Here is a 115,343-nt window from a genome sequence, read left to right as displayed (position 1 = left end):
TGCGCTGGCTATTGCCTGTGGTACATCACACGGTGCCTATAAATTTACGCGTCCACCAACCGACGACATTTTAGCAATTGATCGTATTAAAGAAATTCATGCGCGTATACCAAACACACATTTAGTAATGCATGGTTCGTCTTCAGTACCACAAGAGTGGTTAGAGGTGATCAACCAATACGGTGGTGAGATCCCAGAAACTTACGGCGTGCCAGTTGAGCAAATTGTTGAAGGTATTAAATACGGTGTGCGTAAGGTAAACATTGATACTGACTTACGTTTAGCTTCTACCGGTGCGATTCGTCGTCATTTAGCAATGAACCCGTCTAACTTTGACCCACGTAAGTTCTTAGCCGCTGCAACGCAAGCAATGACTGACATTTGTATCGCCCGTTACGAAGCGTTTGGTACTGCAGGTCAAGCAAGTAAAATTAAGCCAATTTCATTGGATGAAATGCACCTTAAATACTTAAGCGGTGAGTTAAACCCAAAAATAAAATAATGAGCCAATAACGGCGATACTCTCGCACTCATTATAAAAAGCCAGTTGCTTACGCACTGGCTTTTTTGATCTGTAAGAGATCAGTATTTTACTTACCGATAAATCTGGGATCACTCGATTACTAACTAACCTTATCTGGGATCATTACTTTACTAAGTGAAGGGCTTAAAGTGACACATTTTGTATTTTTAAGTGTCGAACATCATAATTGATGGATAAAAATCACACAGTAAATCATTGGCTTAGCTTTGTTAGTGGGTAAAATAGTGATCCGAAAAGGGATCTGCTTGATAAAACTCTGATCCTTGTAATTAAGATCATAATAAACCTGATCTAAATAGGTGCCGACTTTTATTATTAAGCCTAAAAATAGCTGCTAGTTAGTAATTTAATGATCCCAAGTTAATATCATAAATAATGCCTTTAATAACGACTCACTTAACTGCAAACCGCTTTTTTATTTACTGCTCAAGATGATAAAAATATGACATATTCAATTCTTTGTTACTATTTTGTGTTTTTTTTAGTCTCATTTTAATTTAGACGTTACACTTTAATAAAAATGTCATACTTAGTCATAATAATGAAACCTACTCAATAGCCTAAGAGATAAATTGGAATGTCACGTAAAGTATTAGTCGTTGATGACGAAGCACCTATCAGGGAAATGTTGGTTTTTGTTTTAGAACAAAATGGCTTTCAAGCCATTGAGGCAGAAGATTATGATTCTGCAATAGCCGCAATGGTTGAACCTTATCCAGATATGGTGTTACTCGATTGGATGCTACCTGGTGGTAGTGGAATTCAAATTGCTAAAAAATTCAAACAAAATGAACACACACGCCAAATCCCTATCATTATGCTGACTGCTCGCGGCGAAGAAGAAGACAAAATACGCGGTTTAGAAGTGGGCGCTGATGATTACGTTACTAAGCCGTTTTCACCTAAAGAGTTAATGGCGCGTATTAAAGCGGTTATTCGCCGAGTAGCACCTACCTCTTTAGAAGAAGCAATTGAAGTGCATGGCCTGCGCTTGGACCCTATTTCGCATCGTGTTACCTCAGGGGGCAGTGAGCTTGATATGGGGCCAACCGAATTTAGACTGTTACACTTTTTTATGACCCATCCAGAGCGTGTTTACAGCCGAGAGCAACTGCTTGATCATGTATGGGGCACGAATGTGTATGTTGAAGACAGAACCGTAGATGTTCATATTCGTCGCTTGCGTAAAGCGATTGCTACGCTTGGACATGACCGCTTAGTACAAACGGTACGCGGAGCTGGTTATCGCTTTTCGAGTAAACTATAGTGTGCTTAAAATTAAGCTTACTTAGTTAAGTAGCAATCTATTAACCTAGCTCAGTCAACTTGTCTGCTAGCGTTTATAAGGTAAAGAGCGTGTATGTATCGAGTTATTAACAAGCAGGCGCTAACAAAGCGGCTGTTTGTCTATTTTATACCTTTACTTTTAATTGGGGTGCTTATTGGTGCCCCATTTTTGATGTTGTTTTTGGGCGCTTTTTCGCTACTTATGTGGCATTACCATCAACTTTATCGGTTAAGTGATTGGCTGCATAACCAGCGCAGTTTTAACCCACCAGAAGGGGAAGGGTCGTGGGAGCAAGTATTTGAAGGTATTTACCAGCTGCAACATCGTAATCGTAAAAAGCGTAACGAACTGGCAGAGCTGATACGCCGTTTTCGTGACGGTGCTGAGGCGGTGCCTGATGCTGTTGTTGTATTGCAAAACGATTTATCAATTGTGTGGTGTAATCAACTTGCACTCAAAGTGTTAGGGTTACAATGGCCGGTTGATCATGGTCAGCGTTTAGATAACCTCATTCGCGATCCTAAATTTGCTAAATATATGCGCCGTAAAGAGTTTAGTGATGCACTGGAGCTTGAAAGTGGCCACAGTGTTGAGCAAGTTCTTGAATTTAGGGTTATGCCCTATGCCAATACACAGTTGTTGGTGGTAGTACGCGATGTTACTCGCTTAAAGCAACTTGAGCAGATGCGTAAAGACTTTGTTGCTAATGTGTCTCATGAGCTCAGAACCCCTTTAACGGTTGTTACCGGCTACCTTGAAATGCTCGATAGTGATTCACTTCCCCCGCCTGCAATGTGGAATAAAGCACAAACTACCATGCTAGAGCAATGTAAACGCATGGATAGTTTAGTGAATCAGTTACTTTCTTTATCACGTATTGAAGGCGCAAAACGCCACAGTAATGATAAGGCAGTAAAGGTACCGCAATTGCTAAAACTGATTGAAACTGAGGCACAGTCTATAAATCAAGATAAAGGCCATCAACTTATTTTTAATATTGATGCGTCACTTGATATTACCGGTGCTGAGGATGAGCTCAGAAGTGCGTTTTCAAACTTAGTATTTAATGCCATTCATTATACTAAGCCAGGTGGTAAAATTGAGGTGTGCTGGCAGCGCAACAATGAACAGGCATGTTTTAGTGTTACCGATAATGGTGATGGTATTGCACCAGAGCATATAAATCGCTTAACTGAGCGTTTTTACCGGGTCGATAAAGCCAGAAGCCGCACCACAGGTGGCTCAGGATTAGGCTTAGCAATTACTAAACATGTACTTACTCGCCATGGTAGCCAATTAAAAATTAACAGTGAACTGGGTAAAGGCTCCTGTTTTTCTTTTGCGTTTTCAAGCGATAGGCTGATCTCTATTCCGCCATTAGTGACGAGTAATACTGCTAGTCATAAAAGTGTCATTTAAGAGTCACACCATTGTCATGTACTCACTTTAGAGTGAACCGCAGTTAGGAAATGGGACGAACAAACTGGAGAACCCCAAAATGAAATTTAAAAACTTAGTTGCCGCAATGGGTGTGGCTGTTACAACATTTGTATCTGCGCAAGCAGTAGCATTAGAAGACGGTATGCCTGAGTATCAAAAAATTAGCGGTGTATCAGGTAACTTTTCATCGGTAGGGTCTGATACGTTAGCCAACATGATGACCTTTTGGGCTGAAGAATATAAGCGTATTTACCCAAATGTAAATATTCAAATTCAAGCGGCAGGTTCGTCTACTGCGCCACCAGCATTAACAGAAGGAACGGCAAATTTAGGTCCAATGAGCCGTGCTATGAAGTCGAAAGAAATTGAAGCATTTGAAAAGCGCTATGGCTATAAGCCAACACAAGTACGTGTAGCAATTGATGCATTGGCGGTATTTGTTCATAAAGATAACCCAATTGAAGGGCTGCGTATTGACCAAATCGATGCTATTTTCTCATCAACACGTAAATGTGGCGCACCAGAGCAAGTAAACCGCTGGAGTGATGTTGGTCTAGAAGGTGATTGGGCTGCAAAAGACGTGCAATTATATGGACGTAACTCAGTATCAGGGACTTACGGTTACTTTAAAAAGAAAGCCTTATGTAAAGGCGATTTTCGTAATAACGTGAACGAGCAACCGGGTTCAGCTTCTGTTGTACAGTCAATTTCAGCATCACTAAATGCCATTGGTTATTCTGGCATTGGTTATAAAACATCGGGTGTGCGTACTGTTCCTTTATCTAAAAAAGGTACTAACTTTGTTGATGCCACGCTTGAAAACGTAGCTCAAGGTAAATACCCACTATCACGTTTCTTATATGTTTATGTAAATAAACACCCAAATAAGCCACTTGGCCCAGTTGAAGCTGAGTTTTTAAAGATGGTACTTTCGCAAGAAGGTCAAAAAATTGTAGAAAAAGATGGTTATGTGCCACTTTCTGCAAAGCTAGTTGAAGTTGAGTTGAAAAAGTTAGGCTTAAAATAAACCGCTAATAATTAAAAAACCGCTCAAATGAGCGGTTTTTTTTGGTTTACAATTTATGCCGATTGATATTAGTCAGCTTTACTTAAGTTTTCAGCTTGTACTTTACATTGATTATACGCTTCGATGCATTTAGATGAGCAAACCTGTGACTTAAGGCTGTCGGTGGTTGTTTGTTGTTCACAGCTGGTTTCGCATTGATAACTTTGCTGAGCGCATTGGTTAAGTGCTGGATTACCTGCTTGGCTTTGGCACCCTGCCAATGCTGCAAAAGAAAAAGCCACTAGAGTGGTTTTAATAACAGTTTTCATACTTATCCTTAAAGTGAGGCTACACCAGTATTAAACTTCAACCTGTATATTGTCGATTAATCTAACACTTCCTAAAAAGGCGGCAGCTAAAATAACAAATCGTGTATCTTCGAGTGTAGCAGCTTTTAATGTATCTCGTTGAGCTATCGAAAAATAATCTGGTTTTAGCCCTGCGCTTTCTAAAGTCGCTTTAGCATCAGCTTCAAGAGTAGCAAACGCTTTATTTCCGCTTTTTAGTTGCTGCGCACAGTGATTTAAAGTGTTGAATAAAATCGTAGCGGTTTGCTTTTCATCACTTGATAAATACCCATTGCGTGAGCTCATGGCAAGGCCGCTAACTTCACGCATCGTTGGCACACCAATAATTTCTACTGGTATCGACAAATCACGGGCCATTGTTTTAACAACTTGCAGCTGCTGAAAGTCTTTTTCACCAAAGCAGGCGTAATCAGGTTGGACTAAGTTAAATAGTTTAGTGACAACTGTTGCTACACCTTTAAAATGACCAGGACGTGAGCCGCCGCAATAGCCCATCGAAATACCTGGTACATCAACAAAACTTTGCACCCCTAAGCCATTTGGGTAAATAGCCTCTACACTGGGGATAAACAAAATATCCGTTTCAAGATCGGCTAAACCTTGTTTATCGGCATCTAAGGTACGCGGATAATTGTCTAGATCTTCGTTAGCACCAAATTGCATCGGGTTAACAAAAATACTAACAACGACTTTGTCGGCCAGTGTTTTTGCTTTTTCTACCAACGAAAAGTGACCGCGGTGCAGGTTACCCATAGTAGGTACTAGTGCAACACTTAAACCCGCTTGGCGCCAAGCTCTTATTTGACTGCGTAATGATTTAATTTCAGTGATTGACTGCATTATTTAAACTCGTGTTCAGCGCTTGGAAAAACGCCGCTTTTAACATCGTTACAATACTTTTTAACAGCGGCAGGCATGTTGCCTGTTTCGAGTAAAAAGTTTTTTGAAAATTTAGGAATGTAGCCTGCAGAAATACCGACTAAATCGTGCATAACCAAAATTTGGCCATCGGTTACATTGCCCGCACCAATCCCTATAGTCGGAATGCTTAATGAGTCAGTAATACGTTTTGCTAAGGCACTTGGAATACACTCAAGCACGAGTAGTTGAGCACCCGCTGCCTCTAATGCTTTTGCATCGGCAATAATTTTTTGTGCTTGTGCTTCTTCACGGCCTTGAATTTTAAAACCACCAAATACGTGCACAGATTGCGGCGTAAGCCCTAAATGCCCACACACCGGAATACCTTGCTGAGTAAGTGATTTAATGCTGTCATGCAGCCATTCACCACCTTCAAGCTTGATCATATTAGCACCTGCGCGCATCAACTCTGCGGCATTTTTACAAGCATCATTTGGATTTGCATAGGTCATAAATGGTAGGTCGGCAATAACAAATAGGTCACGGCTTCCAGCGCGAACACAGCGAGTATGGTACGCAATTTCTTGGTTTGTCACAGCGAGTGTGTCATCGCCACCTTGTAATACCATTCCCAAAGAATCACCGACTAAAACAACTTCAACGCCATTCTCATGAAATAGCTTAGCAAAACTGGCATCATAAGCTGTTAACGCAGTGATTTTATTACTTTCAGCCTTCATTTTATTCAAAGTTGAAACGGTTATTTTAGACATAATATTCTCGCAGACATAAGCCTTAGTTAATTACAGCGGTAATTGTTGTAAGTCGTTAAGCGGTAGGTTATTTGCTATCTGTTTGATAGATGCGCCGCTTGGTAAAATAAGTTCGGGTGCAATTTCTTGCAGCGGGTAAACAACAAACTCTCTCTCGTTTAATCCGTAATGAGGCACCGTTAAACGTTTAGTATTTATAACCTGCTCACCAAATAATAAAATATCAATATCCAGTGTGCGTGCGCCCCAACGCTCAGCCTTTCTGACTCGACCATGCTCCAGCTCTATGGCTTGCGTTAAATCAAGTAACTGCTCTGGCTGTAGCGAGGTATTGATACAGGCAACCGCGTTCACATAATCGGGTTGATCTTGTGGCCCCATAGGCTTGCTCGCATAATAATGTGAGCAAGCGATAAACTCGCTGTTAGGCAAGTTTTTAAGTGCAACAACAGCATCATCAAGTTGTTTTTTAGGTGTATTAAGGTTGGCACCTAAGCCTAAATAGACACGTTGCATTATTTACTCAGCTGGTTTTTTAGTGGTGCGCCGACGAGGACGCTTACGTGGTTTTGGTCCACCTTGATGACCTAGCTCTCGCACCATTTCTTTTTGGCCATTAATATCTTGACTCAAGTACTGTGTCCACCACTGTGCAAGCTCTGTATGCTCAGTTTCACCGGCATCAACACGCAGTAGTAAAAAGTCATAAGCGGCTTTAAAACGAGGCTGCTGTGTTAAGCGATAGGCACGTTGGCCTGCACGTTTGTCTAAACGTTGTTGAATATGCCAAATATCACGGGCGCCTAACGTAAAGCGTTTTGGCACTGCAATATGCTGAGCGTTCTCACTAAGTACTTTATTAATTGCTTGGGCAAAGGCATCGTATTCAGAGAGTTGTTCTTGACGTCGAATTTTTTCAGTACGTTCAACCAATGGAAACCACAGTAACGCTGCAAATACAAACGCAGGGGTGACTTTTTTCTCTGCATTAATGCGGATGTCAGTGTTTGCAAACATTTGCTTGATGAAGGTTTCTTCAAGCCCGCCTGGGTTTTTATCCAAAATGCGGTCAAGCTCTGGGAATAACGATTTAAATAACCCGTATTTGCGCAGCATTAAAAAGTTTTGTTGTGCTTTGCCGTTTAAAAACAGCTTGAGTATTTCTTCAAACAAACGTGCCGGTGGAATGTTATCAAGCAAGCTAGCTAGAGCGGTTATTGGCTTTTCGCTTGCAGGTGCTATTTGCATATCGAGTTTAGTAGCAAAGCGCACTGCACGAAGCATACGCACGGGGTCTTCACGATAGCGTGTTTCAGGGTCGCCAATTAACTCAATTTGTTTTGCCTTTATGGCCGCTAAACCATTGGCGTAATCATAAATACAAAAATCATTGATTGAGTAATATAAGGCATTGATTGAAAAATCACGACGCTCGGCATCTTCTTCAATGCTGCCAAATACGTTGTCGCGAAGTAGTTGCCCATGTTCGCTTGATTGGCTAATTTGATTTTTGTCTTCTTGTGCTTCGTGATGGCCGCGCATGGTGGCCACTTCAATAATCTCACGACCAAAAACAATGTGCGCTAAACGAAAGCGGCGGCCAATTAAACGGCAGTTACGAAACAGTTTTTTAACTTGCTCAGGGGTTGCATTGGTTACAACATCAAAATCTTTGGGTTGTTGACCTAACAATACATCGCGAATGCAACCACCAACTAAGTAGGCATCATAGCCACCATCTTTTAGGCGATAGAGTACTTTGATTGCATTTGGGCTAAATTGTTTGCGAGAAATACCATGCTCACCTCGAGGGATCACCAACGGTTCACTGCTGATTGCGACATCTTCGGCACTGGCATTCGGGCCGATAATTTGTCGACAAAATTGAAAAAGCTTGGAAATAATAGTCTGTCTCCTAGAGAAGCGGTTGATTGACTCGCCATTGCAATCAAAATGACAACAAGTACCTTCTCATAGAGCTGTACTTACTGTTTTATGTAATTAGCATATATTTAGGCGGCTATCATATACCAGCAAGGTGGAAAAATTAAGTTGCAGTGCTGAAATTAAGCCATTTTTAACGATTTTATTTGAATTTGTTATACCCAATCCGCGAAAGAGCGTTAAATCTGTATTTCACGCGTAGTGGGAACGCGGCTTAAGTTAAAATGTGCCACGCCCCAAGCAAGTAATTGCTCTGTGGTTAAATCCATAAGTTGGTCGTGGGTTGGCAAACCTAAAAAGTTAAATACCGCTATCAAAGTCGGTTTGGGATTTTGTTTGCAAATAGCGGGGGCGTAATTTTGTTTAGAGAGTTTAAATCCAGGTTTTGCTACCGCTAAAGGTAAATGAGCAAATTCTGGAATAGGGTTATTAAGTTGCTTAAACAGACTTATTTGACGGGCGGTAGGTTCAAGTAGATCAGCGCCTCGTACAATTCGATTGATCCCTTGCTCAATGTCATCAATAACCACCACCAGTTGATAGGCAAATAAACCGTCGCTACGTTTTATAATGTAATCTTCATGGGCCAGAGCAGGGTCAACGTCAATACGCCCCTGAATAAGGTCGTTATAAGTCACAGTTGCATGGCATTGAGTTAAGCGAAGGGCATGACCCTGTTCACTGAGTTGGCTATGTTTACATTGCCCTTGATAAATTCCACCTAGCGCTTTTATTTGCTTACGAGAGCATTGGCAGGCATAAATAAGCTGTTGTTTTGACAGTGAGTTTACTGCATCTTGATAAATAGTAAGACGCTGTGTTTGATACACAACGTTTTCATCCCAATTAAGGCTGTAGGCGTCTAAGGTATTTAGGATATCGGTGGCTGCGCCTTTAACAACGCGAGTGGTGTCTATATCTTCAATGCGTACTAACCATTTCCCTTGGTTAACTTTTGCATCTAGGTAGCTACCTACAGCCGCCACAAGTGAGCCAAAATGTAACGGCCCCGAAGGAGACGGTGCAAATCGGCCGCGATAGTCAGATACTTGCGCGGTAACGGCTGTAGAAGACATGGCTATAACTTAATTAGCCGCGTCCAGCTTGCTTTTCTTTAATTTCGGCAAGTGTTTTACAGTCTACGCATAAATCGGCAGTAGGACGTGCTTCTAAACGACGAATGCCAATTTCAATGCCACAAGACTCACAAAAACCAAACTCGTCTTCTTTAATTAAGTTGATTGTTTTTTCAATTTTCTTAATTAATTTGCGTTCGCGGTCACGAGTACGAAGCTCTAATGAGAACTCTTCTTCTTGTGCTGCGCGGTCAACGGGATCAGGAAAGTTAGCTGCTTCGTCTTGCATGTGTGACTTAGTACGATCAACTTCGTTCCGTAAATCATTACGCCAAGTTTCTAAAATTGTTTTAAAATGAGCACGTTGTGCTTCATTCATGTACTCTTCACCCGGTTTTTCTTGGTATGGTTCTAAACCGGCTTGAGCCAATAAACCATGTCTTTTTTGGTCTGGCATAACTCTCTCCTAAATCCTTAATTTAATGCCTCAGCATTAGCCGGCGGTATAAATAACAGAAACTCATACCCTAGGCAAATTTATTTTTAAATAATCGAATTAGCTTCAACCCTGTTTACCCATATAAAAGTAGCAAAAGCAGTGTTTATACTTTTTTATTACAGTATCGGTTTATAAACTGGCGTTGTTATGTGGGCAAAAATAATAAAAACAACTTATCTTTTACTTTTCGGTTAAGTATTTTTTAGGCGTAATACAATACCAGCGTTTAAAAGCACGCTGAAAAGCGCTTTGTTCAGAAAAGCCCAGCGCAGTGGCAATGTTTAACGAACTGAGTCCTTGTTTTAGTAATATAAGGGCTTGTTGTTTGCATATTTCGTCAATAATTTTGCTGTAGCTGGTGTGTTGTTGTTTTAAGTAACGCTGTAGGCTGCGAGTTGATAGCGCTAATGCCTGAGCAGCTTGCTGAACACTTAAACGCTCTGGCAGGTGTTGTGTTATTAGCGCTTTGAGCTGACTAATATACTGAGCTTCGTGGTTATAGTTAATAGCCTGTGCGGCTAATAAAGTTTCTAGCTCGTTATTAGCGCCTTTTAGTGAGCAGTGTAGTAATTGGCTATCAAAGATCATGCTATTTGTTGTGCTATTAAACTCAATAGGACAGTTAAATACACTTTGATACTGTTTAACTTCATTGATGGGCGGTTGTTGGCGCATTAATTTTATTTGGCTGAGCATCAACGGGGCTTGCCATTCACAACATTGTTGAGCAAAAGCAAGCCAGCTACTAAAAAGCTCATCTGCCATGAAGTGTGTGACTGGTGTTTTGGGGTGCCATTCTAGGCTGCTGTGTTGTTGGTGATGATGTAGGCTAATAGTGCCAATGTTTCTAACTAAGGTATGCAGCTTTAAAGCATGTTGTAATGCGCTTAATAAAGAGTCACTCACTAAAGCAATATGCCCAAGTAATCCCCAGTTTTGCGCATTAAGCGCTTGACCAAACTCTAATCCTACTGTGTTCCTATTTAAGTGTTTTGCGCCAATGGCCATGAGCTGTTCGTAATCAGCAAGCGGGTATTTATAGCGACTGTTATTAAGTTGCTGCCCTCCTTGAGTAATATTATTAAGTAAGTGTTCTTTATTCAGACCTTGAGAAGCTAAGTAACTAGTTAAAGAACGAATAATTTGGCTACTTACAAAATACATAAAATATCCTTTTCTAGACGGTTAAAGTTTAAGCTGCCCTAACTGGCGCGCAAAGTCAATTTTGTGCGTTTGAGGTCAAGATTTTAATAAGTATTTACGGCATGGTTGTAAAGTTAAACAATAATAATGACAAGGAACACCACAATGAAGCCCCATTTACTCTCACTTTGTATCGCCAGTAGCCTACTTTTAATTGGTTGTAGCGAAGACAATGACAATAACGTTGCACCACCAATTGTCGTGGTGCCTGATCCCGTTCCAGAGACGAGCGCGCCAATAATTGCATTTGATGACGATAATAAACTTGATGCGAATATCCGTTGGACTACCTTCGGTGTGCCGCATATCACTGCTGATAACTTAGAGAGCTTAGCGTTTGGTAGTGGTTATGCTTATGCTAAAGATCATGCGTGTCTATTGATGGATCAAATTATTAAAGTGCGCGGTGAACGCTCGAAATACTATGGTCCAGATAAAGTACCAGGCAGTGGCGACTCAACGCATTTAATTTCTGACTTTGGTTATAAAGCCTTGGGTGTGAATGAATATGCTCAAGCCAATTATGATCAATTAGAAGAGAACAGCCGAGCGCACTTTGAAGGGTTTGTGCAAGGCTTTAATAAATACGTTACTGATACGGGGGTTGATAATTTAGCGCCGGAGTGTGCCTCTGCACCTTGGGTTACCAGTTTAACAGCACAAGATATGTTGGCGTACTCTATGGCTACAGTGCAGCTAGCCAGCTCGGCTAACTTTTTAGAGCTCGCTTTTTTAGCAAACCCGGGTGATGCGAATGAGTATCTGCCAATGCCTACGTCAGAGCAGCCAAGTGCTGTGTCTTCAATGGTAGGCAATATTAATCAGCGAGCAAAGCAATTTAAGCTAGAGAAAAAATTTGATCACTTAGGGTCAAATGGTTGGGGGCTTGGTAAAGATATGATGGCCAATGGTAAAGGTGGTCTATTAGCAAATCCTCATTTTCCTCATGAGGGCAATTTACGCTTTTGGCAATCACACCTAACCATTCCCAACGCTATGAATGTAATGGGGGGCAGTTTGCAAGGGATGCCAGGAGTGATCAATATTGGTTTTAATGAGCACATAGCTTGGACCCATACTTTTTCTACAGCACGTCATTTTTTAATTTATCAGCTAGCACTAAATGAAAATGATCGCATGGGTTACAGCGTTGAAGGTGATAATTATGAAATTACTTCAAAAACAATTAACGTTGAGGTAACTGTGGCACCAGGGACCACAATTACACTTAGCAAACCGTTTTACTATAGCCACCATGGTTTAATGATTGAAACACCTGCCGCAAATGGTTTAGGGTGGAACGACAGCCAAGCATTTACCATCAAAGATGCCAATGAATTTAATATGGATGTGGTTGCTCAGTGGTCAGCTATTAATCAAGCAACCAGCTTAGAAGAGATGAAGGCCTCGTTTGCTAAATACGATGGCGTTTCATTTAATAACACCATGGCCAGCGATAAAGAAGGTAATGTCTTTTTTGTTGATGACAGCACCGTTTTGAAACTGAGTGATACCGCAAATATGGCAATTCGTTTGCAACCTGAATTGGTTGCACTTAGAGAGTCGACGGGCTTTGATTTAGTACCTGGTAACTTAAAGTTATTTGAGCCGCAAGGCGTTGTGCCTTTTGAACAAGCTCCCCAACTAAGTCGCACTGACTACGTACAAAACTCAAATGACAGCTATTGGGTTACTAATCTTGAACAACCTCTTGTGGGCTTTGCTGCGCAATATGGCGATGTTCATCAGCCATTATCATTGCGTACCCGTATGGGTTTGAAGCTCATAAAAGAGGGAGGCGGTGAAGACAGTAAGTTTGATTTGGCTGAACTTGAAAATGCGCTAGTAGGCAATCGTATCTATTTAGGTGAATTAGTATTTGATGATTTAGTTGCCCAGTGTAAAGCGCGTGGCGCAACACCGGTTACACTAACTAATGGAGCAAGTATTGACCTAACAGCTGCCTGCGCCGTGTTAGAGGACTGGAATGGCGCTATGAACCTTGATACACAAGGTGCTGCGTTAATCAGAGAGTTTGCTCACTTATTTAATGGTGATGAATACTTATATGATAATTTTGATGTGACCAACCCTGCAAATACGCCAAATACCTTACTTGCCGATGGCTCTGCGTTAACGGCATTAGCGCATGCAGTGCTTAATTTACAAAGCAATGGCGTGGCATTAAACAGTACTTTAGGTGAGCTGCAATTTGTTGAAAAAACGCTAGCAGGCGGCATTGCTTCAGGCGAGCAACTTCCTTGGAGTGGGCCAATGAGTGTGGAAGGAGGCTTTAATGTGTATCGTTTTGATCGCAGTAGCAGTCGTTCATTTTCTACGGTGATCCCATATATCGATCATCAAACATTGGATGATGCGATAACAGGTAAACCGTTAGCGTCAAATTTAACAGCCAGTGGTTACCCTGTTAATTACGGATCGAGCTGGATGTTTGTGATGAACTTTACCGATGATGGTCCTGTGGCAAAAGGATTACTGACTATGTCGCAAAGTTCAGACTCAAGTTCAGAACATTTTGATGATCAATCGCGTTTTTACTCAAATACGCCAGTATTAAGACCCATCTTATTTAAAGATGCAGATATTAATCTAAATTTAATTAATGAAATGGATTTATCAATGAGTAAAGAGTAAGCACACTTTGAGCGCCAGTACGAATGCTGGCGCGCTGTTTACCTAGTCAATAAACGGCACTTTTTCAATTAAAGTAACTTCACTCGCTGAAATGTGTGCTTTATAAGCTAATACTTCTACGCCTTGCTCAATGGCCTCGCTAAGCAATTGTGCATAGATTGGGTCAATATGCGCTGCTGCACTGACTTGTGTGATGCCTTGGTGCAGCACTGCAAATAGTAATACCGCTCGATGCCCTTGTTTTACCATGTCGATTAATTCACGAATATGCTTTTGCCCACGAACAGTTTGGGCGTCAGGGAAGTAGCCTTGACCACTTTGTGGACGATCTTCGCTCAGCAGCGTGACTGATTTAACTTCAACATAGCAATTGGCTTTGCTGCTGTGGGTAAGTAAAAAGTCGATGCGGCTGTTTTCACTGCCATACTTCACTTCACTTTGTATGTGTTGATAGCCTGTAAGCTCATCAATAACCCCATTATTAAGTGCTTCTTCGACCACTTTATTGGCGATAGCGGTATTTACACAAATAAGCTGTGATACATTATTTTGCGTCAGCTCTAATGACTGCGGGTACTTTCGCTTGGTATTACTGCTGGTGGAATAAAAGGCAGTAAAACCGGCATCGGCACAGCCCGTCATCTTACCCGTATTAGCACAGTGAGCGGTAAAAGTAGTGCCATCACTGAGCTCTAAATCAGCTAAAAAGCGTTTGTAACGCTTTAATAAAGTGGCAGATTGTAATGGCGGGGTGTACTTCATTTATTACTTCCTTATGTAACCTGAGCGCTGGATAATAAGTTTATTTCAAATAGTTGTTTTAGCGCTAACTGCGTTGAGTTCATTTTTTCTAGAGATAATAAACTTAAATATTTTGATAGCTCAATATGTTAGCAAACTTAATAACCTGAGTTTAGGGTAAGTGAAATTGAGGTTTACAGGCCGGTTGAGGTTATTCACCTCAAGCAGTTGGGAACTTAAGCGCTCTATAGTAAACTCAACCGCACATTTAAGTGCAAGGATATTCTAACATGAGTGAAAAATTTGTTGTTCAATTAAGCGAGCAGTTGGCACCAGGGCATTGGGGCGAAAGTGCGTCATTATCTTTTAACGAACACGGCGCAACGGTTCATTTATCTGAGCAAGAAACATTAAAAAATGTGCAAAAAGCGGGTCGTACAATTGCAAATCAAGGCATTAAAAATGTTGTTCTTGAGGGTGATGTATGGTGCACAGAGAGCCAATGGGCTTTTTACCAAGGCTTTGTATCACCAAAAGTACTAAACGGTGTTGAGTTTGTTGATAACGCACAATCTGATCTTAAAGAACTCGCTGATTTAAAAGCATCGGCAACGTGGGCACGTGAAATGATCAATGGCACCGCCGATGACATTTACCCAGAAAGCTTAGCTGAAAAAGCCGCTGAATTTATTCAATCACTTGCACCAGAGCATGTTAGCTATCAAATCATAAAAGGTGATGCGCTATTAGAACAGCAGTGGATTGGTATTCATGCCGTTGGTCGTGGTAGTGAGCGTCCGCCAGTATTACTTGAGCTTGATTACAACCCAACTGGCGATGAGAACGCACCGGTAAGCGCAGCACTTGTTGGTAAAGGTATTACGTTTGACTCAGGTGGTTACTCAATTAAACCAAGCGAAGGTATGTTGGGTATGAAGTGCGACATGGGTGGTGCAGCAACGGTAACCGCAGGTTTGGCACTGGCAATTAGCCGTGGCGTAGAAAAGCGTATTAAGTTGTTTTTATGTTGTGCAGAGAACTTAATTTCGGGTAATGCATACAAACTAGGTGACATTCTTACTTACAAAAATGGCACAACCGTTGAAATTGTAAATACCGATGCTGAAGGGCGTTTAGTATTGGCTGATGGCTTAATGGCCGCAGGCGAGACAGGCGCTCCACTTATTATTGATGCGGCAACCCTTACTGGTGCCGCCCTTGTTGCTGTTGGTCAAGAGTACAACGCATTGTTTGCCCTTGATAAAGAGCTAGTGCGTGAAGTGGAAGACTTTGCGTCACAAGAAATGGAAGCCGCATGGCCATTACCACTTGAAAAGTGGCATCAACAAAACTGCCCATCGCCGTATGCGGATACAGCAAATAGCCGCGCCCAAAAAGGCGGTGGTTTCGGTGGTGCATCTAACGCCGCTGGTTTCTTATCTCGCTTTGTGCCAAACGATGGCAAAGGCTGGGTACACATCGATTTAGCTGCTGCATTTAATATGGGTGGTAGCACAAGTCAATGGGCTTCAGGTGCAACTACACAAGGTATGCGCACCGTAGCACGTACCCTACTTGAAAAGGCATAATCTACTGAGATTACGCATTAGTTAAAAAATAGGTACCTTAGGGTGCCTATTTTTTTATCCGCCAAACAAGCAATTTTGTTTTATTTACGGTAAAATCCTTCGCCATTACGTGTTTGGGCATCTATTTTTATTTAAACCTCGCTCAAATATTATACATACCACTGGGATCCTTACTATGTCAGAAAAGTGCTATATCACGGCTCAACAATTACTTGAAGATTCATTCCGCGTAGCGGCACAAGTGTATAAAGATGGCTTTCGTCCAGATTTTATTATTGGTATATGGCGCGGTGGTGCTCCAATTGGGATTGCGGTTCAGGAATATTATGATTACAAAGGCATAGAAACGGATCACATTGCGGTTCGTACCTCGTCTTATTACGGTATTGGTAAGCAATCAAAAGAAATCAAAGTACATGGTTTACACTACATAGTTGAAAACGCAAATGCAGGTGACTCTTTACTGATTGTTGACGATGTTTTTGACTCAGGTCGTAGTATTGTAGCGTTAAAAGAGAAGCTCTCTGAGCTAATGCGTTTAAACTTACCACGTGATATTCGTATTGCTTGTCCATACTACAAGCCAAAAAATTCAAAAGTTGATACAGTGCCTGATTACTACATTCATGAATCTGAAGAATGGTTAGTATTCCCGCATGAATTATCAGGTTTAACGCCGGATGAAATTATTGAAGGTAAATCTGATTTAGCTAAAATCCACGATATTTTACTTGAAAAGTAAACGTGATTTTGCTCAATAAAAAAGGCCTTAGTGGCCTTTTTTATTGTCTTTAAAGCTGTGCAAAGCTATCTACATAGTCACTTAATTTGGGAATATCGACAGCTTGTAGTCCTTGTGTGCTTCTTTGCACTAAGTTTTTCTCTACTAACTCACTCACTACACGCCTGTATGCACGCTCAGTGGTTGCAAAGCGCTCAGCTTCTGCATTTACCGTAGGGTAAGCACGTAATAAAGTGGGATTGTTATTCTCTGCACGTAATAAGCAGTCTTTGGCAATATTGTAGCTCAACGGCAGTAACAGCTTATCTAAATTAATTTTTTGATTTTCTTGAAACTTAGCCGCAATCGTTTGCGCCGTATATAAGCTTAGCTCGGGTTTATCGAGCAATAATGCGCGCCAATGTTTTAATTCAATCAAGTTATACGTGACATCACTAAAGCAGGTTACCGTGTAAATGCAGGGGTTATTATTAAGTGCTTCAATTTCGCCAATTAGGGTATTGTTACAGTCGAGTTGGCCAAGAAGCAGGCGCCTGCCATTACCTACATCGTAACTAAACGATACAGTTCCACTTCGCACTAACACCAACTTAGTTAACGGTTGGTCTTGCTGTATTAATATTTCTTTTTTTGATTGCTGAAAACTACTGCCGGCAAACGTCAGCAGTTGATCAACAAGGTAACTGGAAAAATGGTATTGAAACATCAATCATGCTCTTCGGACAATTGTCCTATTTATTACACCTTAATGACGATAGCATTAAGATTAAGAATTTATGCTAACTTGCCCACGCCGTTAATATAATTAATAGCGTTAAATGACCTTCATTCTTCCGTGTAATGATTAAAAATTGTGGTATTAACCAGTATATTTTAAGGTTTTATTGGTAAGTTAGCTTTTTTATTTTAACTACTTCGTAGCGTAGCTTAATAATGTACTAAAATTTAACGCGTAATACTAACCTAAAGCCTAGGAGAGAACAATTGAGTTGGGAATATTTAGGTTATTTAGCATCCGTCTTATTAGTCATATCATTAACCATGACTGATGTAACCAAACTACGTTGGTTTAATTTATTGGGCTGTATTGCGTTTACTTTTTACGGTGCGGCTATAGGCTCAGTGCCGGTGGCTTTTACCAACGGCTTGTTGGCTTTGGTTAATATTTATCACATTATTAAGCTATATCGTCAGTCAAAAGTTGATACAAAAAAGGGTTAACGCAAGTTAACCCTTTTTTGTTTTTAATTACTCCGCTTTTGTGGCATCTTTTTCGTAGCGTAACGTACCCGCAATCCACGTTTGCAGCACCTGAGTTTTGTATAGCTGCTCAATGGGGACTTTAAAGTAGTCTTGATCAACCAGTATAAAGTCAGCCCATTTACCTTGCTCTAAACTCCCTAGCTTAAACTCTTGATGCGCTGCATACGCGCCGCCAAGGGTAAACGCACGTAATGCATCTTCTCTGCTTAACACTTCACTGGCGCGCCAACCGTTTTCAGGCAATTGATTATGATCCATACGTGTAATGGCAGAATATAAGCCATCAAACGGGTTCGCGAGCTCGACAGGGTAATCAGAACCCGCTGCAATAGTCGACCCCTGCTCTAAGAATGTTTGCCAAGCGTATGCGCCTTGGAGTTGTTTATCGGTTAAACGCTGCTCTGCCATATGCATGTCAGATGTAGCATGCACAGGTTGCATTGATGGAATTATTTTCAGGGTTTTAAAGCGCGGAATATCCTCTGGCGAGACGATTTGTGCATGCTCCATGCGATTACGCAGTAGTATACCACCGGTTTGCTTAAATACATTTTGATAGGCATCGAGCACAATTTTATTTGCTCTATCGCCAATGGCGTGGGTATTTGCACTAAACCCGCTTTTAAAAGTGAGTGTAAATAATTGTTCTAGCTTTTGTTGGGTTTCAAGCATTAGGCCAAAGTGGTTTGCTCTGTCTGCGTATTCTTCAATAAGCGCGGCACCGCGTGACCCTAAGGCACCGTCAGCGTAAATTTTTACACTGCGAATAGATAAAAAATCTTGAGCATCTTGATACCGACCCGCTTTAAGCATCATGTTTAAATCTGGGCTTGCTGCACTTAACATCGCTACAATTCTAAGCGGTAATGTACCTAACTCAGCGCGCTGTTTATAAACTTGCCACGTGGTTTTATCAATACCTGCATCGTGGGTTGAGGTAATGCCTAAGCTTAATAAATGTTTACCTGCGGCATCTAATGCATTGCTAACCGATTGCGCAGACGTTGCAGGCATATGTTGGGTAACCAAGATTTCTGCTTTATCTATAAAAATACCGGTAGGTTTGCCAAACTCGTCTTTTATGATTTCTCCACCTGCTGGGGCTGGTGTGTCAGCATTAATATTGGCAAGTTCTAGTGCTTTTGAATTAACCCAAATAGCATGGCTATCTACTCGCGATAAAATAACAGGGCGGTCGCTGACGACTTTGTCTAAATCAGCAGCGGTAGGGAAACGCGTGTCGGACCATAGCTCTTGGTTCCAGCCCCGACCAATAATCCAACCTTCTTTGCCTTTGGCAAATTCGTTGAGCTTAGCGGTTATTTCATCTACCGATTTTGCGCCGCGCACATCCAGCTGTGACAAGTTTTCACCCAGGCCAATTACGTGTCCGTGCGCATCAATGAGCCCTGGTAATAAGGTTTTTCCATTGGCGTCAATTAGGGTTGCGCCCGGGAAGCTATTTTTTAAGCTGTCAGGACCTGTTTTTACAACTTTGCCATCTTTTATGACTAAGGTTGTAAATGTATTTACTTCGCCATGGCGCATTTTTCCTTTGTATAAAGGGGTGTAGCCATTGGCATTATATATTACTTTCGTTTGTGCAATTGCCACACTAGATAAGGCGCAGAGGCTTGCTAGTAATACCGGTTTAATTAATTTATTGAGTTGCATAAGAGGTATGTTGTTATTATTTGTACTATCACAGTAGCAAACTCAAATTTAGAATACCAATAGCATAATTTATTAATAGTCGAATAAGTCCAGCTTTTAGCTAGAGCAAGCAAATTCGGGGGGGGGATAGGTTGCGTGTTAACAGGAAAGAATTTGTTTAATCTTCTCAAATAAAGCCTAATTAAGTAGGCTTTATTTCAGGGAGCTATTTATTTACTGGCGTACAAACTATATTCGCTTAATGACAATTGTGCGTCTTTGTCACGGTCGTAGCTGCCAAAGCGTGACCATAAAGCAGGATCACTGGCAGTTTCCGAACGAGTTAAAAAACCATCTTGATTACGGTCAAGTTTTTCAAATTCTGAGGCAATATAGCTATTTGTCGCAAAGCTCATGCAGCTAACAACAGTAAGCGTTAGTAAAATAATATGGCGGATAGGTTTCATCTAAATACTCAGTACAAATTGGTGGTTAGATAGTTTTTAAACTCAGTTAAAGAAATTCTGTTGTCTTGATTTTCATCCCAATTTGAAAATGAGTTTAATAGCTGAGGCTGAGCAGCAAGCTCGCTATGGGTTAAATACCCGTCGTTGTTGGTGTCTAGATGTTCAAAGCGTTGCTTTACATCAAGTGCAAATGCACTATGGCTAACAAATAGTAAAGCACCAATAAGGAGAAGCTGTATTTTCATGGTTGGCGTTCCAAGGCATATTTTAATTGCTGGCAGTAATGAAATAAAGCACTTGCCATAATTTAAATCCCAACATTAAATCCGTTTACACACTCCCTCAGGGATTATGGCAAATGCTTTTAACTCTATACTAATAGATTAAACTTGAATCTAAACTTAAGGTTTAAAGTTTTGGAATTCTTTTTTAGAAATCATCTCGTTATTATCTTTGTCTAAATCGGCAAACTGCTTAAGTAATTGTTTATCTTGCTTTGCCTCAACAAGCGATATTTGGTCATCCATATTTTTATCTAAATGCATAAAACGTACATTTAATGGCGATGCCAGTGCGGTGGCACTAATAGCTAAAAATAGGAGCGAAAAAGCACCAATTAGTTGTTTCATGAATGTACTCCTTTATTTTATAAACAGCTTAAATTCGTTTAGAGATATGAGCCCGTTTTCATCGGTGTCTATCTGTGCAAAGTTCTCATGTAATAAAGCATCTTCACCTGCTTCAGCTTCACTTAATGTGCCATTACTGTCTTTGTCTAAACGATTAAATTCAGCATCTACATCAAGGGCGAATAAATGAGTACTGGTTAGGCACAAACCGATAAGTGCAGCGTTCTGTAAATTGTTTTTGAACATTCCTTGGCTCTTTTTAGATTAATATTAATGTTCTCGTAACAAAAATGATGCCAATATTTATTTTTATTAATAATCAGTGAGTTATGTTTTTTTGTGATGATTGGTGCGTAATTTTTACAAGTAACTGTGTGTTTTATGCAACAATTTTGCAGTTATAAGCGTTTAAAATTTTTTAAATCAATTGCTTAACTTGTCGCTATTTAGAGACAGCAGGGGTTTTTATCCTTGATGGTTCAGCGAGTGTATAAGTTGAGCGCTTAATAATAGAACGTTTAAAAATAGTAAAGGACTTTTGTATGCCCGCAGTCATGGCTGAAAAATATAAAGCATTGATAAATTGGCGCCCCAATTTAATTGGCCAATTTGTAATGAGCATGCTGTTGTCGCTGTTGCCCTTATCTATAGTGGTTATTGTGTTTTTAAATGTATTAAATAAGCAATTAGCGGTCACTCAGCAAATTGTGAGTAATAATTACCAAGTAACTAAGTCGTTTAATCTGCTTAAGCAAGAGCTTAATAGTTTAGAAAGAGCAACTAGGCAAAACTGGGTATTAAAGAGCGACTCACTCGATAAGCTAATCGTAGATAAATGGCAATCATCATTGCAAAACGTCAATGAGCTAAAACAGCTTTCAAATAACCAAGTAAATACACACAAATGGCAACGGCTAACGGATACTTTGCAAACGGCGCATACTCAACTTGTGGTTGAAGCGCGTCAACAAGCTGAATTATTTGTGCCAATCAGCGAAATATTAGCGGAGCTAACATTGTGGTTACGTGAGGAAAATGAAGCCAAAATCACTCAAAACCAAATTAAGCTCACAAATTTACAAGCTTCCTTTATAAACTGGTTGATTGCACTTACGCCTTTAACGCTGCTTGTTGGCGGCGGTTTTTTGTGGCGCATAAGCGGGCGCTTAAAAAGCTTAACCTCAGTGATTGATAAATTAGGCCAAGGAGATTGGCAGCAAAAAATATCGGTGCAGGGATCAGCTGAACTCATAGAGTTAGGTAACAAGTTGCAGTGGGTGCAAGCGCAGCTGCATATGTTAGAACAACAAAAAGATACATTTTTACGCCACGTTACTCACGAATTAAAAACCCCTTTGGCTTCTATGGTTGAGGGCACTGAATTACTAGCCGATGAAATCGTTGGCCCCATCAATAACGAGCAAAAAGCGGTACTTGGGCTGATCAGTCAATCGATGGTGAGGCTACGTACTATGATAGACAGTTTATTGAGTTATAACGCCATTCGCACCAGTAAAGACAACGTCAGTGAAGTGGAATTTAATCAGCTAATAAAAAAGGTAAATAACCACTTTGAGCACCGCTTAAATGCGCGAGAACAATCGCTTATTTGGCACAATAGTTTACCTAATATTTCTCTTAGTTTGCCACGGGAGTTAATTGAAATGATTTTAATTCAGTTAATTTCCAATGGCTTAAAGTTTTCTCAGCCAAGCCAAGTCGTTACTATTAGCTTGAGTCTAGAAAATAACGGCCTAAATATGCAGGTAGCAGATGAGGGCTGTGGCATTAAAGAGCATGAAAGAGAGCATGTTTTTGGGGCGTTTTATCAAGGTAAACATACCAAAGAGATTAGCTTACAAGGCAGTGGTTTAGGTCTTACTATAGTCAAAGAGTCAGTTGAACAGTTACATGGGCAACTAAAAATTGAGCATAATGAGCCGCAAGGCTGTCGATTTAATACTGTCATTCCCTATAAAAATAAAGGAGTTAAATAATATGTCTGCGCGTTTAATGGCTATTGTATGGCTAACCAGCAGTCTTGTTTTTTTATCTGGGTGTGAAATAACAAACACTCAAACACAGGGGGAATCAGCATTAAATGTACCCTCTCAGCCAGATAGCAAAACGAATCAGCCAAACCCCAAACCTCGGCCAAAATCAGAGCCAATATATCCCTCTGCAGCGCAAGTTATTGCTTGGCATGCCAATCAGTGCGGTGGTTTCAAATTAGCGCCTAGCAATGAAACCTACTTAGGGGAGCAAGCTCTGAAAGCGTTTTTTAGTACAGCATGTTTAAAGCTTAGTAGTGACCCAAATACTGTGATGAGTCAATTGCTTAAGCTGGATCAGGCGTACTATTGGCCCGATGATATAAAGCACTATTTGTGGCTGCAAAAACAGCACGTATTAATGCAAATAGATGCAAAAAAACAACAGCAAGCATTGAACGCCAAAATGCAAAAAACCTTGTCGTCATTAGCCGCAATTGAACAGCAACTTTTATTACGTGAAGAAACCAAGGAGCAGTAACTATGTCAGTCACACTTCCATCAAGTGCTAAAGTTTTACTCGTTGATGATGATGCCAGCTTACTGCAATTACTGGCGATTCGAATTCAATCAAAGGGTTATGAAGTAACGACCTGTGATAGTGGTATGAACGCATTACAACTACTTAAAAACCAAGTGTTTGATGCGGTGATCACCGATTTAAGAATGGATGAAATGGACGGCATGGCGCTGCACCGACAGCTGCAAAACCGCTACCCTGCGTTGCCTGTTATTATGATGACGGCTCATGGATCTATCCCTGATGCGGTAGAGGCCACCAAGCAAGGTATTTTTGCCTTTATCACAAAACCCGTTGATAAAGATGAGCTATTTGACAGCCTAGCTAAAGCCATTGAGATACATGGGGTTAATAATGATGAAGTCGCCCCGCAAAGTAATATTGTCACCCGCAGTGGCGCTATGCTGCATTTGCTGGAGCAAGTGAAACTATTAGGGCCTACACAAGTTAACGTGCTTATTTCTGGTGCCAGCGGTACCGGTAAAGAGCTGCTTGCGCAGGCGATTCATCAGCATAGCCATGTTAGTGATGGTCCATTTGTGGCAATAAACTGTGGGGCCGTGCCTGGTGAGCTATTAGAATCAGAGCTATTTGGTCACAAAAAAGGGGCATTTACAGGAGCTGTAAAAGATCATCAAGGCTTATTTCAGCAAGCGCAAGGCGGTACCTTATTTTTAGATGAGATTGGTGATATGCCGCTTAATTTACAAGTTAAGTTGTTGCGTGTGCTGCAAGAAAAAACCATTCGCCCAGTGGGCTTTCAAGAAGAAATTCCTATTAATGTGCGAATTGTTTCTGCAACCCACAAAAACCTGCCTGAAGCGATAAGTAATCAGCAGTTTAGAGAAGATTTATACTACCGGTTAAACGTCGTAAACTTAAAGTTGCCCCCGCTGTGTGAACGCCGTGAAGATATTAGCTTATTAGCCAACTTTTTTAGTGCCAACATCGCAAAGCGTATGGAGCAAAAAGAAAAGCGCTTTGCAAACGATGCCATGCATGCCCTAGTAAGGTATGATTGGCCAGGTAATATACGTCAATTACAAAATGTAGTGGAGCAAGTGGTTGCGTTGACTCCTAGTGAGGTTATATCTGAACATTTAGTGCTTAGTGCGCTAAACAGTAATGAAAGTAACGTTGAGCCATTATCACTTAATGACGCTAAAAAAGAGTTTGAACGAGACTATGTAATTAATACCCTGAAAATGGCAGGAGGCAATGTGGCAGAAGGCGCCAAACTTGCCAAGCGTAATCGTTCTGATTTTTATAAGTTGATTAAAAAGCATGAGATTGACGTAGATAGTTTAATTTAATTTGGTTTTTAAAAGGAAGTGAGCATGCAGTTATTTATGGTGTATTTAGGTGGACGCATCCAAGGTTGTCACATAGAAATGCACGACGTACGTTTTGTGGTAGGCCAAAATATTGAGCAAACCTATACCAAATTAAAAAGCCAATGGGTGGGTGATAAAAACAGTGTACACATGGATAGCTACATGGCGGTTAATCACATTGATGGTTATAAAATCGAGGTAGTTGATAGTTATGTAGAGCAAAATAAGCAACTTTATTTTGTTAACTTAGGTGCTTACAGTAGCGACTCAATGGCAGAGCAACACGACTTTGCTTTGTATGTTGCCAGTAGTAGTGAAGAGGCGAAACAACGCGCTAAAAATGACTTATTAGCAGGGCTGAGTCATCTTCATAAAGATGATTTATATGATGTTGATGACTGCTTTGCGATTGATTTACTCGATAGTCAGCTTAATATTAAGCTAACCCCAAGCGGCCAAACACAACCAATTAAACCGGACTGGTTTGGTTATCATGTATTATAGTTGCTAAGCATTTGTTTGGATATTGTGTGAAAAAGTATGCGTTTATACTTTTGCTAGTTGGCTTAAGTGGCTGTAAATCACTGTCGGGTTTACCGCCCGTTGTTGATTTAAATAAACTGGTAAAGCAAGTAAAAAACGACCCTACCAATGTGGTTGCAATTCACAAGCAAGCACAAAAAACACACCGCTCTATTAAAGCACAGGTTGGTAGCGTAAAACAGCTTTTAGCCGCATTAGAAAGCGTTGCTGGGCGCAAGTGGGGTAAGCAAAATACGCAACAGCCTAGTGCAAAAAAATACGTCAAATACAGTAATGATTACCAAGCTCGTGCCATTATTGATTTTGAGCAAGGCACTGTAAAAGTAGAAACCATCGCGTTAAAAAATACAATAAGCTTGTTACAGCAGGCCATTGTTATGACCCTGCTGACCTCCAGCGACCCCGATAAAACCGATATTTTTACCAGCGAAGCCCCCATATTAGAAGGCGAACCATTTTTATATCAACAAGTACTCGACCAAGATAAGTTACCAATAAAATACTCTTGGCGAGCGAACCGGTTTGCGCGTTATTTAGTAAATAATAACTTAAAAAAGCAACGACAATATGGGCATCTTATTTCGTCGGTTAGCTTTGATTTAGTGGAGCAAAACACCCATTTAAGAAAGCAAAAGTACAGTGATTATGTGCTGGCGGCTGCAAAAAAATATCAAATATCGGCAGCGCTTATTTATGCCATTATTGAAACCGAAAGTAGCTTTAATCCACATGCGGTGAGCTCATCAAACGCATATGGATTAATGCAAGTGATCCCCGCAACTGCAGGGAGGGATGTGTATCAAAAAATTAAAAAAGTACCTGGGCAGCCAACCAAAGCGGTGTTGTTTAATCCAAAACATAATATTGATATTGGCAGCGCGTATTTAAGTATTTTAAAAAATAATTACTTACATAAAATTAATACCGATAAAAGTAAACACTTTGCAATGATCTCGTCTTATAACGGTGGGGCGGGTAATGTATTGCGTATATTTAATAAAAATAGAAGTGTGGCGTTTTCACAAATAAATCAGCTTACTTCAAGCCAGTTTTATAACATTCTCACCACTAAGCACTCACGTGCGGAATCAAGACGCTATTTATATAAAGTCACTAAAGCAGAAAAAAACTATCAGTAACTTATTTACTCATCACTTTCTTGTTGTTCACTTTTAGCTGCCATTTTAAAGGCCACTATCACTAAGCCAAACATAGCAAATGGAATCGCAGCTAACAAATACTCAACCAAATGACTGTCTTGAAAATTAGCTTGCAGCAAAAAATGCCCCGCAACACACATAATAATAACGATCAAAAGGATGGGCAGTAACCTAAGTTCTTTTTTTGCTGAGTGTTTTTTCATTAGTTAAGGTGAGTTGAGGTATAAAAAATAATGCACTATTGTAATGAGCTTACTAAAGCTTGGCAAACAACACTGATTTTTAAATTGCGATTAGGTATGATTAACATCAAAGAAAACCTTAAAAGTAGTGGTTGGGGATAAAGTGCAACAAAGCTTAAAGCAAGTTTACCTAGTTGGCGGAGCAGTACGAGATAAACTGTTAAACATACAATCAAAAGATAACGATTACGTTGTTATTGGTGAAACGCCAGAGGTTATGGAAGCGCTTGGGTTTTTACCCATTGGCAGCGATTTTCCCGTTTACTTACACCCACACACTAAAGAAGAATATGCACTAGGGCGCACTGAGCGTAAAAGTGGTAAAGGTTATACCGGCTTTGTAGTGGATGCGAGCCCCAATGTTACGCTTGAAGAAGACTTAGCACGCCGAGATTTAACCATAAACTCTATGGCACTTGACGAAAACGGCACTGTTATTGACCCGTTTAATGGTCAAGATGATTTAAAAAATAAAATACTGCGCCACACCACACACGCATTTGTAGAAGACCCGGTTCGGGTATTACGTATTGCCCGTTTTTTAGCCCGTTATGGTAGTGAATGGTCTATTCATCCAAGTACTACTGCATTAATGCAGGAGCTTAAAAATAAAGGCGAGCTGGAACATTTAGTGCCTGAGCGCGTGTGGTTAGAAACAGAAAAAGCGCTTGGTGAAAAACACCCAGAGCTTTATTTTCAAGCATTAGATGGCTTAGGTATTTTTCCTGAAATTGAGCAAATGAAAAACACTCCGCAGCCTGCAAATCATCACCCCGAGGGCGATGTGTTTGTACATACTATGTTAGTCCTTAGACGAGCAGCCGATTTAAACTTTAATTTAGAAACGCGTTTTGCTGCTTTAACTCATGATTTTGGTAAAGCGCTTAGTTACAAAAAACAGGGGAATTTACGCGGCCATGAACGTGAAGGGGTTGCGGTGGTTGAGGCCTTTTGTGAACGTTTAAAAGTACCTAATCGCTTTCGTGATATCGGTGTGCTTACCAGTGATAACCATACGCTTTGCCACACGCTTGAACAATTAAGGCCGCAAACCATTCATAAATTAATCGTCACTAATTTAAATGCATTAGTGCACCCAGAGCGTTTTATTGCCTTTACTCAAGCCTGTCAGTGTGATGCACAAGGACGAGGCGAAACGCTGGTAGATAAGCCTTATCCACAAGCCGCTAAATTACGTGCTATTCACAACGAACTACAAAAAATGGATAAAAAACAGATAGTGCAAGACGCGCTTAAAAGCGGTAAAAAAGGCCCTGAAATAGGCGAAACGGTCAAGCAGGCAGAAATAGACTGTATTAAAGCGTTTTTACAGCTTAATGGCTAACTTGTAAGGTTTGTGTAGTTAAGCACTACGAGCTAAAGCCTCAGCTTGCATGGCTTGTTTATTACTTACCTTGTGCTTTTTAGTCGCGCCCTGTTGAGCATGGTTATTGGCTGCATTAGGACGATATAAATCGAGAATAAACTCTATTTCTTCGGGTTCTAATAACTCTTTCATTTTGACTCCTCCTAGGTGAGTAGACTAAGACTGAGCGAATGAATTAAAAGTGAATCGTTACACTTGAGTGTGAATTAAATTGTAACTGCAAAGCTTTAAAATAAAGCGGTTTATAATTAAACCGCTTTTTGTTTAATTATTTAAAGGCAGGTTCACGGTAAACACCACACCGTTGCCTTGCTCATTATTGTGTGCTGTTACTGTACCGTTATGGTAATCACACACCAACCTGACAATATATAACCCTAAACCCAAATGCGGTTGTTGCTGCATTTGCTGGCTGCGCACCGAAACCATAGAATCAAAAATATGTTCAGTAAGTCCCTCAGGCAATAAAGTACCTGTATTACTTACCGTTAATGTTGCTTTGTTTTCGCTTTGCTTCAGGCTGACTTCAATCGCGGTGTTGGCTTCACTAAATTCCAAGGCATTATTTATTAGCTTATCGAGCAGTTGCGCTATAAATTCAGGGGCACCTTGCATTGGCAGTGTGCATTGGCAAATGTTGAGTGTAAATAACTGGTTAGGATAAGTAAGTTGGTAGCCCTGCATACAGCCACTAATTACTTTTTGTAAATCAAACGGCTCTGGCTCATTACTTTGAATGCTTTGCTCAAGGCGGGTTGCTTCACTCATAGTGGTAATTATTTTACCTAAACGCTCAACTCCTTCACTGGCACGCTCAAGGTATTTTTGACTCAGTTCACTTTGCTGCAAGCTTTGTAAGTTCTCAAGTGATGAACGTACAACCGCAACCGGCGTGCGCAGCTCGTGAGATAAGCGCGACGACATATTTTCTAAATAATCGGTATACCCTCCAAGGCGGCTCACTATATTTGAAAAGCTACGCGATAAATCGCCTATTTCGTCATTGGCATCGCTGTAATTTATATGGCCTGTTACCCGCCCTTGAGCATCAATGGCTTGCTCTGCTGTATCGCGTAGTCGCCTAATACGACTTGATATACGTGAGGCAAAAAAGAACAAAGTCACAGTACCAATCAGCATGACCGCCAAAATCACATTAAACAGTTTTTCCAGCGATTTATTACGCAGTGTGCGCACGCCATTGGTGGTTTCTTCGGCTATAACTGCGCCAATAACCTTATCCTCAATCCAAATAGGATACGCGGCCGATAAAATCACCGCTTTATTGTCGGGGGTGAGTCGCCACGACGATGCGGGTTGGCCTTTGAGTGCTTTGGCTAAATGAGTACCTTGCATTGAGGCGACATCGTGCAGGGTGTCTATAAACTCATCTTCGGGACGGGTTAAAATTTTATAGTACAAAGGATGCAAATAGGTTTGTTCAAAGCGTTGCCATGCGGTTTTTGGCGCTTGATTTTTTAGCCCATCAGCCCATACGCCATCGGCATTTTGAATACTGCCCGATTGCGCTAAAACACGATGATGATTATCGACCACCCAAATGCGACTGCCGCTGTGGCCCATGCCTTTTAATATACGGTTTATCTCAGGGGAGGGCACCAGTACTGAGCCTAAATCATTTGGGTTATTTAAGTTGGATGTAGACATGATATTAGGTGTTTGGTTTGGTTGTTTACTATCAACATCGGCAATGGCAAACCCCAGTTTATTGCCAAGCATACTCAAAGGAAAGCGCAGCTCAAGGTTGTAACCTGTTTCAGTTTGTTTAAAAAAGCCCTGAATTTTAGTAAAAGGCATTTTACTGTTGGCATCAAATGCGTTGACCCAGCCATCTTGGCGCGGAGCAATAATATAAGTATTAAATAGCCCATCAGGATTTTTTAGGCCAATTTTTACATAGTCATTATTGGTAATGCTGAGGCTGTTTTTAGCACGGTAAACTAAAGCATCATCTGTGACTTTAAATACTGCATATAAGTAATTATCAAACTTTCCCACCATGTGGCTAAATGATAAGTTGCTCAGTTGATGGTTATCATTGGCTGTTTGTAAGTAGCGTTTATCATAAAGCCAAAACAGCGATTGATAAGCGTCCCAGTCGTTGAGTTTGCCATCGAGCTGAATCGGGCTTTTTAAATTATAAGCATAGAGATCGCGGCCTTTTACCACCTGATCTAAAAAGTTGGTTTGTTCGTCAAATAAAGCGGGGCGTTCATGCAGGGCCGTGGCCAGTGCGCGTGTAGTGCCTACCAACGTTTTTTCTTGGCCTTGGCGTAAAAACTTTTCCATTTCCCATACATATTCGTAGCCAAGCCATGGCAACAAAAACAAAAAGCACGAAAGTAGGATAAATTTACTGCGTAGGCCAAATCTCAGCATGTGGGTTGCTCCCACCTATAGCCCATGCCATACACGGTATCTATACAGTCAAACTGGCTATCGAGTGCTATAAACTTTTTACGAATACGTTTTACATGCGAGGTAATGGTACTGTCGTCTACATAAATTTTAGCATCGCTCATTAACTCATTACGGCTTTTAACGTGTCCTGGTCGCTGAGCGAGTGAATGCAGCATCCAAAACTCAGTTACGGTTAAATCAACCAACTGTTGCTGCCAAAGCACCTGCATGCGTTGCGTATCGAGCGTTAGTTGACCGCGAATTATTAATGCGTTGGCATCAGCGGGTTGCTCTAATGCTTCCATGCGGCGAAATAGCGCACCAATACGCGCGGCTAAATGCGCTAAGCTAATATCTTTGGTTAAGTAGTCGTCGGCGCCCATGCGCAGGCCGCATACGGTGTCTATTTCGCTGTCGCGAGCGGTTAAAAAAATAATCGGTAAGGTTTTAGAAAGTGAACGCAGTGTTTGGCACAGTAAAAAGCCGCCATCTATTTCATGGCCTAAACCAATATCAACAATGGCTAAATCGGGAAGCGCTTCTTTAAAGGCCGCTTCTGCTTGAGGGCGGTTTTCATAACCACTCACCTGATAGCCTTGAGCGCTCAGCATTTCTATGTAGTTTTCGCGGATTGCGGTTTCATCTTCAATGATGGCTATTTTCTTCATTTTTATTAATTACTCATATTGACTTAGGCGCACTATAGCGAAGTTTTTGCGCTAAGTACGGTTAAAAACACAATTGCCATTTTTTTGCCACAATTGCTCAGCAGTTTGCCATTTTTGATCCCCTTTGTTGCCACTTCATGATGTTTTAATACAACTATTGAAATTACAGATACAACGCAAGTGCCAAACAATAGCTTGCCAACCATTATTAATAGTAAGGAATAGACCATGAAGAAAACATTAATCGCACTCACACTTGTTAGCACTTTTTGCGCTCCTGCTTTTGCCGCGGATACTCCATCGAAAGAAGCAAAAAAGGAAACCATAGTCGGCCTAAGCACAGGTGCCATTATCGGTGGCGTTGTTGGTGGGCCTATTGGCGCGTTTGTAGGTGCATTTGCTGGTGGCTTAATTGGCGATGCCAAGGTGGCTGAGCAAACCATTGCTGAGCAGCAACAAGCTTTAACTGTAATGGCAGAGAAAACCAACGACTATCAGCACGTACTTAATCATAACAGCCACCTAGAGGCGCAACTTGAACTACTGGCGCAGCAAAATGAGCAACTAACGCAATCACAGCTTAATAATTTATTGGCAATGACGGTGCAATTTAAAACAGGCTCTAGCGATATTGCTCCTCATTTTGCCAAGCAGCTTGATCAATTAGTTGCGTTATTAAAAAGCCAACCGCAACTCGCGCTTGATTTAAGTGGCTTTGCCGATCAGCGTGGTGAAGAGCAAGCAAACTTATTACTTTCAAAAGCCAGAGTAAACGCCGTACAAAGTTACTTAATTAAACAGGGAGTAAGCCATACACGTTTGAGCACACAAGCGTTTGGCGAGCAACAAAGCATAGCAAACAGTAACACCCTTGAAGATAACTTTTTTGACAGACGCGTTACTCTCACTACTCGTGCGTTAAATCAGTCAAGTAATCAAACCGCAAGCAATTAACAACGTGCGTTCGATGGAGTGATTTATGTTGAGTAAACCCACCAAAGTGCTTACCAAGGTAAGCCTTTTTATTTTTATTATTATCGTGCTTTTAGCCAGCTTTAAAAGCCATGCGCAGTCGCCAAAACTATCCTTGTTTGATAGCCAAGGAGTGGCGGTTAATCCTGGGGTTATTTTAAAAAGCGATGCAAAAATGACCCTAACAGGACTAATTAATCATGTTGTAGTAACGCAGCACTACATAAATGAAAATCCTTTTGCTGTAAATGCACGTTATGTTTTTCCTTTACCCGATGAAAGTGCCGTGCAAGCAATGACCATGCGTATTGGTGAGCGAGTGATTCACGGTAAAATAGCAAAAAAACACCAAGCAGAAAAACAGTATCAAGCTGCCAAGCAAGCAGGGAAGCAGGCCTCTTTGGTTCGTCAGCAGCGTGCAAATATGTTTATTACAAATGTGGCGAATATAGGGCCTGGTGAAGAGATTGTTATAACGCTTGAATATCAAGAGATTATTGATTACCAGCATGGAACCTTTGCGATTCATTTTCCAACCACAATAACGCCACGGTATCATGCAACAACAGGGAAACTGAACGAAGAGCAAGATAAGCGTACGGTAAAAAAAAGTGATCATACATCTTCGTTTACTCCACAAGGATGGTTAAGCCCTATTTATACAAAGCAAACCAATGAGGCTGCTAATGCCAGCGATTTAAGCTTAACAATTAACATGGATATAGGCTTAGAATTGGTTGATATAAACGCTAAGTACCATCAGGTAAATATTGAAAACTCTGCGTTTGGGCAATACAGCATTGTGCTAAAACCACAGCAAGCAATAAATAAAGACTTTGTACTGGAGTTTAAGCCACTACAAAAAGCGCAAGCTCAAGCCGCACTTTTTACTCAGCAAGCAAAAAATGGTGAGCAGTTTGCGTTAGCGATGTTGATGCCGCCAAGCGATCAGTTTACCCAGTCTGAGCGTTTGCCGCGTGAAATGGTGTTTGTGGTTGATACCTCGGGCTCTATGCATGGGCAGTCTATGGAGCAAGCTAAAAAAGCATTGTTTTACGCACTCTCGTTACTTGATAGTGATGATAGCTTTAATATTATTGGCTTTAATAATCAGGTTACTGCCATGAGTGATACCCCTTTAGTTGCTAGTGACTTTAATTTACGCCGTGCAAGGCGCTTTATTTATAACTTGCAAGCCGACGGTGGTACTGAAATACAAGGTGCGCTTGATGCCGTACTTAATGGTGCGCAGTTTGAGGGTTTTGTACGCCAAGTGGTGTTTTTAACCGATGGTAGCGTGAGTAACGAAGATGAGTTATTTAAAAGTATTGCGCGCACTTTAGGTGACAGCCGCTTATTTACCGTCGGCATTGGTAGCGCACCTAATCGCTTTTTTATGCGCCGCGCTGCTGATATAGGTAAGGGGTCTTATACCTTTATTGGTAGCACCTTTGATGTGCAGCCAAAAATGCAGCAGTTGTTTGATAAACTCGCTCACCCGGCGATGACTAATTTAGCGTTAACAAATACAAATGGAGACAGCTTAGATTTTTGGCCCTCCCCATTACCGGATCTGTATTTTGCTGAGCCTATTATGGTGGCTATTAAATTAGATAATACCGATACAATTACTTTTACTGGGCAAACAACGCATGGGGAGTTTAAGGTTAAGCTTAATTCGCAAGCAAGCTCAAAAGCCACAGGAATTGATAAGCTTTGGGCACGTCAAAAAATAAAGTCATTATTACTATACAACCAACAAAGTGTTGTAAAACAGCAAGTGCAGCAACTTGCGCTTGAGCATCAGTTACTTAGCCCATTTACTGCGTTTATTGCCATAGAAGAGAGCACCATTAAAGAAGTTGCTAAACAAACTACACAAGTGGCTAATTTAATGCCACAAGGAATGAGTATGCGTTTGCCGCAAACTGATGGGCAAAGCAAAATGCATATTGTGTTTGGAGCTTTAATGCTACTAGGTGGCCTGTTGTTAGTAAGGCGCTGTAAATGAAAAAGTGGTTGAGCATAGGTTTACTAGCCTTAGGACTGACCTTATTTGGTCATGGTGCATATATGCAGGCAAAGGCATGGCTTGCACAAGTGTTAATAGAGCAAGCATGGCAAACAGCCCTTAAATCACCCAATAAAAAAATTAAGCCGTGGTTTTATGCTGATAGTTACCCAGTGGCACAAATAATATGGCCAAAGCATAATAAACGACTAACCGTGCTCGATGGCGCAAGTGGTAGAAATTTAGCGTTTGCGCCCAGTCATTTTTTAGCTGCGGGGGAATTAGGTGGGGCTGATTTTGGTAACTCGCAAGGAGCACTTATTGCTGGTCACAACGATACCCACTTTGCGTTTTTAAAAAACGCTAAAGTGGGGGAGCAATTTTCTCTGCAATTACAAAATGGCAAAGTGCAGCATTATTCAGTGACACATGTTGAGGTAATTAATCAGTACAACACCGATTTTTTGCATCAAGCAGGGCTGTATTTACTGACCTGTTACCCTTTTGATTCGCTGGCCTCGGGTACCGATTTAAGGTGGCTAGTGTCGGCTGAAATATCCTCACCCGAGGTGGCGTTAGGAATATCGACCACTAGTTCTTGATGGCGTTGGCTTATCATTACGCCTATAAACACCACAAATATGCTGATCCACTGGCCAAGTGTCAGTACTTCGTTAAGAATAATGGCTGACAAAATTAAAGTGAAAATTGGGATTAAATTAGAGTAAGCTGCTGCGGTTAACACCGACACTTTACTAATCGCGTAGTTGTACATGCCGTACCCACCCAAAGTAACACAAGAGCCTAAGTACAAAATGCTCATTAGTGCGGTTAAATCGTGTTGGTTTTCGCTTGGTAGGTCAATAAATAATAAAAACGGAGCAAAAAACAAACTACCACTCACGCCTTGCAGAGCAATTAATGTGAGTGGGGAATAGCGGTTAGCTAAATGTTTTATACACACGGTATAAAATGCCGCGCACACCATGGCCATTAATTCTAAAAAATTCCCCAGTAATGGGTTTGGGGCTTGGCTTGAACTCGGTGAGAGCAAGGTCAATAAAATACTGCCGCCAATACACAGCGTAAAACCCACCACAATAGCTTTACTAATATGCTCTTTGAGCATGAAAAACGCTAAAAATGCCACAATAATAGGTAAGCAAGAAACAATCACCCCCGCCTGAGATGCAGAGGTGTACTCCATTGCGTGGCCTTCAAATAAAAAGTACAAGCAAGGCTCTGCCAGCGACATACCTAATAAATACTTCCAATCGCCTTTTAAATATTCAAAACGAATTACGTAACGCCATAAACATAACGAAATCAGTAAAGTGGTGAGCATACGTAAAAATATCACCAAGGCCGGATCATAAATCGCAATCGCGTATTTAAGTGCAATAAAGGAGCTACCCCACAAAAAGGTGGCAATAATTAAACATAAACTGGCAGGCATAAGGTGTAATTTAATCGGTTGAATATAGTGCGATCCTAGCACGCAGAGGGGGTGCTTGAATATTTTTTACTTGTTCAAAAATACCGAACTGGTATAAATAAATTCATCATTTATTGCGCTAAGTAAAAAACATGCAAAGGGATCAGGTAGTAGTTGTAAAGCTAGGTACAAGCGTACTCACTGGCGGTACCGATAAGTTAGACAAAGCACATATGGTGGAACTTGTTCGCCAATGCTGTGAGCTAAAAAAGCAAGGTCACCAGGTTATTTTAGTTTCTAGTGGTGCGGTTGCCGCAGGTCGCGAACAGTTATTAAAACCCTGTGGGCGCACATTAATAGACAAACAAATGTTGGCCGCTATTGGGCAAGGGCAACTCATTCATATTTGGCAAAGCTTATTTGCGTTGTATGGTGTTAACGTGGGGCAAATGCTACTAACGCGCGCCGATGTTGACGACAGAGAGCGTTATTTAAATGCCCGCGATACTCTCAATGCCTTATTAAATTATGATGTTGTGCCGATCATCAATGAAAACGACGCGGTTGCTACCAGTGAAATAAAAGTAGGTGACAACGATAACTTATCGGCATTAGTGGCTATTTTGGCCAATGCCGATAAATTACTATTGCTGACCGATCAACAAGGGTTATTTACCAGCGATCCGCGCACTGACATTAACGCCACCTTGATTGACGAAGTTACTCATATTAATGATGAGTTACGCCAACTTGCGGGTGGTAGTGGTACAAACCTAGGCACAGGGGGTATGGCAACCAAACTACAGGCAGCCGATATTGCCAGAAGAGCTGGGGTTGAGGTGATTATTGCCAAAGGCGCGGATGAAAATGTGATTTTAAAATGCATGAGCGAGCAACTGCCAGGCACCCGTTTTTTAAAACTTACCGCCCCTAAAGATGGCCGAAAAAAATGGTTATTAGCAGGGCCTAAAAGTAGCGGCCAAATTTTAATTGATGCCGGTGCGGTGCATGCATTGCAATCTAAGGGCGCCAGTTTACTTGCTAAAGGCATTACGCGTGCAATAGGTGAATTTGAACGTGGAGATTTAATTAACTTAATTGATGTAAACCAGCAAATTATTGCACGCGGGTTAACGCGCTTTAGCCATCTTGAAATCAATAAAATAAAAGGCGCACACTCTAATCAAATCAGCCAATTACTTGATTACGACAGCGGCGTGGAAGTACTACACAGAGATGATATGGTGGTGTTGTAATTAAGCACTTTTTTAACGATATAGCGCAACGTATAATCCGCTTATAGTGTTGCGCTTTTTTGTGTTAAAATCTTGCACCTTAAATTTGTTGTAAAGAGTATTGAAGATGAAATTAGTTCGCTGGGTTTTAGGTTGTATCATCTTATTTTTTAATTTTGTTTTTACGCCGCGTAGCAAAAAACGTGATCCGCAAGAGCAAACTAAGCTTGATCAGCAAACCGCACAATTTAAGCTCTATCAATTCAAAGCATGCCCTTTTTGTGTAAAAGTGCGCCGTTCAATTAAGCGTGAAGGCTTAAAAATTGAAACACGCGATGCAAAAAATGATGAGCAATACCGCCAAGAGCTATTAGAGCAAGGCGGAAAAGTTAAAGTACCTTGTTTACGTATTGAGCAAGATGGCCAAGTTAAATGGCTTTATGAATCAAACGATATTATTGCTTACTTAAACAAAGTAGCCGCTTAAAATATTTATTGGTATTTCATACCATCTCACTTATTAAAAGAGACATTACCATGACAATTCGTACCCGTGTTGCTCCGTCGCCAACTGGTGACCCGCATCTTGGCACCGCTTACATTGCCTTATTTAACTACTGTTTTGCTAAACAGCAAGGCGGTGAATTTGTACTTCGTATTGAAGATACTGACCAAGTTCGCAGCACACCAGAATCTGAACAAGCCATCATGGATAGCTTACGCTGGTTAGGCCTTGAGTGGGATCATGGTCCTGATGTAGGTGGTGAGTTTGGTCCATACCGTCAATCTGAGCGCAGTGATTTATATAAAAAATACGCTCATCAGTTAGTTGAAGACGGCAAAGCATTCTACTGTTTCGCAACCAGCGAAGAACTGGACCAAATGCGTGAAGAGCAAATGGCCGAAGGTCTGCGTCCTAAATACGATGGCCGTGGCTTAAACCATACAGAAGACGAAATTAAAGCAAACCTAGCAGCGGGTAAGCCTTACGTTATTCGTATGAAAATCCCAAGCGAAGGCACGTTTAAATTTAACGACTACCTACGCGGTGAAATCGAGATCCCGTGGGAAAACGTAGACATGCAAGTGCTATTAAAAGCAGATGGTTTTCCAACGTACTTTTTAGCTAACGTGGTGGATGATCACCATATGCAAATTAGCCATATTTTCCGTGGTGAAGAGTGGATAAACTCAGCGCCTAAGCTATTAAAACTGTATGAAGATTTTGGTTGGGAAGCACCCGTACTAGGTCACTTACCATTACTGCGTAATCCAGATAAATCAAAGCTGTCTAAGCGTAAAAACCCAACGTCTATTAATTACTACAAAGAAATGGGTTACCTACCAGAAGCGGTACTAAACTACTTAGGCCGTATGGGTTGGTCAATGCCTGATGAGCGTGAAAAGTTCACCCTTAATGAGATGATTGAGCACTTTGACATGAAGCGTGTATCGCTTGGTGGCCCAGTATTCGACGTAGACAAGTTAAGCTGGTTAAACGGTATGTGGATCCGCGAAAACCTAACTGATGCAGAGCTAATGCAGCGTTTTGTTGACTGGAAATTTAATGGCGACATGCTGGCTAAAGTATTACCAGAAGCTAAAACGCGTATAAATACGCTCTCTGACATGGTTGATTTAGCAGGGCACTTTGTAGGCGGTATCCCTACTTACGATCCAGCGCTATTAACAGCCGGTAAAGCTGATGAAGATGTTATTCGCCAAGCATTACAATTTTTTGTATGGCAGCTAGAAGGCTTACGTAGTTTTGAAAAACCAGCTATTTTTGCAATTGCAAAAGAAGTCGCTACCTTCCACGAGCTTAAAATTAAAGACTTCTTAGAGCCTATATTTGTGGCTATTACCGGCAAAACATCATCTACTTCGGTATTAGATGCAATGGAGATTTTAGGGTCTGACCTATCGCGTGCACGTTTACGTGTTGCGTTGGCTCATTTAGGTATTTCTAAAAAGCAGGCTAAAAAGATAGAGCGCGCATACCGTGATTACCCAAGTGCGTAATCGCGTATACAGATTCAAAAGCCGCTTAATTTAAGCGGCTTTTTTGTGCCTGTAATTCTAAGATGGAGTTGCCAGCATAGGGTAAGTAAATAAGAAAAAGTGAAACACATTAACGAGCCAATGACATAAAATGGCCCATTCTAATCGGCTAGTTTTATAGTAAATATAGCCATAACCAAAACCTGCAACGGCCGCCACGAGCATATAATGAGTACCCGCTGAAAAGTGTGCCAGTGAAAATACACAAGTACTGATAGCCGGTGCGAGCAGTGCAAACCTGCTCGGGGTTATTAGTTTTGAAAGCTTAGTTTGTATCACTCCCCTAAATAATGCCTCTTCTGCAACGCAGGTAAAAAGTAGGTTGATGGCTATAAATAACAACCAAAATTCAGGTACTTTTGGCGCAAATTCAACAAGGTTTAACGTTAAAGCAGTTATGAGCGCCGCTAAAATAGTGATAATTATGATTAAAGCAGGGTAGCCGATAGTTACTGGCTTTGCCGTTTTATTTTTTTCAAAAACATAAGCGGCCAGCATTAAACCCGCTAATGCTTTATCAAAATTAGCATACAAGGTAAATGCAATTGCGTTACTGGTGATTTGTTCATTAACAACAATAGGCCGGTTATTAAAACCCGCAAACCAATGTAAGGCCAACCCGAGTGAGGCTGTTATAAATAAAGACGTTAGAACATTACGTTTTAACGCTGAGGTTGCCAATAGCGTAAAGTGAAACAATCCCACATAAACAGCTATAACAGCAACCGCGTTTAAATTTATATATTCTTGATAATAGGCGCTAATAACACTTAGCAGCAATAAGTATTGCCATAATGGTTGGCGAAATACAGAGAGTTTACACTGCGGGAAAACACATAAAATAGCGGCAGCTAAAAAGTAAAAAGTCATTGGCAAATACTGCTTGTTGTTTGATAGAGGAAATGAGAGAAAACGAATCACATAGCGTTATAGTCTCAATTAGATAATTTTGAGCTATTAATAATTATAGGCTTGTCCGGTACAAGTAACGGCTAAATCACAATTGTAGCGGGATACTGATTGGCATTGCTCCAGTGTAAATGCATTGCCACCTAAATAAAGCACATCGTTTTTAAGGGATTCTATAGCTTGTGATTTCAAACGGTTATAGCTAATTGAGGATGTTCGCGTATCATCTGATACATCGCAGCTTTCGCCTTTTATTCCACCAAGGGGGCTTGCACCTCTATCGAGAGCGTCCTGAACACTGTAAAACTGCTCTAGACCACGTTTTTTAATGTGGCTTGAAACGTGTTCTGATAAAACCTCGTCGTCGATATTGGTTGTGTAAGTAATGTTATTACAGCCAGTTAATAATGAAACCGCGCATATTAATAAAAAAAAATACTTCATTAGTTAATCCCTTAAACTCGTATTTGCCTAATTTACTTAGTTAATTAGCGAGTTGCAAATTATCATTTTTCGCCTTTATTAAACAGATTCGACCTCTCAAGATTTTTTTTCTGGTAGTATAGCTAGGTTATAAGCAGTTTAAGCAGTGAACACACTATGTTAAGTCCTTACTATCAGCAGCATGCTGATTATGTTTCAATTTCTCGTGAGCAAGGTTGTCGCTTTGCTAAATGTGTAGCCGACGACTACAACCCGCTTCATGATAAAGACGCTAAAAAGTTTTGCGCACCAGGAGACTTACTTTTTTCTCTAGTGTTAGACCGCTATGGCATTAGTGAGCGAATGGAGTTTACCTTTGCCGGTATGGTTGATGAAAATACCAAGCTAAATTTTCCAGAACAACCTGGAGAAGAGTTTGATGTAACCCATGGCGAAAAAGTAATTTTAAAGGTTAAACGCGACGGTAAAACCAGCAAATGCCCAACACTTACAAATAGTTTAATAAAAAATTATGTTGAGTTCTCAGGTGCTGCGTTTCCACATGTAATTATTCCTTTAATGGGCAAGCAAGAGGTAATGATAAACCCTGCGCGTCCTATGATTATTTATGAATCAATGATCATTAACCTTAATAACATTGATATTAAATCACCGACCCTAGAGTTTGCACAGCCTAGCTTTGAATACGCTGGTAAACGCGGCAAAATAACCTTGCGCTTTAATTTATTAGAAAACGGCGAAAAGGTGGGTTTTGGTGAAAAACACATGGTGGTATCGGGTATTCGTGAATACTGTCAAAGCACCGTAGATGATTTAATTGCATTTTATAATGAGCGTAAAGCCACATTAAAACCGGCTTAAATACTTCATTTTACTTAGGCGCTATTTAGCGCCTTTTTTATTACTAAAGCTCAGGTATAATAGCGTTCTTTGTTATTTTAAAGCCAAGCTTATGTCTGCCACATCGTTCTCATCACTAGCCCTAGACCCGTTACTATTAACGGCAATAGAGCAAAATAATTACACTACGCCTACCGCCATTCAGCATAAAACGATACCGCCAATTTTAGCGGGCAAAGACGTTATGGGCAGCGCTCAAACTGGCACCGGTAAAACTGCCGCTTTTGTTTTGCCGCTATTACATAAGCTTTTAAATTCCGATAAAAAAGACGAACCAGGCATTGCTCGTGTGGTTATTTTAACGCCCACTAGGGAGCTTGCTCAGCAAGTATTTACAAGCTTTGAAAAATACGCACAAGGTACAGATATAAAAGGTGCACTTGCTTATGGTGGCGCAAGTATTGGTCCACAAATCAAAGCACTTAAAACAGCGCAAGTAATAGTGGCAACGCCAGGGCGCTTACTTGATCACATAGTGAAGGGCAGTGTGGTGCTTTCAAGCGTGGACTCTTTAGTATTTGATGAAGCAGACCGTATGCTTGATATGGGTTTTATTGACGAAATTAGACGAATACTGCGTCATATCCCAGGCGATCGTCAAACCTTACTGTTTTCCGCCACCTTTGATGACAGTGTATTTGAGCTGAGTAAAAAATTGCTCAAAGACCCTGAGCTTATTGAAGTTGATAAGCGTAACTCTGCTGCTGTAGAGGTTGAACAAGTTATTTACGCAGTAGATGAAGACAGAAAGCGCGAACTGGTCTCGCACATGATTGGCATGAAAAACTGGCGCCAAGTGCTTATATTCACCCGCACTAAACAAATGGCCGATAAACTTGCCAAAGAAATGTGTAAAGATGGTTTAAAAACCGAATCTATTCATGGTGATAAATCACAAGGTGCTCGCGACCGCGCATTACAAAACTTTAAAGAGGGCAGTACGCGTGTATTAGTGGCCACCGATGTAGCCGCGCGCGGTTTAGACATACCGGCACTTAAATACGTAATTAACTTTGAATTGCCATACATAGCTGAAGACTATGTGCATCGTATTGGCCGTACAGGACGTGCTGGTGAGCAAGGCCTTGCTATGTCGTTAGTGAGCTTAGATGAGCAATGGCTGCTTGAAGAAATTGAAGTACTGCTTGATACCCGCTTAACACCACAATGGCTTGAAGGCTATGAGCCCGATTTAAATAAGCCGCCTAAAGATAACCGCAAAAATACCAATAAAGCGCGTAAAGATCGCGATAAAAAACGTATTACAGGGCAAAGAGCGCCGAATAGAAGACGCAAATAAAAGCTTAGGGCTTAACCTAAGAGGCAGCTAAGAGCGAGAAGCGGTCATTGATATTGGCCAAATATCGTCGTTAATTGATTTGTTAAACTGTTCTTTGCGCATAAATTCATGAAAATGAGCGATGCGCGCATATTGTTCTATTTAACTTTTCTTTAAAGTTTTAGAAAACTTAGTGATAGTAATACCTTAGGTTATTTGTTAAAACTATATAGTAGACAAATGAGCGTGGAGTCGGCAGAAATATGCGCGATGAGCGCACTATTAAATTGTTATGCGTACTAAGCATACAAGGGAGTTTGTTTGAATAATCAGAAACGTTACTTTTCTAAAAATATATTTGATAGTGGAATAATTGAAGTTTGGTTCAAATGTATTGGATATGCTTTGGTAACGTCAGCTTTTGCGTATCTCTACATCACTAAAGAGATAAAATCTGCACTATTCATATTTTCTTTAAGCTATGTATTTACTGCTATACAAGTTGTACAAGGCACAAGGGGTCCTTATGAAAAGCTCAAATCCATTTATGTCTATCAACAAAGCAACAGACTATTTGCTTTAATTTTTGAAGGTTTTTTTCTATATATAAGGCTTCAAATTATTATTTCTCCATTGCTTGTAATGTTTTGGGCATATGAGAACGGTAAATTACCTGTTTAATCGTACACATAACAAGCGCCTAAACTCCGACAATGTTAAGTTGTCATGGTTTTGGCAAACAACGCAAAAAGCCACGCCAACACATTGCGTGTTAGGCGGGCGTTAGCTTTCTTATCGAATCGAGCGTATGGAAACAGTCTACCAAATTTCTTTTTTGCCTAGTTTTGAACAAGTGAAAGTCTTACTAATATTTTCAGTGTTGGGACCTGCGGCACTGTTATATGCATATAAAAATAAAGATTATGCGAAAAGACGTTTTACTATATTTTGGGGTGGTACAGTCTCAATTACGGCTCCACTTATTTTGCTTTATTTGATTATTAATCATGTCTCAACATACATGTCCTTTCAGTCAAAAGAGTTTGAGGTCATTAAAGGAAAAGTTAGTGTGTTACGCACCCAACCAAAAGAAGGACATGCTCCTGGCGATTTGATTAAAATAGCTGATAGAGAAATCGAAATTGATTATTACGTTAATTCTCCCTGCTATCATCAAACAATTTCAAATGGTGGTGTTTTACAAGCGGGCAAATTAGTGGCGTTATATGTATCGAATAATTGCATTTTAAAAGTCGAAGTTAGTAAAGAAAGCTAACAAACGCATTAACACTCGCTGCGCTCGCTAGGGACAAAAACACGTAGGCTCCCTCGCTTCGCTCGTTATTATAGACTACGTATTTTTGCCGTTATGCGGGCGTTATCAATGACCGCTCATGGCACAAAGCAGTCACTGGTAACGTTAACGCGGTAAGTTGGACTGTTTCTGGTAAATTCATCATTTTTGTCGGATGGCGTGGCTTCGCCACTTATCCGACCTACGTCAAAATGTAGGTTGGTTAAGCCGAAGGCGCCACCCAACAGGCTTTCTGACAGATCAAGTTAGTACTTATTAAAATAAACGAAGCTAACTACTTGAACTGGCTTGTTCTATGTTGCTTATTATTGTTGCCCGAACCCCGAACCCCGAACCCCGAACCCCGAACCCCGAACCCCGAACCCCGAACCCCGAACCCCGAACCCCGAACCCCGCAATTAAGCTATTAGTTTCTCCGCAAGGTTGAGTTCCATTGTTGCTTTTAATAAACGGTATAAGTTAATAGACGCGTCTATTTCTTCTTTACGGTTGGTTAAGCTTTCAATATTTAAGCCTAGCGGTACACCTAAGTGGGCACAGCTTTTTAAAATTGAGTCGAGGTTTTCGCGACAAATACGCACTGATTCGCTTAGTGTATTTTCCGAATCAAGCATGCGCCATTTAGTTGCCTCTGGCACTGAGATACCTAGCCATTGCATAAACTCCAAGGTTTTTTCACCACCACAAGGCGTAAAGGTTAATATAATCCTATTAGGTGTCAGGCCTTGTGCTTTGCATGTGCGCGCATAACTAGTTATTAAATCTATGGTTGCTTGTGCATTGTAAACGGCTTGAGAGATAAAAAACTGGCATCCTTGTGCCGTTTTTTCTATTAAGCGTTGGTGCTCGTTGCGCTTATTGGCATGGCGCTCAGCAATGGTTACGCCACCTAAAAAGAAGTCTTCAGACTGCTCTGCCAGTGTTTTGTAGGCATTCGGTAAGCTCAGCTTTATATCACCCGCTGATGATGGGCTGCCCACTAACACCACGTTTTTTAAATCGTAGTCATTTTTGGTTTCATCTAACCACGTTTTAAACTCACTCACACCGCGCTGAGCTACACTTTTATAAGTAATTACATCAAGATCAGATAAGCCTCGTAAGAGTTGACTGTACTCGCGCGGATCAACTGTTTGCTTAAATGCAAATGGACGCGCTTGCTCTGTACGACTGCTTTCATCTTGAATGTCATAAATAATTACGCCGTCATACTCAATTTCGTGTAAACGGCCTAATAACTTTTCGGCAATGACTTTTAATTGCGCTTTATCAGTCCCAATTTTTGGCGGTGTTGTGCCAATTAGGTAAACACCTTGGTTGGTGTCCTGTATTTTTTCTTGAAGTGATAAAGCCATAATCCTCATTCCAGCTTAATTTGTGATGATGGATTTAATATAGCAGCCATTTAGACGTCTAGATAGATTTATTTGTTGAAAGTTTCTCAACTAACGTGAATTATTTTCATAGTTAATAACTGACACAGTTGTTTACATAATTAATAGGCTTAGGGCTCTTATATTTAATTACTTTACGGCATACTTAGTTTGGTAAATGTTTTAAAAATTGCTCAATTTAAAAAGGGATAACAATGAAATTTAAATTATTGGCAAGTAGCCTAGCGGTATCGCTGGCCTTAACAGGTTGTGCTATGCAGCAAAACCAAAACACGCAAACAGCAGCTCAACAAGAACAAGTTAATAAAGCAGATGAGCGTGTTTTTTCACAAGATTACCTAATAGAAGAGCTAGATAACGGCCTACGTGTGATGGTAGTTAAAACCGATTACCCAGATGTAGTATCGCTACAAATACCTGTATCTGTTGGCTCGCGAAATGAAGTGGAAGCGGGTAAAACTGGTTTTGCTCACTTTTTTGAACACATGATGTTTAAAGGCTCTGAAAAGTTTCCGCAAGATGTGTATTCAGATATTCTAAAAAATTCAGGGGTTGATAACCGCGCCTACACAACTAACGATTACACTAACTACCACTTAAATTTTTCAAAACAGCATCTTGATAAAGTACTTGAGATTGAAGCTGATATTTTTCAAAACTTAAGCTACACCGAAGAACAATTTAGAACCGAAGCGCTTACCGTTAAAGGCGAGTACTTAAAAAATAACGCCAGTCCAATTCGTAAATTATTAAGTGCGGTACGCCAAGAAGCGTTCGATAAACATACCTATAAACACACTACTATGGGCTTTTTTGAAGACATTGAAGCCATGCCTGATCAAATGGCCTACGGTAAAGAGTTCTTTGCTAAGTTTTATAAGCCTGAATATGTATCGCTTGTGATTGTTGGTGATGTTGATCCAAAAGAGACCATGGCGATGGTTAAAAAGCATTGGGGTAACTGGCAAAAAGGCGACTATGTTGCTGATATTCCAAAAGAGCCAACTCAACAAGCGCCAAAATATGTGCATGAGCAAAACGAAGGACTACCTGGTCACTGGTTACTTGTGTCGTATAAAGGCGCTGCATGGGAGCCTCAGAAAAAAGACAGAGCCGCATTAGATTTACTATCGCAGCTTTATTTTTCTAGCAATTCAGATATTTACCAAGAGCTGGTAGTAGAAAAGCAAATAGCGAGTCAAATGTTTACCTATAACCCAGAGACTAAAGATCCAGGGTTACTGCATGTATTTGTAAAAGTTGAAAATGCCGATGATTTAGCCACAGTGCGTGATGCTATAAACCGTACGTATGCCAAAGCGCGTACCGAGTTGGTTGATAGCCAAAAACTCAGTGATTTAAAGTCTAATCTTAAATACAGCTTTATAAATGGTTTAGATTCATCGCAAGCAATTGCCTCTACACTTGCCAGCTATATGCATTTTGAGCGCGATCCTGAGGTGATTAACCAACTGTATAAATCGGCAGACAATATCACTAGCGAAGATATTAGAGCCGTTGCAAATAAGTATTTTGTTGATAATGCCCGCACCACAGTTACTATGTCGGCACTTGATAAAGCCCCAGGTTTTGAACAAGAAAGCGACTTAGATGCGTTGGTAGCAAAATATCAGCAAGTACCGAGTAAGCCTATCTTTAAGGTGCTGGATAAAACTAATAGCTCGCCGTTAATCGATATTAACTTATTATTTAATACCGGTGCGGCTGCCGATCCGCAGGGTAAAAAAGGCGTGGCGGCTTTAACTGCCGCAATGCTAGCGCAAGGTGGCTCAACGTCAATGAGTTACAAAGAAATCAAAAAAGCAATGTACCCGCTGGCGGGTAGCTTTGGTTATCAAATAGATAAAGAAATGCTGTCGTTCCAAGGGCGTATCCATAAAGATAATGCAGCTCAGTGGTATGCTTTAGTGAGTGAGCAGCTTCTAAACCCAGGCTTTAGAGAAGATGACTTTAAACGTCTGAAAAAAGAAATGATCGATGGCATTAAATCGGGCTTAAAAGCTTCTAATGATGAAGAGTTGGGTAAAGAAGTGCTCTACAGTGTGCTTTATAAGGGGCACCCTTATGAAAGCTATAACTACGGTGACTTATCAGATTTAGAAGCGCTTACTCTTGATGATGTTAAAGCGTTTTATAATGCTGAGCTTACACAAGCTAAACTTACTGTGGGTTTAATTGGTGCAGTCCCTACAAAACTTAAAGCACAAATGTTAGCAGACTTAGCGACACTCCCTAAAGGCGAACAAAGCCGCTTAACAATCCCTGATGCGCCAGAGCTTAAAGGTCATCATGCAACAATTGTTGAAAAGTCAGCGCAATCAACGGCTGTGTCGTTCGGGTTCCCTATTGATACCATTCGTAGCAGCGAAGACTGGACCGCATTGTGGCTAGTGCGTTCGTACTTTGGTGAGCATCGCAGTTCTAACAGTTACTTGTACGAACGTATTCGTCAAACGCGTGGCATGAATTACGGTGATTACGCCTACATTGAATACTTCCCTCGTGGTATGTTTCAAACTAAGCCAGATGCAAACTTAGGACGCTCTGAGCAAATTTTCCAAGTGTGGCTGCGTCCACTGCGCTCAAACAACGATGCGCATTTTGCAACCCGTACCGCATTATTTGAACTAGATAAGCTAATTAAAAATGGTATGACTGAGGCAGATTTTGAAGCCACACGTAACTTTTTAATTAACTTTGTGCCACAAATGGTTGCTAGTCAAAATCGCCAGTTAGGTTATGCGCTAGATAGCGAGTTTTATAACACCGATAGTTTTGTAAACTACGTCACAAGCAAACTGAAAACATTGACTGTTGACGATGTAAATCGAGTGATTAAAGATAACCTACAAACTGAGAATATTCACTATGTGTTTGTTACCGGTGATGGTGAAGATATGCAAAAACGTTTAGCAACTATGCAAACCTCGCCTATGGTGTATAACACCGATAAGCCTGCCGAGTTAGTGGCTGAAGATAAGGTAATTGCTGATTATAAACTGGCAATTCCTGCAAAAAATATTGAAGTAGTAAAGGTGGATAAAGTATTTCAATAATTTAAGTTTTTAAGTATTAAAAAATGCCCCTGTGCCGTAAGCATTGGGGCATTTTTATATTTTAGGTTGTAAATACTAGTTACTTACTAAAAGTACTGAGGCTGCACCAAGAGCAAAACTAATAACAGAGCTAATAATCAAACCTGCAATAAAACTTTTAGATGGGCTGTTATTGGCATCATTTTGGTTGTTTTCATCAAGCTTAATAAGCTCACCTTGGCGTACTTCAAATACCGCACATAAGGCCATGGTGGTTTCTTTTGAGGCTGCACCTTCTTTTTCTACTCGTTGAATGGTTCGTAAGCTTACATCGCAGGCATCGGCAAGCTGTTGTTGTGTCCAATCGAATGTGTGCCTGAGCGACTTTACCGTTGTAGGGTTTAATTGCATGTTAAAGTTTCCCTACAATTAGCTCTACGACTGTTGCAGTGGTATAGCCAAATACTGCACCACCTAACGCGCAGCCTAGAATAAAAAAAGCCGCTTTTTTAGGATCGCTAGGAAGACTACTTTGAACTTGCTTGGCAAGCACTTCTTGATCTTTGTATAGAGTGCACTCAAGTCGTCCTGTGAGTATATTGAGCATGTCAAATTTCACTTGGTACTGCGAATTTTCAAAATCAAATGTGTGTGAGCTTTTTATATTAACACTGCGCCTACTGCTAACTAAGTCATCGTTAATATAGACTTCTTCTTTACCTGTAAAGTAGCTTCCAAAACAGGCTATTTGGTTATCGCCATCTTGAAAGTAAAATTTATAGCCTAATTTTTTTGTATTTAATATGTCGTTTTTCATCATCGTTATCCTTGTTGAGTTGATGATGCTAATTTAGCGTTTATTATTATTTTTTACGCCGTCAGCAGTACGCCAATGGCTATTTTGGCACATGACACACGTGCTGTCATATGTTGTTATTTGTTGATTTTTATTAACTTATTTTATTTTTGCACAAATGGTTAAACCTGCCTAACTGTCATATGACATGACTTGAAAAAAGTAATATAAACCTGAAACTTAACTGGTTATATATAATAACCAGAACAAATAACGAAGGGATTAACACCTAGGCGGCTAAATCCGTTAGAATTGGTCATAGGCTCTTTGTAATAACTTAAGGCAGTATTATGCGTCATGAAATTTGGCAACAGCTTCGTAGTGAAGCAAATGAAGTAGTAACTCGTGAACCCCTTTTAGCGAGCCATGTGTATTCGTGTATTTTAAATCATGAGTGCTTAGGGTCGGCATTGAGTTTTATTGTTGCTAACAAGCTAGCTGATGCTGTGGTTTCTGCTTTTACAATCCGTGAGCTGTTTGACCAAGCTTTTGTAAAGTGTGACCGCATGCTGACACATGTTGCTCATGATATTAAAGCAGTAAAAGATCGTGACCCTGCCGCCGAAACCTACCTTACTGTGATTTTAAATTTAAAAGGGTTTCACGCCATACAAGCACACCGCTTAGCTAACTGCTTATGGCAACAAAACCGTAAAGAGCTTGCGCGCTTTATTCAAAGTCGTACCTCAGAGGTGTTTGGGGTTGATATTCACCCTGCTTGTAAAGTAGGCCAAGGCATCATGTTTGACCATGCCACCGGTATTGTTATAGGTGAAACCGCCGTAATTGAAGATAATGTATCTATATTACAATCGGTTACATTAGGTGGTACGGGTAACGAGCAAGGCGATCGCCATCCTAAAATTAGAGCGGGCGTACTTATTGGGGCGGGCGCTAAAGTGTTGGGTAATATTGAAGTAGGCGAGGGCGCACGTATTGGCGCAGGTTCAGTGGTATTAAGCCCTGTACCACCTCACACAACTGCTGTTGGCGTACCTGCAAAAATTATTGGTCGCCCTGATTGTGAGTGCCCGGCAGAAAGTATGAACCAAAACTTTTTAGAATATCCCGAGCCAGAAAACGAATCGCACACCAGTGCAATGCTTTAATTTTTGAGTACCTAGAAATGATATATAAAAGTAACCTTGTGGCTATGCTGCTCTGTTTTTCTTCAGGCGTGGCGTTAGCAAGTGGTTACTTTTTGTTTTTTAAAGATTCCACTCGTGTTTCCTCAGCGCCCAAACAAGCTGTAATCTCTTCGGCTAACACTCAAGTCAATAATCAGCCAACTACTTTGCAAGGCTTAGTGCAGGTTAATAAAGCCCAAGCGGCTGATCAACAAACTCAGCTAGCACAACATGTGGTTGAGCTTAATCAGCGGCTTGAAAAAAAATCAATCCAGCTTAAGCAGTCTCAACAACAGCTAAAGTTAAATCAATTAGAAAGTGTAGAGCTTGATGATGAGCTCGCAATACAGTTTGAGCAAGAGGCTGATAATCTCGAATGGAGTTACGAGCTTGAAGTCGCGTTAACTGACTTTTTAATTATTAATGATTTTGCAGATAGCGCTGAGCTTACAGCGCTTAAGTGTAAGCAAACAATTTGCAAGTTTGAGCTTACCATAAACCAGAATGCCGTTAATTATGGGGCTAAATTATGGCGCGAGCTTAACGATAAGCTTCATCTTGAACCTTGGTGGCAGCAATTTAAACTCAGTGCATCTCAATCTAACGATGCCCGTATTGAGTTTACCGTAAGTACGCAAGGCTAGCGCTTAGCAATATAGCTAAGCTTCTACCTTTGAAATAACCTGGCCATCTACTAACTCAGTGATCAACACATCACCCACTTTTACATCTTCCACTGATTTAATCACTTTATTTTGCGCTGTTTTAGTAATGCTATAACCACGTGCTAATACATTAAGGGGGCTGACCGAATCAAGCCGACTTGCTTGTAAGGCAAGCGTATTATTTGCGTGTTGTAGTTGCTGCTGCATCGCTTGATTTAGCCTTGCATGAAGCTGGGCTAGCTGATGGTTTGCATTTGCTAGCTTTTTATCTGGTGATTGGCGCATTAGTCTGGGTGTTAAATTAGCTAACACGCGTTCTTGTTGATATAAACGCTGACGCATTGCCTGTTGCAGTGCAATACTCAACTCATCTAAGCGTTGTGATTTTTGGTTTAGCTGATTGCGCGGGTGGCACAAATTTAAGCGATGCTGTAGCTGAGTTGCCAGTGCACGTTTATCGGCAATGTCGTGTTTAAATGCATTCGCTAAACGACTAATTAACTGATTAACCCTATTATGCAGCTCTTGTGTATTGGGGCTTACGAGCTCTGCGGCTGCAGAAGGAGTTGCTGCGCGTACATCAGCGACATAATCGCTAATTGTGGTATCTATTTCATGGCCAACAGCGCTCACAATTGGCAGCGAGCTTTGATAAATAGCACGAGCAAGTTGTTCATGGTTAAAGCACCATAAATCTTCTAATGAACCACCGCCGCGCCCGAGTATGATAACGTCGACTTCATTACGTAAATTTGCCAGCTCTATTTGCTTGATTAAATGGCCATGCGCTTCTTTGCCTTGCACCATCGCAGGGTAAATAACCACTTCTAATTGCGGCGCACGACGCTTTAAAACAGTTAAAATATCTTTGATTGCGGCGCCTGTAGGTGAGGTGATCACCCCTATGCGATTTATGTTTTGGGGCAGGGGCTTTTTATAAGCGGAGCTAAATAAGCCCTCTGCAGCCAAACGCATTTTTAGCGCGTCAAACTCTTGCTTAAGTTGCCCTTCGCCGGCAGGTTCCATATGTTCAACAATAAGCTGGTAGTCACCACGGGGTTCGTACAAAGATACACGTGCTTTAACGGTTACTTGTGCGCCGTTAATTGGTCGGTAACTTTGGTTGCGATTATTGCCTCGCCACATGGCGGCTTTAATTTGCGCTTTATCGTCTTTTAATGAAAAATACCAATGCCCAGAAGCAGGCGCAATAAAGTTAGAAATTTCACCAGTGAGTACTAAAGACGCAAAACCTTGTTCAAGTAGGGCACGTATTTCACGATTAAGGCGAGATACGGTATAAACCGTTTGCGAGGGCTTAGAAAACATAAAAACTACCAAAAAACATTTATAAATCTAGCTTATCATAAATAAATACAAAATATTATTTACTAGTGCCCACAACGCTGTTAAAATTTGGCCGCAATTCCTTATCTTAGATCCACATGTGAGAAGTTGCCAAAATGCTTAGAATCGCTAAAGAAGCTCTTACCTTTGATGACGTACTTTTAGTACCTGGTCATTCTACTGTTTTGCCACATACGGCAAATATTTCAACTCGCTTAACGCGTGGTATCAAACTTAACTTGCCGCTCATTTCAGCATCTATGGATACTGTTACAGAAGCTCGTTTAGCTATTGCCCTCGCGCAGGAAGGTGGTCTTGGTTTTATTCATAAAAACATGACCATTGCAGAACAAGCGAAAAATGTTCGTAAAGTTAAAACCTATGAAGCAGGTATTGTTTCATACCCTGTTACAGTAACGGCCGATCTGACTATTGCAGATGCTGTTGAATTGTCTCAGGAAAAGGGATTCTCAGGTTTTCCGGTCACCGATAGCGAAAATAACCTTGTAGGTATTGTAACTAGTCGTGATATGCGCTTTGAAACTAAGCTTGAACAGCCGGTTTCAACAGTGATGACGAAAAAAGAAAACCTAGTAACGGTTAAAGAGGGAACGGCTCGCGAAGATATCTTAAGCTTAATGCACGAACACCGCATTGAGAAGATTCTTGTGGTTGATGATGCGTTTAAACTTAAAGGCATGATCACCGTAAAAGATTACCAAAAAGCACAAGACAAACCAGATGCGTGTAAAGACGAGCAAGGTCGTTTACGTGTAGGTGCTGCGGTAGGTGTTGGCGCGGGCACTGATGAGCGTATTGCTGCATTAGTTGAAGCCGGTGTTGATGTACTTCTAATCGATACTTCTCATGGTCACTCTCAAGGTGTTATTGACCGTGTTGCAGCGACTCGTCAAGCTTACCCAGATTTACAGATTGTTGCAGGTAATGTAGCAACAGCAGAAGGGGCCATTGCGCTTGCAGATGCCGGTGTTGATGCTGTTAAAGTAGGTATCGGTCCAGGTTCTATTTGTACTACACGTATTGTTACCGGTTGTGGTGTACCACAAATAACAGCTATTTCTGATGCGGTTGAAGGCCTTAAAGGTCGCGATATTCCAGTGATTGCCGATGGCGGTATTCGTTTTTCTGGTGATATTGTAAAAGCATTGGTTGCCGGTGCATCGTGTGTAATGGTTGGCTCTATGCTCGCGGGTACTGAAGAGGCACCAGGTGAAGTTGAACTTTATCAAGGTCGTTACTACAAGTCTTACCGTGGTATGGGTAGCCTAGGTGCGATGGATCAAAAAGAAGGGTCATCAGATCGCTACTTCCAAAAATCAAACCAAGCTGACAAGTTAGTACCAGAAGGCATTGAAGGTCGTGTAGCTTATAAAGGGCCAATTGCGACCATTATTCACCAACAAGTGGGTGGTCTTCGCAGTGCAATGGGCTTAACCGGTTGTGCCACAATCGAAGAGCTAAACACTAAACCACAGTTTGTACGTGTAACTTCTGCTGGTATGGGTGAGTCGCATGTTCATGATGTGCAAATCACTAAAGAAGCACCGAACTACCGTTTAGGCTAATCAGCCTTTAACAACTTGAAAAAAGTGGGTTAACTTTCGTTAGCCCTAATATAGTCACACAGCTTAAGCTGGTGGCGTTTAGCACCTGACTTTACGAGATACTTCATGAGCAAAGACATTCACGATTCACGAATCCTCATTTTAGATTTTGGTTCACAATACACGCAGTTAATCGCCCGTCGAGTGCGCGAAATTGGTGTTTATTGTGAGCTTTGGGCTTGGGATGTAACCGAAGAGCAAATTCGCGAGTTTAACCCACAAGGTATTATCCTTTCTGGTGGCCCAGAATCAACCACGCTTGAAAATAGCCCGCGTGCTCCTGAGTATGTATTTAATGCAGGCGTTCCAGTACTTGGTATTTGTTACGGTATGCAAACTATGGCAACGCAGCTTGGCGGCCGTGTACATAGCTCAGATAAAAAAGAATTTGGTTACGCACAAGTTGAAAAAGTGGGTAACTGTGCATTATTTGATGCCATTGAAGATCATATTACTGATGGCGGCAATGGCGTACTAGATGTGTGGATGAGCCACGGTGATAAAGTAATGGAAATTCCAGATACGTTTAAAACCACAGCTAAAACATCTACCTGCCCGCATGCGGCAATGTCTAACGAAGAAAAGCGCTTTTACGGTGTACAATTTCACCCAGAAGTAACGCACACACATCAAGGTCAACGTTTAATAGAGCGTTTTGCTATTGATATTTGTGGTTGTGAAAAATTATGGACGCCAGCAAAAATAATTGATGACGCCATTGAGCGTATCAAAGAAACTGTAGGTGACGACGAAGTTATTTTAGGCTTATCAGGCGGTGTAGATTCATCGGTTGTAGCTATGCTTATTCACCGTGCTATTGGTGAGCGCCTAACCTGTGTATTTGTTGATAACGGTTTACTTCGTTTAAACGAAGGCCAGCAAGTTATGGATATGTTTGGCAATAAGTTTGGCTTAAACATCGTTAAAGTAGATGCCGAAGATCAATTTTTAAATGACTTGGCAGGTAAATCAGACCCAGAAGATAAGCGTAAAGCTATTGGCCACACGTTTATTAATGTATTTGATGAGCAAGCTAAAAAGCTTAAAAACGCGAAATGGCTAGGCCAAGGTACAATTTACCCTGACGTAATCGAATCAGCGGCATCAGCGACTGGTAAAGCACACGTGATTAAATCGCATCATAATGTGGGCGGCTTACCAGATGACATGCAAATGGGCTTAGTAGAGCCATTACGTGAGTTATTTAAAGATGAAGTACGTAAAATTGGTTTAGAGCTAGGTTTACCGTACGATATGCTTTACCGTCACCCATTCCCAGGGCCAGGTTTAGGTGTGCGTGTACTTGGCGAAATCAAAAAAGAGTACTGTGATTTACTTCGCCGCGCAGATGCTATCTTCATTGAAGAGCTTCACAAAGCAGAGCTTTACCATAAAGTAAGCCAAGCGTTTACTGTATTCTTACCGGTTAAGTCGGTAGGGGTTATGGGTGATGCGCGTAAGTACGATTGGGTTGTTTCACTTCGTTGTGTTGAAACCATCGACTTTATGACTGCACGTTGGTCACATTTACCGTATGAGTTTTTAGGTGTGGTTTCTAACCGTATCATTAACGAAATCGACGGTATCTCACGCGTTGTTTACGATATTTCAGGAAAACCACCTGCCACTATCGAGTGGGAATAGACTTGGTTGTAAAAACCTAATCTAGTTTCTGTTAGATAAAAAAAGGCCAGTCAGTATTTCTGACTGGCCTTTTTAATGAATTTTTACTTTCCTAAAAAACCTTGCGGAGATATTAGTTTTCGTTGTAGTGCTGGCTTCTATTTTTAGGGCTGTGGCTGCGTAACACTGGGCACTGCCTGAAGATGAAAATCATTGCTGACAAAATGGAGGTATTCCAAAATAGGTTGAAGATGGTAGGGCGAGTTTATGATGGTTCGGTCGATCAAATCGACAAAATAAGACGCTGGCCCTTTGGTCGCCGTACGTAGTCAGTGATGATGTACCGATCTAACTAGCCGCTCTACAGTTCATCAACCAAGAAAATGCCCTGCAAATTTTACTCGTCGTGAAGAAGGTAATCACCTATATTTTCTCGACCTTCTGCTAACTCACCGAGCGATTTTTAAGAAGCGTTGTATAACAACTTAGAATGGGGTAAGTGATATGGTTAACATGGAAGTGATGAAAATTGTTATTTTGAGCGTAAAATATGATTCAAAGCGCGATGGATATTCATAAAATAGGTAAGCTTAAAGCTGTTAGATATGGAAGTACCTTTGAATGGTGTATTGACTAATAATAATTTGAGTGTCACATAAATACAGATTAAATCAGAAGCTGAACTGGAGTTGATATCTCTTGGGAAATTTGACCGTTAGATAGAGTGCAAAAGTGGTAGCTAACAGAAAAGTTTTAAATTGATATAGTAATATAATACTGTCTTTTGTGCTGTAGCATTCTTGATTATTTATAATGTACTCTACTGATTGAAAATACTTTAATATCAATGAGCTATAAAGAAATCGGATCAAAAGCAAAATGGTAACTAAGCAGAGTAAGTTCAGTTTCACGACCGTTAATTGCTGAAGAAAAAGTGGGCTCAGACGTTGAGCCAAAGCTGAACTAAAACGTCGACGAGTAGTAAGAACTTAGTTGTATAGGCAGCAATTAAAAACGAGGAATTATCAGATAAGGTTTGAACGACTATATATCAGATAGATTAAAATACGCTTATGCGCCTTTGGCTTTTTAGGCTAATGTCTATTAATAGCTCTTAGTCTTTGCGAGCTTCGAGCCCTTTAACCTATTAAGCTGTTCTTTCTGCTAAGGGTAAAAACTCTAATACATAAAGCGAGTAAGGTAACGGGTATTTCGACTCGCTCGTCCTGATCGTCAACGCAACTGACTTAACCAAATCGAGCCTAGGCTATGATTATAACATTACCGATCAGCTCCGAGAGACTTCGAATATAAAAATACGCATAAAACCATAGATAAAGATGATCACAGTCGTTTACATACGATTCTTTTTTGACATCTGGATGTACCGTCACTGATATATCAGGTGTGGTAGCGGTGGAACGTTCTTCAATTAATCGGTGTGCCTGTTGGTACACTGAATGTGTGGCTTATAAGTTTGTTGGGCTCAGTCGCTGGCGATTAAATATCCCCAGTGTGGGTAGCTTATGTTACAGGATTTGCTCAAAGGAAAATGCTGGATTCAGAGCTAAAAGCAAGCCTATCGCCTCGACACTGAAGAGGGCGGGTGTGAAGAAACGCAAGGCGCTAAGACAATAGTGTTAAATCAACGTTGGTCTATGGAATTTGTGTCATACCAGCTTAGTAATGGTAGGCACTTTTGGAGTGGATGTGGTGGATAATTACTCGCTGGAATGGTCGGTCAGTTGGTTTCTGTAACCACCAGTGGCAGGCACATCACAAGACTCCAAGGCTAGTTTATCTAAGAGTGTGGCAACCCTAATAAGCTGAACTGCGAGAACAGGACTGAATTTAACAGTAAGATCGTGTTCTTTTGATTCATGAAAAAGGGACAAATTGCAGAGTTTTAATTTTGAGTCTAGTATCAATTTAGGTTATCGAAGTTTTAAGTTTGATTATGCTTTTTAGGCTTAAATAATCTTAAAACTTTCTATCTTTTTTATGATACGGATACTGTTACTTATGAAATTGCCTAGTCAAGGTTTTGGTTTACTTTTAATGCTATTCTTTCTAGTGGCCTGTGACCGAACCTCAGTGTCATCAGATACAAGTAAAGAATTTACAATTGAGTTGGTCCGAGCGCCTTTATCCGTAGAAGTGGGTCAATCTGCAGTGATTGAGGTTCAGTTACAACAAAATGGACAAAATATTGATGGCGCGAGTTACCTTTGGATGGAAGAGAGTGTATTACCACTTGGCTTAGTTAGTAATAGTAACCAAGGGTTCTTTGTAGCACCGTCAAATATTGAGCAAGCTAGCATTCGTGTAACAGCTAGTTTCTCAGGTATGTCGCTAAGCAAGGATATCACCATAGACATTACCTCACCGGTTGACGTTATTGGAGATGTTGAGTCATTAGAGGTTACAGGCCCAACGGAAGTTTCTTCTGAACACAAGGTCATTTTAAATGCGGCTTATACGGTTAATGGGTTGGTTGATAGTGACAAGGAGATAAGTTGGGAACTATTAAGTGAACAAACAGTATCTTGGCAACAAATAGATAATCGAGTCGAGGTTACAGCACCTAATGTTTTTCAGGACACAGAGTTATTTTTCTCAGCACAAACTGAAGACGCCAGCGGCTTGTTGTTTGATACGATTGTGGTTCTCACGGTTAAGCCAAGGGGCATCAGCTTTGTTAACCAGATTAATACTGGAACGGGCAAAGTTGATGCAAACTCTCAATCGTCACATACAGTTAAGCAAAGCACTTCAGGGCAAACAGTCCACTTAACAGCAAAAGCCGAAAAGTCTGGTGGCGGTGGAAGCTTCATCTATGAATGGCAGCAAGTGAGCGGTACCACAGTAGACTTAATAGACAGTGCCAGCCAAACCACATCTTTCATTGCGCCCAAGCAGCCGGGAAAACTCGAATTTAAAGTAACAGCTACGGAAGTCAGTAGCGGGAAAAGCACATCACAGACACAGCTAGTAGAAATAAAGCCTGGACCTTTACAGCCTCAGCAAGGTGCTAAGCATCAAGTATACAATGGTCATGGTTCTGTTAGTTTGACTGCCGAGGTTAATGGTGGCACGGGGCCTTTTACCTATAAATGGACGCAAACAAAAGGTCCAGACGCTATGATAAGTAGTGTTAATGGAAAAACTACCGAGGTTACGCCGCCAGAGGTTACAACCGATACCGATTTTCAATGGGTAGTACAAGTAACTGATGCCGATGGCCATCAAGTGAGTATTACACACGATATTCAAGTGAAGGCAACTGCGCCTTTGTCGGTACAGATTATTAAACCAAAGGGCTGCACCACCAACTGTTTAGTTGAAGAAGGGGATTTTGTGTATCCTGCAGCAACTATCACCAGTACGCTTGATCGTGTATCAGTGTTGTGGGAGAGTAGCGATGTTGCCTTTACAGATGCGACAACAGAGCACCCTGTGTTTGTTGTGCCTAATGTCAATTCAGAAACAGGTATTAGAGTCAATGTTACTGTGACAGATGGCACCAATACTGTTTCCGATTCGCTACTTTATACCGCTAAACCTGTATTTAAGCTGGCACCTCATCAAAACCAAATAGGTAGTCACTTGGCAACAGGCCCTGGAGTCAGTACAGCAGCTCCAGTTCAGGTAGAATCCGGCAAAACTTTTAAACCAAGCATCGATATCCATGTCCCCCCTTTAGATAACGGGGCATCTCTTTCTTACCTATGGACGGTGATTGAGCCAAATCCAAAACCTAATGACTTGATAATTGCTGGTGACAATACAGCTCAGCCCATCATTAATGCGCCATCAGTAAGCAGTAATACCAACATTAAGCTTCAGGCAACCATTACCTATACCTCACCTGAAGGTAAAGTGATTACTAAAACTACTGATACTCAGTTTCAGGCAGTACCTGTTAATGCGCCAAGCAAACCCACACTTGCGCTCAGTATGGCTGGGCATGAAAGCGTATACAGTGGTCATGTGGTGCACCCAAAAACGACAGTGATGAACGCCAGTGGTCCCTTAAACTATCAGTGGGCGCAATTAAGTGGCCCAACCATTACGATTGCAGATGATAAAACGGATTCGCCAAGTTTCACCGCTCCTAGTGTGAGCGGCCATCAAGATATTGTAATAGAAGTCGAAGTGAGCGATGGGTCAGCCTTAGCAAAAGCACAAATGACTGTGACAGTTGATCCAGTAGTCGCACCACCGAAGTTGCCGTTAATGGTAACCGCCTCTAATGATGCGACCGTAACTGCAAATGAGACAGTGAAGCCGAGAGTCAGTCTTGGCAACACCTTTGGTTCACTCAGTTATTTATGGGTAGAAACCACTAGTATAGGCATTAGCCTTACAGATCCAAACACCGCTACTCCAAGCTTTATCGCACCGAATGGCCCTGCTACTGTGACCCTTGAAGTGATAGTAAATGATACGGCTAACGGCTCTGCTACCGATAGTGTCACTTACCATGTGAACAATGTTTTGCAAGTAACAGCTGGTGCAGCAACACGCACATTGGCTGAAGGTAATACCCTCAATTTATTGGCATCGGCTAAAGATGCCGATGGTGCGGTAAGCTATGCATGGACTCTTGCTGATGCCGGCACAACATCACTGACGAAAACAAGCATTATCAACGGATCCTCAGCGAATGCAAGCTTAGATCTTCCCAATGTGGATGCTGATACTACTATCAAACTGCAAGTTACGGCAACGGATTCGGTCAATACAGCTACCGCCACGGTTGCAGTGACCATTCAAGATCGCCACATGAGTGTCGACTTGGGCGCCGACTTTGATTTATCACCCTCGCAAACGGGGTACTTAAATGCGAATGTTGCAGGAGGGAAACCGCCCTACACCTATAGTTGGACAGATGATACGAATGCCGCACTAAGCAGTATCAGTGATGCGAACCCATCATTTATCGCGCCGTCTCTGACCCATGAAGTAGAGCTTAACTACAACCTGACGGTAATCGACAGTTTGGGTAATACGGCTAAAGATAGCGTTGTCGTGACCGTACCCGCTTTACCTTTACTGGTCAGCGCTGGTAATGATTTTTCTATTGCTGAAAGTTTAAGTGATGTGCAGTTGCACGGCAGTGTGCAACATGCCAATGAACCAGTTTATACTTGGACGCAGATTTCAGGCTCAGATGTCACCCCTTTAAAAAATGCAAATACTTTGAATGCATCATTTACCTCTCCAGCTAAAGCTGCGGGCACTAGCGAAGACCTGGTATTTGAACTCTCGGTTACTAGTAATGGTCGAGTCAAAAAAGACCAAGTAACAGTTACAGTGCAAGGCCAGCCCGATATATCGGCACATGTTACTCCTGTTCTTTATGTCAATGAAGGACAAATCGTTAGTTTAGTCGGTACGGTGATCGATGCAGACTCAAGCAGCCCTGCAACGGTGCAAAGTTTAACGTGGAGCCAACTTCCTACGGCGGCCAGTACCATTACGCTCAGCAATAGCAGCGTCAAGGGCGATGTTCGCAGTTTAACCAGTACCTTTATCGCTCCAGCCTATGGAAACGAGAACCAATATATCTTCACTTTTGCCGCACAAGGAACAGGTAATAAAGTATCACAAACGGCGATGGTGGAAGTATTGGCTGCGCCTAGTATTAGTGCTGGTGCTGATCTGCGCGTGCGCGCAGGGCAAACAGTTATTCTAAATGCAACGGGCAGCAGTCTCGCCAGTTATCAATGGACGCAAACGGCAGGAATACCAATAGTTGCGCTAAGTGGTGCCAATCAATATAACGCCTCATTTACGGCACCTGATGTGACGAGCGATACAACGCTCACTTTTACTGTGGTCGGGATGCCAATAGTAGGTGGTGCTTCGCAGCAAGACATGATAAATGTCGTGGTTTATGAACCGACTATTGTTGTAATGCCAAAAAGTGCAACAGACATAACCTTAACTGAAGGTGATCCAAAGTTAGATGTTACTGTAGATTTTATAAGCAGCGTAGGTTCTGCACCGATAACGCCAACGACTATTTCGTGGACCGTTACGCCGAGTACCGCGCCAGCCGATACCTTCGCTCCTCTAAATGCAGCTACCATTAGCATCAACCCGCAAACAGGCACTGCTGGTACCTATAAACTCGACATAGTAGCTGGTGATACGCCAGGTCATTATCAGGCTGGCAACCAAAGTTATACAGTGCTGATCAAACCAGCAGCTCCGGCAACTTTACCGTTAGTCGACAGTCGCAAACTGACAGCCGCACTTAAAAGCATAAACGCGGATCTGACTTCGCTAAATGGTATCGATAAGTTAGTAAGTTTGCATGCACCGGTAATTACCGGTGGCACACCACCCTACACCTATAGCTGGACACCGCCAGCCAAAGGCGTGGTGCTAAGTGGTGAAACAACCGACAACCCAACGGCAACCATTAGCAAACCTGCGAGTGAATGCACCTATATCGGAGGGGATATTACGCTGACGGTCACTGATACTAAAGGTCAAACGGTCAGCGCCACCTTGCCTATCAAAAACAGCCGTGGAGGAGATGCGGTTAACCCAACACCGACATCACCAGTATCATGCGATGTGTGCCGTGGACCGAAATTTATCTGCGAGCGCTCGCACAAGACTGCTGTTTGTGGCTCTGATGCTGCTGGTAATCCTGAATCATTGGCTTCCGCTGAGTTTTACAAATATCAATATTGCATCAATGATGTCGAAAACCTCATTGATGGATCACGTTATGTGACACGTCGATGTGCCACCGCTGAAACAGTGAATAAAGAGTTGGAGAGTCGGGCAAAAAACTCTGCATGGTTAGGTAAACTCATTTCCGTTGGCACTGACCCCGCTGTTGGCTGTCAGCAGTATAACGTGCACGATTTACAAGATGCGCACTTTAGTTGCTCCTTCATTTGTAAAGGTAAAGTCGGTGGTGGCTTCGAATCAGGTGGCGCTCGCGGGTGTAATATTGAAACCGTACCGGCAGTCAACCACAATTCCATACAATTACTAGAGAGCGATTACCCAGTGCCAACAGTTCCGGCCACTATTCCTGGCACAGGCTCACCAGGTGCTTGTCCTAACGGCATTCAACCTGCTATGTAAATAGCCTATTACATAAAGTTCCCCACACATCAGAGAGTGTGGGGTTTTATCTCGAGCTTTGTAGCGGTCAACTAATTCCCGACAGTAAGTTAAGCCGATTCACGGCCTAAACAGAATTATCGTCTCCATTATATCGATGGGACGGTATCGATTGTAATAGTGGATATATGAACCCTTTGAGGCTTCTTGCTGGTAACCAATGTTTTGATGCGCTATCTAAAATGTACAGCGACAAGTTGGCGACACAAGGTGGATAGAAGCACTTCTGATCCGCGGAGGCTTAGTATTAAAGAGAAACAAGAACTTCGTCGTGATATGACAGAATTTTCTACTTGGACCAAAGCCCGCTTTTTTGAAGCGGGTTTTTGTTATTTAGACGGTTATCATTTGGTATGAGTTAAGTTTAGTCCTTGCATATAGAGTTGACTGAGCTCTTCTGCGGATATACTTGGTGCATCTGTGGCCGAGTTAGATGATTGTTTAAAGATATGCTGGGCTACTAGTCTACCCATGTTTTGGGCGCTGGAGGTTTTATGAATACGAGTTTCATAAAACCTCTTCAAAATAACATTGAGGCTACATTTTGTCTTAAATAATTGAGCTAGGTGCCAAGCATCTTCAAGCGCTTGGCTAGCACCTTGCCCCGATGTGGGTAAGGAAGCATGTGCAGCATCTCCGATAATAATGAGATTCTCATTGTGCCAACAGGGAAGTGGGTCGATATCATGTACAAATATGCGTTTTAAACTGCGTGGATTATAGCTATTAAGTACCTGTTGAACTTTTTTAGGCCAATCCTGAAAACGCTCATGCATTTTTTCAAACCACTGCTCCATTGATTTCGTTTTATCAAGTTCACTAGGCCATGCAGCAGCCCAGTAACAATGTTGGTTTGCTACAGGTACTATACCAAAGCGTTCATTATTATCTCTAAAGTCATGAATTGTCTGCTCAAAAGGAGTTAGGTCAATTTCACTGATGCCTATTACATTAATGAAGCCTTGGTATTTAGTTGGCATAGGCACTTTATACAGATACTCTCGAGCTTTCGACTGCATTCGTCCATCGCAGCCTACTACAAGGTCAAACTTATCTTTTAATTGCGCAATGTCCTGAGTATTGACGGCTTGGTTGTAGTGAATAGTGGCACCCAGTTTCTCTAGTCGCTCGGCGAGTATCTTTATTAAGTCACGACGTAATATGCTAATAGTTGGAAAGCCGCACAGAGAGTTTAGTGTTTGAATATTAAACTCACCCAATTGAGTGGCTTGTTTGTCGTACTGTTGCATAGCAACTGGCTGACCCCCACACTGGGTGAAATCATCTATTAGACCTAGCTGCTCAAGCACAAAGGTCGCATTAGGCCATAACGTAACGCCAGCACCGATTGTAGAAAAGCTGGTGTTTCTTTCGAATAAGGTAACCTTGATACCTTGTTTTCTTGCAAATATCGCTAACGCAAGGCCAGCAATACCTGCACCTATAATGGCTATATGTTTAATTGAACTCATTTAAATCCTCCCAGTTTTTAAGAAAAAAGTGATTATCACTGGTCCAATAAACAGGATAAATATGGTAATTTTGGTTTGTAAATCCCATTTTATGAGATAGTTTTGCTAAATAATATTGAATTACAGTGGCTTCTTAGCTTCCAGAAAGTATTTGAACAATTAAGTTTTAAGCGGGCCGCTGAGCTGTGCCAAATTCCCAAATCAAATGTGAGCCGTCATGTTGCACTTTTAGAACAAGCGTTGAATGTAAGGCTATTGGAACGTACAACACGAAAAATGGTCGCGACAGAAGCGGGAGAACTTCTTTACCAAAACTTAACTCCGCTGCTTGTTGCGATGGGGGATGTTTTACAAGAAACCTATCAAAATAGTGATTTAGTTTCAGGGCATTTAAAAGTCATTACACCTGATTTACCGTTTTTGGCAGAGGCTATGGCTGAGTTTTGTTATAAACACCCTAACATTCAGTTAAGTTGTGATACTCAGCTTAATCCCGAAGAAGGGCTATTAGAAGGGTTTGATGTAGTGATACGTTTTGGACGAGGCCCTGTGGAGGATTCTGGATGGGTTGCAAAAGAGCTGGTTCGTTGGCCAAGTTGTGTCGTAGCTTCTCCTTTTTTACTAGATAAACATCCTAAACCAAATTCAACGACTGAACTTGGTAAGCTTCCCTGTATTACAAGCTTATCAGTCTTACAAGGAATGCCATGGAAATTCAAACGAGCAGGCACAGTTAATGTTGCATCCCGTTACAAAGTTAATAGTGGGCATATGGCAAAATCCGCTGCACTAAAAGGGCTAGGTTTTGCGATACTTCCTTTTGAAGCGTGCAGACAAGAGCTAGAAGAAGGGCAGTTAACAAAAATAGATTCCTTAGCTGATGAGCCTGAAGATTTGGTTTTGTATGCTTTTTATTCTGGACGTAGATATCCGTTCAAAAAAGTAAAAGCATTCCTTGAGTACCTTCAACTTGTTATTCAGCAACATTATCTTTCGAGCGAATGAAGCGCTTTAAATTATTATAACTGTGTTTGGCCCTTTTACTTTTTGCAGATAGCTTGGGTATGTTTAAAAAAGAGCTTTGTTAGCTTGCTAATTCGCCGTTTTGTTTATTTTGAAAGCAATTGAACTGCAAACTGTGTTTTTTTACTTTACCTTTATAAAAAGCTCTATATAATTCATCGTCATTGCAGGGGCGTAGTTCCAATTGGTAGAACAGCGGTCTCCAAAACCGACGGTTGGGAGTTCGAATCTCTCCGCCCCTGCCATTTCTTCTTTACATCGTTTTGATTACTTCCTATATTATTCATCTTACTAATCCATCGAGTTGTTATGCATTCACGTTACGCATCTGTTTTTGGTATAGAAAAGCTTGAACTTAATCAACACTTTCGCCCAGCTCAAGCTGAGTTGTCAGCGACTTCACCGTTAATTCTCTGTGATACATTAAAAGATGATATTGAGCGTGCCTTTGCGCCTGTAACAATAAACTCAATTGTTAAATCATCAACCATTGAGTTTAGTGAGCAACAATTAGGCCTGCCTGATTCTAACCTAACCTGTGCGCAAAAACGTGCGTTATGGGCTTTAATGAGTGAACACCTTGATACACTTTAAGTCGGTTACCGATGAGAATATCAATGAGCTGATGGCCATTGAAAATGCCTGTCATACACACCCTTGGACGTTAAAAACAATGCAGTCTTGTTTGCAGGGGCGCTATTTTAATTTAGCTGCGTTCAAAGACGAGCAAATGATAGGCTTTTACATTGGTGAAAAAGCAGGGCCCGATTTTACCTTAATGGATATTTGTGTCGCCCCGAGCTTTCAGGGACAAGGATTTGCTAAGCAGTTATTAACGCAGTTTATAGCGTACGGCGAGCAACACAGTGCCGAAAACTTATTTTTAGAAGTGAGAGAGTCTAATACGCGGGCGATTGCTTTGTATGAGCGTGCGGGCTTTATTGAAATGTCAGTACGTAAAAATTATTACCCCAGCGATGCGCCAAATAAAAATGGCTTTGAAGATGCGATTTTAATGGGCATGGCACTGGGTTTAAATTTTTAATGATTATTTATTAGCGATGGCTTGTTCTATTGCTGTAATGAGTTCTACAACGCGTTTTTCTCTTTGAGTCATATCGTTGCCTTTTAAACTTTGCTCAAGCGCTGATGCGCTATGGTAAATATCATCAAAGTTAAAACAACCGGCACTGCCCTTAATACTGTGGGCAAGTGCGCGCAGTGTTTCGCAATCTTGGTTGTTATAAAGGGTTTTTATCTGCTTTAAGTAATCAGGTAAACTTGCCAAATAATTAGCATTTATTTGCTGAAATTTCTCACTTTTTAATAAGCTATCCCACTTATTTTGATTATCGCGTTCAAGGTGTAAATAGCTGACTAATACATTTTCTAGTGCGTCTTTATCAATGGGTTTACCAAGTGCTTTGTTACAGCCTGCTTCAAGGTAAGTATCTATATCATGGTTCATGACATTTGCGGTCAGGGCGATAATTGGACCATCGTAGGCGGCATCTCTGAGCATTTTAGTTGCTTCTAAGCCGCCCATAACCGGCATTTGCATATCCATGATTATAAGCTGGTAGTCGTTCACTAGTGCCATTTCTACTGCTTGTGCGCCATTATTGGCTATATCAGGCTCTAACCCCCATGTTTGAAGGAGTAATTTTATCAGCAACTGATTATCGGGGTTATCTTCTGCCACTAAAATATGCGCATCAAAGTTATTGGTTGCAAAAGAAAGTTGCGGGTCTTTTTCGGGTGATAGCTGAGAGTGTTCAGTCAAAAACAGGTTACTACTAAGCCCATTACCTAAATGGCAATCTATATCGATAGTAAAACAACTACCCACACCCACTTCACTGGTTACGCTTACATCGCCACCGAGCAGCTGAGCCAAATTTTTTGAAATACATAGCCCTAATCCTGTACCACCAAATCGGCGTGTGGTTGTGGCATCAGCTTGTTCAAATGGCGTAAATAATCGACTTATTTGGTTTGCCGACATGCCTATACCGGTGTCTTCAACTATAAATGTAAGAATTTTTGGTGCTTGGTATTTAGCGGTTATTGTAACCTGACCTTGCTCAGTAAATTTAACTGCATTACTGGCAATATTAATCAGTATTTGTTTTAAACGAGTAACGTCACTATTTATGGTATGTGGTAATGGTAGCGAATAATTAATTGTAAATGAAAGCTGTTTCTCTTGTGCTAAAGGTTTAATGATTGATTCAACATCATGAATAAGCTGCACAACATTTAATGGTGTTTGCTCAACAGCGAGTTTTTCGGCTTCAATTTTTGATAAATCGAGGATGTTATTAATAAGCTCTAATAAATGTTTTGAATTACGAAGAATAGTGCCTAAATGATGTTTATCGTTTGTTTTCTTATCGCTATGCAGTAGTTGCTCGGTAAAACCCATAATGGCAGTGAGTGGAGTGCGAATTTCATGGCTCATATTGGCTAAAAAACGACTCTTAAGCTGGTTTGCTTGCTCTGCTTGAGCGATGGCTGTTTCAAGCTTACTATTCATTGATTCAAGTGCCTTAGTACGGCTCTCTACTTTGTCTTCTAAGTGATGCTTATATTCTTCTAGCTGCTCTTGATAGTGCTTAATTTGATTAATCATGTGATTAAAGTCGTTAAACAGTATGCCTACCTCATCGGTAGTATAAGCAGGCAGTGTGACTGAGAGGTCGCCATCACCAACGCGATGACTTGCTTCACCTAGTAATTCAATTGGGTTAAGCAGTAAATTGCGCACCACAATAAAAATTAAGATCGGTAGGGTGATCACAGAAATAATTACAATTAGCCCAGTGATGACACTAATTGCTTTACCTGATTGATACAGTACCGCTTTAGGAATGGTCGACACATAATAGTAGCCGCCACTCATTTGGGCTGCGAAAATCAATCGTTCTATTTTATCAACGCTCGAAAGCTCAATGGTTGATAAGCTGCCAATATCAGCTAGGTCATTAATTTTATTAAGTTCATACTCACTAACATAGTGGCCACGCATTTTGTAATCAGAGCTAAATAAAATTTTACCATCATTGGCGAGCAGTAAATTTAAGGTGTTGTTATAAGGGGCTTCTAAAATACTGGTGTTTAAAATCGAAGGTTCGACCTTAAGGACAATAAAACCAAGTTGTTGTGGGCGTTTTAAATAGTAGTCAACGCTGTATATGCGTTGCACAAAATATAAGTTGGTGGTGCCGTCTTCTTTTTGCACCATAAACTGCTGCTGGCTTAAATTGCTTTGTATGACTTGGTCAAAAAACGGATAAGACTTTGGCGCGACAGTTAAATTACTGGAGTAATAGGCATCACTTTCACCGGTTTTTGAGACTAAATTAATACTAATAATATCAGGGTAGGCTTCACTGTAACTGGCAAATACATCCATTAACGCCCCAAGGCGATAGGTATAGCTGGCGTCTTCAAATAAATCTTTAGCTAAAAAGTCACTTAGTACCGGTGAGGCAGAGAGTAACTTAGCCGTTGCATGAAAAGAGTCTATATAGTTGAATACTTTTTGCTGTTGTTGCTCTACAAAGCGACTCATGATCAAGTCAGCTTGTTTTTGCGTAGAGTTAGTTACATTAGTGAGCGTAAACCCTCCTAAAAATAACAACGGCAGTATAACCAGTGGAGTTATATACCATAATAATCGAATACTTAGCTTACTGGTTTTCATTACCCAACATCAAATCCTCCATGTAATCGAACAATAATATGATTTACAGAACCATTACTCAAGCTTGGTGTTAAGTTAGTGGGCAATTTATAGCGTTATTGTTAATAATCGCTGAAAACACCAAACTTAAAAAAGATCCGTTAATAACCAACCATTGATTGTTTATAAAGCCAAGATCAGCGAAAATAGTCTTCAATTACGATTAACTTAACGGATAGCGACACAAGAGCTAATTTGGGTTCTTGTTGGGGTATGTTGAGCTTTCTAGGTTTGCTTGTTTTTAGCCTTGAAAGCTCAGCATACTAAAATACAAATACATCCGTATATCAACTAAAAGAACCTTTTTAATGGCAGACCAAAATCTCCTTAGCGAAATTAATAAACGCCGTACCTTTGCGATCATCTCGCATCCGGATGCGGGTAAAACCACTATCACAGAAAAAGTATTGTTATTCGGACAAGCAATTCAAAAAGCCGGAACAGTAAAAGGGCGTGGCTCTAATCAGCATGCTAAGTCTGATTGGATGGAAATGGAAAAAGAGCGTGGTATTTCTGTGACTACCTCAGTAATGCAATTTCCATATAACAATGCGTTAGTTAATTTACTTGATACTCCAGGACACGAAGACTTCTCTGAAGATACTTACCGTACATTAACCGCGGTAGATTCGTGTTTAATGGTGATAGATGCCGCCAAAGGTGTAGAAGAACGTACCCGTAAGTTAATGGAAGTAACACGTCTGCGCACCACGCCGATTGTTACCTTTATGAATAAATGTGACCGTGATATTCGCGACCCAATGGAACTACTCGACGAAGTAGAAACAGAGCTAAATATTGCCTGTGCACCTATTACGTGGCCAATTGGCTGTGGTAAAGAATTTAAAGGTGTTTACCATATCCATAACGAAGAAACTATTTTATACAAAACAGGCCAAGGCCATACTATTCAAGAAGTGCGTAGCATTAAAGGACTTGATAACCCAGAGCTTGACCAAGCGATTGGTGATGAACTTGCAGCCCAGTTACGTGACGAGTTAGAGCTGGTTATTGGTGCATCACACGAGTTTGATTTAGATCTGTTCTTAGCGGGTGAGTTATCGCCTGTGTACTTTGGTACTGCACTTGGTAACTTTGGTGTAGATCATGTTCTAGATGGACTGACTGAATGGGCGCCAACGCCTTTACCTCGTGAAACAGAAGACCGCCAAGTTGTAGCCACAGAAGATAACTTCACTGGGTTTGTATTTAAAATTCAGGCCAACATGGATCCAAAACACCGTGACCGTATTGCCTTTATGCGTATTGTGTCGGGTAAATACAGCCAAGGCATGAAAATGAATCATGTGCGTATAGGTAAACAAGTGAGTATTTCTGATGCGGTAACCTTTATGGCGGGCGATCGTGAGCGTGCAGCTGATGCTTACGCTGGTGATATTATTGGTTTACATAACCACGGTACGATTCAAATTGGTGATACCTTTACCCAAGGCGAAAAAATTAAGTTCAGCGGTATTCCAAACTTCGCCCCTGAATTATTCCGCCGTATTCGTCTGCGCGATCCATTAAAACAAAAACAGCTATTAAAAGGACTGGTACAGCTTTCAGAAGAGGGCGCAGTACAAGTATTCAGACCATTAATTAATAATGACTTAATTGTAGGTGCGGTAGGTGTGTTGCAGTTTGACGTGGTGGTAGCGCGTTTAAAAGCTGAATATAACGTTGATGCAATTTACGAAAGCGTGAATGTAAATACAGCCCGTTGGGTTAGCTGTGATGATGTTAAAAAGTTTGAAGAATTTAAACGTAAGTGCGAAAGCAACTTAGCACTTGATGGTGGCGATAATTTAACTTACATCGCGCCGAGTCGTGTAAATCTTAACTTGTCGACAGAGCGTTACCCTGAAGTGACATTTAATCACACGCGTGAAAACTAGCACTTAGCCTCTAGAATTAACACAAAGCCTGCTTTGGCGGGCTTATAAAGGTAAATAATATTATGAATATTCGTACTATTTTAGTAGAAAAAGCCATTGCCGCTATGACCGCCGCAGGCCTACCAGAAGATACTAACCCAGCGGTTACCCAAAGCACTCGCCCACAGTTTGGTGATTACCAAATTAATGGCGCGATGGGCGCAGCTAAAAAAATGAAAAGTAACCCGCGTGAATTGGCGCAAAAAATTATTGATCAGTTAGATGTAAGCGACATTGCCGAAAAAACGGAAATTGCTGGCCCTGGTTTTATTAATATTCACTTAAAGCCGGAGTTTTTAGCTCAAAGCGTACAAGCTGCTAATAATCACGCAAAACTTGCCGTAAATGAGCACACCAAACCACAAAAAGTAGTGGTTGATTACTCATCGCCTAACCTTGCAAAAGAAATGCACGTAGGTCACTTACGCTCAACTATTATTGGTGATGCCGTAGTACGTGCGCTTGAATTTAGAGGCGATACCGTTGTTCGTCAAAATCACATGGGTGATTGGGGCACACAGTTTGGTATGTTAATTGCGCATTTAGAAGATCAAATTAACCAAGGTGTTGATTTAGATACTGTTGCGCTTGCTGATTTAGAAACCTTTTACCGCGATGCGAAAAAGCGTTTTGACGACGAAGAAGGCTTTGCCGATAAAGCGCGTAACTACGTAGTTAAACTGCAAGGTGGCGACGCACACTGTGAAAAACTGTGGAAACTATTTATTGCCACTTCAGTTAAGCATTCTGAAGAAGTATACAAGCGTTTAAATGTAACACTGACACCTGCCGACATTATGGCTGAAAGTGCATACAACAGTGAACTTAACGATATTATAAGCTTATTAAAAGATAAAAATATTGCAGTAGAGTCGCAAGGCGCACAAGTGGTATTTTTAGATGAGCTGGCAAATAAAGACGGTGAACCTTCAGCGTTTATCGTGCAAAAATCAGGTGGCGGCTTCTTATATGCAACCACTGATTTAGCGGCGTGTGATTACCGTTCAAACAAGCTAGGCGCTGAGCGTATTTTAATCTTTGTTGATGCGCGCCAGAGTCTTCACTTTAATCAAGTGGAGCTAACTGCGCGTAAAGCCGGTTTGTTACGCGATGAAACTAGTTACGAGTTTTGCCCATTTGGCACCATGATGGGCGCTGATGGCAAACCATTTAAAACCCGTACAGGCGGTACGGTTAAATTAGCTGATTTGCTTGAAGAGTCAATTACTCGCGCAGCAGCTAAATTGGCTGAGCGTGAATCAGATTTATCTGACGAAGACCGTAGTGAAATTGCACGTAAAGTGGGTATTGGCGCAGTTAAATATGCTGACCTTTCTAAGCATCGTACCAGCGATTACATCTTCAACTGGGACAGCATGCTAAGCTTTGAAGGCGCAACAGCCCCTTACTTACAATATGCTTATACGCGTGTTCGCAGTATTTTCCGTAAGTCTGGCGTTGATGCTGCAAGCTTAAAAGCCGATGTAAGTATTATTGAGCCGCAAGAGAAAACCCTCGCGCTTAAATTATTACAGTTAGAAGAAGTTCTTGATCTGATGATCAATGAAGCCACACCGCACGTATTATGTGGTTATTTATACGAACTAGCTAGTTTATACATGACATTCTATGAAGCTTGCCCAGTACTTAAAGAGGGCGTAGAGCCAAGTGTTCGTGATAGCCGTTTAGTGTTGTGTAATTTAGTGGCAGATACGCTGAAAACGGGCTTGGATCTGTTAGGCATTGAAGTCATGGAGCAAATGTAATCACCGTCGTATTTTAATCTAATACTGCGTTGTCCACTCGACTGACCCTAATCACATACAACTACGTATGCTCATAGGGATAAGTCGAGTGTCCGCCTTATCTTAGACTAAACTACTTAGGTGAACGTCTGCTGCGTGTAGTTCGCTTTGACTGCGTTGTCGTGCTTTTTTAGCCTAAGTCATATACAAAAACGTATGCTCCTTGGCATAAAAAAGCACTTCGCCTTGTCAGCACTTCTACACTTGCAGATGCGAAGCTTGGCACTAAATAGTTGGCCCTAATCACATACAACTACGTATGCTCATAGGGATAAGTCGGAGTGTCCGCCTTATCTTAGACTAAACTACTTAGGTGAACATCTGCTGCGTGTAGTTCGCTTTAGCTGCGTTGGTAAAACTATTTAGCCTAAGTCACATACAAACCGTATGCTCCTATGCATAAATAGTTTTACCGCCTTGCTAGCACTCCTAGACTTACAGATAATTTTAGGTTTAGGTGTTAGATTTATATTGACACTGTTCGGTATGTTCACCAATTTTGTAGCTGATAGCTGATAGCTGATAGCTGATAGCTGATAGCTGATAGCTGATAGCTGATAGCTGATAGCTGATAGCTGATAGCTGATAGCTGATAGCTGATAGCTGATAGCTGATAGCTGATAGCTGATAGCTGATAGCTGATAGCTGATAGCTGATAGCTGATAGCTGATAGCTGATAGCTGATAGCTGATAGCTGATAGCTGATAGCTCTTTAGAAGGATTTGATATGAAACTCGAAGATATTCGTCGTGAATACCTGCAAGATGCGCTCAGTGAAGACAACTTGCTTGATGATCCGTTTAAGCAGTTTGAAACCTGGCTTGAGCACGCTGTTGCCAGTAACTTGCCCGACCCTACAGCAATGGTGGTCGCTACGGTTGATGACACCGGTCAGCCTTCACAGCGTATTGTGCTGCTAAAGCATTTAGATGATAACGGTTTTGTGTTTTTTACTAATACCGGTTCACGTAAAGCACAAGAGCTTAAAGGCAATAATAAAATTTCCTTGCACTTTCCATGGCACCACATGGAGCGCCAAGTAATTGTATATGGTGAGGCGCAGCCGCTTCCAACGTCTGCCGTGGCTAAGTACTTTTTATCACGTCCAAAAGAAAGTCAATTAGCCGCTTGGGCGTCGCAACAAAGCCGCCCGGTGTCGTCGCGCAAAGTGTTAATGGAAACCTTTGCCAATATGAAAAACAAGTTTGCCAAAGGTGAAATACCACTCCCTGATTTTTGGGGTGGATATTGTGTTGTGCCGCAAAAAATCGAGTTTTGGCAAGGCGGAGCTCATCGTCTGCATGATCGCTTTATGTATCAGCGTCAGGCCGATAATAGCTGGCAAATAACGCGCTTAAATCCGTAGTGGGCTAGTTTTTTGAAGTTTATAGACTCGCATTGCCATCTTGATTTTAGTGAGTTTGATTCAAACCGCGAATCACTTATTAATGCCTGTGTAGCAAAGGGCGTTAGCCAATTTATTGTGCCAGGTATTAGCTTGGCGCAATCTCAAAACCTACTAGAGTTTAAAGCAACCTACCCACAAGTCAGCATAGCGGCAGGGCTGCATCCTTATTTTTTAGAGCAACACCAACAATCACATTTAGAGTCATTATTTAATTTTGCTAAAGCAAATAAAACACAGCTAGTGGCTATTGGTGAGTGCGGGCTCGATCGCAGTATTTCCAATCTTGAAAAACAAACCTTTTTGTTTGAGCAGCAAATAGCGCTTGCTAATGAGCTTGATTTACCGCTAATTGTTCATCACAGGCAAAGCCATGATTTAATTGCGCAGTCGTTTAAGCGTTGTAGGCCAAAAAACGGCGGTGTGATCCATGCTTTTTCAGGCTCAATTCAACAAGCGCACTATTATATAAAGCAGGGTTTTAAACTTGGAGTCGGTGGGGTTATAACTTACGAGCGTGCAGCTAAAACACGTGCAGTTATAGCAAAGCTTGAGCCGCAGCAGTTAGTGCTTGAGACAGACTCACCTTCAATGCCGCTAAGTGGCTATCAAGGGGAGGTAAATACCCCACTGCATATTCCTAACGTATTTGATGCGCTTTATGGTTTAAAACCAAATAGCGATAAATTTCAATTAGCTGAGCAGCTTTATGATTCATGCTCAGACGTTTTTTGTATATAACGATTTACTTGCCAGCGCTTTAATCCTCGGCCTAATTGCCAAGTAAAAATACAGGCAATCACTAACATAAGTAGCACTTGGCGACCTAAATCATGAAAATGATTATGGCTAGCCGATACCGCAGCACGGGTTAAATAGGTAATAGATACAAAGCCAATCGGGCGGTTGTCGTCTGAAATAACTTGCTCAACAAAAGGCGTTTTTAACTTACTAATACCCGGTGATGAGTCAGGTAATAAGCCATACACATGATGCGATTGCCAATTATCGCTGCTCGCAAGTACCACACCTTGTTTGTCATAAATAGTGGCCGAGAGTACAAATTCATCTTTACTGATATTGTTGCATAAGGTGGTCAGTTGCGGCTTGTTTTTTTCTATCAGCGGATTTTTAGCATTCAGTGCCATAAACTGAGTGAGAGATTTAGCTGCGCTATTGGCATTATCGTAAAGCAGTTGATGACTTTGAAAGCTACTATTTATACCCACCCAGCTTAATAATACAAAGCAGCCAGCGGCCAATAGCAAACGGACTAAACGCTTTTTTTGCGAGGCTGTAAGTGGATTTTTAAGATGGTTATTTTTCATAGTCACCGTATATGCTGCTGACAGCATTTTGATTTGATGTTACAACTACACTATAACCTTAAATCCACCCTGATGGCGAATTTTGTATCTTATATCCTTATCATCAATGCGCTAAATGTCAGGAAATATAAACGGAGATCCCATGTCGAACGCGAACATGGCACAGCACAGCGCTGAGCAACCATTATCACAACTTACCCTAAATAAATGGTTCAGTTATCAAAAGGGCGTATTTGCACCTTTAAATACAATTCCAAGCAGAGAGCGAGGGCTTTTTAGTATCGCATTTGCAGGCGATTTTAGTATGGCGCATATCAATAGCATGATTGAGTTTTTTGCGGCTCACCAGCAAAATGTGACAGCAATGTGTCAATATCAGCCAGATTTAGGGTTATCTCCGGCATTGTGCTTTTACATAGAAAATGCAGAGCGCGCAATAAATCCTCTAGAACTTCAAACTTTTGCAAATACCTTGGCATGCCAGTTAGTGCAAGTTACCACTCCTCCTGACTTACAAAAACCGGGGTTATTGGTAATGGATATGGATTCAACAGCCATTACTATTGAGTGTATTGATGAAATTGCACGTTTGGCTAATGTATATGACGAGGTTGCCAGCGTGACCGCGCAGGCAATGGCAGGTAAGCTTGATTTTAGTGAAAGCTTATACCAACGTGTTGCTAAGCTTGAAGGCATTGAAAAGAGTTTAATTGATGAGCTTAAAAGTACACTGCCTTTAATGCCGGGTATTAAAGCGTTGTGCCAAATTTTAAAGCACCACCAATGGTATTTAGCCATTGCATCAGGCGGGTTTGTGCCGTTTGCAGAGCGTGTACAAGAGTTAATTAATTTAGATGAAGTGCATGCCAATGTATTGGAATTTAAAGACGATAAACTAACAGGTAAGGTGTTAGGAGGCATTGTTGATGCTGAGCAAAAAGCGGTTATTTTAGAATCGCTCCAACAAAAACTAGGCCTTGAAAAAACGCAAACAGTTGCCATTGGTGATGGCGCAAATGATTTAAAAATGATGGCTCAAGCAGGATTAGGCGTTGCTGTGCATGGCAAACCTAAAGTAGTTGAACAAGCCCAAGCGGCTATTTGCCAAGGCTCGTTATTACAATTGCTGTATATGTTGGCGGTTCCGCTAAATCCATCACAGGGTTAACGTAAACGGTTTAACCAAATTAGTTTTCGCCTAGACATTTGCTCAACCTGTTGTTGGTTGAGCGATAAATGTACAAGGGCTTCGTCACTTACATCAATAATATCGCCAACTCCCGATACTGACCACAAGGCATCCTCTAAGTCTTTAGCCTTGTGAATTGCGTATTGGCTAACGTATTTTAGCTCATTTGCTAAGTAGTCAGTATCGAGTCGACCAGTACGTGAAATATATAAACGCATTATAAAAACCAGCTCAGACTTCAGCCCTTTACTTATTTGCTGTTTAAACTCGCTGCAGTCGGTGCCTAAAATACACTGACTGGTAATTGCATCGGCTATATTTTCTTTTTTAGGATCGAAGTTAATCACCAAACTAAATTCTAATGGCGAGTCTTGGCGAGATCGCTCTTTAATATTCGGGGTGATCACATCAGCAATGTGCGCTTTAGTAATAATATTTGATAAGTCTGTTTTAGTATTTAGCAGTGAAAAATTTTGTAAAATAACATGCAGAGGGCTTGGATATAAACCAAATCCCATGGCGCCAATTTCAAAGTGAGCCATTGATTTATGTAAGTATATTGGGAACTGGCAAAGTGTTTTGGTTACCATATTTCTAAGTGCTGTAGAAAGCCCAGGTACTTTAGGTGACTCTTCTGCTATTTTTAATTTTTGTTTATTGCTGTTAATTAAAAGAGTAAAAAAATCGACCCCAGTATGAGGCGACTTTTTCTCTACATGTGCTTTTAAATTAATCGTGGTTAACGATTTACTCACCGCCATTACTTCATATTGAATAAGACTTAATGAATAACTTTTGGTGATTTTTTGTAAATCGGGGAATGACAGCGACACGATATCGCCTTTTTTAAAGTTTACTTCTTGATTACACTCTAGCTGTAAACCAAAGACTGAAAAGTCCCGAGTATGGCCATGCAGTACTGAGTCACGGGTGTTAATAACGACGCTGGTTTTATAAAGGTAACGCTTATTAGAACGAAGGTTCACGTACTCTAACGGCACGGTATTTAGCTCCGGCGGTGATGCATGCTTACTGTGGCCAAACAATTTCAATTTATTGGCCAAGGCTTTATCAAATTCATACTGTTGATAATGCTGTTGTTCATGCTTATTACCTACTTGAGTAAGTAGCATTAAATATTTTACGTCTTTTATGGCGCCTTCAACACGTGGTGAAGGCGGTTTATTAAGTTTCTCAATATCCTTACCCAAAGAGTTAGGTAAAGATAAAGGAATATAAGCATCTTCAGTATGGCTTGGCATCAATTGTAATTTAAAGCAGCGCCAACTGTCTCTTCGGCTACCAAAACCAAAAAATAACGCTTTTAATTGTGCATGTTGCTCAAGCTCTGAACGAGTGGCTGAATAGTAGTAAATTTTTCCTGCAGAGACATGGGTAAAGGTATATAAATATTCCTCTTTTACAGCAACAGGTTTTAGTGCCAAGTTACGAATACGCTTATGGTTTAACACACTGTATAGGCAAGATACTTTGCGCTCATCGGTAAAGTAACGCTGAATAAACAGGCTGTTTTCTGTAGTTAAACTTAAGCTTGGATAATAAACACCGTTTTTTTGACTTATAAAAACGTATAGCGAATTGACCCTAGGAATGTAATATTGCTCGTATCCTTTAGAAATAACTGCATCGAGGGTGTTATCTAAGTTCACTTTGTAGCGGCGTTTATTGCCGTGAATAAAGCTTTCTAAAAAATGGTCAAACGCGGTGTTGTTTTCTTTAAATGTGCGTTTTAAGCGAATATGATTAAATTCATCCGAGGTGTTTTCTATCGCAACCACTTCGTATTCAATCCCATTTTTTAACCCAAGCTCAAAATCTTGTTCAAGGCCAACTAAGTGCATAACAATAAGCTGACCTTTTTTTAAGTTATAGCGGGATGCCAACTTAATTTTACAGCCACTGAGTGAAATATCAGAAGTACTTGCTTCAATTTTTGTTTGCTCATCGTACTCAATAGTAATTTTAATTGAGTAATTCATTCGCTCTTCGCTACGACTTTCATAAGCCGCAAACTTAATTACATCGGTGGGTAGTTCGGATAATGGTTCAATTATTTTAGCTGGGGTGGTCGTTGATTTTTGCTGTAATACACGATAATTATTTTCGGTATTCATCACCGCTTCGTACACGGCAAGGGTGTAGCCTTTATGTTGTTTTATTGATGCTTCGAATACTTCAATGGCGGTGTCATCCATAAAGTGTTGTTTACCGTTATGCTCATATGGTTTTACTTGGCCGGTTACTGAGCCACGCAGATCAATAAAGCGGTCTATCGGCTGAGATAAACGCGACATTTCCATTTTTATTAAAAACTGCTCGGGTTTGCTTAACTCGGCGGTTTTTGACTTGAAAATGAGATCAAACTTAGCATTTCCCAAATACTGTTTTAATTCATTTACAAGCGCTTCATGCTTGAGCAATACGTCTTCAGCCATTTATAAATCATCACCGTCTAATTTAAAAGTAGGTATACTGTTGCAATCATTTATTAGAGAATTAAATAAATCTAATATCGAAAAGTAGTTAAATGCGACCACGATATTATGCGTAACTATACTTTGTGTTTATTGTTATTCGTTATGAGCCAATTAATTGGCATGTTTTTATTAGCTTTTTAAAGCAAGAAGCATGCCCTAAAGCAGGTTAAATGAAACTACATCAGTATAGTGTGAGTGTGATACTAAATGCGCTATTCCACAAGGCGTTGTTGCTAAGGTAAAGCCAGCAATGGCAAAATAAGCGCTTAACAGTCAATATTTCAAAATAAAGAATAGTAGGTAAGGTTTTAAATGGCTAAAGCGGCAAAAGTAGAGTTTGTTTGTACAGAATGTGGCATGAACTATCAACGCTGGCAAGGTCAGTGTCGCTGCGGTGCGTGGAACACATTAGCAGAGTTTAAACCTTCTGCAGGGCAAAGCAAAAAAGTAGCAGCTCGTGCAAGTGTCGGTGGCTACGCCGGTGGTATTGGCGGTGGCTCTAAAAAAATTAATGAGGTAGCAACCTCAGAGGCAGAAAAACAGCTTACTGAAATTGGCGAGCTTGACCGTGTACTAAGCGGCGGTGTAACCACCGGCTCGGTTAATATTATTTCTGGCGATCCGGGGGCGGGTAAAACCACACTACTATCGGATTTAGTGGCAAGAATGTCTCAGCGCATGCCATCGCTTTATTGTACTGCTGAGGAGTCTTTGTCGCAGTTTAAAAACCGAGTAAACCGTTTAAAACTTAACTATAACGAAGATGAGCTCTATTTACTTTCTGAAACCAGTGTTGAAACCATTATTGAAGAGCTGGATAAAAACAAAATTAAGTTTGCCGTTATCGACTCTATTCAAGCCGTGGTCACCGACACCGCTAATGGTAGCCCTGGCTCACCCTCGCAAGTAAAAAGTGCCGCTCAAGCGCTAACCCAATATTGTAAGCAAAACGATGTCACTATGTTCATTATTGCTCACGTAAATAAAAATAATGAAATAGCTGGCCCGCAAACATTAGTGCATATTGTTGATGCACTGTTACATATTGATACCAACGATGGTCAAGTGCGTACGCTGCGTGCTAATAAAAATCGCTTTGGTGATATAGATACTGTGGGCATTTTTAAAATGTGTGAACGCGGTATGCTCAGTGTGGATAACCCCAGCGAAATTTTCTTATCCGGTTCAACCACTGAATCACCGGGGTCGACGATTACCTGTATTCGTAAAGGTAATCGTAATTTACTACTCGAAATTCAATGTTTAACCACTGAAACAGAAGCAGAATTTCCACAGCGAGTATGTGTTGGTTTAAATATGAACCGGATTAAAATGCTCACTGGTATTTTACGTAAACACACTAAAACTAAAATATTTCACGATACGTTTTTTAATATTGTGGGTGGTCTAAAAATTGATGAATCAGAAACCTGTATTGATTTAGCGCTTGTTACTGCACTTTTAAGTAGCTTGAACGAGTTTGTTGTACCTCGAACCACCTGTATTATGGGGGAGCTAAGTTTAAACGGAGATGTGCGTCCAATCGACAGTGGTGTACCCCGTGTTAAAGAAGCGGCGCAACATGGGTTTACTGAAATATTTATCCCATTTCGTAACTACCATAAATCGATGGAAGGGCTGGGTGCTAAAATAACGCCAGTTAAAACAGTGCACGAGCTACTGAGTTTAATTAACTAGCAAACAAAAAGTGCTTAACGATGCATGTTCTCAATGTTAGTCTTGCTTAAAGCCACTTATATAAAGAGTTTAATAAGGAAATGACATGAAAAAATTAGTGATTGCAGCCGCGATTATTGCTGCAGGTGTGGGTGGCGTAAGCTATGCAAACTATGTTGCAACACAAGAGGTACGTGCTGAGGTTGATAAACAGTTGGCCTTGGTCAGCGAACAAACAGGTGCTAGTTTTAACTACGCAGAGCTATCGGCGAGTGTTATTTCAAACAGTGTTGCCATTAGTAATATTGAAGTGACTAGCCCTGAGGGCGATAAAATTGCCACGGTTGAGCATGTTGAAGTGACAGGCTACGAAACCGATAAAATATCGCCACATACTGCTTTTACGTTAAAAAACTTTCAATTTGATAAAAGCTTTGTCGATACACTGCCTGCAGATACAAATACACAACTTGCCTCAGCCAGTTATGATTTACACTCTTCATTAGATTACGATGAGCAATCAGGTAACAGTGATATTGTTGTTAAGCTGCAAGCTAATGATATTGCTAGTATTGATATGGACATGGGGCTGGCTAATTCTAAAGCGCTTATGGACGCTTCACTTGAAATCAGTAAGGCTCAACAAGCTGCAGGCACTACGCCACTTACTTATGAGCAAGAGCTGCAGCAGCAAACGATGATTATGCAAGCAATGAGTAAGCTAGAGCCACGTAATGTTAGCTTAGTTGTTAATAACCAAGGTGATCTTAAAGGCTTATTAGAAAGCGAGTTGGCAAAGCAAGGTATGACGTTAGAGCAAATGCAAACAATGCTTGATCAACAGCTTCAACAAGCACCTGTGACTGAAGAAATAGCCAAGGCATTAACTGATTTTGCTAAAGGACTAAATTCGTTTAGTGTGTCAGCAAAATTGCCTGAAGGTAAAACTATGATGGAAGTGAATCAGCAACTAATGATGTTAGCAGGACAACCCGAAGAGCTGGTTAAGTTTATAAATTTAGAAGTTAAAGGCAAATAACAGCGGTAAGTTATAAGCCGTCAGGATTCAATTTAAAATAAAAAAGCCGTACTTGATTATTCAAGTACGGCTTTTATTATTTTAGCTGATAGTTAGTGAAGAATACGCGCTCTAATTGTGCCTTCAACTGCACTAAGTTCTTTAAGTGCGACTTCTGAGTGATCGGTGTCTACATCAATAACCACGTAACCAATTGCTTCATCGGTTTGTAAGTACTGTGCGGCAATGTTAATACCGTGCTGAGCAAACGCTTGGTTAATTTGCGTTAGCACGCCTGGGCGGTTGTGATGCACGTGTAACAAGCGGCTGCGATTAGCAAGCTCTGGCAATGATACTTCAGGGAAGTTAACTGCGGTAATAGTTGAGCCGTTATCTGAGTACTTAGCGAGTTTACCCGCTACTTCAATACCAATGTTTTCTTGTGCTTCTTGAGTAGAACCACCTATATGCGGCGTTAAAATAACGTTGTCGAATTCACGCAGTGGCGAGATAAATTCTTCATCGTTAGATTTAGGTTCAACTGGGAATACGTCAATTGCTGCGCCGCTGAGTTTTTCCTCTGTTAGCGCTTCTGCTAGGGCGTCAATATCAACGACAGTACCACGTGAAGCGTTAATTAAAATAGAGCCTTGCTTCATTACCGCCAATTCAGCCGTGCCAATCAGGTTTTTAGTTTGCGGTGTTTCAGGTACGTGCAAGCTAATAATATCAGCGCGTTGCAATAGCTGCGTTAAGTTATGTACTTGTGTCGCATTACCTAAAGACAGTTTGTCTTCAATGTCGTAATACTCCACGTTCATACCAATATTTTCAGCCATAATGCCCAACTGAGTACCAATGTGACCGTAGCCAATAATACCTAAGGTTTTACCGCGCGCTTCAAAAGAGCCATTGGCTGTTTTTAACCAGCCACCACGGTGCGCAGCGGCATTTCGCTGTGGAATACCACGTAATAAAAGCAGTATTTCACCTAGTACAAGCTCAGCTACAGAGCGAGTATTTGAAAACGGGGCATTAAATACTGCAATACCGCGTTCACGTGCTGCGTTTAAATCTACTTGGTTGGTACCAATACAAAAACAACCGATAGCAACCAGTTTTTCAGCTGCATTTAATACCGATTCATTAATATGAGTACGAGAACGCAGCCCCACAAAGTGCACATCTTTAATGCGCTCAATAAGCTCGTCCTCAGGTAGCGATGTTTTAACGTAGTCGATATTGCTATAACCGTTACGTTTTAGCGTTTCAACAGCGCTTTGATGAACACCTTCAAGCAAGAGAATTTTAATTTTGTCTTTTGCTAACGATACCTTACTCATAACCATATCCTATTTAATTTGTGGCCCATTTTTTGTGCCGATAATCACTTTATCAGCACCGCGCTCTGCAAATAGGCCGTTGGTGACTACGCCAACAATTTGATTTATTTGTGTTTCAAGCTGTTTAGCATGGGTAATTTTTAAATTATGTACATCTAAAATAACGTTGCCGTTATCGGTTACAACACCTTGGCGATACACAGGATCACCGCCAAGTTTTAATAATTCGCGGGCAACATAGCTGCGCGCCATCGGAATAACTTCAACTGGCAGCGGGAAATCCCCTAAGGTATCGACTAGTTTGGTGTCATCAACAATACACACAAACTGTTTAGCCACTGCCGCGACTATTTTTTCACGGGTGAGCGCTGCACCACCGCCTTTAATCATTTCGTTTAGAGCGTTAATTTCATCTGCGCCATCAACGTATACATCCAGAGCATCAACATCATTTAGCTCAAATACTTCTATACCAAGTTCTTTTAAACGTGCTGTAGACGCTTCTGAACTAGATACTGCACCAACAATGGTGTCTTTTACTGTGCCTAAAGCATCAATAAAATGATTAACGGTTGAGCCTGTACCAACACCCACTATGGTGTTTTCTTTTACAAACTCCAGTGCAGCCCATGCAGCTGCTTTTTTTAATTCATCTTGTGTCATTGCTATGTGCTCATTTATGTCAAAAATAGACTGTTAGTTTACAAGATTAATTGTTACCAACAGTAGGTTTTATTGGGTGTAATAATAGTTTTAAGAGGCACATCCCACGATTCAATTGGGAGCTTATCCACTTGTTGGCATTCGTGTGCTAGGCCAATAAGTTGTGGTTGCTGCCAGTTTTCTTCGTATAAACGTGCCAAGGTTCTATCGTAAAACCCACCCCCCATTCCAAGGCGATTACCAAATTTATCAAATGCAACAAGTGGCATAAGTAGATAATCAAGCGCTGGCAATGGGCATATTTGAGAGCAGTTCAGCTTAGGCTCCAAGATACCATAGCGGTTTGCCCTCATGGGTGAGTTTTTTTCATATCGTTGAAATAGTAAATTAGCCCCGTTGAAAGGGTGAATTATAGGTAAGTAAACATGCTGTTTTTTGAGCCATAATTCTTTAATTAACAATGATGTATCTAGCTCTCCATCATTGCTTAAATAAATGGCGATATGTTTTTTTTTAGCTGTTTTTTGGCTTTTTATATATTGAATAAAATTCACTTTAAGCGAGTGGGCCGCTATTTCTTGCTGGTTTTTTGATAGATTATTCCGTGCTTTACGAATATCGAGTCTTATTTGTGCGCGATTATTGCTCATTAAATAACTAAACCATAATTAAAAAGAGAATAAGTTCGGGAACATTAAATACACAGCAAGCACAATAAGTAATATTACAACTGTGGCAATCAGTGAATATAAAACAAGGTTACTGCGTTTTTTGGGTGTTGTAGAGAGTGGCTCATCTAGCATTAAATCGTCATCTTCCCATGGTTCGTCATTTTCATCAGGCAGTGATAACTCAACCTCGGGGAGACGTTGCTCAAGATCCTCAAGTTTCTCTTCAAGACGAATTAAGCTACTAGTAATGTAATCTAGGGCATCAAATAAGCGCTGATCTCGCTGGCTGTCGTGCGCTTTTTGAGAAGTAGCTTGTGTAGGGGCTGTTTGCTGAAGTTTGCTTTTGATCCCCAGCGTTGAAAGTAACTTAGCTTGCTTAAGGGCTTTTTCTTTGTTGCTAGGAGCAAACAGCGGCTTGCCATTAAAAAATGCCGCCACCTTTTCAGGTGAGGTTTTTAGTTTTTCTGTCAGTGCATTGGTCACTGCTTGGCTGTCTGCGCCTTCTGCAAGTCCTACAAATATAACACGAAAATTGTCGGCCATTTTTTATCCCTAACACGCTTTATTGTATAAGCAGAGTATATACCTAAAATGTTAAACAGTTCGAGACTGTTTTATGACTAACTTAATACACATAGCAAAACGGCCCTAAAAAGGGCCGTTTTAATATTAGCTAGGTGGCTTACAGGCCAGCTGCTGCGCGAAGTGCGTCTGCTTTATCTGTGCGTTCCCATGGGAATTCATCACGGCCAAAGTGGCCGTAAGCCGCTGTTGGTAGATAAATAGGGCGCTCAAGATCAAGCATTTGAATTAGGCCGTAAGGGCGTAAGTCAAAGTGTTCACGAATAAGTTCGATTAAACGCGCTTCTTCTAATTTACCTGTGCCAAATGTTTCAACACTGATAGATGTTGGCTCTGCAACACCAATAGCATAAGACACCTGAAGTTCACACTTGTCAGCAAGGCCAGCAGCAACAATGTTTTTAGCAACATAACGTGCAGCATAAGCCGCTGAGCGGTCAACTTTTGATGGATCTTTACCAGAGAAAGCACCACCACCGTGACGAGCCATGCCACCGTAAGTATCTACAATGATTTTACGACCAGTTAAACCACAGTCACCCATTGGTCCACCAATTACAAAACGACCAGTTGGGTTAATAAAGAATTTAGTGGCACTAGTAATCAGCTCAGCAGGAAGTACTGGCTTAATAATCGTTTCCATTACCGCTTCTACTAAATCACTTTGCGATACATCTTCGCTGTGCTGAGTAGAAAGTACAACGGCATCAATGCCTACTGGCTTGCCATTTTCGTATGCAAACGTAACCTGTGATTTTGCATCAGGACGCAACCAGTTAAGCTCGCCGCTTTTACGTACTTGTGCTTGGCGTTGTACTAAACGGTGAGAATAAGTAATTGGAGCGGGCATTAATACTTCAGTTTCGTTACATGCGTAACCAAACATTAGGCCTTGGTCGCCAGCGCCTTGCTCTTCAGGGCTTGTACGGTCAACACCTTGGTTAATGTCAGGAGACTGTTTACCAATCGTGTTTAAAATTGCACACGAATCGGCATCAAAGCCCATGTCTGAATGTGTGTAACCAATTTCACGTACTGTTTTACGTGTAATTTCTTCGATATCAACCCATGCGCTAGTCGTGATTTCACCACCAACCATAACCATACCGGTTTTAACGTAAGTTTCACACGCTACACGGGCATGAGAGTCTTGCTCTAGGATAGCATCAAGTACCGCATCAGAAATTTGATCGGCGATTTTATCCGGATGACCTTCAGAAACAGATTCAGAAGTAAATAAATGTTTTGCCATTGTAATTATGCTCACAAATATTGCGCTTCACAAACGTCGGTATTAGCGCTAAAAAATTAAGGCGCGTATTTTATCTAAAACAAATGAACTTGCATAGTTTTTTTACGCCTAGACGTCTAAATAAAATATCTAATAGTAAATGGTTCTTAAAAAATATTCATAATGCCCTATTTTTATGGGTTTTTAATTGCACACAGCCCCCACAATAAGTAAGAATGGGGATAAATAAATACCCGCGCAAATACATATAAAGGTAGGAGAATTCATGCCATCTCGCAAAGAACTTGCAAATGCTATTCGCGTCTTGTCAATGGACGCAGTACAAAAGGCCAAATCTGGTCACCCTGGAGCCCCTATGGGCATGGCTGATATCGCAGAAGTATTATGGCGCGATTATCTAAAACATAACCCAACAAATCCAGAGTGGGCTGACCGAGATCGATTTATACTCTCAAATGGTCACGGTTCAATGCTAATTTATTCTCTACTGCATTTAAGTGGTTATGACTTGCCACTGGACGAAATTAAAAACTTCCGCCAAATGCATTCTAAAACACCAGGCCATCCAGAATATGGATACGCGCCAGGAATTGAGACCACTACGGGCCCATTAGGTCAAGGGATCACAAATGCGGTAGGTATGGCGATTGCTGAAAAAGCATTAGCAGCGCAGTTTAACCGTGAAGGCCATGACATTGTTGATCACCACACGTATGCGTTTATGGGTGATGGTTGTTTAATGGAAGGTATTTCTCATGAAGCATGCTCACTAGCCGGTACATTAGGCCTAGGCAAATTAGTGGCATTTTGGGATGACAACGGCATTTCAATCGACGGTGAAGTTGAAGGTTGGTTTAGTGATGATACCCCAGCACGTTTTAAAGCATACGGCTGGCATGTAATTAGTGACGTTGATGGCCATGATAGCGATGCAGTAAGTGCAGCAATTGCAGAAGCTAAAAGCGTGACTGATAAGCCAACACTCATTTGTTGTAAAACTATTATTGGTTACGGCTCACCTAATAAATCAGGTAGCCACGATTGTCACGGTGCACCGCTTGGTGATGACGAAATTAAAGCGTCTCGCGAGTTTTTAGGTTGGACGGGCGATGCATTTGAAATCCCTGAAGATATTTATGCACAGTGGGATAACAAAGAAAAAGGCCAACAGCTTGAAGCAAGCTGGGACGAAAAATTTGCCGCATATGAAAAAGCATACCCAGAGCTAGCAGCAGAATACAAACGCCGTACACATTCAGAATTACCTGCTGATTGGGCTGAAAAGTCACAAGCGTATATTGAGCAGTTACAAGCAAACCCAGCAAACCCAGCATCACGTAAAGCATCACAAAATGCATTAAACGCATTTGGCCCGTTACTACCTGAGTTTATGGGTGGCTCTGCCGATTTAGCAGGTTCAAACTTAACAATTTGGGATGGCTCTAAAGGCTTAACTGCTGATGATGCAAGTGGTAACTATATTTACTACGGTGTACGTGAGTTTGGTATGTCGGCAATTATGAACGGTATTGCACTTCATAAAGGCTTTATTCCTTACGGTGCAACGTTCTTAATGTTTATGGAATACGCTCGCAACGCTGTGCGTATGGCTGCATTAATGAAGCAACCAAGCATTTTTGTATACACGCACGATTCAATTGGTTTAGGTGAAGATGGTCCTACTCACCAACCAGTAGAGCAAATTGCGAGCATGCGTTTAACGCCTAACCTATACAACTGGCGCCCATGTGACCAAGTTGAGTCAGCAATTGCATGGCAACAAGCTATTGAACGTAAAGACGGTCCTACATCATTAATCTTTACTCGCCAAGGCTTAGAGCAGCAAGCTCGTGATGCCCAGCAATTAAGCGACGTTAAAAAGGGTGGTTACATCTTAAGTTGTGACGGCAATCCAGAGCTTATTTTGATTGCAACGGGTTCTGAAGTACAACTAGCGCAAGACTCTGCGAAAGAGCTACGTGCGCAAGGTAAAAAGGTACGTGTTGTATCTATGCCATGTACTGATGCGTTTGAAGACCAATCGCCTGAGTACAAAGAAAGCGTATTACCAGCAAGCGTTTCACGTCGCGTAGCGATTGAAGCGGGTATTGCTGATTACTGGTACAAGTATGTAGGCCTAAATGGCGCCGTAGTTGGTATGACCACCTTTGGTGAGTCGGCACCGGCAAACGAGCTATTTGAGTTCTTCGGCTTTACGGTAGAAAATGTAGTTAACAAAGCAAACGCATTGTTTTAATTAATTGCTTTAGTGTTTTAAAAGCCCGCCCTGTGTATAGCAGGGCGGGCTTTTTTGTTTGGCTGGCAGAGCTGTCAGCCATTAGCTTTCAGTTTTGGCGCTGAGGAGCCGTGCTAAGTAAAATCGTAAGAGGGTACTTCAGCTGCGATTTTTATAGTGTTTTGTTTTATTTTTTTTCTAATGTCTTGCTATGCGTGAAACTTGTTTCGCGCGTTGTTTTTATCAAAAGCTTTATGGTTATTTTATAAAATAATGAATTAATACACTTCTTCTTTATAAGGATTAATTAGCTCATTTAGCAATATTTGATCGAAATAGTCGATAGCTGCTTCTAGCTCAAGAGAGTTCATGGGAGCAAAATAATTAATTACCCTTAGTAAATCTGAAGCTGTTTTTATTACGCTAGCTAGCTCACTTTTGTTATAGCTTCTTATTATGAACCTAAAGCCAAAAGGCTCGAAGTCTTTTTGGATTTCATTAATCATTCCCTCTACATATCGTTCAGTTATTTCCTCTTTCTTTATCTCAATGGAATGATTAATGGAATTAATCGCAAATAAAAAGTTTGGAAATTCAATAGTTGGTACTTTGGAGGTAACGTCAAAATTTATTACTTTCTTTGGGGTGTTTTCAGGAAATAAAGCTATGTAAAGTATTGATGGGTGGCTTGAGTAATTATTTTGACTTTCAATTGTAATTAATTGTTCTTTCAATGTATCAATAATGTATTCTCTATGCTGAATGAAAATTGAAAAATTGTCTTTACTTTCAACTTGTTTTATTTGCCTCTCCGTTTGAGTGATTTTATACCACAAACCAAAAACACCTGTTACTGAAATTAATACTTTAAAAAGCTCTATAGCTAGTGAGAAGGTATTTGTGATATTTGACCAATTTTCTGGCTTTGAATGAGAAAATGATAATTGAGGGTAAGTGAAAATAATTTGGGAAATTGCTAAAAGTATTGGAAGAAAAATAGTTAAAAAACTTAGGTATATTAATGTCTTAAAAAACATTGAGTTTTTTTATTATTTATTACCATTATGCTTCAATCCTTAAAAAAGTAGACCTGTTAAATATTACAAATTAAAGTATCACACAAAAGTGTCGAAAATCTTTTTCAAATCAAGACAGTGCCTTGCTTTCTCTATCTATGTTTAATCATTTATCTAAACGTAAAACACTTGACGCGCTAAAACACGACCTACCATATATGCCCGAAGCCCGAAGCCCGAAGCCCGAAGCCCGAAGCCCGAAGCCCGAAGCCCGGAGCCCGAAGCCCGAAGCCCGAAGCCCGAAGCTCGAAGCCCGAAGCCCGAAGCTCGAAGCCCGGAGCCAAATGAGCAATTTTCACAGCACTTAACTTGCAAGGTTTTTGTGTATCAGGCACTGTGGGGGTAACAAAATTATAAATTAACAACAGGAGTTAACATGCCAAAGTTCGATAACGTTAGTGTGGTTAAAAAAGCCAATGTGTACTTCGATGGCAAAGTGTCAAGCCGCACTGTGCTTTTAGGTAATGGTGAGGCTAAAACCTTGGGTTTTATGCAACCCGGTGAATTTGAGTTTAATACTAACCAAAAAGAGTGCATGGAGTTGTTAGCAGGGCAGTGGGATGTATTACTACCTGGTGAAACACAGTGGAAAACATTTAATGCGGGTGAGTCATTTAACGTTGATGCTAATGTGAGCTTTCATGTAAAAGTAAGTGATTTTGCAGATTATTGTTGTTCATACACCGATTAATTTGTTGATTGATTAAATTATCAACACCTCTAAAGGCCGCTTTAAAGCGGCTTTTTGCATACTTAATGCTAAATGAATGATCTAAATCAGGTGGGGTAATAAATAATTGCGTAATTTTCATTTTTTCTCTTGTGTTAATTCGTTTAGCCCCCAATACTAACTATGAGGTAACAAATAAAAGGATACCCTATGAAAATTAATCTTTCTGGTCACCATGTTGACGTTACTGATTCTATTAAAGAACACATTAACGAAAAGTTCTCAAAAGTCGCGAGCCATTTTCCATCATTGATATCTCTAGATATTATTCTTTCAAAAGAGCATCATAAGTTCCAAGCAGAAATTAGCACAAATTATGAAGGTGCGCGTATATCGGTAAAAGGGGAAAACGAAGTTATGTATCCTGCTATTTCCAGCGCAGCTAAAAAACTCGATGCCGCACTAAAGCATCGTAAAGGGCAAATAAAAGCGAACTTACATGAAAAGCCTGTAAGTACCACACCAGAAATAGCACATGAAATCATCCAAGAGATGGATTTAAATTAATAACTAACAGCGTGTTATTTTAAAAAGAGCCTAAGGGCTCTTTTTTATTGCCTGTAAATTAGGTAAGTTATGCATTCACACAGTTTATTAATGATAAAAATTAATAATAAAAGCACATAACACACCAAATTTGAGAAGTTAATGCAGTACACACAAAACACATGGAAGTCTCGGTTAGGGGCGCTCGGCCCAGGTATTTTAATGGCAACCGCTGCCATTGGTGGCTCACACTTGGTGGCCTCTACTCAAGCAGGCGCATTATTTGGCTGGCAGCTATTTTGGCTTATTGTGGTGGTTAACGTTTTAAAGTACCCGTTTTTTCGTTTTGGTATGGAATACACACTCGCCACCAAAAACAGTTTAGTAGAAGGGTATAAAAACCAAGGGCCTGGCTATTTTTACAGCTTTATTGCCCTCAATATTATTGCCGCTGTGGTAAATACCGCAGGTGTATTGTTGCTTACGGCGAGCTTATTACACTACGCATTACCTATTAGCATTCCTGTTACCTTATTGTGTTGGGTAATATTGGCCGTGTGTTTAATTATATTATTACTGGGGCATTTTAAAGCGCTCGATAACGTAGCAAAAGCTATTATGGGGCTACTTACTATAGCAACCATCACTGCATTGGTTATTGCTATAAATAACGGCCCAGTAGCGCCTGTAAACTACGTTGGCCCCTCACCATATGAACTTGCCATGTTAGGCTTTATGGTTGCCTTAATGGGCTGGATGCCAGCGCCTATTGAAATATCGGCACTGAGCTCGTTGTGGCTTAAAGAAAAACAAGCTCAGCAAAGTGTGACTAAAAACCAAGGTTTATTCGATTTTAATCTAGGTTATTGGTTAACCGCCGGGCTTGCGCTGGTATTTTTTAGTTTAGGTGCGTTAGTGCAATATGGGCAAAGCAGTAATATAGAGCTTGGCGGTGTAGCGTTTGCTAAACAGCTGATTGATATGTATGCACTCACTATTGGCGAGTGGGCAAGGCCGTTGGTATCAGCGATCGCGTTTTTGTGTATGTTTGGCACCACACTCACCGTACTTGACGGTTACGCCCGCACACTTAACGAATCACACAAATTACTTGGTTTTAAGCAATCTAAACACAGCTTAAATACCTGGCTTATACTGCAAGCATTGGCCGGTATGGCGGTTATTTTATTTTTTAAATCAGCCCTTGGCCCTATGCTTACCTTTGCAATGACACTTGCTTTTGTAACCACACCGGTTTTTGCATGGCTTAACTTCAGCCTAGTGCGCTCAGAGCCCGCGATTAAACACAGTCTACTTTTGCGTAGCTTAACGTGGTTAGGTTTAGTGTACTTGGTTGGTTTTGCTGTAGCGTTTGTGGTTTGGAAGTTGATGTGATTTTATTTTCGAGGTTCGAGGTTCGAGGTACAAATCAAACAACCTCTGCATAAATGTCGACTAGTGTGGACCACGATAGGCTGCAAAGAGCGAAGATAAGACGGTCAAAAATTATGATGTTTATCCTAATTAGTTTAAATATGAGTTAGATAGGGCTGAGTGAATGTACGATAACAATCCAATTGAGTTTATAAACCGCTTATTTGGTATTCCGTACTCAGGAAGACGATACTAAAATGGCAAGCTCGGCTAATCAACTCTCACCTACCAACCCTAAAAAGGGGTGGTTTTCTATAGGCGTTTTATGTTTAATCATTACTCTCTATGCCTACAGCTTTAAATTAGAAATTAGCACATTAAGTCTTATTGCTGAAAATGTAATGTCGTTAAAAATTAAACCTGTAGTAATTCCTTTGATAGTTATGATGCCCGCTTTTTTTGTATTCATCTACGGGATTTATCAAAGAATGCATGGTGATATATCAGAGAAATCGATGCGAAGGGGGCTATTTGTTATTATAGGATGCTTCCCTCTATTTCTGATTACCTGGTGGATTTATAGCTGGCAACTTAGTGATAAGCTTGAAAGTGAAGGCTATTCCATTTGTCACTGGTATTCAGGAGCTTCACTAGGAGCTCCAAAAATTTGGCTTTCAGATCCAAGTTACTGCATTGAAGACGGTTATTTAGTAAGGATTGAATTACTTGAATGGCTAAAGCAGCAGCGGTTAAGTGGAAAAACACCATCCATTGAAGTCTTCGAGAAGAAATTAGAATTCATGCTCAGTGAATACCATCAAAAATATGGAGCATGAGCTACTTAAAATGCATTAACTAAGTTTTTTTATCGCTTTACTTATCTCATTTAAAATAAGTGGGTACATGCGGTTGTTCATTAACGCGGTGCATCGGATTGTTTCTGGTACATCGATCATTTTGTCGGATGGCGTGGCTTCGCCACTTATTCGACCTACGTCAAAGGTAGGTTGGTTAAGCCGAAGGCGCCACCCAACAAAGTTATAGGTTCACGCCCGAAGCTCTGCTGCTAGCGCTGAGCTGTCGTAAATTAACATTTAACTCAGCTCTTTTATCGCGCTACTTATTCCATCTAAACTCAGCGGGTACATTCTGTTATCCATCAGCTGCTTTATAAAATCAATTGATTGATAATACGGCCAGTGTTCAACCGGTTGTGGGTTGAGCCACGCGACTTTATCAAAGTGATTAGTAATTCGGTTTAACCATGCACTGCCGGGCTCTTCATTCCAATGTTCTACTGAACCGCCGGGGTAGGCAATTTCATATGGGCCCATAGTGGCATCACCAACAAATATAACTTTGTAGTCGCTGGTAAACTTGTTGATCAGCATCATGGTGTCAATAACATTTGAGTGGCGGCGTTGGTTATCTTGCCACACGTGTTCGTATAAACAGTTATGAAAGTAGTAAAACTCTAAATGTTTAAATTCGCTGTGGGCGGCGCTAAATAGTTCTTCACAGGTATGAATGTAGTCATCCATTGAGCCGCCAATATCAAACAGCATCAATACTTTTACTGCATTGTGGCGCTCGGGTGCCATTTTTACATCGAGCATGCCACCTTGTTTGGCGGTCGCGCGTATGGTTTCGTTTAAATCAAGGGTGTCGCTTGCGCCAGTGCGGGCAAATTTGCGTAGTTTTTTAAGGGCCAGCTTTATAGTGCGTGAGCCAATTTCGCGGTCAGAATCGAGGTTACGGTATTCGCGCTTATCCCACACTTTTACCGCTTGGCGATTGCGGTTGCCATCTTGACCAATACGCACACCTTCAGGGTTATAGCCGTATGCCCCAAAAGGCGAGGTGCCGCCGGTACCTACCCACTTATTGCCGCCAGCGTGGCGTTTTTGCTGTTCTTCTAAACGCTCTTTAAGAGTTTTCATCAGCTCGTCGAGCCCGCCCATGGCTTTTAGTTGAGCTTTTTCTTCATCGCTTAGGTGCTTTTCAAACTCTTTACGCAACCAATCTTCAGGTAAGTTGTGCTGCTGTTTTAAGCTCTCGAGCAGGTCTAAGTCGGCAATACCGCTAAAGTAATCGCTAAAAGCTTTATCGAAACGGTCAAAATGGGTTTCGTCTTTTACCATAATAGTGCGCGCTAAATGATAAAACGCGTCTACATCAGCAAATATAACGCCTTGTTTTAAAGCGTTAATTAAATCGAGTAGTTCGCGCAGGCTCACAGGCAAGCGGTATTTACGTAGCGTGAAAAAAAACTGTACCAACATATTAGCGACGGCTCATAAACGCGAGCTTTTCGATTAGGCTTATGTCTTGCTCGTTTTTAAGTAGTGCGCCAAACATCGGCATTAAGCCGCCTTTTTGCGCTTTGTCGTGCAGCGTTTTTGCGTCTATATCTTCAGCCATTAATAGTTTTAACCAATCCAGTAACTCGCTGGTGGATGGCTTCTTTTTAAGACCGTTGGCTTCGCGTAAGTTAAAAAACACTTCAAGTGCTTGGCGAACTAAATCTTGTTTAACATGCGGGTAGTGCACATCAATAATTTGCTGCATTTCGTCGCTATTTGGAAAATCAATATAATGGAAAAAGCAGCGGCGTAAAAACGCATCAGGCAGCTCTTTTTCATTGTTTGACGTGATGATCACAATAGGGCGCTCTTTGGCCACAATGCGCTCACCGGTTTCGTAGACGTGAAATTCCATTTTATCGAGAAATACCCCCATTTAAAACCATACTATTAAGTGCCAATTCATCATGATTATTCTGTTATCAGTTTTTTTTTACTTGACTATTTTTAAGCATACCCCTATTTTATATACTAATAGTATAAGGGGTTGATATGTACCTTTGCAGTGCAGCAGTCAAAGTCAAAGTCCGAATTGATAACCATAGTTCACTTATTCATATGAAAGCAGTGGCAGTAAATGGTTCTATTCTAATGTCTCACCTCGACTATTTACTCCAGTGTAAACTAAATGGGAGGCGCAAAGGTTGGTTGGAGAAGTCTATTCAATCCATCAGGCTCTTGATTGATTACTCCTTTGTGAACAAGAATGTATTTAAAACTCCAGCTAAAATGTTTGAAGTGTTTTCTCAACGACTGTTTGATGGAACAATAGACAGTGAAGGTTATGATCCTACAAACCTAAGGTGGGCTGCACGCTCTGAAAACTCAGCAAATGAAATAATTAGACACATTACTCAGTATTCAGATTGGTTATTTGAACAAAAAGATGGAACTACGGAATTATTAAACCCTCAAAAAAATGCCACTTCAGCTGAACGCTTGATGAATCTAGCTGCTTATAACCACCGGATGAATCGCTCTTTTTTAAAGCACACGTACACTGATAAGCACCGTAAAAATTCAACTCACAAAGCAAGAGTTGTTAGCTATAGAAATACAACCCCTACCTCTGCTGATTCCCAAAAGCCGTTTAATGAGGATAAGATCTGGGATTTGTTAGTTCATGGTTTCATTAAATCGGGGCAGCACAAAAATAGTCCAGTTTTACAAAAGTATAACTTAGCTAACTTACTTATTACGATATTGATGCATTATGGTGGACTTAGGGTGTCAGAGGTTTTCCACATTTATGTGGATGATATCATTCCAAATGTAGGCTTGGAGCAAATTAGAGTTTACCATCCCACTGAAGGTTTGGCTCCACAGTGGTATAGAGACTCTTCTCGGAATCAACATTGCACAAGAAAACAATTCTTGCTTGAAAAGTACGGCTTACAAGATCGGTTGTCATCTAATGAAAAAAAATACCATGCTGGATGGAAAAATCCAGTAGTTTCAAATGTGGGTAAATATTTTCCGGTCTTTTTATTTGGCGATAATATTGAAAGTGTTTTTTTCAAACTTTTTAGGCTTTACGTAGAAAAACAACGAGTTCCTCCTTTGACAGGTAGAGAGCATCCTTTTTTGTTTACTAACAGGAATGGTGACCCACTAAGTATTAAATCTTTTGTAAAAAAACACCAGGCAGCTGTTCAAAAGATTGGGTTGCTTCCTTACCTGGAGTTTGGAGGATCTCCTCATAGCCACAGGCACTCCTATGGTCAGCGATTAGCTGATGCTAAAAAGATTTGTCCGGCTGTCGATGAATTTGTAATTAAAGGTGCAATGCATCATAGCTCATTAGAAAGTCAGAAAACTTATACCGAGCCCCATATTAAGAAAATCGCAGAACAATTATCACAAGCAATTAATTTCCTAAGTGACAATAATAAGGCACGCACTGGTATAGAAATTTTACAAGGTAATTAGAATGACTAGGCACATCGTTAGTAACCCTTACCAATCTTATGAAGAAGCAATGTCAGCGGCTAGAAGGCTAGGCTTTGTCAACGTTACACAATATAGAAGTGGTTATAAAAAAGATCCTCGTTTACCTTATAAGCCTTATGATAAGTATAAGAATGATTGGAAAGGCTGGAGAGCGTTTTTGATTGATGGACTTCCTAGAGGAACAAAATACGATTCGTATGATGATGCCAAGAAGGCAGCTCAAGCTCTTAGATGTGAAACTGCTATACAATATGGACAAAAATATAAATCAGATCCTCTCTTACCATCAGATCCAGCCAAGTGGTATGGTGAAAAGTGGGAAGGATGGGAAGTATTTTTAAACAAAGAGCGCTACGGTTCCTATGAAGACGCTGAAAAAGCAGTACAAGCACTTGGCATAGAAAAAACAACTGATTATAAAAAAAGGTTTAATGAAGACCCTATGCTACCTGCGCACCCTGATAGAAGATATAAAGGGAAAGGTTGGACTGATTGGTATACGTTTTTTGGAACTAACAGAAAAGATTTGTATAAAACATATGCTGAAGCAGCTATTGCTGTTAAAAAGCTGAATGTAAAAAATGTAAAAGAGTATGAGAAGGCTTACAAACAAGATCCTAGATTAACTCGTATTCCAGACCGTAAATACAGAAATAAAGGTTGGATTGACTGGAATCACTTCTTACGGGGGGTATATAACACAGTTGAAGAGGCTAAAAAAGCAGCGCATCTTCTAGATATCAAACACAGAAAAGATTATAAGTCCAAAAGGAAAAAAGATCCTTTTTTACCATTTAATCCAGCATTTACATATCGAGATAAAGGTTGGATTTCTTGGGATGACTTTTTATCATTGTCTTATTTTAGTTATGCCGAAGCTGTCGATTTTATTAGTTCACTGCCGAAAATATTAAAGACTCCGCATGACTATGTTGCCCTGTGCACACAAGAAAAAAGGCTTCCTAGATTATATAAAACTTTTTATAGTGAATATTACGACTGGCCTAGTTTTATTGGGCTAGTATATCTAGATCCTCTTGATTCCATTAAGTTATTACGTGAAAAAGGAAAGCATGTAACATGCATTGATGATTACATTCACTTGCACTTGCTATACCGTTCACTTCCTGAAGATCCCATTACTTTTTATGGCTTTAGTAACTTTAATGAGTTCATGTCTTTTGATAAAGAAAAGTTGTGGGATATAAAAAAAATTAAGGAGTTTTGTCAAACTCATAAGATCACAACGAGAAAAGAGTATGATGATGCAGCATCTAGCAGGCCATTTTTACCAACAAACCCAAAGACAGTGTCTCCAAACATCAGAATTGCTAGCCTATTGTATAAACAGTCTTATTTTTCAGTATTTAATGATGATAGACATGAAGCTTGGGTTGATGTTGCTGAAAAATGGGTTAATTCCGCCGGTTCTTATTCAACGAGAAGAGGTGTTGTAAAACGCTTTTTTGAGTATTTCAAAGACAAATTACCTTATCAACCTGAGATTTTATGCTTAAGTGATTCACAGCTGCTTGATTTCAGTAAGTTTGTTGATTCTTTACCAGAGTCACTTAAGAATGTTGCTACTGTTAATCATTTAGACTCTTTCTTTGATTATATAATTGAACAATTATGCTCACATCATTGTGAAGAGACTGGAGAGGTGATAACTCTTGAAGGATATAGTAACCCTCTTGATAAGAAAAAATTAAGGCTTGATTTTTCAGCTACTGTACGACATGCAGAAACGACAAAACCCGCCCTTCCGTTTCGGTATATTGAACGTGCCAGACACGCCATAATATCATCTAATCAAGAACGTTTTACCCTTCGTGACATCTACCATCGATTAAAAAATAAAACTAATTTTTTTGACTCTGTAGGTGAGTGGTTCGTGGTAGATGAAAGCCTTATAGATGAGAAAGATCCAGACTGTGTATGGAGAGAGTCAAATGGCATATATGAATTATGGTCCCCAGTTAGGATCGTAGCTATTTATACGCAATTATTTATGCCCTTTAGGGGGTCGCAAATATGCTGGTTAGATAGCGGCGAAGCTGATGCCAAAATACTTGTTGAAGATAATGGGAATTTCAGGTGGGTAGATAATACCTTACTCGCAGCATTCCGCGTTCCTAAAAAGTATCACCAAGGGTTTTTAAAGCCAGGGTCGGACTTTAGTGTTACTTGTCATGTAAATACTAACAAAACAGCATCGAATGCATTTGAGGGATACGATATTCCTTGGATAGACGCAAGAATCACTCCTTTACTAGTTAAGCTACGAAACTGGCAAATTAAGTATAATCCATTGAACAAGCCGACGGAATGGAGTAAAGGTGTTAAGATTGAAAACCAACGTACACTTAATAAGTATGGCTATAAAGGCAAGACATGCTTTCTTTTTCGAGATCCTACAGCACAAAAAGGGCTTCCTCTAACCCAGTCAAAATTAAGTTCTGGATTTGCGGGAATTCTGTATCTGATACAAGATGAAGACTTGCCCCTGGTAGTTCCAAAAAAGGGAAAGATAGACACTAATTCACTGAGTAACTTGCAACCATTGTTTACTCTTCACTCTATGCGGGTTTCGCTAATAACAGCGTTCATAAGAGATGCAAAAATTGCACCTGAAATTGTTCAGAAGCTTGTAGGGCATTCCTCAATAGTAATGACAATTTACTACACAAAAGTAACTGCGGAAGAAATTAAAGACGCTTTAAAAGATGCAGAGTCGTTAATAATAAAAAATCAATCAAATAGAGTTGAACAGTTAATTCGGCAAAGAAAAATGGAACAAGCCAAAAGTGAAATAATTAACTGCAACGGTGAAATTGCATCTAGAGACATAGATATACCAGCTGCGGCCTATAGTATAATGGATTATGGAATTTGTCCTAATGGTCGAACTAAATGCTCATTAGGTGGTGAACCGGTTACCCCTAAAGGAGCTCAGTTCCACCCCGTCCCTTCGGGATATTTGGGTTCAAGTAATTGTTTACGTTGCCGCTTCTTCTATACAGGCCCTGCATTTTTAGGTGGTCTTCAAATGATCACAAATGAGATTTCATTAGAGTGTAAAGCTGCATCTAAAAACATAGACGAATTACGAAAAAAGATCGATGTATTAGAAGATAAGCAATACCAGCAAGAAAGAAACAAACAGCCATTTTTTAATTCTCATGAACTTGCACTTGCAGAAGCACACTACGAACAAGAGGTAACAAGATTCGACTCCCTTGTATGTGATCTCATAGTGGCAATAAGGCTATCCATGAACTCCGTAGATATAATTAATGCTAAAATAGAAAATGGTAATGAATTATCTGGACATAGTTTAATAACACACGAACAATGTGGAGATGTTTCATTGAGTTTCCCCGAAGTTAGCGACTTTCTTCATGTTGATATGATATGTCAATCAGCGAGTTACCATCAATCAGCTAGGCCAGAGAAAGCAAATCTTTCTCGCTCTCAATTATTAGATTTATTTGCAACAAAAAATGGCATTTCTCCAGGCTTATTCACATTAACTGAGCAACAACAACTAGAAGTTGGAAACGAGATAACAAAAATGTTGCGTTCAAGGTTGGGGTCTTGGGATAAGGTAAGTGATTTGATGGACAAAAATGGAGTTATAACGTTGGAGGATTTAGGGGTTGATATGAGTGAGGTAAAGGACGGGCTTAAACTTTTATTTAGTGGTAAAAGCCAGCAATTAATTTCCAACAAATCTCAGAATATTAAGTTGGAGAATGTTGATGTCTAAAAATGTTGAAGTCATATTTAATGAACTTTTGAATAGAGCTAAAAGCAAACGAGTAAAGAATAACCTAGAAATTTTAAAGTTAGCTTGTGATAGTCAAATTAAAAATAAGTCCAATGATTTCAGTATAGCCACAATAGGACGTATATCAGACAGCTTAGGAGGCATCAAAGCTCAGTCAATTAGAAATAAAACAGGCAGATTATATCAACAGTTAATCATTGCATATAACGCTGAAAACCCAACAGATGTTATTGATAAAAAACTCACAGAGCCGATGTCTTGGGTTGGTAGGATTGAAGATCCTGAATTGCGATATAAAATTTTGGATCTAATTGCTAGCGAAAAAAAACTTAAAAATGAATTAAACCAATTAAAGGCTATAACTGAAATTGAGGTAGATCTACGTTCAGAACGAGGTAAATCACCTATGCGAATAGAAAACAGTCTATCTGATGTTGAACTAAAAGCACTCAGTGACTTTATTTCCGATAATAAATTGGCCGACAATGGGTTTAAGATCGGTTCAAATGGAAGATTAGTTAATTCTATGGGTAAACCCATAACTAAACCTGGGTTTATAGATGCAATTCAAAAACTTTTAACTATTGATTAAAACTATGGCTAACGGTCAACAAAAAGCTCAGCAAACACTTGAAGCTTTTGAGCTGTGGGTTTCGACTCAAACCAATGACGATTTCCTTCAACTAATCTACAGAGGGCAGCTCAATCGAGGTGAGATAGCCAAGGCCATCGGTTGTGGAAAATCAGCTCTTAATCAGAACCCAGCGCTTAAAACAGCCCTTGGCAAATTGGAAGATAGGCTTCGCGAGGAAAGTGTGCTACCTCCCTTAACAATAAGGGCAAAAGAAGAACCAGATAAACCCAAGCAATACGACAACACTACTCATAAAAAACACCTTGAGTCGAAAAGGCTATCGGCTATTGAAGCCGAGAATATCGAACTGAAAGCTAAAATTAAAGAGTTAGAGTCTAAGCTTGAGCGCTTTGGTGAGTTATCGGACACCCTTTATGAAATGGGGTTTATGCCTCGATGAATACAGAGTATTTTCGTGTAACTAGCATAAGGTTTCATAGCAATAGACATGTGATTTTCATGGGCATCCCGCTCAAAAAAAATAGCTATAAAATGCACAGCGGTAAGTACACTGTTTCGGTTAAAGCATGCCCTGATAGCCTCCCTGTGAGTCCGGCCATTGGTCAACACTGGGAAGTTAAAGGTGTAAAAACCTTCAGTGAGTATGAGAACAATGGCTATGTCATGACACAGCATGTTTTTGATTCACCAATTGAAGCAAAATGCTCTCTTCCTGAAATTGGTGAACAACTCATAAAGTTTATAGCCAACGAAAAAGACTTTATAGGTATCGGTGAAAGTAAAGCCAGACGGTTGTGGAATGCCTTGGGGAATGACTTTCATCATCTTGCTAAGAAAGACACAACAGAGTCGAGAAGTCGACTTAGCGGCCTTCTGAGCGAAGAGTCCATCAATGCACTTTATAAAGGCTATGCCAAGTATGCTAATTTAAGCGCGTGTAACTGGATGTCAAATCACCATATACCTTCTTCTATTCAACAGCGTTTGCTTAAGCATCATAACGAAAAGTCCATCACCGCCATTAAGGAAAATCCGTATCTATTGATCGGTTTTGGTATGTCATTTGAGGATGCAGATAGACTCGGCGTTACCATATTCGACCGTGACGAGGATGAACCCAAACGCCTAAGCGCAGCGTTAGAAATTGCAATTCGCAAACAAATAGAATTGGGTCACACTTATACAACACAAAATGAGCTTAAGCCAAAGTTAGCTGCTTTATTAAAAGACCAAGAGTTATGTGCCAAGTCGTTTAAAGCTGGACATCATAAGGCTCAATACGTTCTTAATCATCAATTAGGTACATATCATCCAACAGCACAACTACTGATGGAGAATGTCGTTGCAAAACGACTGAATAAGCTTGCTAGGCAAAATAATTTATATGACGAAAATGCAAATTCTGCATATTGCTTTGCTGTTGAACAATTGCCTTATGAGCTTACCCAAAAACAAACCGAAGCAGTAATAACATGTTTAGATAATGCGGTAAGCTCTATAACCGGTGGGGCTGGAACGGGAAAGACAACTGTTCTCAGAACGGCACTTAGAGCATATCATCATCTAGGATATGAAATTCATGCAGTTGCACTTAGTGGCAGAGCGGCAATGAGGCTGCATGAATCGATAGGTTTTATTACTTCAACCATCGCCAAGTTACTTCGTGACGCACCAATTGAACCAAGTAATGAACAACCAAAGCACCTATTGGTTATTGATGAAGCCAGTATGATTGATTTGCCCACAATGTATCGCTTGGTAAACCATCTTCATCCAGAGGTACGCATTATATTCACAGGTGACCCTGACCAACTACCACCAATAGGGTGCGGTAAGGTTCTTGCAGACATAGTTCTATCAAATACCATTGCAAACACTATGCTGGATATCGTAAAACGCCAGGAAGGCTCAACTGGTATACCGGAATATTCAAAGCAAATAAACCAAGGCTTAGTCCCTGAAAGTTTAAGTTCTGGGGCGGTATACTTTCATGAAATTCCTAAGCACCGTATTGCAAATGTATGTTGCGAGTTATATGAAGAGTCACCATACAATAGCCGTGTTATGGCGCCGACTAAAAAACTGGTTCAAGACATTAATAATCAAATTCAGGATGTTGTTAATGAGCATGGAGAGCAATTAAAGTTCAATCTCCATGGCGATGAGTTTCATGTAAAACTTAGAATTAACGATCAAATATTGTTCACTCAGAACTTGTACGATAAAGGAATCAACAATGGTTCGCTTGGGGAACTCACTTCGGTTACTTCCACCGAAGGCTCATTTGGTGAAGTGACACTAGATACTGGTGACAAAGTTGAAATAACTCAGCAAGTGCTTGATGGAATGGAGTTAGGGTATGCAATAACACTACATAAAGCCCAAGGCTCTCAATTTCCTAGAGTAATCATAGCGCTTCAAAAAGGCCGAATTGTTGACAGAGCATGGCTTTATACAGCTATTACTCGGGCTGAAAATGAAATACACATTGTCGGTTCATCGGAAGATTTTAAATCAATCATCCAGTCACCTAGTAACTCAAACAAGAGAAATAGCTACCTTTATGAAATGTTGCGGATGTAAGAAACAAAGCATCTAAATTGTACTAGAATCAAGGCTTCATTATGATCTCAATACTGAAATAAAGCCTTGATGATAAACTCGAATTTTGAAATAAGCCTTCATTCTGATCGCAACGCTGAAATTAAGCCTTGATGATACGCGCAAATATTAGAAAAAGGCTTCATTCTGATCTCAACAATTAAATGAAGCCTTGATGATACGCGCAAATATTAGAAAAAGGCTTCATTCTGATCTCAATACTGAAATGAAGCCTTGATGATACGCGCAAATATTAGAAAAAGGCTTCATTCTGATCTCAATACTGAAATGAAGCCTTGATGATACGCGCAAATATTAGAAAAAGGCTTCATTCTGATCTCAACAATTAAATGAAGCCTTGATGATACGCGCAAATATTAGAAAAAGGCTTCATTCTGATCTCAATACTGAAATGAAGCCTTGATGATACGCGCAAATATTAGAAAAAGGCTTCATTCTGATCTCAATAATAAAATGAAGCCTTGATGATAAGCGCAAATATTGAAACAAGCCTTCATTCTGATCGCAGTGCTGAAATTAAGCATTGATGAAACGCGCAAATATTAGAAAAAGGCTTCATTCTGATCGAAATACTGAAATGAAGCCTTGGTACTAAGCTCAAATATTGAGATTGTAGATTCTAAGCAAAGTCAGAAACAATAATAGTCTGTGGGCCCTTAGTTGTGGTCCGTAACGAATGGTATAACATCGCTAAATGATAATAACTATTTCCTAATCAGCTTGGATAAGCGCTTTTCAATGGAGAAGGTAAACCCGCATGATTTGAAAGCAAAGAAAATTTGAATCAAATGTGTTAACTTCTACCCAAAACGGAAGTAATAGGTTAGTCCTCTCTACTTACGGAGCTACACTGAAAATTTCATAACAAAAGTGATGACAAGGAGGTTTCTATGCTAAAGAAAATTCAGCGAATTAAAAAGCTTGGTGTTTTTAATGATTTTAGCTGGGATAGTGAAGTTAAAAACAAAGGTGGCGCCGTTCAGAACTTTGTTGATATCAACATCATATATGGTCGCAATTATTCCGGTAAGACCACACTGTCGCGTATTGCTCGTGCTTTAGAGACTCGTTCTTTATCAGATAAATACGGAACTCCCTCGTTTCAATTGAAATTTACTGACAACACAGATGTAACACTCGCGGCCTTATCTAACCACGACAAGAACATTCGCGTTTTCAATGAAGACTTTATTCGAGATAACCTCAGGTTCATCACTAATCCTGACGACAGCATTGAGCCATTTGCCATTTTAGGTGATGACAATAATAAGATCGAAAAAGAGATTGAAGCTCTTGAGGCGGAACTCGGTTCTAGTATGGAAGGGCAAGAAACGGGTTTGTTTGCTGACAAAAAGCAGGCCGCTGTTGCATACAGCAATGCCTTCGCCTCTCATAAACTATCGAATGATAGTCTAGAAAAACAATTGGGTGATAAAGCGACTAATAAAGACATCGGCATTAAATACAAGCCTGAGCGTTTTGGCGACCAAAATTACACCATTACAAAATTAAAGGCTGATATCACAACTGTAAGTAGCCCAGATTTTCAACAGTTAACATCAGAGCAAGTGAGCGAGCACGAAAAGCTGATTGATGAAAAGGTTTTGCCTGCAATATCTAATTTTTCGCCGCCTAAGCTAAGTTTTTTGAGCTTGGCACAACAAGTTGAAGCGCTGGTAACCAAGCCGATCAGTGAGTCTGACAAAATTCAGGCGTTAGTCAAAGATGCAGTACTTAACCGCTGGGTCAATGAAGGTCGTACTCACCATCGAAACAAGCATGAAAAGTGCGCATTTTGCGACAATGAAATTTCTGCTGAGCGATGGGCAGAGCTTGATAAGCACTTTGATGAAGAATCTGAACTATTAGAAAAGTCGATTGATGCGTTACTTGATCAGATAGAAACCGAGAACAAAATAGTTCAATCCGCACTCACCATTGAACAATCTGTTTTTTATTCCAAATTTCACTCACAACTAACCGCTTTAGATTCCAGGTTAAAAGCTGCAAGCAAAGACTATCAGCTTGCTTTAGGTAAGCTAGCCAAGCAACTGAAGGCGCGTAAAGGAGACATTCTAAACGCTAAAAATTATGAGAGCCTCGCTGATTGCACAGCGAAACTAACGCAAATCTGGCAAGAATATAGTGACCTTTGCGCGCAATCAGAGTTATTTAGCAGCTCTTTAGCCGGAGAACAAACCAAGGCTAAAGCCGACTTGCGATTGAAAGAGGTCTCTGATTATTTGCTTACGATTGATTACCAAACACAGCTAAACTCAATTGAAACCTTAAAGCAAAAGAGGGATGAAGCTCAACAAGCGCAGACAGCTATCACTGCGAATATTACCAAAAAACAAGCACAAATTACGGCTAAAAAACGTGAACTGAATGACGAAGAAAAAGGAGCCAAAAAGGTAAATGAATATCTTAATAATTTTTTCGGGCATCAGTTTCTAACGTTGGAGGCTAAAAAAGATGAAGGACCAACGCAAGATGCTAAGCGCATTCGATTTGAAGTAATCCGTGACGGAAAGAAAGCTTATCACCTTAGTGAAGGTGAATGCAGCTTGCTGGCATTTTGCTACTTTTTGGCCAAGTTGGATGATGTCGCAACCAAAGACTCAAAACCCATTATTTGGATTGATGATCCTATCTCATCGCTCGATGGTAACCATATTTTCTTTATTTATAGCCTATTAAATGCGGAAGTTGTCGAGAAGGGTAAATTTGCACAACTATTTGTTTCAACACACAACCTTGATTTCCTGAAGTATCTGAGAATGCTGAATGGCAAGTATATTGACCCGACAGGCTCTGGAAAGTTGAGAAGCTACCAGAAAGACTTTTTTGTTGTGATTAGGCAAGGTAAGTTTTCTACAATTCAGTCTATGCCTGATTATCTCAAGAAATACATCACAGAGTTTAATTATCTTTTTCATCAAATATATAAGTGCGCCAATGTCGAAAGTGTTGATGACGCAAACTTCAACTCGTTTTACAACTTTGCGAACAATGCACGTAAATTTTTCGAGATTTATCTTTACTACAAGTACCCAGATCACAAATCTGATGAAGATAAGTTAAAGCTGTTTTTTGGTGATGAAAAAATCCCAGCAGTGCTAGTTGATAGAATCAATAACGAATTTTCGCATTTAAAGGGGTGCTTCGAAAGTGGTTCGATACCTATAGATGTGCCAGAAATGCAAACTGCCGCTAAGCAAATCATTGAACGACTCAAACAAGATAATGATCAATTTTCTTCATTAATGAGAAGTGTTGGTGAAATTGTTTAATAGTTAACGGGGCTTTTATAATCCCCGTTTTCATTTTGCTCGCAATACTGAAATGAATTCTTGATGGTAAGCACGAATATTTAAATAAAGCCTTGATTGTGATCACCTGCAATCTTATTTATTCGAATTATCAAAATTACTTTGTGCGCGTAACCAAAAATCGTAAGGCATACCCGTCACTGCCTCAAGCCGTTTAGCCAAAGTAACTGTTACTATCGCTTTTTCTTTAAGAAAATCATCGCATTGCTCGCCTGACAAACCCAACTTCTTGCTGAGTTCATCATTTCCAAGTCCTTGGGTTCGGAATTTATGTAAGTACAGAGCCTCGAAATATCGAGCCGGATGCAGCATCGCTTTGTCATTTGGAATATCTACAATATAACCACCTTCAATTTTTGTAATGGATTTAAGCTTTTTCTGGCTGCGAATTTTAGAAGTCATAACATCGACTCCTGGGTTACCTAGATTGTTGAGCTTGAATGGGTTTAGATGTCGCCTTTGGTTTGTCTGCAAACTGTCACTCGAAGCCCGGATGACTTTTGCACTGGGGATAGCATTCATTACCTCGGCAACAACTGATTCAACCAAATCAGTATAGCTAGTCGCATCTCGGCTTAATTCGATTGCTATTCTTCCGTCACCTGAATGACTAATAATCGCGTCATCAAATCCCGCCTCAAAAAGGCTGTCGTCAATTTCATTCATTGTTAACGAATCATCATTTATTTCGAATTTAATGATGACCTCATGGATTGTTGGCTGTTTTTATCATTAAAAATCAACGGTAAAAGCTTCGCTGTATTTTTAGCATCATCCAAAGCTCGATGATGGCTCCCCTCGTATGAAAGATTTGCAATCTCCAGCGCTCGTTTCAGTCCCACTTTTTTCTTTAAATTGCGAGCTTCTTTAAATGCTATTTTTAAATTCAAGTTGATTGAAGGTTTAAATGCTGCCATCCCATGTACAGCACAATCGATGTTTAACTGTACTATGTCGTAAGAGCCCCATGTAGCTAGTACATAATCAGAGTTATCGGGTAACCAATCAATAAAATGAGCGAACACCTTTGGAAATGGATCTGCAATATCTAGCTCGGCTTGTGTGATCCCTGTTAACTCTGTGCAGAATTGGCTTAATTTAGGATGTGTAATCGGGCGGATCAATTCACTAAACTCATCAATTATCTGTAATGAACAAGTATCAATAAGTACAGCGTTGATTTCTATTATCTCTCGCTCCTCAGGTGGGATTGAACCGTCCATCGTGCATGTATGTTCAATGTCTACGACTACAATATGCCTATAATCATTGATTAGTGAGCTGAGGCTGCCTGAATTATATTCTGGTTCCATTAATGTTCCGAGCTCTGTTGTTTCAATTATTAAATAGCCTACAACATCAACTAAAAAACAATCAAAATGATTACATCAATTTGATTGCTCCTTTTCGCCGTTTAAGCTAATGTACTTTAATTAAAACTTGGTTTTATTAAAGTATGCTGCTCGAAAATCTGAACCATGCACAACGCGAACGCCTTGCTTTTATTGACTTTAGCCTTGAATTCTTTGGTCAAATAGCAAGAGCAGACTTGATCCAAAAATTTGGAACTGGTTTGGCTTCGTGTACTCGCGATATTTCTCTATATAGAGAATTGGCACCAGACAATGCTGTGCTCATGCATGAGAATAAGCGGTATGTACGCTCAGACGCATTCAGAGCCATTTTCGAGCACGACCCTGAATCAACCCTTAGAACATTATCAAAAGGCTTTGGAGATGGCTTCTCGTTGCCAAAAGAGAAATCTCAAATATGTTTTGATGCAGTTAGATTAGTTCATCCTAAAGCAGAAATTGTTTCGGCCATCATGCGAGCGATTTACTCTAACTCAGCAATCCTATGCGAATATGAGTCACTCAGCAGCGGTACAACCAAAAGAGAATTAGTACCACATGCCATTGTTAATAACGGCCATCGGTGGCATTTAAGAGCATATGACCGTAAAAGCAAAGAGTTTAGGGATTTTGTTTGCACACGATTCAAGAGTATCGAACTACAAGAAACAAAGCCTAAAAGTAATGAACTGGCCAGCATGGATAGCGCTTGGAATACGCTGTGTGAATTGCAGCTAGTACCTCATCCAAGGCTCAGCCATAGTAAAGCTATTGAAATGGATTACGGCATGACAAAGAGCATACTTAAACTTGAAGTTCGAGCCGCTTTAGCAAATTACATACTCCGCCAGTGGAATGTTGATTGTACAGAAGACGCAACATTGACTGGCGACGAGTACCAATTGTATTTGAAGAATAAAAACAGCCTGGTCGATTTAATCGACTTCTCAATAACACCAGGCCAACAACTTAACTAGGAACAGTAACCAACATGGTTGAACAACACAAAAAAGCATTAGAAAAACAGCTCTGGAACATTGCCAATACTTTACGTGGCAACATGAGTGCCGATGAATTTCGTGATTATATTTTAGGGTTTATCTTCTACAAATATTTGTCAGAACGTATGGATTTATATGCGGATGAGCTATTAAAAGAAGATGGCATTAAGTTTGACGCTATTGATGAAAGCACAGATGAAGGCAAAGAATACTTAGAAGCGATTAAAGAAGAGACAATCGACCATTTAGGTTACTTCTTAAAACCTAACGAGCTATTTCATGTATTGGCGCAAAAAGGTGAAAACGGCGAGTTTATTTTAGAAGACTTATCTGAAGTGCTTAACCATATTGAACAAAGCACTATGGGTACAGCCGCAGAAGATGACTTCAACGGTTTGTTTGATGACCTCGACTTAACCTCAAACAAACTAGGTAAAACAGAAAACGCTAAAAACGAGCTTATCTCAAAAGTATTAACTCATCTTGATGATATTGATTTTCTTCATCATGAAACTGACATTGATGTACTGGGTGATGCCTACGAATACCTTATTGGCCAATTTGCCTCTGGAGCAGGTAAAAAAGCCGGAGAGTTCTATACGCCACCTATGGTTTCAACACTACTTGCCAAACTTGTAACTCAAGGTAAAGACAAGCTTAAAAGTGTTTACGACCCAACTTGTGGTTCAGGCTCACTATTATTAAAAGTGTCAAAAGAGATCAAACGCAAAGGCGGTGAAGTTGGTGGCTACTTTGGCCAAGAATCTAACCCAAGTACGTACAACCTAGCTCGCATGAATATGATATTGCACGGTGTGCATTACCGTAATTTTGATATTCAGCAAGACGATACACTAGAACAACCACATCATGTTGAAAAACGCTTTGAAGCCGTAGTCGCCAACCCGCCATTTTCAGCAGGATGGAGTGCCTCAGCAGGTTTTTTAACTGATGAACGCTTTCAAGACTACGGTAAATTAGCCCCCAAAGGTAAAGCAGATTTTGCCTTTGTTCAGCACATGATTCACCAACTTGATGAAAATGGCACTATGGCAGTTGTATTACCACACGGTGTACTTTTCAGAGGTGCAGCTGAAGGTCATATTCGTAAGCATTTAATCAAAGATAAAAACTACCTAGATGCGGTAATAGGGCTACCAGTTAATATATTCTACGGCACACCCATTCCAACATGTATTTTAGTACTTAAAAAGAACCGACAGCACAGCGATAATATATTATTTATAGATGCCAGCAAAAACTATGGAAAAGCAACTAATCAAAACTATTTACGTAGTGAAGATCTAGAAGCAATTTTATCAGCAGTTGATAGCCGTCAAGCCCAAGATAAATTTGCTTATGTTGCACCAATTCAAAAGACTTCAAATTACGAAACAATTGAGGAACATGATTTCAATCTCAATATTCCTAGATATGTAGACACTTTTGAAGAAGAAGAAGATATCAATCTAGCAAGTTTATTAACGGACATAGAAAACGTAAATGTTGAACTTGACTCTATAGACTCTAAATTAGAGGTGTTTTATAAGGAACTAGGCATCAAGGGAGTTAGATAATGAGTTTGTCATTAAAACCATCATTAAGATTTGTTGAGTTTGACTCTAGTTGGGAAAAATATAATTTATCTGATTTAGGGGAGTTTAAAAACGGAGTTAATAAAGCTGCTGAAGATTTTGGGCATGGCATGCCATTTGTTAACTTAATGGATGTTTTTGGTCAAAACTCTATTGGCTTGCCAGAACTTGATCTGGTCAATTCAACAGAAAAAGAACGAGAACTCTACTCCATTAAAAAAGGGGATACCTTATTCATACGCTCTTCAGTTAAGAGGCAAGGTGTTGGTGAAACAGCAGTTTGTGAGCATGATATTAAAGATACTGTCTATAGTGGATTTCTTATTCGCTTTCGCAGCAATGACAATATTGAACATGGATTTAAACGTTTTTGTTTTTGGACTTCAAAATTTAGAAATTCATTGCTAAGAATGAGTACTACGAGTGCAAATACTAATATCAACCAAGAGTCATTATCTAAATTAAAGCTTGCATTGCCAACAATTGAAGAGCAACAAAAAATCGCTGATTTCCTTACATCAGTAGATAAAAAAAACAGTCTTCTTAAAGAAAAATATGCCTTACTCAATCAATACAAAAAAGGCGTGATGCAAAAGCTGTTTAAGCAAGAAATCCGCTTTAAAGATGAAAACGGTAAAGCCTTTCCTGATTGGCAAGAAAAAACAATGAACCAAGTGCTTAGTCCTGAATTTAGGGAGATACCAAAGCCTAGTAAGAAATATTTAGCATTAGGGATTAGAAGTCATATGAAAGGTACTTTTCAAAAGCCAGACTCTGATCCTGATGCCATTGCGATGGAAAAGTTATTTGTTGTAAGACCAAATGACTTGGTTGTTAATATCACTTTCGCTTGGGAAGGGGCGATTGCTATTGCCAAAACTGAAGATGATGGAGGTCTTGTATCTCACCGTTTCCCGACATATACCTTCAAAAAGAATGAAGCAACACATCGATATTTCAAACACATTATTCAGTTGAAGCGCTTTAAATACATGTTGGATTTGATTTCCCCCGGTGGTGCTGGTCGAAACAGGGTGTTAAGTAAGTCCGAATTCTTAAAACTTAAGTGGGAATTACCTTCGGTTAAAGAGCAAGAAAAAATAGCTGATTTTCTGGATACTTTAGATAACAAGCTTCAAGCATTAAATGAGCAAATAGAGCTAACACAAACCTTCAAAAAAGGTTTGTTACAACAGATGTTTGTTTAGGAATAAATTGATTATGCCTAAAAGAAAAGGAAGTTAATGTGGCCTATCAGTCAGAACAAGAATTAGAAGATAACTTAGTTGCTCAGCTTGCTAAAAAAGTTGATGGTAAGCAGCAGTTTGAAAAAGTTAACATCACCGATATTGACTCACTTAGAGCGAACTTAAAGAAGCAACTTTCAAAGCTGAATGGTTTTGATCTAAGTGATAATGAGCTTAAGCAAATTCGCAATGCCTTGGGTAAAGGTAATGTATTTGATAAAGCAAAAATATTGCGTGATAGGCTGCAAATTGATAAAGATGATGGCACCGCAGGTTATATTCGCTTTATTGATAGCGATGTTGAAAAAAACCATTTTCAGGTAACGCAACAAGTTACCGTAGAAGGCCGTTATAAAAACCGTTATGACGTAACTATTTTGGTTAACGGTTTACCACTTGTTCAAATAGAATTAAAGCGCCGTGGCTTAGAGCTTAAAGAAGCCTTTAATCAAATTAATCGTTACCAGCGGCACTCTTACTGGGCTGAAGATGGCTTATTCCAGTATGTGCAGGTGTTTGTTATCTCTAATGGTGTAAATACCAAGTATTATGCCAATAACCGTAAACAAAGCTTTAAACAAACCTTCTTCTGGGCAAAAGAAAATAACGACCGTTATACCGAGTTAAGCCAATTCGCTGAGGTGTTTTTAACGCCTAACCACCTAACAGACATGATCACTAAGTACGTGGTGCTGAATGAAACAGACCGCATATTAATGGTGATGCGCCCTTATCAAATCTATGCCACCGAAGCAATAATTGACCGTGTAGCTGAGCGTGAAAAATTAAAAGCCAGTAACCAATCAATAGAAAAGCAAAATGGTTATATTTGGCATACTACTGGTTCTGGTAAAACACTTACCTCATTTAAAACTGCTCAATTACTTACGGGTGATAGCGCCATTCATAAAGTGGTGTTTGTAGTTGACCGTAAAGATTTGGATTATCAAACTGCAAAAGAGTTTAATAGCTTTATCAAAGGCTGTGTAGATGGTACTGACAAAACCAAAGTGTTAGTTGACCAGTTCACCGGTAAAGATGTTTATTACCTTGAGAAAGACGGTGAACAGCAGTCATCAACTAAAGCGAAAGGCGGTAAGGTTAATACTCGCCGTAATGAAAAGCTGATTGTAACCACCATTCAAAAGCTTAATAACGCCATTAGCAATAAACGTTATTCAAGCCGTATGGAGCCAGTAAAAGACAAAAATGTGGTGTTTATTTTTGATGAATGTCACCGCAGCCAGTTTGGTGATACTCATCAACGTATTAGCCAGTTTTTTACTAATCACCAAATGTTTGGCTTTACTGGTACACCTATTTTTGCTGAAAATGCGGTGTCTAAATTTTCTCGTAAATACACCACCAGTGACTTATTCCACAAACCATTACACAAATACACCATTGTTGATGCAATTAAAGACGAAAACGTACTTAAGTTTAATGTTGAGTATGTTGGCCGTTACAAGAAAAAAGACAGTGCCAATGAAGTTGATATTGACGTTGAAGGTATCGACACCAAAGAGTTAATGGAGTCTGACGTTCGGTTAGAAAAAATAACCGATTACATTATTGCTCAGCATAATCGTAAAACCCATAGCAAAGCCTTTACGGGTATGTTTTGTGTTTCAAGCGTGTCTGCATTAATTAAGTACTATGAGCTTTTTGCAAAGAAAAAGGCAGAAGGTAAACACAACCTTAAAATCGCCACCATTTTCTCGTATGCCGCTAACGAAGAAGACCCAGATGCTGATGGCTTAGACGAAGTTGTATTGGATAAAGTTGCAGAACCTGAAGCAGTTTACAGCCATAGTCGAGATAAACTTGAAGAGTTTATTGGTGACTACAACAAAATGTTTGGCAGTAGTTATACAACTAAAGATAGTGAGTCTTATTACAACTACTACAACGATATATCTAAAAAAGTGCGTGAGCGAAAAGTTGATATTTTGCTTGTGGTAAATATGTTTTTAACAGGGTTTGATAGTAAAACCTTAAATACCCTATATGTTGATAAGAACCTTAAGTATCACGGGTTAATTCAAGCGTATTCACGCACCAATCGCATTTTAAACGAGCAAAAGTCGCAAGGTAATATCATTAGCTTCCGTAACCTGAAAAAGCGCACAGATGATGCTTTAGCGCTGTTTTCAAATAAGGATGCAAAAGATACGGTGATCATGCCGCCGTATGAAGAATTCATTAAGATGTTTAACCTAGCGTTAGACCAAATGCAAACCATCGCACCTGACACGGCAAGTGTTGATAGCCTTGAAGATGAAAACGCTGAACTTGAATTTATTAAGGCATTCAGGGAGTTAATGCGTTTACGCAATGTGCTTTCTACCTTCGCTGATTTTAAGTTTGATGATGTCAGTATTCAAGAACAAGAATATGAAGACTATAAAAGTAAGTACTTAGATTTATACGACAAAGTTAAAACCAATACCGCCCCTGAAAAAGAGTCAATATTAGAAGAAATTGACTTTGAACTTGAGTTGCTAGCGATGGATGAAGTGAATGTAGCTTACATCTTAAAGCTACTAAGCAAGCTTAAGCAGTCTGACTCTAACGAGGAATACGAACAGCAGTATAAATCACTAATGCAAACCATTGGTGGAGACCCTGAACTACGCAGCAAACAAGAGCTGATTGATAAATTCATTCAAGAAAACTTGCCTGATGTGCAGTCAGCCGAAGAAGTTGACGATGCCTTTGCCGCCTACTGGGAAGTTGAAAAAGAAAAAGCTACCCAAGCAATGGCTGAAGAAGAACATTTAATACCTGAAAACGTAAAAGAGCTTGTTGAACGCATGATATTCAGCAACCAAGAACCACTGCGTGAAGACATAGTAGCAACGATGGAAAAGCCCCCAAGTGTATTGCAACGCAAGAAAGTAATACCAAGGCTGGCCGAGAAGTTTAAGGGTTTTGTGAACACATTTTATGGTGGGATGTAGGGAATCTTAAATTTTCATCATGATAACTGACATACACGCAGTGGACATATGTAGTATTTGGAAGTTTTAAAAATTAGGAATAGTAAGACAGTGTGTGACCAATATTAACAAAGTCCAACATAGGTCTCTTTTCATCCAAAACATTAGAGGTGTTTTTAAATTGTCTCAATATTTGAAATTAGGTGACGATCTGTCACCAGTACAATTGGTAGCGCATGGTGATAATGGCACTTTTAAAGTTATGGGTGGTTGTTCATGGGCTAACGCTGACGATGAATTTAATTCAGAATTCTTAAGGTCTAGAATAGAGCCTTGGTTAACAGCGCTCTTTCAATCCGAGCATCTTAATTTACTTGTTGGTGCGGGTTTAAGTTCTGCGATTCAAGAGTCTGCTACTGGGCAAAGACCACAAGGTATGGGATGGATAGATGATTTAAAGGTTTGTAAATCAGAAATAGATGCTTATGTGGAAAAGACGGCTAAAGCAGCTGGCCGTGAAAAAGGAAACATCGAGGATCAGGTTCGTTCAATTAACGAACTAATAAAAGGGTTGGAA

96 protein-coding genes, 1 tRNA gene and 1 pseudogene (2 of these 98 running past the window's edge) are annotated in these 115,343 nt (G+C 40.4%); 58 read left to right on the top strand and 40 right to left on the bottom strand.

Annotated features, from left to right (window positions below):
- From fba to AAGD16_RS12245, 4 genes are all read left to right on the top strand, one after another.
- Nucleotides 1-502 carry the end of a class II fructose-bisphosphate aldolase gene (gene fba / locus AAGD16_RS12260; protein ID WP_008111197.1) on the top strand. It extends 563 nt beyond the left edge of the window, so 502 of the gene's 1,065 nt are visible here — the last part of the coding sequence; its start codon lies beyond the left edge, outside the window; its stop codon occupies nucleotides 500-502.
- A 619-nt stretch (nucleotides 503-1,121) separates the two neighbouring features.
- Nucleotides 1,122-1,811, top strand: a complete 690-nt coding sequence (gene phoB / locus AAGD16_RS12255) for a phosphate regulon transcriptional regulator PhoB (protein ID WP_013465747.1) — start codon at nucleotides 1,122-1,124, stop codon at nucleotides 1,809-1,811.
- Nucleotides 1,812-1,904: 93 nt separating this feature from the next.
- The gene (gene phoR, locus AAGD16_RS12250) at nucleotides 1,905-3,251 is read left to right on the top strand and encodes a phosphate regulon sensor histidine kinase PhoR (protein WP_377112058.1); all 1,347 of its coding nucleotides are present in this window, start codon (nucleotides 1,905-1,907) and stop codon (nucleotides 3,249-3,251) included.
- Nucleotides 3,252-3,330: 79 nt separating this feature from the next.
- The gene (locus AAGD16_RS12245) at nucleotides 3,331-4,299 is read left to right on the top strand and encodes a PstS family phosphate ABC transporter substrate-binding protein (protein ID WP_013465745.1); all 969 of its coding nucleotides are present in this window, start codon (nucleotides 3,331-3,333) and stop codon (nucleotides 4,297-4,299) included.
- Nucleotides 4,300-4,367: 68 nt separating this feature from the next.
- On the opposite strand, the gene AAGD16_RS12240 is transcribed toward AAGD16_RS12245, so the two are convergent.
- The 8 genes from AAGD16_RS12240 to AAGD16_RS12205 form a co-directional block, all read right to left on the bottom strand.
- A complete protein-coding gene (locus AAGD16_RS12240; RefSeq protein WP_377112055.1) occupies nucleotides 4,368-4,607 on the bottom strand; it encodes a hypothetical protein in 240 nt (79 codons plus the stop codon).
- A gap of 30 nt (nucleotides 4,608-4,637) precedes the next feature.
- Nucleotides 4,638-5,486: a pantoate--beta-alanine ligase gene (panC, locus tag AAGD16_RS12235; RefSeq protein WP_016900475.1), complete on the bottom strand. Its 849-nt coding sequence runs from the start codon at nucleotides 5,484-5,486 to the stop codon at nucleotides 4,638-4,640.
- A complete protein-coding gene (gene panB / locus AAGD16_RS12230) occupies nucleotides 5,486-6,280 on the bottom strand; it encodes a 3-methyl-2-oxobutanoate hydroxymethyltransferase (protein ID WP_016900473.1) in 795 nt (264 codons plus the stop codon). The genes panC and panB overlap by 1 nt, the downstream gene beginning before the upstream one ends.
- A gap of 30 nt (nucleotides 6,281-6,310) precedes the next feature.
- Entirely contained in the window at nucleotides 6,311-6,796 is a 486-nt protein-coding gene (gene folK / locus AAGD16_RS12225) for a 2-amino-4-hydroxy-6-hydroxymethyldihydropteridine diphosphokinase (RefSeq protein WP_016900471.1), read from the bottom strand.
- A gap of 3 nt (nucleotides 6,797-6,799) precedes the next feature.
- Nucleotides 6,800-8,098 carry a polynucleotide adenylyltransferase PcnB gene (gene pcnB, locus AAGD16_RS12220; RefSeq protein WP_024602358.1) on the bottom strand — a complete coding sequence of 433 codons (1,299 nt, stop codon included), beginning with the start codon at nucleotides 8,096-8,098 and terminating at the stop codon, nucleotides 6,800-6,802.
- Nucleotides 8,099-8,403: 305 nt separating this feature from the next.
- The gene (gluQRS, locus tag AAGD16_RS12215) at nucleotides 8,404-9,300 is read right to left on the bottom strand and encodes a tRNA glutamyl-Q(34) synthetase GluQRS (RefSeq protein WP_096038716.1); all 897 of its coding nucleotides are present in this window, start codon (nucleotides 9,298-9,300) and stop codon (nucleotides 8,404-8,406) included.
- A 13-nt stretch (nucleotides 9,301-9,313) separates the two neighbouring features.
- Nucleotides 9,314-9,757: an RNA polymerase-binding protein DksA gene (dksA, locus tag AAGD16_RS12210; protein ID WP_013465738.1), complete on the bottom strand. Its 444-nt coding sequence runs from the start codon at nucleotides 9,755-9,757 to the stop codon at nucleotides 9,314-9,316.
- 222 nt (nucleotides 9,758-9,979) lie between these two features.
- A complete protein-coding gene (locus AAGD16_RS12205; RefSeq protein ID WP_128583336.1) occupies nucleotides 9,980-10,963 on the bottom strand; it encodes an AraC family transcriptional regulator in 984 nt (327 codons plus the stop codon).
- 144 nt (nucleotides 10,964-11,107) lie between these two features.
- Here AAGD16_RS12205 and AAGD16_RS12200 point away from each other — a divergent pair, with 144 nt between their 5' ends.
- Nucleotides 11,108-13,657, top strand: coding sequence for a penicillin acylase family protein (locus tag AAGD16_RS12200; RefSeq protein WP_377112047.1), 2,550 nt, complete (start codon nucleotides 11,108-11,110; stop codon nucleotides 13,655-13,657).
- A gap of 42 nt (nucleotides 13,658-13,699) precedes the next feature.
- Here AAGD16_RS12200 and sfsA read toward each other — a convergent pair whose 3' ends face one another.
- Nucleotides 13,700-14,419, bottom strand: coding sequence for a DNA/RNA nuclease SfsA (gene sfsA, locus AAGD16_RS12195; RefSeq protein ID WP_377112044.1), 720 nt, complete (start codon nucleotides 14,417-14,419; stop codon nucleotides 13,700-13,702).
- Nucleotides 14,420-14,688: 269 nt separating this feature from the next.
- On the opposite strand from sfsA, the gene pepB reads away from it, so the two are divergent.
- Both pepB and AAGD16_RS12185 read left to right on the top strand, forming a co-directional pair.
- Nucleotides 14,689-15,987, top strand: a complete 1,299-nt coding sequence (gene pepB / locus AAGD16_RS12190) for an aminopeptidase PepB (protein WP_028835718.1) — start codon at nucleotides 14,689-14,691, stop codon at nucleotides 15,985-15,987.
- A gap of 175 nt (nucleotides 15,988-16,162) precedes the next feature.
- On the top strand, nucleotides 16,163-16,729 hold the full coding sequence (locus AAGD16_RS12185) for a phosphoribosyltransferase (RefSeq protein ID WP_008111161.1): 567 nt from the start codon (nucleotides 16,163-16,165) through the stop codon (nucleotides 16,727-16,729).
- 49 nt (nucleotides 16,730-16,778) lie between these two features.
- Here AAGD16_RS12185 and AAGD16_RS12180 read toward each other — a convergent pair whose 3' ends face one another.
- Nucleotides 16,779-17,435, bottom strand: a complete 657-nt coding sequence (locus AAGD16_RS12180) for a Crp/Fnr family transcriptional regulator (protein WP_013465733.1) — start codon at nucleotides 17,433-17,435, stop codon at nucleotides 16,779-16,781.
- 278 nt (nucleotides 17,436-17,713) lie between these two features.
- Between AAGD16_RS12180 and AAGD16_RS12175 the strand changes: the two genes are divergently transcribed.
- Nucleotides 17,714-17,950, top strand: coding sequence for a YgjV family protein (locus tag AAGD16_RS12175; protein ID WP_024602364.1), 237 nt, complete (start codon nucleotides 17,714-17,716; stop codon nucleotides 17,948-17,950).
- Nucleotides 17,951-17,977: 27 nt separating this feature from the next.
- Here the strand turns inward: AAGD16_RS12175 and AAGD16_RS12170 are convergent, their stop codons facing one another.
- From AAGD16_RS12170 to AAGD16_RS12150, 5 genes are all read right to left on the bottom strand, one after another.
- A complete protein-coding gene (locus AAGD16_RS12170) occupies nucleotides 17,978-19,666 on the bottom strand; it encodes an amidohydrolase (protein ID WP_377112039.1) in 1,689 nt (562 codons plus the stop codon).
- A 209-nt stretch (nucleotides 19,667-19,875) separates the two neighbouring features.
- Nucleotides 19,876-20,112, bottom strand: coding sequence for a calcium-binding protein (locus AAGD16_RS12165; protein WP_016900453.1), 237 nt, complete (start codon nucleotides 20,110-20,112; stop codon nucleotides 19,876-19,878).
- A gap of 8 nt (nucleotides 20,113-20,120) precedes the next feature.
- On the bottom strand, nucleotides 20,121-20,357 hold the full coding sequence (locus tag AAGD16_RS12160) for an EF-hand domain-containing protein (RefSeq protein WP_036956583.1): 237 nt from the start codon (nucleotides 20,355-20,357) through the stop codon (nucleotides 20,121-20,123).
- Nucleotides 20,358-20,513: 156 nt separating this feature from the next.
- Nucleotides 20,514-20,741, bottom strand: a complete 228-nt coding sequence (locus tag AAGD16_RS12155; RefSeq protein WP_024602367.1) for a hypothetical protein — start codon at nucleotides 20,739-20,741, stop codon at nucleotides 20,514-20,516.
- A gap of 12 nt (nucleotides 20,742-20,753) precedes the next feature.
- Nucleotides 20,754-20,987, bottom strand: coding sequence for a cag pathogenicity island protein Cag25 (locus AAGD16_RS12150; protein WP_013465728.1), 234 nt, complete (start codon nucleotides 20,985-20,987; stop codon nucleotides 20,754-20,756).
- A 296-nt stretch (nucleotides 20,988-21,283) separates the two neighbouring features.
- Here AAGD16_RS12150 and AAGD16_RS12145 point away from each other — a divergent pair, with 296 nt between their 5' ends.
- From AAGD16_RS12145 to AAGD16_RS12125, 5 genes are read left to right on the top strand one after another with little or no spacing between them, the layout of a single operon-like run.
- Complete coding sequence (locus AAGD16_RS12145) at nucleotides 21,284-22,738, top strand: ATP-binding protein (RefSeq protein ID WP_377112034.1); 1,455 nt, start codon at nucleotides 21,284-21,286, stop codon at nucleotides 22,736-22,738.
- A gap of 1 nt (nucleotide 22,739) precedes the next feature.
- On the top strand, nucleotides 22,740-23,273 hold the full coding sequence (locus AAGD16_RS12140; RefSeq protein ID WP_033102858.1) for a hypothetical protein: 534 nt from the start codon (nucleotides 22,740-22,742) through the stop codon (nucleotides 23,271-23,273).
- Nucleotides 23,274-23,275: 2 nt separating this feature from the next.
- Nucleotides 23,276-24,625: a sigma 54-interacting transcriptional regulator gene (locus AAGD16_RS12135; protein ID WP_335675234.1), complete on the top strand. Its 1,350-nt coding sequence runs from the start codon at nucleotides 23,276-23,278 to the stop codon at nucleotides 24,623-24,625.
- Nucleotides 24,626-24,649: 24 nt separating this feature from the next.
- Complete coding sequence (locus tag AAGD16_RS12130; RefSeq protein WP_377112030.1) at nucleotides 24,650-25,150, top strand: DUF1543 domain-containing protein; 501 nt, start codon at nucleotides 24,650-24,652, stop codon at nucleotides 25,148-25,150.
- A 26-nt stretch (nucleotides 25,151-25,176) separates the two neighbouring features.
- On the top strand, nucleotides 25,177-26,328 hold the full coding sequence (locus AAGD16_RS12125) for a murein transglycosylase domain-containing protein (RefSeq protein WP_377112027.1): 1,152 nt from the start codon (nucleotides 25,177-25,179) through the stop codon (nucleotides 26,326-26,328).
- A gap of 5 nt (nucleotides 26,329-26,333) precedes the next feature.
- On the opposite strand, the gene AAGD16_RS12120 is transcribed toward AAGD16_RS12125, so the two are convergent.
- A complete protein-coding gene (locus AAGD16_RS12120; protein ID WP_024602373.1) occupies nucleotides 26,334-26,552 on the bottom strand; it encodes a hypothetical protein in 219 nt (72 codons plus the stop codon).
- A gap of 142 nt (nucleotides 26,553-26,694) precedes the next feature.
- Between AAGD16_RS12120 and AAGD16_RS12115 the strand changes: the two genes are divergently transcribed.
- Entirely contained in the window at nucleotides 26,695-27,936 is a 1,242-nt protein-coding gene (locus tag AAGD16_RS12115) for a multifunctional CCA addition/repair protein (RefSeq protein ID WP_377112024.1), read from the top strand.
- An 18-nt stretch (nucleotides 27,937-27,954) separates the two neighbouring features.
- Here the strand turns inward: AAGD16_RS12115 and AAGD16_RS12110 are convergent, their stop codons facing one another.
- From AAGD16_RS12110 to pdsR, 3 genes are all read right to left on the bottom strand, one after another.
- The gene (locus AAGD16_RS12110; protein WP_010387666.1) at nucleotides 27,955-28,110 is read right to left on the bottom strand and encodes a hypothetical protein; all 156 of its coding nucleotides are present in this window, start codon (nucleotides 28,108-28,110) and stop codon (nucleotides 27,955-27,957) included.
- Between the two features lie 132 nt (nucleotides 28,111-28,242).
- Nucleotides 28,243-30,378 carry a proteobacterial dedicated sortase system histidine kinase gene (pdsS, locus tag AAGD16_RS12105; RefSeq protein ID WP_377112021.1) on the bottom strand — a complete coding sequence of 712 codons (2,136 nt, stop codon included), beginning with the start codon at nucleotides 30,376-30,378 and terminating at the stop codon, nucleotides 28,243-28,245.
- Nucleotides 30,372-31,067 carry a proteobacterial dedicated sortase system response regulator gene (gene pdsR, locus AAGD16_RS12100; RefSeq protein ID WP_138563125.1) on the bottom strand — a complete coding sequence of 232 codons (696 nt, stop codon included), beginning with the start codon at nucleotides 31,065-31,067 and terminating at the stop codon, nucleotides 30,372-30,374. Before pdsR ends, pdsS begins: the two co-directional genes overlap by 7 nt.
- Before the next feature lie 228 nt (nucleotides 31,068-31,295).
- Between pdsR and pdsO the strand changes: the two genes are divergently transcribed.
- From pdsO to AAGD16_RS12085, 3 genes are read left to right on the top strand one after another with little or no spacing between them, the layout of a single operon-like run.
- Nucleotides 31,296-32,021, top strand: a complete 726-nt coding sequence (gene pdsO, locus AAGD16_RS12095) for a sortase-associated OmpA-like protein PdsO (RefSeq protein WP_024602377.1) — start codon at nucleotides 31,296-31,298, stop codon at nucleotides 32,019-32,021.
- Between the two features lie 25 nt (nucleotides 32,022-32,046).
- Entirely contained in the window at nucleotides 32,047-34,050 is a 2,004-nt protein-coding gene (locus AAGD16_RS12090; protein WP_377112017.1) for a marine proteobacterial sortase target protein, read from the top strand.
- Nucleotides 34,047-34,652 (top strand): class GN sortase, encoded by a 606-nt coding sequence (locus AAGD16_RS12085; protein WP_028835730.1) that lies wholly within the window; start codon nucleotides 34,047-34,049, stop codon nucleotides 34,650-34,652. The genes AAGD16_RS12090 and AAGD16_RS12085 overlap by 4 nt, the downstream gene beginning before the upstream one ends.
- Here AAGD16_RS12085 and AAGD16_RS12080 read toward each other — a convergent pair.
- Nucleotides 34,547-35,506 (bottom strand): DMT family transporter, encoded by a 960-nt coding sequence (locus AAGD16_RS12080; protein WP_041695769.1) that lies wholly within the window; start codon nucleotides 35,504-35,506, stop codon nucleotides 34,547-34,549. The genes AAGD16_RS12085 and AAGD16_RS12080 overlap by 106 nt on opposite strands.
- A gap of 131 nt (nucleotides 35,507-35,637) precedes the next feature.
- On the opposite strand from AAGD16_RS12080, the gene proB reads away from it, so the two are divergent.
- The 3 genes from proB (at nucleotide 35,638) to gltX (ending at nucleotide 38,742) form a co-directional block, all read left to right on the top strand.
- Nucleotides 35,638-36,741 carry a glutamate 5-kinase gene (gene proB, locus AAGD16_RS12075; protein ID WP_076920703.1) on the top strand — a complete coding sequence of 368 codons (1,104 nt, stop codon included), beginning with the start codon at nucleotides 35,638-35,640 and terminating at the stop codon, nucleotides 36,739-36,741.
- 106 nt (nucleotides 36,742-36,847) lie between these two features.
- Entirely contained in the window at nucleotides 36,848-37,207 is a 360-nt protein-coding gene (locus AAGD16_RS12070; protein ID WP_008111110.1) for a glutathione S-transferase N-terminal domain-containing protein, read from the top strand.
- Nucleotides 37,208-37,257: 50 nt separating this feature from the next.
- Nucleotides 37,258-38,742, top strand: coding sequence for a glutamate--tRNA ligase (gltX, locus tag AAGD16_RS12065; protein ID WP_036956570.1), 1,485 nt, complete (start codon nucleotides 37,258-37,260; stop codon nucleotides 38,740-38,742).
- 57 nt (nucleotides 38,743-38,799) lie between these two features.
- Here the strand turns inward: gltX and AAGD16_RS12060 are convergent, their stop codons facing one another.
- Together AAGD16_RS12060 and AAGD16_RS12055 are read right to left on the bottom strand one after the other, a co-directional pair.
- A complete protein-coding gene (locus AAGD16_RS12060) occupies nucleotides 38,800-39,651 on the bottom strand; it encodes a CPBP family intramembrane glutamic endopeptidase (protein ID WP_377112010.1) in 852 nt (283 codons plus the stop codon).
- 87 nt (nucleotides 39,652-39,738) lie between these two features.
- Nucleotides 39,739-40,134 carry a hypothetical protein gene (locus AAGD16_RS12055; RefSeq protein WP_335675025.1) on the bottom strand — a complete coding sequence of 132 codons (396 nt, stop codon included), beginning with the start codon at nucleotides 40,132-40,134 and terminating at the stop codon, nucleotides 39,739-39,741.
- A 156-nt stretch (nucleotides 40,135-40,290) separates the two neighbouring features.
- Here AAGD16_RS12055 and AAGD16_RS12050 point away from each other — a divergent pair, with 156 nt between their 5' ends.
- The 4 genes from AAGD16_RS12050 (at nucleotide 40,291) to AAGD16_RS12035 (ending at nucleotide 43,589) form a co-directional block, all read left to right on the top strand.
- The gene (locus tag AAGD16_RS12050; RefSeq protein ID WP_377112007.1) at nucleotides 40,291-40,995 is read left to right on the top strand and encodes a DUF3581 domain-containing protein; all 705 of its coding nucleotides are present in this window, start codon (nucleotides 40,291-40,293) and stop codon (nucleotides 40,993-40,995) included.
- A 91-nt stretch (nucleotides 40,996-41,086) separates the two neighbouring features.
- On the top strand, nucleotides 41,087-42,334 hold the full coding sequence (locus AAGD16_RS12045) for a DEAD/DEAH box helicase (protein WP_377112004.1): 1,248 nt from the start codon (nucleotides 41,087-41,089) through the stop codon (nucleotides 42,332-42,334).
- Nucleotides 42,335-42,634: 300 nt separating this feature from the next.
- Nucleotides 42,635-42,994, top strand: coding sequence for a hypothetical protein (locus tag AAGD16_RS12040; RefSeq protein ID WP_036955052.1), 360 nt, complete (start codon nucleotides 42,635-42,637; stop codon nucleotides 42,992-42,994).
- 127 nt (nucleotides 42,995-43,121) lie between these two features.
- Complete coding sequence (locus tag AAGD16_RS12035) at nucleotides 43,122-43,589, top strand: hypothetical protein (protein WP_036955053.1); 468 nt, start codon at nucleotides 43,122-43,124, stop codon at nucleotides 43,587-43,589.
- A 437-nt stretch (nucleotides 43,590-44,026) separates the two neighbouring features.
- On the opposite strand, the gene AAGD16_RS12030 is transcribed toward AAGD16_RS12035, so the two are convergent.
- Nucleotides 44,027-44,983 carry a methylenetetrahydrofolate reductase gene (locus tag AAGD16_RS12030; protein WP_036953487.1) on the bottom strand — a complete coding sequence of 319 codons (957 nt, stop codon included), beginning with the start codon at nucleotides 44,981-44,983 and terminating at the stop codon, nucleotides 44,027-44,029.
- Between the two features lie 233 nt (nucleotides 44,984-45,216).
- On the opposite strand from AAGD16_RS12030, the gene AAGD16_RS12025 reads away from it, so the two are divergent.
- Nucleotides 45,217-48,099, top strand: coding sequence for a M16 family metallopeptidase (locus AAGD16_RS12025; RefSeq protein ID WP_377111999.1), 2,883 nt, complete (start codon nucleotides 45,217-45,219; stop codon nucleotides 48,097-48,099).
- A 75-nt stretch (nucleotides 48,100-48,174) separates the two neighbouring features.
- On the opposite strand, the gene AAGD16_RS12020 is transcribed toward AAGD16_RS12025, so the two are convergent.
- A complete protein-coding gene (locus AAGD16_RS12020; RefSeq protein WP_013465706.1) occupies nucleotides 48,175-48,489 on the bottom strand; it encodes a helix-turn-helix transcriptional regulator in 315 nt (104 codons plus the stop codon).
- 1 nt (nucleotide 48,490) lies between these two features.
- Nucleotides 48,491-48,898 carry a hypothetical protein gene (locus AAGD16_RS12015; protein ID WP_013465705.1) on the bottom strand — a complete coding sequence of 136 codons (408 nt, stop codon included), beginning with the start codon at nucleotides 48,896-48,898 and terminating at the stop codon, nucleotides 48,491-48,493.
- A gap of 326 nt (nucleotides 48,899-49,224) precedes the next feature.
- Here AAGD16_RS12015 and cysE point away from each other — a divergent pair, with 326 nt between their 5' ends.
- Nucleotides 49,225-50,043 (top strand): serine O-acetyltransferase, encoded by an 819-nt coding sequence (gene cysE, locus AAGD16_RS12010; protein WP_010387694.1) that lies wholly within the window; start codon nucleotides 49,225-49,227, stop codon nucleotides 50,041-50,043.
- 17 nt (nucleotides 50,044-50,060) lie between these two features.
- Entirely contained in the window at nucleotides 50,061-50,705 is a 645-nt protein-coding gene (locus AAGD16_RS12005; RefSeq protein WP_377111994.1) for a hypothetical protein, read from the top strand.
- A 15-nt stretch (nucleotides 50,706-50,720) separates the two neighbouring features.
- On the opposite strand, the gene xseA is transcribed toward AAGD16_RS12005, so the two are convergent.
- On the bottom strand, nucleotides 50,721-52,055 hold the full coding sequence (gene xseA / locus AAGD16_RS12000; RefSeq protein ID WP_377111991.1) for an exodeoxyribonuclease VII large subunit: 1,335 nt from the start codon (nucleotides 52,053-52,055) through the stop codon (nucleotides 50,721-50,723).
- 134 nt (nucleotides 52,056-52,189) lie between these two features.
- Between xseA and guaB the strand changes: the two genes are divergently transcribed.
- The 4 genes from guaB (at nucleotide 52,190) to AAGD16_RS11980 (ending at nucleotide 62,827) form a co-directional block, all read left to right on the top strand.
- A complete protein-coding gene (gene guaB / locus AAGD16_RS11995; RefSeq protein WP_008110278.1) occupies nucleotides 52,190-53,659 on the top strand; it encodes an IMP dehydrogenase in 1,470 nt (489 codons plus the stop codon).
- Between the two features lie 105 nt (nucleotides 53,660-53,764).
- Complete coding sequence (gene guaA, locus AAGD16_RS11990; RefSeq protein WP_377111986.1) at nucleotides 53,765-55,342, top strand: glutamine-hydrolyzing GMP synthase; 1,578 nt, start codon at nucleotides 53,765-53,767, stop codon at nucleotides 55,340-55,342.
- A gap of 2,001 nt (nucleotides 55,343-57,343) precedes the next feature.
- Nucleotides 57,344-62,431 carry a hypothetical protein gene (locus AAGD16_RS11985; protein WP_377111983.1) on the top strand — a complete coding sequence of 1,696 codons (5,088 nt, stop codon included), beginning with the start codon at nucleotides 57,344-57,346 and terminating at the stop codon, nucleotides 62,429-62,431.
- Between the two features lie 249 nt (nucleotides 62,432-62,680).
- Nucleotides 62,681-62,827 (top strand): hypothetical protein, encoded by a 147-nt coding sequence (locus AAGD16_RS11980; protein WP_167380512.1) that lies wholly within the window; start codon nucleotides 62,681-62,683, stop codon nucleotides 62,825-62,827.
- Here the strand turns inward: AAGD16_RS11980 and AAGD16_RS11975 are convergent.
- Nucleotides 62,815-63,942, bottom strand: a complete 1,128-nt coding sequence (locus AAGD16_RS11975) for an FAD-dependent oxidoreductase (protein WP_377111979.1) — start codon at nucleotides 63,940-63,942, stop codon at nucleotides 62,815-62,817. The two genes, AAGD16_RS11980 and AAGD16_RS11975, sit on opposite strands and share 13 nt — an antisense overlap.
- 102 nt (nucleotides 63,943-64,044) lie before the next feature.
- On the opposite strand from AAGD16_RS11975, the gene AAGD16_RS11970 reads away from it, so the two are divergent.
- From AAGD16_RS11970 to rimI, 4 genes are all read left to right on the top strand, one after another.
- Nucleotides 64,045-64,947: a LysR family transcriptional regulator gene (locus tag AAGD16_RS11970; protein WP_138765042.1), complete on the top strand. Its 903-nt coding sequence runs from the start codon at nucleotides 64,045-64,047 to the stop codon at nucleotides 64,945-64,947.
- 186 nt (nucleotides 64,948-65,133) lie between these two features.
- Nucleotides 65,134-65,210 (top strand) — tRNA-Trp (locus tag AAGD16_RS11965).
- Nucleotides 65,211-65,274: 64 nt separating this feature from the next.
- On the top strand, nucleotides 65,275-65,559 hold the full coding sequence (locus AAGD16_RS11960; RefSeq protein WP_128583358.1) for a hypothetical protein: 285 nt from the start codon (nucleotides 65,275-65,277) through the stop codon (nucleotides 65,557-65,559).
- Complete coding sequence (gene rimI / locus AAGD16_RS11955; protein WP_010387705.1) at nucleotides 65,546-66,010, top strand: ribosomal protein S18-alanine N-acetyltransferase; 465 nt, start codon at nucleotides 65,546-65,548, stop codon at nucleotides 66,008-66,010. The genes AAGD16_RS11960 and rimI overlap by 14 nt, the downstream gene beginning before the upstream one ends.
- 3 nt (nucleotides 66,011-66,013) lie before the next feature.
- On the opposite strand, the gene AAGD16_RS11950 is transcribed toward rimI, so the two are convergent.
- Nucleotides 66,014-68,671, bottom strand: coding sequence for an ATP-binding protein (locus AAGD16_RS11950; protein ID WP_138765044.1), 2,658 nt, complete (start codon nucleotides 68,669-68,671; stop codon nucleotides 66,014-66,016).
- A gap of 347 nt (nucleotides 68,672-69,018) precedes the next feature.
- Here AAGD16_RS11950 and prfC point away from each other — a divergent pair, with 347 nt between their 5' ends.
- The 4 genes from prfC to AAGD16_RS11930 all read left to right on the top strand — a co-directional run bounded on the left by prfC (nucleotide 69,019) and on the right by AAGD16_RS11930 (nucleotide 74,598).
- Nucleotides 69,019-70,608 (top strand): peptide chain release factor 3, encoded by a 1,590-nt coding sequence (prfC, locus tag AAGD16_RS11945; RefSeq protein WP_290191587.1) that lies wholly within the window; start codon nucleotides 69,019-69,021, stop codon nucleotides 70,606-70,608.
- A gap of 62 nt (nucleotides 70,609-70,670) precedes the next feature.
- Complete coding sequence (gene argS, locus AAGD16_RS11940) at nucleotides 70,671-72,413, top strand: arginine--tRNA ligase (RefSeq protein ID WP_368485016.1); 1,743 nt, start codon at nucleotides 70,671-70,673, stop codon at nucleotides 72,411-72,413.
- 766 nt (nucleotides 72,414-73,179) lie between these two features.
- Nucleotides 73,180-73,818 carry a pyridoxamine 5'-phosphate oxidase gene (gene pdxH, locus AAGD16_RS11935; RefSeq protein WP_024602100.1) on the top strand — a complete coding sequence of 213 codons (639 nt, stop codon included), beginning with the start codon at nucleotides 73,180-73,182 and terminating at the stop codon, nucleotides 73,816-73,818.
- A 12-nt stretch (nucleotides 73,819-73,830) separates the two neighbouring features.
- Entirely contained in the window at nucleotides 73,831-74,598 is a 768-nt protein-coding gene (locus AAGD16_RS11930) for a TatD family hydrolase (protein WP_377111972.1), read from the top strand.
- Here the strand turns inward: AAGD16_RS11930 and AAGD16_RS11925 are convergent.
- A complete protein-coding gene (locus AAGD16_RS11925; protein ID WP_248474068.1) occupies nucleotides 74,565-75,185 on the bottom strand; it encodes an AhpA/YtjB family protein in 621 nt (206 codons plus the stop codon). The two genes, AAGD16_RS11930 and AAGD16_RS11925, sit on opposite strands and share 34 nt — an antisense overlap.
- Nucleotides 75,186-75,327: 142 nt before the next feature.
- Between AAGD16_RS11925 and serB the strand changes: the two genes are divergently transcribed.
- Complete coding sequence (gene serB, locus AAGD16_RS11920) at nucleotides 75,328-76,353, top strand: phosphoserine phosphatase SerB (protein WP_377111969.1); 1,026 nt, start codon at nucleotides 75,328-75,330, stop codon at nucleotides 76,351-76,353.
- On the opposite strand, the gene AAGD16_RS11915 is transcribed toward serB, so the two are convergent.
- On the bottom strand, nucleotides 76,350-78,830 hold the full coding sequence (locus AAGD16_RS11915; protein WP_377111966.1) for a PilZ domain-containing protein: 2,481 nt from the start codon (nucleotides 78,828-78,830) through the stop codon (nucleotides 76,350-76,352). The two genes, serB and AAGD16_RS11915, sit on opposite strands and share 4 nt — an antisense overlap.
- Before the next feature lie 354 nt (nucleotides 78,831-79,184).
- Here AAGD16_RS11915 and radA point away from each other — a divergent pair, with 354 nt between their 5' ends.
- Together radA and AAGD16_RS11905 are read left to right on the top strand one after the other, a co-directional pair.
- Entirely contained in the window at nucleotides 79,185-80,570 is a 1,386-nt protein-coding gene (gene radA, locus AAGD16_RS11910) for a DNA repair protein RadA (RefSeq protein ID WP_013465693.1), read from the top strand.
- An 85-nt stretch (nucleotides 80,571-80,655) separates the two neighbouring features.
- Complete coding sequence (locus AAGD16_RS11905) at nucleotides 80,656-81,588, top strand: hypothetical protein (RefSeq protein WP_028833920.1); 933 nt, start codon at nucleotides 80,656-80,658, stop codon at nucleotides 81,586-81,588.
- A 92-nt stretch (nucleotides 81,589-81,680) separates the two neighbouring features.
- Here AAGD16_RS11905 and serA read toward each other — a convergent pair whose 3' ends face one another.
- From serA to metK, 5 genes are all read right to left on the bottom strand, one after another.
- Nucleotides 81,681-82,910, bottom strand: coding sequence for a phosphoglycerate dehydrogenase (gene serA / locus AAGD16_RS11900; RefSeq protein WP_377111962.1), 1,230 nt, complete (start codon nucleotides 82,908-82,910; stop codon nucleotides 81,681-81,683).
- A 9-nt stretch (nucleotides 82,911-82,919) separates the two neighbouring features.
- Nucleotides 82,920-83,573 carry a ribose-5-phosphate isomerase RpiA gene (rpiA, locus tag AAGD16_RS11895; RefSeq protein ID WP_013465690.1) on the bottom strand — a complete coding sequence of 218 codons (654 nt, stop codon included), beginning with the start codon at nucleotides 83,571-83,573 and terminating at the stop codon, nucleotides 82,920-82,922.
- Nucleotides 83,574-83,626: 53 nt separating this feature from the next.
- A complete protein-coding gene (locus AAGD16_RS11890) occupies nucleotides 83,627-84,223 on the bottom strand; it encodes a 5-formyltetrahydrofolate cyclo-ligase (RefSeq protein ID WP_377111959.1) in 597 nt (198 codons plus the stop codon).
- Nucleotides 84,224-84,241: 18 nt separating this feature from the next.
- Complete coding sequence (locus AAGD16_RS11885; RefSeq protein WP_058155159.1) at nucleotides 84,242-84,787, bottom strand: hypothetical protein; 546 nt, start codon at nucleotides 84,785-84,787, stop codon at nucleotides 84,242-84,244.
- Between the two features lie 139 nt (nucleotides 84,788-84,926).
- On the bottom strand, nucleotides 84,927-86,078 hold the full coding sequence (gene metK, locus AAGD16_RS11880) for a methionine adenosyltransferase (protein ID WP_010387726.1): 1,152 nt from the start codon (nucleotides 86,076-86,078) through the stop codon (nucleotides 84,927-84,929).
- 265 nt (nucleotides 86,079-86,343) lie between these two features.
- On the opposite strand from metK, the gene tkt reads away from it, so the two are divergent.
- The gene (gene tkt, locus AAGD16_RS11875) at nucleotides 86,344-88,335 is read left to right on the top strand and encodes a transketolase (RefSeq protein WP_377111956.1); all 1,992 of its coding nucleotides are present in this window, start codon (nucleotides 86,344-86,346) and stop codon (nucleotides 88,333-88,335) included.
- A 257-nt stretch (nucleotides 88,336-88,592) separates the two neighbouring features.
- Here tkt and AAGD16_RS11870 read toward each other — a convergent pair whose 3' ends face one another.
- The gene (locus AAGD16_RS11870; protein WP_377111953.1) at nucleotides 88,593-89,351 is read right to left on the bottom strand and encodes a hypothetical protein; all 759 of its coding nucleotides are present in this window, start codon (nucleotides 89,349-89,351) and stop codon (nucleotides 88,593-88,595) included.
- A gap of 415 nt (nucleotides 89,352-89,766) precedes the next feature.
- On the opposite strand from AAGD16_RS11870, the gene AAGD16_RS11865 reads away from it, so the two are divergent.
- From AAGD16_RS11865 to AAGD16_RS11850, 4 genes are all read left to right on the top strand, one after another.
- Nucleotides 89,767-90,081, top strand: coding sequence for a pyrimidine/purine nucleoside phosphorylase (locus AAGD16_RS11865; RefSeq protein ID WP_024602085.1), 315 nt, complete (start codon nucleotides 89,767-89,769; stop codon nucleotides 90,079-90,081).
- A 189-nt stretch (nucleotides 90,082-90,270) separates the two neighbouring features.
- Nucleotides 90,271-90,627 (top strand): ribosome hibernation-promoting factor, HPF/YfiA family, encoded by a 357-nt coding sequence (gene hpf, locus AAGD16_RS11860; protein ID WP_013465684.1) that lies wholly within the window; start codon nucleotides 90,271-90,273, stop codon nucleotides 90,625-90,627.
- 141 nt (nucleotides 90,628-90,768) lie between these two features.
- Nucleotides 90,769-92,001 carry a divalent metal cation transporter gene (locus AAGD16_RS11855; RefSeq protein ID WP_350314841.1) on the top strand — a complete coding sequence of 411 codons (1,233 nt, stop codon included), beginning with the start codon at nucleotides 90,769-90,771 and terminating at the stop codon, nucleotides 91,999-92,001.
- Nucleotides 92,002-92,237: 236 nt separating this feature from the next.
- Nucleotides 92,238-92,816 (top strand): hypothetical protein, encoded by a 579-nt coding sequence (locus AAGD16_RS11850; protein WP_377111948.1) that lies wholly within the window; start codon nucleotides 92,238-92,240, stop codon nucleotides 92,814-92,816.
- 258 nt (nucleotides 92,817-93,074) lie between these two features.
- Here AAGD16_RS11850 and AAGD16_RS11845 read toward each other — a convergent pair whose 3' ends face one another.
- Together AAGD16_RS11845 and AAGD16_RS11840 are read right to left on the bottom strand one after the other, a co-directional pair.
- Entirely contained in the window at nucleotides 93,075-94,262 is a 1,188-nt protein-coding gene (locus AAGD16_RS11845; RefSeq protein WP_036953547.1) for a VWA domain-containing protein, read from the bottom strand.
- 1 nt (nucleotide 94,263) lies between these two features.
- A pseudogene (locus AAGD16_RS11840) lies at nucleotides 94,264-94,707 on the bottom strand (AAA family ATPase); the annotation flags it as partial.
- Between the two features lie 128 nt (nucleotides 94,708-94,835).
- On the opposite strand from AAGD16_RS11840, the gene gmtY reads away from it, so the two are divergent.
- From gmtY to AAGD16_RS11810, 6 genes are all read left to right on the top strand, one after another.
- Complete coding sequence (gene gmtY / locus AAGD16_RS11835) at nucleotides 94,836-96,272, top strand: gamma-mobile-trio recombinase GmtY (RefSeq protein WP_377111944.1); 1,437 nt, start codon at nucleotides 94,836-94,838, stop codon at nucleotides 96,270-96,272.
- Nucleotide 96,273: 1 nt separating this feature from the next.
- The gene (locus AAGD16_RS11830) at nucleotides 96,274-100,062 is read left to right on the top strand and encodes a VPA1269 family protein (RefSeq protein WP_377111941.1); all 3,789 of its coding nucleotides are present in this window, start codon (nucleotides 96,274-96,276) and stop codon (nucleotides 100,060-100,062) included.
- Nucleotides 100,055-100,675 (top strand): gamma-mobile-trio protein GmtX, encoded by a 621-nt coding sequence (gmtX, locus tag AAGD16_RS11825; protein WP_377111938.1) that lies wholly within the window; start codon nucleotides 100,055-100,057, stop codon nucleotides 100,673-100,675. Before AAGD16_RS11830 ends, gmtX begins: the two co-directional genes overlap by 8 nt.
- A gap of 4 nt (nucleotides 100,676-100,679) precedes the next feature.
- Nucleotides 100,680-101,117 (top strand): VPA1267 family protein, encoded by a 438-nt coding sequence (locus AAGD16_RS11820; protein ID WP_377111935.1) that lies wholly within the window; start codon nucleotides 100,680-100,682, stop codon nucleotides 101,115-101,117.
- Between the two features lie 59 nt (nucleotides 101,118-101,176).
- Nucleotides 101,177-103,261, top strand: coding sequence for an ATP-dependent RecD-like DNA helicase (locus AAGD16_RS11815; RefSeq protein ID WP_377111932.1), 2,085 nt, complete (start codon nucleotides 101,177-101,179; stop codon nucleotides 103,259-103,261).
- Between the two features lie 929 nt (nucleotides 103,262-104,190).
- Nucleotides 104,191-106,593, top strand: a complete 2,403-nt coding sequence (locus AAGD16_RS11810) for an AAA family ATPase (protein WP_377111929.1) — start codon at nucleotides 104,191-104,193, stop codon at nucleotides 106,591-106,593.
- A 114-nt stretch (nucleotides 106,594-106,707) separates the two neighbouring features.
- Here AAGD16_RS11810 and AAGD16_RS11805 read toward each other — a convergent pair whose 3' ends face one another.
- Both AAGD16_RS11805 and AAGD16_RS11800 read right to left on the bottom strand, forming a co-directional pair.
- Entirely contained in the window at nucleotides 106,708-107,298 is a 591-nt protein-coding gene (locus AAGD16_RS11805) for a transcriptional regulator (protein ID WP_377111926.1), read from the bottom strand.
- A gap of 17 nt (nucleotides 107,299-107,315) precedes the next feature.
- Nucleotides 107,316-107,945 carry an exonuclease domain-containing protein gene (locus AAGD16_RS11800; RefSeq protein ID WP_377111923.1) on the bottom strand — a complete coding sequence of 210 codons (630 nt, stop codon included), beginning with the start codon at nucleotides 107,943-107,945 and terminating at the stop codon, nucleotides 107,316-107,318.
- Nucleotides 107,946-108,088: 143 nt separating this feature from the next.
- Here AAGD16_RS11800 and AAGD16_RS11795 point away from each other — a divergent pair, with 143 nt between their 5' ends.
- The 5 genes from AAGD16_RS11795 to AAGD16_RS11775 all read left to right on the top strand — a co-directional run.
- Nucleotides 108,089-108,961 carry a WYL domain-containing protein gene (locus AAGD16_RS11795; protein WP_377111921.1) on the top strand — a complete coding sequence of 291 codons (873 nt, stop codon included), beginning with the start codon at nucleotides 108,089-108,091 and terminating at the stop codon, nucleotides 108,959-108,961.
- A gap of 14 nt (nucleotides 108,962-108,975) precedes the next feature.
- A complete protein-coding gene (locus tag AAGD16_RS11790) occupies nucleotides 108,976-110,562 on the top strand; it encodes a type I restriction-modification system subunit M (RefSeq protein ID WP_377111918.1) in 1,587 nt (528 codons plus the stop codon).
- On the top strand, nucleotides 110,562-111,788 hold the full coding sequence (locus AAGD16_RS11785; RefSeq protein ID WP_377111915.1) for a restriction endonuclease subunit S: 1,227 nt from the start codon (nucleotides 110,562-110,564) through the stop codon (nucleotides 111,786-111,788). The genes AAGD16_RS11790 and AAGD16_RS11785 overlap by 1 nt, the downstream gene beginning before the upstream one ends.
- Before the next feature lie 38 nt (nucleotides 111,789-111,826).
- The gene (locus AAGD16_RS11780; RefSeq protein ID WP_377111912.1) at nucleotides 111,827-114,787 is read left to right on the top strand and encodes a type I restriction endonuclease subunit R; all 2,961 of its coding nucleotides are present in this window, start codon (nucleotides 111,827-111,829) and stop codon (nucleotides 114,785-114,787) included.
- A 94-nt stretch (nucleotides 114,788-114,881) separates the two neighbouring features.
- On the top strand, nucleotides 114,882-115,343 hold the 5' end (the start) of the coding sequence (locus tag AAGD16_RS11775) for an SIR2 family protein (protein WP_377111909.1). It continues 999 nt past the right edge of the window; only the first 462 of its 1,461 coding nucleotides appear in the window; it begins with the start codon at nucleotides 114,882-114,884; its stop codon lies beyond the right edge, outside the window.

This window comes from Pseudoalteromonas sp. M58, from assembly GCF_042604605.1.
In the GTDB taxonomy this organism is placed as follows: Bacteria; Pseudomonadota; Gammaproteobacteria; order Enterobacterales; family Alteromonadaceae; genus Pseudoalteromonas; species Pseudoalteromonas tetraodonis.
Note: the sequence above shows the minus strand (reverse complement) of the source record. Positions and strands in the feature narration are given on the sequence as shown.

Bases quoted from the DNA above. Each gene is read 5' to 3' on its own strand.
- AAGD16_RS12135 (WP_335675234.1), top strand. From the start codon at position 23,276: ATGTCAGTCACACTTCCATCAAGTGCTAAAGTTTTACTCGTTGATGAT.
- panC (WP_016900475.1), bottom strand. From the start codon at position 5,486: ATGCAGTCAATCACTGAAATTAAATCATTACGCAGTCAAATAAGAGCT.
- AAGD16_RS11905 (WP_028833920.1), top strand. From the start codon at position 80,656: ATGAAAAAATTAGTGATTGCAGCCGCGATTATTGCTGCAGGTGTGGGT.
- AAGD16_RS12150 (WP_013465728.1), bottom strand. From the start codon at position 20,987: ATGTTCAAAAACAATTTACAGAACGCTGCACTTATCGGTTTGTGCCTA.
- gmtX (WP_377111938.1), top strand. From the start codon at position 100,055: ATGTCTAAAAATGTTGAAGTCATATTTAATGAACTTTTGAATAGAGCT.
- AAGD16_RS12170 (WP_377112039.1), bottom strand. From the start codon at position 19,666: ATGCAACTCAATAAATTAATTAAACCGGTATTACTAGCAAGCCTCTGC.
- rpiA (WP_013465690.1), bottom strand. From the start codon at position 83,573: ATGACACAAGATGAATTAAAAAAAGCAGCTGCATGGGCTGCACTGGAG.
- AAGD16_RS11810 (WP_377111929.1), top strand. From the start codon at position 104,191: ATGCTAAAGAAAATTCAGCGAATTAAAAAGCTTGGTGTTTTTAATGAT.
- tkt (WP_377111956.1), top strand. From the start codon at position 86,344: ATGCCATCTCGCAAAGAACTTGCAAATGCTATTCGCGTCTTGTCAATG.
- AAGD16_RS12070 (WP_008111110.1), top strand. From the start codon at position 36,848: ATGAAATTAGTTCGCTGGGTTTTAGGTTGTATCATCTTATTTTTTAAT.
- gluQRS (WP_096038716.1), bottom strand. From the start codon at position 9,300: ATGTCTTCTACAGCCGTTACCGCGCAAGTATCTGACTATCGCGGCCGA.
- AAGD16_RS12110 (WP_010387666.1), bottom strand. From the start codon at position 28,110: ATGAAAGAGTTATTAGAACCCGAAGAAATAGAGTTTATTCTCGATTTA.
- AAGD16_RS12035 (WP_036955053.1), top strand. From the start codon at position 43,122: ATGGAAACAGTCTACCAAATTTCTTTTTTGCCTAGTTTTGAACAAGTG.
- AAGD16_RS12130 (WP_377112030.1), top strand. From the start codon at position 24,650: ATGCAGTTATTTATGGTGTATTTAGGTGGACGCATCCAAGGTTGTCAC.
- AAGD16_RS11985 (WP_377111983.1), top strand. From the start codon at position 57,344: ATGAAATTGCCTAGTCAAGGTTTTGGTTTACTTTTAATGCTATTCTTT.
- AAGD16_RS12205 (WP_128583336.1), bottom strand. From the start codon at position 10,963: ATGTATTTTGTAAGTAGCCAAATTATTCGTTCTTTAACTAGTTACTTA.
- AAGD16_RS12020 (WP_013465706.1), bottom strand. From the start codon at position 48,489: ATGCAATTAAACCCTACAACGGTAAAGTCGCTCAGGCACACATTCGAT.
- AAGD16_RS11805 (WP_377111926.1), bottom strand. From the start codon at position 107,298: ATGAATGAAATTGACGACAGCCTTTTTGAGGCGGGATTTGATGACGCG.
- AAGD16_RS11975 (WP_377111979.1), bottom strand. From the start codon at position 63,942: ATGAGTTCAATTAAACATATAGCCATTATAGGTGCAGGTATTGCTGGC.
- AAGD16_RS12055 (WP_335675025.1), bottom strand. From the start codon at position 40,134: ATGAAGTATTTTTTTTTATTAATATGCGCGGTTTCATTATTAACTGGC.
- AAGD16_RS12160 (WP_036956583.1), bottom strand. From the start codon at position 20,357: ATGAAAATACAGCTTCTCCTTATTGGTGCTTTACTATTTGTTAGCCAT.
- AAGD16_RS12060 (WP_377112010.1), bottom strand. From the start codon at position 39,651: ATGACTTTTTACTTTTTAGCTGCCGCTATTTTATGTGTTTTCCCGCAG.
- metK (WP_010387726.1), bottom strand. From the start codon at position 86,078: ATGGCAAAACATTTATTTACTTCTGAATCTGTTTCTGAAGGTCATCCG.
- panB (WP_016900473.1), bottom strand. From the start codon at position 6,280: ATGTCTAAAATAACCGTTTCAACTTTGAATAAAATGAAGGCTGAAAGT.
- AAGD16_RS12145 (WP_377112034.1), top strand. From the start codon at position 21,284: ATGCCCGCAGTCATGGCTGAAAAATATAAAGCATTGATAAATTGGCGC.
- AAGD16_RS11960 (WP_128583358.1), top strand. From the start codon at position 65,275: ATGCATTCACGTTACGCATCTGTTTTTGGTATAGAAAAGCTTGAACTT.
- guaA (WP_377111986.1), top strand. From the start codon at position 53,765: ATGAGCAAAGACATTCACGATTCACGAATCCTCATTTTAGATTTTGGT.
- gltX (WP_036956570.1), top strand. From the start codon at position 37,258: ATGACAATTCGTACCCGTGTTGCTCCGTCGCCAACTGGTGACCCGCAT.
- AAGD16_RS12015 (WP_013465705.1), bottom strand. From the start codon at position 48,898: ATGATGAAAAACGACATATTAAATACAAAAAAATTAGGCTATAAATTT.
- guaB (WP_008110278.1), top strand. From the start codon at position 52,190: ATGCTTAGAATCGCTAAAGAAGCTCTTACCTTTGATGACGTACTTTTA.
- AAGD16_RS12005 (WP_377111994.1), top strand. From the start codon at position 50,061: ATGATATATAAAAGTAACCTTGTGGCTATGCTGCTCTGTTTTTCTTCA.
- pdsS (WP_377112021.1), bottom strand. From the start codon at position 30,378: ATGCTGAGATTTGGCCTACGCAGTAAATTTATCCTACTTTCGTGCTTT.
- phoB (WP_013465747.1), top strand. From the start codon at position 1,122: ATGTCACGTAAAGTATTAGTCGTTGATGACGAAGCACCTATCAGGGAA.
- AAGD16_RS12025 (WP_377111999.1), top strand. From the start codon at position 45,217: ATGAAATTTAAATTATTGGCAAGTAGCCTAGCGGTATCGCTGGCCTTA.
- hpf (WP_013465684.1), top strand. From the start codon at position 90,271: ATGAAAATTAATCTTTCTGGTCACCATGTTGACGTTACTGATTCTATT.
- folK (WP_016900471.1), bottom strand. From the start codon at position 6,796: ATGCAACGTGTCTATTTAGGCTTAGGTGCCAACCTTAATACACCTAAA.
- sfsA (WP_377112044.1), bottom strand. From the start codon at position 14,419: ATGAAGTACACCCCGCCATTACAATCTGCCACTTTATTAAAGCGTTAC.
- AAGD16_RS11790 (WP_377111918.1), top strand. From the start codon at position 108,976: ATGGTTGAACAACACAAAAAAGCATTAGAAAAACAGCTCTGGAACATT.
- AAGD16_RS11795 (WP_377111921.1), top strand. From the start codon at position 108,089: ATGCTGCTCGAAAATCTGAACCATGCACAACGCGAACGCCTTGCTTTT.
- AAGD16_RS11815 (WP_377111932.1), top strand. From the start codon at position 101,177: ATGGGCATCCCGCTCAAAAAAAATAGCTATAAAATGCACAGCGGTAAG.
- AAGD16_RS12030 (WP_036953487.1), bottom strand. From the start codon at position 44,983: ATGGCTTTATCACTTCAAGAAAAAATACAGGACACCAACCAAGGTGTT.
- AAGD16_RS11800 (WP_377111923.1), bottom strand. From the start codon at position 107,945: ATGGAACCAGAATATAATTCAGGCAGCCTCAGCTCACTAATCAATGAT.
- AAGD16_RS12120 (WP_024602373.1), bottom strand. From the start codon at position 26,552: ATGAAAAAACACTCAGCAAAAAAAGAACTTAGGTTACTGCCCATCCTT.
- AAGD16_RS12245 (WP_013465745.1), top strand. From the start codon at position 3,331: ATGAAATTTAAAAACTTAGTTGCCGCAATGGGTGTGGCTGTTACAACA.
- AAGD16_RS11890 (WP_377111959.1), bottom strand. From the start codon at position 84,223: ATGAGCAATAATCGCGCACAAATAAGACTCGATATTCGTAAAGCACGG.
- AAGD16_RS12240 (WP_377112055.1), bottom strand. From the start codon at position 4,607: ATGAAAACTGTTATTAAAACCACTCTAGTGGCTTTTTCTTTTGCAGCA.
- AAGD16_RS12085 (WP_028835730.1), top strand. From the start codon at position 34,047: ATGAAAAAGTGGTTGAGCATAGGTTTACTAGCCTTAGGACTGACCTTA.
- AAGD16_RS12155 (WP_024602367.1), bottom strand. From the start codon at position 20,741: ATGAAACAACTAATTGGTGCTTTTTCGCTCCTATTTTTAGCTATTAGT.
- AAGD16_RS11865 (WP_024602085.1), top strand. From the start codon at position 89,767: ATGCCAAAGTTCGATAACGTTAGTGTGGTTAAAAAAGCCAATGTGTAC.
- AAGD16_RS12140 (WP_033102858.1), top strand. From the start codon at position 22,740: ATGTCTGCGCGTTTAATGGCTATTGTATGGCTAACCAGCAGTCTTGTT.
- pdxH (WP_024602100.1), top strand. From the start codon at position 73,180: ATGAAACTCGAAGATATTCGTCGTGAATACCTGCAAGATGCGCTCAGT.
- AAGD16_RS12185 (WP_008111161.1), top strand. From the start codon at position 16,163: ATGTCAGAAAAGTGCTATATCACGGCTCAACAATTACTTGAAGATTCA.
- AAGD16_RS11820 (WP_377111935.1), top strand. From the start codon at position 100,680: ATGGCTAACGGTCAACAAAAAGCTCAGCAAACACTTGAAGCTTTTGAG.
- AAGD16_RS12200 (WP_377112047.1), top strand. From the start codon at position 11,108: ATGAAGCCCCATTTACTCTCACTTTGTATCGCCAGTAGCCTACTTTTA.
- radA (WP_013465693.1), top strand. From the start codon at position 79,185: ATGGCTAAAGCGGCAAAAGTAGAGTTTGTTTGTACAGAATGTGGCATG.
- AAGD16_RS11950 (WP_138765044.1), bottom strand. From the start codon at position 68,671: ATGAAAACCAGTAAGCTAAGTATTCGATTATTATGGTATATAACTCCA.
- AAGD16_RS11785 (WP_377111915.1), top strand. From the start codon at position 110,562: ATGAGTTTGTCATTAAAACCATCATTAAGATTTGTTGAGTTTGACTCT.
- AAGD16_RS11845 (WP_036953547.1), bottom strand. From the start codon at position 94,262: ATGTTGGTACAGTTTTTTTTCACGCTACGTAAATACCGCTTGCCTGTG.
- AAGD16_RS12080 (WP_041695769.1), bottom strand. From the start codon at position 35,506: ATGCCTGCCAGTTTATGTTTAATTATTGCCACCTTTTTGTGGGGTAGC.
- serA (WP_377111962.1), bottom strand. From the start codon at position 82,910: ATGAGTAAGGTATCGTTAGCAAAAGACAAAATTAAAATTCTCTTGCTT.
- gmtY (WP_377111944.1), top strand. From the start codon at position 94,836: ATGTACCTTTGCAGTGCAGCAGTCAAAGTCAAAGTCCGAATTGATAAC.
- proB (WP_076920703.1), top strand. From the start codon at position 35,638: ATGCAAAGGGATCAGGTAGTAGTTGTAAAGCTAGGTACAAGCGTACTC.
- pepB (WP_028835718.1), top strand. From the start codon at position 14,689: ATGAGTGAAAAATTTGTTGTTCAATTAAGCGAGCAGTTGGCACCAGGG.
- serB (WP_377111969.1), top strand. From the start codon at position 75,328: ATGTCGAACGCGAACATGGCACAGCACAGCGCTGAGCAACCATTATCA.
- pdsO (WP_024602377.1), top strand. From the start codon at position 31,296: ATGAAGAAAACATTAATCGCACTCACACTTGTTAGCACTTTTTGCGCT.
- AAGD16_RS12045 (WP_377112004.1), top strand. From the start codon at position 41,087: ATGTCTGCCACATCGTTCTCATCACTAGCCCTAGACCCGTTACTATTA.
- AAGD16_RS11830 (WP_377111941.1), top strand. From the start codon at position 96,274: ATGACTAGGCACATCGTTAGTAACCCTTACCAATCTTATGAAGAAGCA.
- AAGD16_RS11925 (WP_248474068.1), bottom strand. From the start codon at position 75,185: ATGAAAAATAACCATCTTAAAAATCCACTTACAGCCTCGCAAAAAAAG.
- xseA (WP_377111991.1), bottom strand. From the start codon at position 52,055: ATGTTTTCTAAGCCCTCGCAAACGGTTTATACCGTATCTCGCCTTAAT.
- AAGD16_RS12090 (WP_377112017.1), top strand. From the start codon at position 32,047: ATGTTGAGTAAACCCACCAAAGTGCTTACCAAGGTAAGCCTTTTTATT.
- AAGD16_RS11870 (WP_377111953.1), bottom strand. From the start codon at position 89,351: ATGTTTTTTAAGACATTAATATACCTAAGTTTTTTAACTATTTTTCTT.
- AAGD16_RS11850 (WP_377111948.1), top strand. From the start codon at position 92,238: ATGGCAAGCTCGGCTAATCAACTCTCACCTACCAACCCTAAAAAGGGG.
- phoR (WP_377112058.1), top strand. From the start codon at position 1,905: ATGTATCGAGTTATTAACAAGCAGGCGCTAACAAAGCGGCTGTTTGTC.
- AAGD16_RS11855 (WP_350314841.1), top strand. From the start codon at position 90,769: ATGCAGTACACACAAAACACATGGAAGTCTCGGTTAGGGGCGCTCGGC.
- AAGD16_RS11885 (WP_058155159.1), bottom strand. From the start codon at position 84,787: ATGGCCGACAATTTTCGTGTTATATTTGTAGGACTTGCAGAAGGCGCA.
- argS (WP_368485016.1), top strand. From the start codon at position 70,671: ATGAATATTCGTACTATTTTAGTAGAAAAAGCCATTGCCGCTATGACC.
- prfC (WP_290191587.1), top strand. From the start codon at position 69,019: ATGGCAGACCAAAATCTCCTTAGCGAAATTAATAAACGCCGTACCTTT.
- pdsR (WP_138563125.1), bottom strand. From the start codon at position 31,067: ATGAAGAAAATAGCCATCATTGAAGATGAAACCGCAATCCGCGAAAAC.
- AAGD16_RS11915 (WP_377111966.1), bottom strand. From the start codon at position 78,830: ATGGCTGAAGACGTATTGCTCAAGCATGAAGCGCTTGTAAATGAATTA.
- cysE (WP_010387694.1), top strand. From the start codon at position 49,225: ATGCGTCATGAAATTTGGCAACAGCTTCGTAGTGAAGCAAATGAAGTA.
- AAGD16_RS12165 (WP_016900453.1), bottom strand. From the start codon at position 20,112: ATGAAACCTATCCGCCATATTATTTTACTAACGCTTACTGTTGTTAGC.
- AAGD16_RS12050 (WP_377112007.1), top strand. From the start codon at position 40,291: ATGTTAAGTCCTTACTATCAGCAGCATGCTGATTATGTTTCAATTTCT.
- dksA (WP_013465738.1), bottom strand. From the start codon at position 9,757: ATGCCAGACCAAAAAAGACATGGTTTATTGGCTCAAGCCGGTTTAGAA.
- AAGD16_RS12180 (WP_013465733.1), bottom strand. From the start codon at position 17,435: ATGTTTCAATACCATTTTTCCAGTTACCTTGTTGATCAACTGCTGACG.